The organism is Marinobacter sp. SBS5 (assembly GCF_048285575.1).
Classification (GTDB): domain Bacteria; phylum Pseudomonadota; class Gammaproteobacteria; order Pseudomonadales; family Oleiphilaceae; genus Marinobacter.
Genome location: NZ_JBLWAZ010000004.1, coordinates 113,865 through 227,935, shown reverse-complemented (window position 1 = coordinate 227,935; position 114,071 = coordinate 113,865). Strand labels below are relative to the sequence as shown.

General features: G+C 54.7%; 107 protein-coding genes, 1 tRNA gene and 1 pseudogene (2 of these 109 cut by a window edge). 71 read left to right on the top strand and 38 right to left on the bottom strand.

Going from position 1 to position 114,071, the window contains the following annotated elements; translation table 11 throughout:
- Positions 1–415, bottom strand: the 5' portion of a protein-coding gene (locus tag ACNQ6O_RS12630; RefSeq protein WP_418053581.1) for a TrmH family RNA methyltransferase. It extends 314 nt beyond the left edge of the window; 415 of the gene's 729 nt are visible here — the first part of the coding sequence; its start codon is at positions 413–415; its stop codon lies off the left edge, out of view.
- Positions 416–563: 148 nt separating this feature from the next.
- Here ACNQ6O_RS12630 and rlmE point away from each other — a divergent pair, with 148 nt between their 5' ends.
- The 3 genes from rlmE to ACNQ6O_RS12615 all read left to right on the top strand — a co-directional run bounded on the left by rlmE (position 564) and on the right by ACNQ6O_RS12615 (position 4,643).
- Entirely contained in the window at positions 564–1,187 is a 624-nt protein-coding gene (gene rlmE, locus ACNQ6O_RS12625) for a 23S rRNA (uridine(2552)-2'-O)-methyltransferase RlmE (protein WP_418053580.1), read from the top strand.
- Positions 1,188–1,565: 378 nt separating this feature from the next.
- Positions 1,566–2,972, top strand: coding sequence for a hypothetical protein (locus tag ACNQ6O_RS12620; protein WP_418053579.1), 1,407 nt, complete (start codon positions 1,566–1,568; stop codon positions 2,970–2,972).
- 45 nt (positions 2,973–3,017) lie between these two features.
- On the top strand, positions 3,018–4,643 hold the full coding sequence (locus ACNQ6O_RS12615) for an AMP-binding protein (RefSeq protein WP_418053578.1): 1,626 nt from the start codon (positions 3,018–3,020) through the stop codon (positions 4,641–4,643).
- Between the two features lie 109 nt (positions 4,644–4,752).
- Here ACNQ6O_RS12615 and ACNQ6O_RS12610 read toward each other — a convergent pair whose 3' ends face one another.
- The 4 genes from ACNQ6O_RS12610 to ACNQ6O_RS12595 are packed head-to-tail and all read right to left on the bottom strand — an operon-like array spanning position 4,753 to position 10,127.
- The gene (locus ACNQ6O_RS12610) at positions 4,753–6,174 is read right to left on the bottom strand and encodes an NAD-dependent succinate-semialdehyde dehydrogenase (RefSeq protein ID WP_418053577.1); all 1,422 of its coding nucleotides are present in this window, start codon (positions 6,172–6,174) and stop codon (positions 4,753–4,755) included.
- Between the two features lie 23 nt (positions 6,175–6,197).
- Positions 6,198–7,976 (bottom strand): acyl-CoA dehydrogenase, encoded by a 1,779-nt coding sequence (locus ACNQ6O_RS12605; RefSeq protein WP_418053576.1) that lies wholly within the window; start codon positions 7,974–7,976, stop codon positions 6,198–6,200.
- A gap of 11 nt (positions 7,977–7,987) precedes the next feature.
- Positions 7,988–8,731, bottom strand: a complete 744-nt coding sequence (phbB, locus tag ACNQ6O_RS12600; RefSeq protein ID WP_418053575.1) for an acetoacetyl-CoA reductase — start codon at positions 8,729–8,731, stop codon at positions 7,988–7,990.
- A gap of 28 nt (positions 8,732–8,759) precedes the next feature.
- The gene (locus tag ACNQ6O_RS12595) at positions 8,760–10,127 is read right to left on the bottom strand and encodes a malonyl-CoA decarboxylase (protein WP_418053574.1); all 1,368 of its coding nucleotides are present in this window, start codon (positions 10,125–10,127) and stop codon (positions 8,760–8,762) included.
- Positions 10,128–10,276: 149 nt separating this feature from the next.
- Between ACNQ6O_RS12595 and ACNQ6O_RS12590 the strand changes: the two genes are divergently transcribed.
- The 5 genes from ACNQ6O_RS12590 to ACNQ6O_RS12570 all read left to right on the top strand — a co-directional run bounded on the left by ACNQ6O_RS12590 (position 10,277) and on the right by ACNQ6O_RS12570 (position 16,149).
- Positions 10,277–10,708 carry a MaoC family dehydratase gene (locus ACNQ6O_RS12590; protein WP_418053573.1) on the top strand — a complete coding sequence of 144 codons (432 nt, stop codon included), beginning with the start codon at positions 10,277–10,279 and terminating at the stop codon, positions 10,706–10,708.
- Between the two features lie 14 nt (positions 10,709–10,722).
- Positions 10,723–11,268, top strand: a complete 546-nt coding sequence (locus ACNQ6O_RS12585) for a hydrolase (RefSeq protein ID WP_418053572.1) — start codon at positions 10,723–10,725, stop codon at positions 11,266–11,268.
- A 97-nt stretch (positions 11,269–11,365) separates the two neighbouring features.
- On the top strand, positions 11,366–12,889 hold the full coding sequence (locus tag ACNQ6O_RS12580) for a PAS domain-containing sensor histidine kinase (protein WP_418053571.1): 1,524 nt from the start codon (positions 11,366–11,368) through the stop codon (positions 12,887–12,889).
- 6 nt (positions 12,890–12,895) lie between these two features.
- Entirely contained in the window at positions 12,896–13,531 is a 636-nt protein-coding gene (locus ACNQ6O_RS12575; protein ID WP_114334901.1) for a response regulator transcription factor, read from the top strand.
- 293 nt (positions 13,532–13,824) lie between these two features.
- On the top strand, positions 13,825–16,149 hold the full coding sequence (locus tag ACNQ6O_RS12570; RefSeq protein WP_114334900.1) for a molybdopterin-dependent oxidoreductase: 2,325 nt from the start codon (positions 13,825–13,827) through the stop codon (positions 16,147–16,149).
- Positions 16,150–16,188: 39 nt separating this feature from the next.
- Here ACNQ6O_RS12570 and ACNQ6O_RS12565 read toward each other — a convergent pair whose 3' ends face one another.
- Positions 16,189–17,586: a cytochrome P450 gene (locus ACNQ6O_RS12565; RefSeq protein WP_418053570.1), complete on the bottom strand. Its 1,398-nt coding sequence runs from the start codon at positions 17,584–17,586 to the stop codon at positions 16,189–16,191.
- Positions 17,587–17,658: 72 nt separating this feature from the next.
- The gene (locus tag ACNQ6O_RS12560; protein WP_418053569.1) at positions 17,659–17,979 is read right to left on the bottom strand and encodes a 2Fe-2S iron-sulfur cluster-binding protein; all 321 of its coding nucleotides are present in this window, start codon (positions 17,977–17,979) and stop codon (positions 17,659–17,661) included.
- Between the two features lie 171 nt (positions 17,980–18,150).
- On the opposite strand from ACNQ6O_RS12560, the gene ACNQ6O_RS12555 reads away from it, so the two are divergent.
- Positions 18,151–19,200 carry an AraC family transcriptional regulator ligand-binding domain-containing protein gene (locus ACNQ6O_RS12555; protein ID WP_418053568.1) on the top strand — a complete coding sequence of 350 codons (1,050 nt, stop codon included), beginning with the start codon at positions 18,151–18,153 and terminating at the stop codon, positions 19,198–19,200.
- Positions 19,201–19,204: 4 nt separating this feature from the next.
- Here the strand turns inward: ACNQ6O_RS12555 and ACNQ6O_RS12550 are convergent, their stop codons facing one another.
- A complete protein-coding gene (locus tag ACNQ6O_RS12550) occupies positions 19,205–20,227 on the bottom strand; it encodes an AraC family transcriptional regulator (RefSeq protein WP_418053567.1) in 1,023 nt (340 codons plus the stop codon).
- Between the two features lie 139 nt (positions 20,228–20,366).
- Between ACNQ6O_RS12550 and ACNQ6O_RS12545 the strand changes: the two genes are divergently transcribed.
- Positions 20,367–21,275, top strand: a complete 909-nt coding sequence (locus ACNQ6O_RS12545; RefSeq protein ID WP_418053566.1) for a fatty acid desaturase family protein — start codon at positions 20,367–20,369, stop codon at positions 21,273–21,275.
- Positions 21,276–21,344: 69 nt separating this feature from the next.
- Here the strand turns inward: ACNQ6O_RS12545 and ACNQ6O_RS12540 are convergent, their stop codons facing one another.
- Positions 21,345–24,191 (bottom strand): M66 family metalloprotease, encoded by a 2,847-nt coding sequence (locus tag ACNQ6O_RS12540; RefSeq protein WP_418053565.1) that lies wholly within the window; start codon positions 24,189–24,191, stop codon positions 21,345–21,347.
- A 168-nt stretch (positions 24,192–24,359) separates the two neighbouring features.
- Positions 24,360–26,900: an EAL domain-containing protein gene (locus ACNQ6O_RS12535; RefSeq protein WP_418053564.1), complete on the bottom strand. Its 2,541-nt coding sequence runs from the start codon at positions 26,898–26,900 to the stop codon at positions 24,360–24,362.
- 345 nt (positions 26,901–27,245) lie between these two features.
- Here ACNQ6O_RS12535 and ACNQ6O_RS12530 point away from each other — a divergent pair, with 345 nt between their 5' ends.
- Positions 27,246–28,898 carry an alpha/beta hydrolase family protein gene (locus ACNQ6O_RS12530; RefSeq protein WP_418053563.1) on the top strand — a complete coding sequence of 551 codons (1,653 nt, stop codon included), beginning with the start codon at positions 27,246–27,248 and terminating at the stop codon, positions 28,896–28,898.
- Between the two features lie 60 nt (positions 28,899–28,958).
- Here the strand turns inward: ACNQ6O_RS12530 and ACNQ6O_RS12525 are convergent.
- Positions 28,959–29,108: pseudogene (locus ACNQ6O_RS12525) on the bottom strand (nuclear transport factor 2 family protein); the annotation flags it as partial.
- A 113-nt stretch (positions 29,109–29,221) separates the two neighbouring features.
- Between ACNQ6O_RS12525 and ACNQ6O_RS12520 the strand changes: the two are divergent.
- Entirely contained in the window at positions 29,222–32,377 is a 3,156-nt protein-coding gene (locus tag ACNQ6O_RS12520) for a PAS domain S-box protein (protein WP_418053562.1), read from the top strand.
- 24 nt (positions 32,378–32,401) lie between these two features.
- Here ACNQ6O_RS12520 and ACNQ6O_RS12515 read toward each other — a convergent pair.
- Both ACNQ6O_RS12515 and ACNQ6O_RS12510 read right to left on the bottom strand, forming a co-directional pair.
- A tRNA-Arg gene (locus ACNQ6O_RS12515) sits at positions 32,402–32,478 on the bottom strand.
- Between the two features lie 91 nt (positions 32,479–32,569).
- On the bottom strand, positions 32,570–33,115 hold the full coding sequence (locus ACNQ6O_RS12510; protein ID WP_418053561.1) for a YaeQ family protein: 546 nt from the start codon (positions 33,113–33,115) through the stop codon (positions 32,570–32,572).
- Between the two features lie 71 nt (positions 33,116–33,186).
- Between ACNQ6O_RS12510 and ACNQ6O_RS12505 the strand changes: the two genes are divergently transcribed.
- The 15 genes from ACNQ6O_RS12505 to ACNQ6O_RS12435 all read left to right on the top strand — a co-directional run bounded on the left by ACNQ6O_RS12505 (position 33,187) and on the right by ACNQ6O_RS12435 (position 47,674).
- Entirely contained in the window at positions 33,187–33,552 is a 366-nt protein-coding gene (locus tag ACNQ6O_RS12505; protein ID WP_418053845.1) for a CidA/LrgA family protein, read from the top strand.
- Complete coding sequence (locus tag ACNQ6O_RS12500) at positions 33,545–34,267, top strand: LrgB family protein (RefSeq protein WP_418053560.1); 723 nt, start codon at positions 33,545–33,547, stop codon at positions 34,265–34,267. Before ACNQ6O_RS12505 ends, ACNQ6O_RS12500 begins: the two co-directional genes overlap by 8 nt.
- 94 nt (positions 34,268–34,361) lie before the next feature.
- Positions 34,362–35,648, top strand: a complete 1,287-nt coding sequence (locus ACNQ6O_RS12495) for a sensor histidine kinase (protein WP_418053559.1) — start codon at positions 34,362–34,364, stop codon at positions 35,646–35,648.
- Entirely contained in the window at positions 35,645–36,082 is a 438-nt protein-coding gene (locus tag ACNQ6O_RS12490; RefSeq protein ID WP_418053558.1) for a response regulator, read from the top strand. The genes ACNQ6O_RS12495 and ACNQ6O_RS12490 overlap by 4 nt, the downstream gene beginning before the upstream one ends.
- On the top strand, positions 36,075–37,802 hold the full coding sequence (locus ACNQ6O_RS12485) for a putative bifunctional diguanylate cyclase/phosphodiesterase (RefSeq protein WP_418053557.1): 1,728 nt from the start codon (positions 36,075–36,077) through the stop codon (positions 37,800–37,802). Before ACNQ6O_RS12490 ends, ACNQ6O_RS12485 begins: the two co-directional genes overlap by 8 nt.
- 29 nt (positions 37,803–37,831) lie before the next feature.
- Positions 37,832–38,263 (top strand): hypothetical protein, encoded by a 432-nt coding sequence (locus ACNQ6O_RS12480; protein ID WP_418053556.1) that lies wholly within the window; start codon positions 37,832–37,834, stop codon positions 38,261–38,263.
- A gap of 165 nt (positions 38,264–38,428) precedes the next feature.
- Positions 38,429–39,991, top strand: coding sequence for an ABC transporter substrate-binding protein (locus tag ACNQ6O_RS12475; protein ID WP_418053555.1), 1,563 nt, complete (start codon positions 38,429–38,431; stop codon positions 39,989–39,991).
- Positions 39,992–40,071: 80 nt separating this feature from the next.
- Entirely contained in the window at positions 40,072–41,121 is a 1,050-nt protein-coding gene (locus tag ACNQ6O_RS12470) for an ABC transporter permease (RefSeq protein ID WP_418053554.1), read from the top strand.
- On the top strand, positions 41,118–42,050 hold the full coding sequence (locus ACNQ6O_RS12465) for an ABC transporter permease (RefSeq protein WP_418053553.1): 933 nt from the start codon (positions 41,118–41,120) through the stop codon (positions 42,048–42,050). The genes ACNQ6O_RS12470 and ACNQ6O_RS12465 overlap by 4 nt, the downstream gene beginning before the upstream one ends.
- A gap of 4 nt (positions 42,051–42,054) precedes the next feature.
- Positions 42,055–43,053, top strand: a complete 999-nt coding sequence (locus ACNQ6O_RS12460) for an ABC transporter ATP-binding protein (RefSeq protein ID WP_418053552.1) — start codon at positions 42,055–42,057, stop codon at positions 43,051–43,053.
- Positions 43,050–44,060, top strand: a complete 1,011-nt coding sequence (locus ACNQ6O_RS12455) for an ABC transporter ATP-binding protein (RefSeq protein ID WP_418053551.1) — start codon at positions 43,050–43,052, stop codon at positions 44,058–44,060. The genes ACNQ6O_RS12460 and ACNQ6O_RS12455 overlap by 4 nt, the downstream gene beginning before the upstream one ends.
- Before the next feature lie 25 nt (positions 44,061–44,085).
- The gene (pepQ, locus tag ACNQ6O_RS12450; protein ID WP_418053550.1) at positions 44,086–45,378 is read left to right on the top strand and encodes a Xaa-Pro dipeptidase; all 1,293 of its coding nucleotides are present in this window, start codon (positions 44,086–44,088) and stop codon (positions 45,376–45,378) included.
- A 98-nt stretch (positions 45,379–45,476) separates the two neighbouring features.
- Positions 45,477–45,683: a bacterioferritin-associated ferredoxin gene (locus tag ACNQ6O_RS12445; RefSeq protein WP_418053549.1), complete on the top strand. Its 207-nt coding sequence runs from the start codon at positions 45,477–45,479 to the stop codon at positions 45,681–45,683.
- 152 nt (positions 45,684–45,835) lie between these two features.
- Positions 45,836–46,312: a bacterioferritin gene (bfr, locus tag ACNQ6O_RS12440; RefSeq protein WP_418053548.1), complete on the top strand. Its 477-nt coding sequence runs from the start codon at positions 45,836–45,838 to the stop codon at positions 46,310–46,312.
- 9 nt (positions 46,313–46,321) lie between these two features.
- Positions 46,322–47,674 (top strand): phosphomannomutase, encoded by a 1,353-nt coding sequence (locus tag ACNQ6O_RS12435; protein WP_418053547.1) that lies wholly within the window; start codon positions 46,322–46,324, stop codon positions 47,672–47,674.
- A gap of 132 nt (positions 47,675–47,806) precedes the next feature.
- Here the strand turns inward: ACNQ6O_RS12435 and ACNQ6O_RS12430 are convergent, their stop codons facing one another.
- The gene (locus ACNQ6O_RS12430; RefSeq protein ID WP_418053546.1) at positions 47,807–48,913 is read right to left on the bottom strand and encodes a phospholipase A; all 1,107 of its coding nucleotides are present in this window, start codon (positions 48,911–48,913) and stop codon (positions 47,807–47,809) included.
- Between the two features lie 11 nt (positions 48,914–48,924).
- Complete coding sequence (locus ACNQ6O_RS12425) at positions 48,925–49,263, bottom strand: hypothetical protein (RefSeq protein WP_418053545.1); 339 nt, start codon at positions 49,261–49,263, stop codon at positions 48,925–48,927.
- A 206-nt stretch (positions 49,264–49,469) separates the two neighbouring features.
- On the opposite strand from ACNQ6O_RS12425, the gene ACNQ6O_RS12420 reads away from it, so the two are divergent.
- Positions 49,470–49,877, top strand: coding sequence for a c-type cytochrome (locus tag ACNQ6O_RS12420; protein WP_418053544.1), 408 nt, complete (start codon positions 49,470–49,472; stop codon positions 49,875–49,877).
- A 50-nt stretch (positions 49,878–49,927) separates the two neighbouring features.
- Here ACNQ6O_RS12420 and rep read toward each other — a convergent pair whose 3' ends face one another.
- Positions 49,928–51,946, bottom strand: coding sequence for a DNA helicase Rep (gene rep / locus ACNQ6O_RS12415; RefSeq protein ID WP_418053543.1), 2,019 nt, complete (start codon positions 51,944–51,946; stop codon positions 49,928–49,930).
- A gap of 144 nt (positions 51,947–52,090) precedes the next feature.
- Here rep and ACNQ6O_RS12410 point away from each other — a divergent pair, with 144 nt between their 5' ends.
- The 4 genes from ACNQ6O_RS12410 (at position 52,091) to rmf (ending at position 58,147) form a co-directional block, all read left to right on the top strand.
- Complete coding sequence (locus tag ACNQ6O_RS12410) at positions 52,091–53,818, top strand: putative bifunctional diguanylate cyclase/phosphodiesterase (protein ID WP_418053542.1); 1,728 nt, start codon at positions 52,091–52,093, stop codon at positions 53,816–53,818.
- Between the two features lie 56 nt (positions 53,819–53,874).
- Complete coding sequence (locus ACNQ6O_RS12405) at positions 53,875–56,196, top strand: Tex family protein (RefSeq protein WP_418053541.1); 2,322 nt, start codon at positions 53,875–53,877, stop codon at positions 56,194–56,196.
- Between the two features lie 66 nt (positions 56,197–56,262).
- Positions 56,263–57,819 carry a glutamate--cysteine ligase gene (gene gshA / locus ACNQ6O_RS12400; RefSeq protein WP_418053540.1) on the top strand — a complete coding sequence of 519 codons (1,557 nt, stop codon included), beginning with the start codon at positions 56,263–56,265 and terminating at the stop codon, positions 57,817–57,819.
- 112 nt (positions 57,820–57,931) lie between these two features.
- Positions 57,932–58,147 carry a ribosome modulation factor gene (gene rmf / locus ACNQ6O_RS12395; protein ID WP_418053539.1) on the top strand — a complete coding sequence of 72 codons (216 nt, stop codon included), beginning with the start codon at positions 57,932–57,934 and terminating at the stop codon, positions 58,145–58,147.
- A gap of 7 nt (positions 58,148–58,154) precedes the next feature.
- Here the strand turns inward: rmf and ACNQ6O_RS12390 are convergent, their stop codons facing one another.
- A complete protein-coding gene (locus ACNQ6O_RS12390; RefSeq protein WP_418053538.1) occupies positions 58,155–58,616 on the bottom strand; it encodes a flagellar basal body-associated FliL family protein in 462 nt (153 codons plus the stop codon).
- Between the two features lie 59 nt (positions 58,617–58,675).
- Here ACNQ6O_RS12390 and ACNQ6O_RS12385 point away from each other — a divergent pair, with 59 nt between their 5' ends.
- Positions 58,676–59,182, top strand: coding sequence for a disulfide bond formation protein B (locus ACNQ6O_RS12385; protein ID WP_418053537.1), 507 nt, complete (start codon positions 58,676–58,678; stop codon positions 59,180–59,182).
- Between the two features lie 108 nt (positions 59,183–59,290).
- Positions 59,291–59,770, top strand: a complete 480-nt coding sequence (gene rsd, locus ACNQ6O_RS12380; RefSeq protein WP_418053536.1) for a sigma D regulator — start codon at positions 59,291–59,293, stop codon at positions 59,768–59,770.
- Between the two features lie 89 nt (positions 59,771–59,859).
- Here rsd and ACNQ6O_RS12375 read toward each other — a convergent pair whose 3' ends face one another.
- The 3 genes from ACNQ6O_RS12375 to ACNQ6O_RS12365 form a co-directional block, all read right to left on the bottom strand.
- On the bottom strand, positions 59,860–60,564 hold the full coding sequence (locus ACNQ6O_RS12375; RefSeq protein ID WP_418053535.1) for an FKBP-type peptidyl-prolyl cis-trans isomerase: 705 nt from the start codon (positions 60,562–60,564) through the stop codon (positions 59,860–59,862).
- Between the two features lie 123 nt (positions 60,565–60,687).
- Complete coding sequence (locus tag ACNQ6O_RS12370) at positions 60,688–61,074, bottom strand: DUF4124 domain-containing protein (protein WP_418053534.1); 387 nt, start codon at positions 61,072–61,074, stop codon at positions 60,688–60,690.
- The gene (locus tag ACNQ6O_RS12365) at positions 61,068–61,607 is read right to left on the bottom strand and encodes a TIGR02444 family protein (RefSeq protein WP_418053533.1); all 540 of its coding nucleotides are present in this window, start codon (positions 61,605–61,607) and stop codon (positions 61,068–61,070) included. Before ACNQ6O_RS12365 ends, ACNQ6O_RS12370 begins: the two co-directional genes overlap by 7 nt.
- A 45-nt stretch (positions 61,608–61,652) precedes the next feature.
- Between ACNQ6O_RS12365 and ACNQ6O_RS12360 the strand changes: the two genes are divergently transcribed.
- Complete coding sequence (locus tag ACNQ6O_RS12360; RefSeq protein WP_418053532.1) at positions 61,653–63,608, top strand: ATP-binding cassette domain-containing protein; 1,956 nt, start codon at positions 61,653–61,655, stop codon at positions 63,606–63,608.
- Here the strand turns inward: ACNQ6O_RS12360 and ppx are convergent.
- Positions 63,589–65,121, bottom strand: coding sequence for an exopolyphosphatase (ppx, locus tag ACNQ6O_RS12355; protein WP_418053531.1), 1,533 nt, complete (start codon positions 65,119–65,121; stop codon positions 63,589–63,591). The genes ACNQ6O_RS12360 and ppx overlap by 20 nt on opposite strands.
- 273 nt (positions 65,122–65,394) lie before the next feature.
- Between ppx and trxA the strand changes: the two genes are divergently transcribed.
- Positions 65,395–65,721, top strand: coding sequence for a thioredoxin TrxA (gene trxA / locus ACNQ6O_RS12350; protein ID WP_014420340.1), 327 nt, complete (start codon positions 65,395–65,397; stop codon positions 65,719–65,721).
- 67 nt (positions 65,722–65,788) lie between these two features.
- Here the strand turns inward: trxA and ACNQ6O_RS12345 are convergent, their stop codons facing one another.
- Positions 65,789–66,673 carry a substrate-binding domain-containing protein gene (locus ACNQ6O_RS12345; RefSeq protein WP_418053530.1) on the bottom strand — a complete coding sequence of 295 codons (885 nt, stop codon included), beginning with the start codon at positions 66,671–66,673 and terminating at the stop codon, positions 65,789–65,791.
- 117 nt (positions 66,674–66,790) lie between these two features.
- On the opposite strand from ACNQ6O_RS12345, the gene ACNQ6O_RS12340 reads away from it, so the two are divergent.
- The 7 genes from ACNQ6O_RS12340 (at position 66,791) to ACNQ6O_RS12310 (ending at position 72,343) form a co-directional block, all read left to right on the top strand.
- Complete coding sequence (locus tag ACNQ6O_RS12340; RefSeq protein ID WP_418053529.1) at positions 66,791–67,489, top strand: ABC transporter permease; 699 nt, start codon at positions 66,791–66,793, stop codon at positions 67,487–67,489.
- On the top strand, positions 67,486–68,232 hold the full coding sequence (locus ACNQ6O_RS12335; RefSeq protein WP_418053528.1) for an ATP-binding cassette domain-containing protein: 747 nt from the start codon (positions 67,486–67,488) through the stop codon (positions 68,230–68,232). The genes ACNQ6O_RS12340 and ACNQ6O_RS12335 overlap by 4 nt, the downstream gene beginning before the upstream one ends.
- A gap of 42 nt (positions 68,233–68,274) precedes the next feature.
- Entirely contained in the window at positions 68,275–69,081 is an 807-nt protein-coding gene (locus ACNQ6O_RS12330) for a substrate-binding domain-containing protein (protein WP_418053527.1), read from the top strand.
- 65 nt (positions 69,082–69,146) lie between these two features.
- Positions 69,147–70,016, top strand: coding sequence for a formate dehydrogenase accessory sulfurtransferase FdhD (gene fdhD, locus ACNQ6O_RS12325; RefSeq protein ID WP_418053526.1), 870 nt, complete (start codon positions 69,147–69,149; stop codon positions 70,014–70,016).
- Positions 70,009–70,596 carry a molybdenum cofactor guanylyltransferase MobA gene (mobA, locus tag ACNQ6O_RS12320; RefSeq protein ID WP_418053525.1) on the top strand — a complete coding sequence of 196 codons (588 nt, stop codon included), beginning with the start codon at positions 70,009–70,011 and terminating at the stop codon, positions 70,594–70,596. Before fdhD ends, mobA begins: the two co-directional genes overlap by 8 nt.
- The gene (gene mobB, locus ACNQ6O_RS12315) at positions 70,593–71,084 is read left to right on the top strand and encodes a molybdopterin-guanine dinucleotide biosynthesis protein B (RefSeq protein WP_418053524.1); all 492 of its coding nucleotides are present in this window, start codon (positions 70,593–70,595) and stop codon (positions 71,082–71,084) included. Before mobA ends, mobB begins: the two co-directional genes overlap by 4 nt.
- Positions 71,085–71,095: 11 nt before the next feature.
- The gene (locus ACNQ6O_RS12310) at positions 71,096–72,343 is read left to right on the top strand and encodes a molybdopterin-binding protein (RefSeq protein WP_418053523.1); all 1,248 of its coding nucleotides are present in this window, start codon (positions 71,096–71,098) and stop codon (positions 72,341–72,343) included.
- On the opposite strand, the gene ACNQ6O_RS12305 is transcribed toward ACNQ6O_RS12310, so the two are convergent.
- From ACNQ6O_RS12305 to ACNQ6O_RS12290, 4 genes are read right to left on the bottom strand one after another with little or no spacing between them, the layout of a single operon-like run.
- Positions 72,344–72,820, bottom strand: a complete 477-nt coding sequence (locus tag ACNQ6O_RS12305) for a DUF6505 family protein (protein WP_418053522.1) — start codon at positions 72,818–72,820, stop codon at positions 72,344–72,346.
- Positions 72,817–73,521, bottom strand: coding sequence for a biotin/lipoate--protein ligase family protein (locus ACNQ6O_RS12300; RefSeq protein WP_418053521.1), 705 nt, complete (start codon positions 73,519–73,521; stop codon positions 72,817–72,819). Before ACNQ6O_RS12300 ends, ACNQ6O_RS12305 begins: the two co-directional genes overlap by 4 nt.
- On the bottom strand, positions 73,518–74,363 hold the full coding sequence (locus tag ACNQ6O_RS12295) for an Mrp/NBP35 family ATP-binding protein (RefSeq protein WP_418053520.1): 846 nt from the start codon (positions 74,361–74,363) through the stop codon (positions 73,518–73,520). Before ACNQ6O_RS12295 ends, ACNQ6O_RS12300 begins: the two co-directional genes overlap by 4 nt.
- A gap of 19 nt (positions 74,364–74,382) precedes the next feature.
- Positions 74,383–76,362 carry a 4Fe-4S binding protein gene (locus ACNQ6O_RS12290; protein WP_418053519.1) on the bottom strand — a complete coding sequence of 660 codons (1,980 nt, stop codon included), beginning with the start codon at positions 76,360–76,362 and terminating at the stop codon, positions 74,383–74,385.
- Positions 76,363–76,505: 143 nt separating this feature from the next.
- Between ACNQ6O_RS12290 and ACNQ6O_RS12285 the strand changes: the two genes are divergently transcribed.
- From ACNQ6O_RS12285 to ACNQ6O_RS12245, 9 genes are all read left to right on the top strand, one after another.
- Positions 76,506–77,084 (top strand): DUF3305 domain-containing protein, encoded by a 579-nt coding sequence (locus ACNQ6O_RS12285; protein WP_418053518.1) that lies wholly within the window; start codon positions 76,506–76,508, stop codon positions 77,082–77,084.
- Positions 77,084–77,692 (top strand): DUF3306 domain-containing protein, encoded by a 609-nt coding sequence (locus ACNQ6O_RS12280; RefSeq protein WP_418053517.1) that lies wholly within the window; start codon positions 77,084–77,086, stop codon positions 77,690–77,692. The genes ACNQ6O_RS12285 and ACNQ6O_RS12280 overlap by 1 nt, the downstream gene beginning before the upstream one ends.
- A gap of 91 nt (positions 77,693–77,783) precedes the next feature.
- Positions 77,784–78,395 (top strand): TorD/DmsD family molecular chaperone, encoded by a 612-nt coding sequence (locus tag ACNQ6O_RS12275; RefSeq protein WP_418053516.1) that lies wholly within the window; start codon positions 77,784–77,786, stop codon positions 78,393–78,395.
- A 40-nt stretch (positions 78,396–78,435) separates the two neighbouring features.
- Positions 78,436–78,627: a twin-arginine translocation signal domain-containing protein gene (locus tag ACNQ6O_RS12270; RefSeq protein WP_418053515.1), complete on the top strand. Its 192-nt coding sequence runs from the start codon at positions 78,436–78,438 to the stop codon at positions 78,625–78,627.
- 87 nt (positions 78,628–78,714) lie between these two features.
- On the top strand, positions 78,715–81,600 hold the full coding sequence (locus ACNQ6O_RS12265; protein WP_418053514.1) for a molybdopterin-dependent oxidoreductase: 2,886 nt from the start codon (positions 78,715–78,717) through the stop codon (positions 81,598–81,600).
- A gap of 15 nt (positions 81,601–81,615) precedes the next feature.
- Complete coding sequence (gene fdh3B, locus ACNQ6O_RS12260; protein WP_418053513.1) at positions 81,616–82,224, top strand: formate dehydrogenase FDH3 subunit beta; 609 nt, start codon at positions 81,616–81,618, stop codon at positions 82,222–82,224.
- A gap of 85 nt (positions 82,225–82,309) precedes the next feature.
- A complete protein-coding gene (locus tag ACNQ6O_RS12255; protein ID WP_418053512.1) occupies positions 82,310–83,476 on the top strand; it encodes a formate dehydrogenase subunit gamma in 1,167 nt (388 codons plus the stop codon).
- Positions 83,473–83,601: a hypothetical protein gene (locus tag ACNQ6O_RS12250; protein WP_418053851.1), complete on the top strand. Its 129-nt coding sequence runs from the start codon at positions 83,473–83,475 to the stop codon at positions 83,599–83,601. The genes ACNQ6O_RS12255 and ACNQ6O_RS12250 overlap by 4 nt, the downstream gene beginning before the upstream one ends.
- Entirely contained in the window at positions 83,594–83,833 is a 240-nt protein-coding gene (locus ACNQ6O_RS12245) for a sulfurtransferase TusA family protein (protein WP_418053511.1), read from the top strand. The genes ACNQ6O_RS12250 and ACNQ6O_RS12245 overlap by 8 nt, the downstream gene beginning before the upstream one ends.
- Positions 83,834–83,846: 13 nt before the next feature.
- Here ACNQ6O_RS12245 and ACNQ6O_RS12240 read toward each other — a convergent pair whose 3' ends face one another.
- The 4 genes from ACNQ6O_RS12240 to moaB are packed head-to-tail and all read right to left on the bottom strand — an operon-like array spanning position 83,847 to position 86,367.
- Entirely contained in the window at positions 83,847–84,296 is a 450-nt protein-coding gene (locus tag ACNQ6O_RS12240) for a molybdenum cofactor biosynthesis protein MoaE (RefSeq protein WP_418053510.1), read from the bottom strand.
- Position 84,297: 1 nt separating this feature from the next.
- Positions 84,298–84,558, bottom strand: coding sequence for a molybdopterin converting factor subunit 1 (moaD, locus tag ACNQ6O_RS12235; RefSeq protein WP_418053509.1), 261 nt, complete (start codon positions 84,556–84,558; stop codon positions 84,298–84,300).
- Between the two features lies 1 nt (position 84,559).
- On the bottom strand, positions 84,560–85,771 hold the full coding sequence (glp, locus tag ACNQ6O_RS12230) for a gephyrin-like molybdotransferase Glp (RefSeq protein WP_418053508.1): 1,212 nt from the start codon (positions 85,769–85,771) through the stop codon (positions 84,560–84,562).
- A 23-nt stretch (positions 85,772–85,794) separates the two neighbouring features.
- The gene (moaB, locus tag ACNQ6O_RS12225; RefSeq protein WP_418053507.1) at positions 85,795–86,367 is read right to left on the bottom strand and encodes a molybdenum cofactor biosynthesis protein B; all 573 of its coding nucleotides are present in this window, start codon (positions 86,365–86,367) and stop codon (positions 85,795–85,797) included.
- A gap of 369 nt (positions 86,368–86,736) precedes the next feature.
- Between moaB and rho the strand changes: the two genes are divergently transcribed.
- From rho to ACNQ6O_RS12210, 3 genes are all read left to right on the top strand, one after another.
- Positions 86,737–87,999, top strand: coding sequence for a transcription termination factor Rho (gene rho / locus ACNQ6O_RS12220; protein WP_418053506.1), 1,263 nt, complete (start codon positions 86,737–86,739; stop codon positions 87,997–87,999).
- Between the two features lie 211 nt (positions 88,000–88,210).
- Positions 88,211–89,698 carry a 4-hydroxy-3-polyprenylbenzoate decarboxylase gene (gene ubiD, locus ACNQ6O_RS12215; protein WP_418053505.1) on the top strand — a complete coding sequence of 496 codons (1,488 nt, stop codon included), beginning with the start codon at positions 88,211–88,213 and terminating at the stop codon, positions 89,696–89,698.
- 13 nt (positions 89,699–89,711) lie between these two features.
- A complete protein-coding gene (locus ACNQ6O_RS12210; protein ID WP_418053504.1) occupies positions 89,712–90,704 on the top strand; it encodes a 2Fe-2S iron-sulfur cluster-binding protein in 993 nt (330 codons plus the stop codon).
- Positions 90,705–90,708: 4 nt separating this feature from the next.
- Here the strand turns inward: ACNQ6O_RS12210 and ACNQ6O_RS12205 are convergent, their stop codons facing one another.
- From ACNQ6O_RS12205 to ACNQ6O_RS12180, 6 genes are all read right to left on the bottom strand, one after another.
- Entirely contained in the window at positions 90,709–91,950 is a 1,242-nt protein-coding gene (locus ACNQ6O_RS12205; protein WP_418053503.1) for a heme biosynthesis HemY N-terminal domain-containing protein, read from the bottom strand.
- Positions 91,947–93,035 carry a uroporphyrinogen-III C-methyltransferase gene (locus ACNQ6O_RS12200; protein WP_418053502.1) on the bottom strand — a complete coding sequence of 363 codons (1,089 nt, stop codon included), beginning with the start codon at positions 93,033–93,035 and terminating at the stop codon, positions 91,947–91,949. Before ACNQ6O_RS12200 ends, ACNQ6O_RS12205 begins: the two co-directional genes overlap by 4 nt.
- Before the next feature lie 10 nt (positions 93,036–93,045).
- On the bottom strand, positions 93,046–93,861 hold the full coding sequence (locus ACNQ6O_RS12195; RefSeq protein ID WP_418053501.1) for a uroporphyrinogen-III synthase: 816 nt from the start codon (positions 93,859–93,861) through the stop codon (positions 93,046–93,048).
- The gene (hemC, locus tag ACNQ6O_RS12190; RefSeq protein ID WP_418053500.1) at positions 93,842–94,783 is read right to left on the bottom strand and encodes a hydroxymethylbilane synthase; all 942 of its coding nucleotides are present in this window, start codon (positions 94,781–94,783) and stop codon (positions 93,842–93,844) included. The genes ACNQ6O_RS12195 and hemC overlap by 20 nt, the downstream gene beginning before the upstream one ends.
- Positions 94,784–94,891: 108 nt before the next feature.
- Complete coding sequence (locus ACNQ6O_RS12185; RefSeq protein WP_418053499.1) at positions 94,892–95,647, bottom strand: LytR/AlgR family response regulator transcription factor; 756 nt, start codon at positions 95,645–95,647, stop codon at positions 94,892–94,894.
- A gap of 14 nt (positions 95,648–95,661) precedes the next feature.
- A complete protein-coding gene (locus ACNQ6O_RS12180) occupies positions 95,662–96,642 on the bottom strand; it encodes a sensor histidine kinase (protein WP_418053498.1) in 981 nt (326 codons plus the stop codon).
- 272 nt (positions 96,643–96,914) lie between these two features.
- Here ACNQ6O_RS12180 and ACNQ6O_RS12175 point away from each other — a divergent pair, with 272 nt between their 5' ends.
- The 10 genes from ACNQ6O_RS12175 to ACNQ6O_RS12130 all read left to right on the top strand — a co-directional run bounded on the left by ACNQ6O_RS12175 (position 96,915) and on the right by ACNQ6O_RS12130 (position 104,910).
- Positions 96,915–98,054 (top strand): tyrosine-type recombinase/integrase, encoded by a 1,140-nt coding sequence (locus ACNQ6O_RS12175; RefSeq protein ID WP_418053497.1) that lies wholly within the window; start codon positions 96,915–96,917, stop codon positions 98,052–98,054.
- A gap of 202 nt (positions 98,055–98,256) precedes the next feature.
- Positions 98,257–98,817: a hypothetical protein gene (locus ACNQ6O_RS12170; RefSeq protein WP_418053496.1), complete on the top strand. Its 561-nt coding sequence runs from the start codon at positions 98,257–98,259 to the stop codon at positions 98,815–98,817.
- The gene (locus tag ACNQ6O_RS12165) at positions 98,801–99,211 is read left to right on the top strand and encodes a DUF6262 family protein (protein WP_418053495.1); all 411 of its coding nucleotides are present in this window, start codon (positions 98,801–98,803) and stop codon (positions 99,209–99,211) included. Before ACNQ6O_RS12170 ends, ACNQ6O_RS12165 begins: the two co-directional genes overlap by 17 nt.
- 210 nt (positions 99,212–99,421) lie before the next feature.
- Positions 99,422–100,153, top strand: a complete 732-nt coding sequence (locus ACNQ6O_RS12160) for a helix-turn-helix domain-containing protein (protein WP_418053494.1) — start codon at positions 99,422–99,424, stop codon at positions 100,151–100,153.
- Positions 100,154–100,238: 85 nt separating this feature from the next.
- On the top strand, positions 100,239–101,138 hold the full coding sequence (locus ACNQ6O_RS12155) for a DMT family transporter (protein WP_418053493.1): 900 nt from the start codon (positions 100,239–100,241) through the stop codon (positions 101,136–101,138).
- Between the two features lie 21 nt (positions 101,139–101,159).
- On the top strand, positions 101,160–101,492 hold the full coding sequence (locus ACNQ6O_RS12150) for a tRNA-binding protein (RefSeq protein ID WP_418053492.1): 333 nt from the start codon (positions 101,160–101,162) through the stop codon (positions 101,490–101,492).
- A 259-nt stretch (positions 101,493–101,751) separates the two neighbouring features.
- Complete coding sequence (locus ACNQ6O_RS12145; protein ID WP_418053491.1) at positions 101,752–102,366, top strand: tyrosine-type recombinase/integrase; 615 nt, start codon at positions 101,752–101,754, stop codon at positions 102,364–102,366.
- A 697-nt stretch (positions 102,367–103,063) separates the two neighbouring features.
- Positions 103,064–103,495 carry a DoxX family protein gene (locus ACNQ6O_RS12140; protein WP_418053490.1) on the top strand — a complete coding sequence of 144 codons (432 nt, stop codon included), beginning with the start codon at positions 103,064–103,066 and terminating at the stop codon, positions 103,493–103,495.
- A 21-nt stretch (positions 103,496–103,516) separates the two neighbouring features.
- Entirely contained in the window at positions 103,517–104,431 is a 915-nt protein-coding gene (locus tag ACNQ6O_RS12135; RefSeq protein WP_418053489.1) for a pirin family protein, read from the top strand.
- Positions 104,432–104,451: 20 nt separating this feature from the next.
- Positions 104,452–104,910: an SRPBCC family protein gene (locus tag ACNQ6O_RS12130; protein WP_418053488.1), complete on the top strand. Its 459-nt coding sequence runs from the start codon at positions 104,452–104,454 to the stop codon at positions 104,908–104,910.
- On the opposite strand, the gene ACNQ6O_RS12125 is transcribed toward ACNQ6O_RS12130, so the two are convergent.
- Complete coding sequence (locus ACNQ6O_RS12125) at positions 104,904–105,824, bottom strand: LysR substrate-binding domain-containing protein (protein ID WP_418053487.1); 921 nt, start codon at positions 105,822–105,824, stop codon at positions 104,904–104,906. The two genes, ACNQ6O_RS12130 and ACNQ6O_RS12125, sit on opposite strands and share 7 nt — an antisense overlap.
- Before the next feature lie 111 nt (positions 105,825–105,935).
- Between ACNQ6O_RS12125 and ACNQ6O_RS12120 the strand changes: the two genes are divergently transcribed.
- The 6 genes from ACNQ6O_RS12120 to argH all read left to right on the top strand — a co-directional run bounded on the left by ACNQ6O_RS12120 (position 105,936) and on the right by argH (position 111,637).
- Positions 105,936–106,802, top strand: a complete 867-nt coding sequence (locus tag ACNQ6O_RS12120) for a pirin family protein (protein ID WP_418053486.1) — start codon at positions 105,936–105,938, stop codon at positions 106,800–106,802.
- Positions 106,803–106,883: 81 nt separating this feature from the next.
- Positions 106,884–107,504: an isochorismate family cysteine hydrolase YcaC gene (gene ycaC, locus ACNQ6O_RS12115; RefSeq protein ID WP_418053485.1), complete on the top strand. Its 621-nt coding sequence runs from the start codon at positions 106,884–106,886 to the stop codon at positions 107,502–107,504.
- Between the two features lie 72 nt (positions 107,505–107,576).
- Complete coding sequence (locus tag ACNQ6O_RS12110) at positions 107,577–108,173, top strand: antibiotic biosynthesis monooxygenase (protein WP_418053484.1); 597 nt, start codon at positions 107,577–107,579, stop codon at positions 108,171–108,173.
- Positions 108,174–108,192: 19 nt separating this feature from the next.
- Positions 108,193–109,230 (top strand): lipid A deacylase LpxR family protein, encoded by a 1,038-nt coding sequence (locus ACNQ6O_RS12105; RefSeq protein WP_418053483.1) that lies wholly within the window; start codon positions 108,193–108,195, stop codon positions 109,228–109,230.
- 39 nt (positions 109,231–109,269) lie between these two features.
- Positions 109,270–109,842, top strand: a complete 573-nt coding sequence (locus tag ACNQ6O_RS12100) for an NADPH-dependent FMN reductase (RefSeq protein ID WP_418053482.1) — start codon at positions 109,270–109,272, stop codon at positions 109,840–109,842.
- Between the two features lie 388 nt (positions 109,843–110,230).
- Positions 110,231–111,637, top strand: a complete 1,407-nt coding sequence (gene argH, locus ACNQ6O_RS12095; protein WP_418053481.1) for an argininosuccinate lyase — start codon at positions 110,231–110,233, stop codon at positions 111,635–111,637.
- Positions 111,638–111,687: 50 nt separating this feature from the next.
- Here the strand turns inward: argH and ACNQ6O_RS12090 are convergent, their stop codons facing one another.
- Positions 111,688–114,071: the 3' portion of an EAL domain-containing protein gene (locus tag ACNQ6O_RS12090; RefSeq protein ID WP_418053480.1), read on the bottom strand. It continues 61 nt past the right edge of the window; 2,384 of the gene's 2,445 nt are visible here — the last part of the coding sequence; the start codon falls outside the window, past its right edge — the gene reads right to left on this strand; its stop codon occupies positions 111,688–111,690.

The window sequence follows — 114,071 nt, the reverse complement described above, 5'->3', positions numbered from 1 at the left end:
AAGGGTCGACACTGCCGGGGCTAAGTAGGCAACGCATCCCGCCAAACCACGCCAGAGTACGCAAAATGGTGCCAAGGTTGCCGGGGTCCTGAACTTCGTGCAGGTAAACGGCTTTTTCACCGTTGACTGAATGGGGGCTGGCGGCGGTGGGCAAAGGAACCACCGCAAGAATGCCTTGCGGAGTTTTGGTGTCTGCCAGCTGAGCCATTTGCCGATCACTGATCACTTGCTTGGGCCACGGGCTGCGCCAGTCTTCGTAGGCGCTGGTGACAAACAGTTGAGCCCGTTTCCAGTGAGGGTTGCTGGCGGCAGCCTTTTCCAGTTCGAGCACCAAGTGCTCTCCTTCGACCAAGAAATGCCCCAAGGATTGGCGATATTTCTTTTGATGCAGTTTCTTGATGTCGTCCAGCTTCACGGTAGGCTTCCAGTGTTAAGCAGTGCTTGGCGTTGTTGCGCCATTGTACTGGTGCGCCTGTTGCTTGTCAGGCGCTTGGCGGCTTTTGCGGTCGTGTAGGCAGCGGCGTACAATGGCCCTTTCCCGCAGTAAACAGAAGACTATTCCGATGGCCCGTTCAAAAAGCAGTAACCGCTGGCTCGAAGAGCACGTCAACGATCCCTTTGTGAAACAGGCTCAGTTGGACGGCTATCGCTCCCGCGCCAGTTATAAGTTGCTGGAAATCAACGACAAAGATCGCCTGATTCAGCCCAACATGCTGGTCGTGGATCTTGGCTCTGCTCCGGGTGGTTGGTCGCAGGTGGCGGCCAAGCTGGTGGGCCACAAAGGCCGGGTGTTGGCATCGGACATCCTTCCCATGGATAACATCGCCGGGGTTGAGTTTATTCAGGGCGATTTCACCGAAGAGTCGGTGTTTGACGAACTCATGGGCGCTCTGGACGGTGCCAAAGCCGATGTGGTTGTTTCTGACATGGCGCCTAACATCAGCGGCGTGAATGCTGCAGACCAGGCTGCGTCTATGTATTTGGTGGAGCTGGCTTTGGACATGGCCTGTCAGGTGCTGAAACCGAAAGGCAGCTTTGTCGCTAAAGTGTTCCACGGTGAAGGCTACGATGAGTACGTTAAATCGGTACGCGCCGCCTTTGATAAGGTGTCGGTGCGCAAGCCGGATTCCTCAAGAGCCCGGTCCCGTGAGGTTTACTTGGTGGCCAAGGGGTTTCGGGGCGCCTGATGTATACGGGGCCTTGCTGGCCCCACAAAGCCGATTGTTATTGACGTTGTTTTGCCTCCTGGTTCTGCTGCTTGTGGGGGGCGTTTGCTACCCTGCCGTGTGCTATCCCTGAATCTTCCCTCTACGACTCCTTCTGCAAGAAGACTTCCACGGAATTCCTCGTGATTTTCCTTTTGGCAATTTACACATGCCACCTAATTAGCTGAATTTCATGCTGAATTTCCGGTTTTTTGAGAGTCTCATTTTGTCTATCGAATAAAAATACTCGCAAAACCAAGTAAAAACCATTGATTGGATGGGTGGTAATGCTTAGTATTCAGTTGGGGTTAATACTCTACTGTTGTATTTCCACATTCCGTTGGATGGAGAATAAAAACAATGTCCTTGCAGAAGAGACCAGCAGGCGGTGAGCAGCCGTCGGCGTTAGGAGCGTTAAAACTACGCGTGCCCTTCGTGCACTACAAACTAGAAATTCCGGATATTTTGCAGGGCGCGATTCTTTGTGTTGTCCCTTTGAGTATCACGGCACTGATGACTTCCGTGTTAGGTATTCCGTTTGAGATCGCGGTTGCCTTCGTATTGTTCAACAACATACTTTATTTGCTGCATACGCACTTTGGTGACCCAACGGTTGCCGGCTGGATTACCGCGGGTATTCCTTTGTATGTTGCATTTTTGATGGGTTATCCAGAGGGGGAAGCCAGAATACTGGCGCTCATTGCACTCCAATTGACCGTTGCCTTGGTTTTCTTAGGGCTTGGGGTTTTTAAGGGGGCGGATTCGTTAGTACGAAAAATGCCCATGTCTCTAAAAGCGGGCATCCTTATCGGTGCGGGGGTCTCTGCGGTGATGGGAGAGTTCGCTGCAGATGGTCGTGTTTGGACTATGCCGATCACCATTCTGACGGGGGCCGTCCTGGGCTTCTTCATGCTCTTCTCAGAAACGGCTGGACCACTGCGTGCCCGTTACGGCTTTTTCCGTTTTGTGGCTCAGTACGGCATAGCGATTCCTTTCCTAATCGCCTACGTGTTCGGTCTGATTATAGGAGAGGTCGAGATGCCCGTGATCGAGTGGGGCTTCACGACTATTCCGATAGGTACAATCCTCCAGGAATACAGCATCATCGGTCTGGGCCTGCCGCCGCTGCAGTACTTTATCGATGCTATTCCGCTAGCTTTAGCTGCCTATATTATTGCCTTTGGCGACATCCTGGTAATGGACTCGTTGTTCAAGAACGCTGACAGTGTCCGCAAGGACGAAAAACTCGTCTTCAGTCCGCGCCGCAACAGTATCATCGTAGGCATTCGAAACACCCTTCACGGCATTTTCGCACCTTTCATCAGCCTGTCTGGCCCAGGATGGACCGGTGGCCAAGCGCTGGTTATCAATCGCTACATGAATAACCCGCGCTCGGTCATGGACAGCTACTGGGGTGGTGCAACCAGCCTGTACTGGGGGATGACCATAGCCATTGTGTTGGTGCCCGTTGTGACCTTGTTTAAGCCAGGACTCAATATTGGTATGGCATTGACCTTGCTGATTCAGGGCTACTTGTGTGGATATTTGGCCATTGAAATGCTGGAACGTGAAAGCAATCTTGGGCGAGGCGTTGCAATCATTGTTGGATCCGTTCTCGCCGTTAAAGGCGCTGCATGGGGTTTAGGCATCGGTCTCGTGTTGTGGTTAGTGTTGGAAAAAAACTGGTTCGCAGATGCCCACATTGCAGCACATCACCATGATGACGAACCTGCACCGAATGCAGATGTTGTCGCCGAACGAAGTTAAAGGCAGCAGAGTGTCGTCTAAGGGAACAACAAGAGGTTAAACGAAATGGAAAATATGTTTGAGGTTGAACTCGATAAGACAGAAGCGAATTATACGCCTCTGACACCGATCACCTTCATTCAGAGAACGGCCCTGGCGCATCCGTCGCGTACAGCGGTTATTCACGGGAGCATCCGTCGGAATTGGTTGGAAACCTATGAACGCTGTCTGAAAATGGCCTCCGCGCTGCGCAAGCTCGGGGTGCGTAAAGGCGATACGGTTGCTGCTTTGTTACCGAACATTCCTGAAATGCTGGAATTGCATTTCGCGGTGCCGATGATCGGTGCGGTATTGAATGCTCAAAACACCCGGCTAGATTCGAAGACCATGACCTTCATGCTCAATCACAGCCGTGCCAAGGTGTTCTTTACCGATAAAGAATACAGTGACCGGTCCCGAGAAGCGCTGAAGGGCTGCGACGCCAAGCCCACTGTCATCGATGTTGATGACCCGAATTTTGAAGGCGGTGAGCTGATTGGCAAGATGACCTATGACGCTTTGCTGGCGACAGGTGACGATGATTTTCAATGGGAACTGCCGGACGATGAGTGGCAGGCCATTGCTCTGAATTACACCTCTGGCACTACCGGCAACCCCAAAGGCGTGGTTTACCATCACCGTGGGGCCAATTTGAACGCCATGAGTAATGTGATTGGGTTTGGATTGCCTGCAGGAGCTGTTTACTTATGGACACTGCCGATGTTCCATTGCAACGGCTGGTGCTACCCGTGGGCAGTGACCGCTGTGGCGGGCACTCATGTTTGCCTGCGCTCACCGCAGCCTAAGGCCATCTATGAGGCGCTTTCAAAACACGGTGTTACTCACTTTTGCGCAGCACCGGTTGTTATGAACATGCTCATTAATGCCCCCGAGGAAGATAAGAAACCGTTTAGCCAGCACGTGACAGCCGCAACTGGAGGCGCGGCCCCCCCAGCTGCAACCATTGAGGCTATGGAAGCCATGGGCGTGCAGGTGGTTCACTTGTATGGATTGACGGAGACCTACGGTCCGAGCCTGATTTGCGAATTCCAGGACGAATGGAATTCCATGGATGCCAAGGACAAAGCCAGTAAGATGGCGCGGCAAGGGATCATCTCTCTGTCTATGACAGACATGATGGTGGCAGATCCTGTCACGCTTGAGCCCGTTGCAAAAGACGGGATGAGCATTGGTGAGCTGTTTGTCCGAGGCAACTCCGTGATGAAGGGTTACCTTAATAACCCAGAAGAAACTGCCAAGGCGTTTAATAACGGTTGGTTCCACACGGGTGACCTGGGTGTATGGCACCGCGATGGCTATGTGGAAATCAAAGACCGTTCCAAAGACATTATTATCTCCGGCGGCGAGAATATTTCGACGTTAGAAGTCGAAAGCACACTATACGAGCACCCGGCGGTATTGGAAGCGGCGGTCGTTGCGGCTCCGGATGATCATTGGGGTGAAATTCCGTGTGCCTTTATTACCCTGAAATCCGGGAGTGACGGTTTGACGGAAGCGGATATGGTGGCTTTTTGTCGCACCAAGCTTGCCGGATTTAAAGTACCTAAGAAGATCGTATTCGCAGATAATTTGCCGAAAACATCAACCGGTAAACTGCAGAAGCATGTGTTGAGGAGTCAGCTGACAGCATAGCGGTGGGCTTGTTGTAAAGCTGTAGCTATTTCCCCCGGCCTCGGCCGGGGGCTTTTTTTGGCCCAAAAAAACCCGGCTAAAAGCCGGGCATAAGCAGTGAGAAAGCAACCTAGAGGGCAAAGCCCCCCAATTTGGTTTCCAGATATTCTTCAATACCTTCCTGCGCGCCTTCTCTTCCGAGCCCGCTGTTTTTCATGCCACCAAACGGCGCTGAAGCGCTGGTCGGGTTGATGTCGTTAATGCCAATGATGCCGAAATCCAGAGCTTCAAATGCCCGCATGGCAGTGGTCATGTTGTTGCTGTAGATATAGGCTGCCAAGCCATACTCGGTATCGTTGGCCATGGCGATAACATCGTCTTCTGATCGATAGGTGATTATCGGAGCAACTGGGCCAAAGGTTTCTTCCCGGTAGATTTTCATTTCAGGCGTTACGCCGGAGAGCACGGTTGGGGCGTAGAAATAACCACCCGACAGGCCGTTATCCATCAATCGCTGGCCACCCGTTTCTACCTTTGCGCCCTTGGCAACGGCGTCTTTAACCTGACTATCAACCTTCTGGATGGCTTGGTCGTTGATCAGCGGGCCAATACCCACACCTTCATCCATGCCGTTGCCGGCTACCAGGCGGCTGGCGCGGCTGGTGAGTTCTTTAACGAACGGCTCGAGGTGGTCCTCGTGCACGAAAATACGGTTAGGACTAATGCAGGCCTGGCCAGTATTCAAGAACTTGACCAGAGACAGGCCTTTGGCAGCATGCACCGGATCGGCATCAGGGAAAACGATGGCAGGCGCATGGCCGCCGAGCTCCATAGATACGCGCTTCATGTTGGCTGCGGCCAAGCCGTTTAACTTTTTGCCAACAGGTGTAGAGCCTGTGAAGGTCAACTTGCGAACGCGCGGGTCGGTGCAAAACGCATCGCCCACTCGGGAAGGATCTCGCACGGTTAGCAGGTTGATTACGCCAGCCGGGAAGCCTGCTTCGGCGAAGATTTCGACCATGGCTTTTGCGCACAAGGGCGTGCTTTCAGCCGGTTTTAGGATGACCGTGCAGCCGGCCGCCAGTGCGGGTGCGAGCTTGCGAGTAATCATCGAAATTGGGTAGTTCCAGGGTGTAATCGCGCCGACCACGCCAACCGGTGATTTCTGCACCATAAAACGCTGGTTTTCACGGGCGGAAGGAATACTTTGCCCGTATACGCGTTTGGCCTCTTCGGCAAACCACAGAAGGAAATCCGCACCGTACTGAACTTCGTTGAGGGACGCTTTTAGGGGTTTGCCCTGTTCGCGTGTCATCAGTTCAGCCAGTTCGCGCTTTTGCCGGATCATCAGTTCCCAAGCCCGGTAGAGCAATTGGGAGCGGTGGTAAGCGGTGGTCTTTCGCCATTCTTTAAAAGCATAATCGGCGGCCGTAATGGCCGCCTCAATATCCTGATCTGTGCAATCGGGCACCTGCCCGATGACTTCACCCGTTGCGGGGTTGGTTACCGAGAGCTCAGGGCGCCCGGTTAACCATTCTCCGTTAATGTACATGAGGCGATACCTCTTGGTTGTTATTAAAAGTCTGTTTCCGATAGCGCCATGATGGCGTCGTCACCGGATCGCATCGAGCTCAGGTGCGCAGAGCAGCGTGGCAGAATGTGATCGATGAAAAAGTTCGTGGTGGCCAGTTTGTTTGCTGCGAAAGCACTCTGGTCAGCCTGATCATTTGCGGCTGCAGTAGCGGCTTTTAGCATCAGCCAGCCTGCTGTCACGATTGAACTCAGCATCAGGTAGTCGAAGGCAACGGCACCAGTGAACTGGTCGTCATCGCCGCGTTCCAGAACTATTCTGGTGGCATCTTCGAGGAACGCCACTGCTTGGTCAAATCTAGCCTGGCGCTCAGCGGTGAGCACTGAGCTACTTTGCAGCGGGCCGGTGAGTGGGCGAATATCATCAATCAGCTCGGCCATGGCCTGGCCTTTGTCACGAATCGTTTTACGGCCGATCAGGTCAAGGGCCTGAATGCCGTTGGTGCCTTCGTATATGGGTAGAATGCGGGCATCTCGATAGTGCTGTGCAGCGCCGGTCTCTTCGATAAAACCCATGCCGCCGTAACATTGAATACCCAGAGAAGTGACTTCCTGTGCAATTTCTGTGCACCAACCTTTAACCAGGGGTGTCAGCAGGTTAGCCCGTCGGGTGTAGCGGCTTTTGATCTCGTCTGGCAGGTTCTCAGCGTTGGCGTAATCAACAGCGACGCAGCCTGTGTAGGCGAGCCCGCGAGCAGCCTCCGTTAAGGTTTTCATGATCATCAGCATGCGGCGGACGTCCGGGTGCTTGATGATCGGGGAAACACCTTGTTCGCCGGGAGCTGTGCCTTGAGTTCGCTCGAAGGTATAGTCCCGCGCCTGTTGGTAAGCGCGTTCGGAAATGGAAACGCCCTGCAGGCCAACGGTTAGCCGTGCGTTGTTCATCATGGTGAACATACAGGCTAGGCCACGATTCTCTTCGCCCACCAGATAACCGATGGCGCCTTCATTATCGCCATAACTCATGACGCAGGTGGGGCTGGCGTGGATGCCAAGTTTGTGTTCAAGTGAGACCGCGTGACAGTCGTTTCTTTCCCCAAGTTCCCCAGAAGCATCCGGCAGATACTTGGGGACTGCAAATAGTGATATTCCTTTGACGCCGGGAGGGGCATCGGGCAGGCGAGCAAGTACAAGGTGGATGATGTTCTCCGCCATGTCGTGCTCACCCCAGGTGATGAAAATCTTTTGGCCTTTTATCCGGTAGGCATTGCCATCCGGACGGGCTTGGGTACGAATGTTGGATAAATCTGAGCCGGACTGTGGTTCGGTCAGGTTCATCGTCCCGGTCCATTGCCCGGAAATCATTTTGGGCAGCAACTGCTCTTTCAGCACATCGCTGGCGTTCTCCGAAAGCGCCTCTACGGCGCCTTGAGATAACAAAGGACAGAGCCCCCACGCCATGTTGGCAGCATGCCACATTTCCTGAACAGGAATGGCCAAAGAAAAAGGCAAGCCCTGACCACCGAACTCCGGGTCAAACTGCAGGCTGGCCCAGCCGCTCTCTGCGTATTGCTGGTAAGCCTCTTTAAAGCCTGCCGGGGTGGCCACCTTGTAGTCGCTATCCAGGCGCACGCCGGTTTGATCACCGGTGACGTTGGTTGGGGAGATGACTGAACCGGCAAAGCGAGCGGCTTCTTCAAGAATGGCTGCAACGACATCTTCGGAAGCATCTTCGTAGCCGCAGGCTTTTGCCATTTCTGAAAACCCGGCGACTTGCTGCAGGGTAAACGCCATCTCACGGGTGGGTGCTCTGAACTCTGTCATGGTGTACTCCCTTAAGCCATGTACTGGCCGCCGTTAACCGACATGTTAGTGCCGGTCACGAAGCTGGCTTCATCCGCGGTCAGGTAAGCTACGGCTCTGGCGATGTCTTCAGGCTTGCCAAGGTGGCCAACCGGAATGCCGGCAACAATGTTGTTCAGTACTTTTTCAGGCACCTGACGAACCATTGGGGTATCGATGTAGCCAGGGGAAACCGAGTTGGCGGTTACGCCTTTACGGGCGCCTTCCTGAGCAATGGACTTAGTGAAACCATAGATGCCGGCTTTTGTGGCCGCATAGTTACACTGGCCGAACTGCCCCTTCTCACCATTCAGCGACGAAATGTTCACGATACGGCCAAAGCCGCGCTCGCACATGCCCTCGAACACCTGCTGGCACATGTTGAACATGGATGTCAGGTTCACGTTGATGACTTGATTCCACTGTTCTGGCTGCATTCTCTTTAGTGGTGCATCGTTGGTGATGCCTGCGTTGTTAACCAGAATGTCGATTGGGCCAAGATCTTGTTCAACCTCGGCAACAAACGCCTTGCAGCCTTCGAAGTCGGTGACGTCCAGCGGGTAGATGGCGGCATCGATACCTTCTTCACGTAGGTTTGCCTGCCAGTCTTTGGCTTGCGCTTCCTCGCCGGGCAAGTGAGTGCCGACTACCTTACGGCCCTGAGCGGCCAGCGCTTTACACATGGCGGTACCCAGACCACCGTTTGCTCCGGTAATAACTGCGATGCGATTAGTCATGGTGTTCTCCTTTCTTTTTACGGATTGTCTATTTCAAAAGTTTCTTGATGTTTGATGACTGGGAAATGATTCCCTCGGAGGTGTACTGATTACTGCGATCAACAATCTTCGGAAGCTCGTACAGGTAATTAACCATCAAGCCGGCGGATTGCTTCAGGCCTTTGTCTGAGGTGTCGGCCATCCAGTTGAGCCTGGCAACCTGAGCGCCGTTGCTTAAATGGAAATTGGCTACCGGGTCGTTGGCACGCGACGTACCGGGTTTCTTGGAACACAGGTAGGACGCAGCGAGCTTCATGATGGCTTCTTGTTGGGCGCCGGTGACATCGGCCTGACTTGCTCGAACCGGGTCCCGTGGCGGAGGCGAGCTTAGCCACTGCTCTCCGCCTGGCAGTAGGGCCAACTGATCTGCCGGGGTGTTGTCCAGCCAGCGGCGGAAGCCCGGAATGGGTGACAGCGTGGCAAACTGTTTTAACTGGGGGAATTCCACCTGAAGCTTGCTGACCACTTGCTTGATGAGGAAGTTGCCAAAGCTGATGCCCGCCAATCCCTGTTGGGCGTTGGAGATTGAATAGAAAATTGCAGTATCAGCTTTGTCGATGTCTTGGGTGGGGGCGTGCTCGTCCAGAAGCTTTTGAACGTTATCAGCGAGGCCATTCACCAAAGCCACTTCAACGAAAATCAGCGGTTCGTCTGGCATATTCGGATGAATAAAGGCAAAGCAGCGACGGTCGAAATCAAGGCGATTCTTGAGGTCGCTCCAGCTCTTTATGGCGTGGACGGCCTCATAGGCAATCAGTTTTTCCAGAATGGCACCACTGGAGTTCCAGCTGATTTCTTCCAGTTGTAACAGGCCGATGTCGAACCAGGTCGCCAGCAGGTCACGGAGGTCGGTTTCCAGTGGTTTTAGTTCCGGATAGTCTTTGCACAGCTGTAGTAACTCTTCGCGCATATCCACGAGAAACTTAACCCCGGATGGTACGCCGTTGAACTGTTTCAGCAGCACCGTGCGGCTAGGAATCAACGCCTTACGTAATGACTGTGCGGCTTTGGTTTTCTCGTTGGCCTTGGCGTTATGCCATTGATCTATGGCGCTCTCTACGCTGGCTTCATTCACACCATAGTGTTCTGCAAGTAGGCCCAAGAAACGGGTTCTTCCAGTCATAGACAGCTTTAGATAAGCGCGGCCGAGCAAGGCGGCACGCTTGCGAGCTTCTACCTGGCCGCCGTTTTCGGCAAGGCAGTCATCAATCCATTCTTTAACAGTGGCAAGATCCGACTCTGGCAGATCTTCGGCGATGTTCATGATGTCTGAGCCACGACGCCCCATCGATTCCAATCCGCCCGGAACCAGTTTTTTAAAGGCTCTTTCAAAAATGCTTACGGGTTGCCTCTGCATAACCGCGACTCCCTATGTGCACAGCGGTGTTGTCTTTGTGAATGACAGAAGGCTACCAGAGCATTTTAGAAAAACCAAGTAAAAGTACTTGGTTTGATGGATATAAACCAGTAATGTAGTAGGTGTATGGATCAATCAGAGGAAAAGCAATGCAAGAATTACATGGCTACTACCTAGAAGACCTTGAAGTTGGAATGGAGGCGTTTTACGCCAAAACGATTACCGAAGCTGATGTGGTGTTGTTTGCCGGTATTAGTGGTGATGACAACCCGGTGCATATTAACGCTGAGTATGCGAAGACCACGCCGTTTAAAGAACGCATTGTGCACGGCATGTTCAGTGCAGCTCTGATCTCTGCCGTGTTGGGCACACGCATGCCGGGCCCCGGTGCCATCTATATCGACCAGCAGATTAAGTTCAAAGCGCCGGTTCATATTGGAGACACCGTAGTTGCCTCTGCCAAGGTTATTGAAATCAATGAAGAGCGACGTCGGGTAAAACTGGAGACCATCTGTAAAGTCGGCGACAAAGTGGTTGCAGAGGGTGTTGCAACGAATATGGTTGACCGCCGCCCGGCGTAAGTCTGGAGATTATTATGTTAATGGATCAAGAGAATTGCATCGTTGCAGTGATTGATGTGCAGGCACGCTTGTTGGGCGGGGTGCATGAAAACGAGAGGCTGGTGAACAACTGCAGTTGGTTGGTGCGCCTTGCCGGGTTGATGAACGTACCGGTGATTGGATCCGAGCAGTATCCAGAGGGCTTGGGCCATACGGAAGAGGGGCTGCGCGAACTGGTGGGGGCAGCCAACATTTACGGCAAAACATTCTTTGCCTGTATTGATGACCCGGGTTTTGAAAAGGCGTTCCAGGCGCATGATCGCAAACAAGTCGTCCTGTGTGGGATGGAGTCTCAAGCTTGTGTGATGCAATCGGCGATAAGGCTTCTGGAGAAGGGGTTGGAGGTGTTTGTGGTGGCGGATGCTATTTCCGCACGCAACGCCTACGACACGGAAGTAGCGCTACGCCGGATGGAACAGGCCGGAGCCCGGATCGTGACCAAAGAAATGGTCGGGTTTGAATGGCTTCGGCGTTCGGATGCGGCCGAATTCAAGGCCTTCAGCAAAGAGTTTCTGCGCTAGTCAGTCGCGGGGCCCTGGCATCCTGTGGTCAAGGGCCCCGGAGACCTTCAGAATAGGGTTAACTAACGCAACCCGAGCTTTCGAGAGCCCCGTAGCCATGAAAAACCGCACACCGGAAGAAGGGCTGACCGCCCTGACCGACGATGCCGAACGTAACCGCCTGCTGGCGGAAATGGCGGAACAATCTACCGACATGATCTCCCGGCACACACCGGAAGATTGGCGGTTTATCTATGCGTCTCCGGCAGTAACGCACTTGCTGGGGTATTCTGTTGAGGAGATCGTTGGCATCTCCGCCTACGACCTGTATCACCCCGATGATGTAGAAGATTTCCGTTTGCGGGCACCGACGGTTAATTACGACCGCGGTTTGTATACCCACACCTACCGTTTTCGGTGTAAGGAGGGTCATTACACCTGGTTGGAAAGTACCAGTCGAACCATTCGGGACCCTGAGACCAATGATATCCGGGAAATTCTGGTGGTCTCCCGAGATGCGAGTCATAGGGTCAAGGCTGACAAAGCCAGTCGTCGGTTGGCGCGCGTGCTGGAAAGTACTCAGGATCTGGTGATATTTGCGAACCTCGATTTTACCGTTTCACACCTGAATGAAACCGCGCGAAATGTTCTGGAGCTGGAATATACGGATTACAGTGCTTTCCCTTTATCCCGCTTTGTGACCGAAAAAGGCCTCGCAACCTTAATGGACGAGGGGTTTCCTACCGCGGAAAAAACGGGGAACTGGCGTGGGGAGCTGACCATGCAGAGCCTGAAATCCGCCCGTATACCGGTCATGCTGGAGCTGCTTGCCCATCGCTCCTTGCATGGGGATATCGAGTATTTCTCATTGGTGGCTCACGACCTAACAGAGAAAAAAGCCGCAGAGGAACAACTCAAGCAGTACCAAGCTGACATCAATCACGCTAGCCGGCTGGTAACCATGGGTGAGCTGGCGTCGAGTCTGGCCCATGAATTGAATCAGCCGCTCTCGGCGATGGTGAACTATCTTCGGGGGATTGAGCGACGATTTGCCGATAAGCCTACATTGTCTTGGAGTGATGTAGAGTTACCGATTACTCGAAGCATCAAAACAGCGTTAAGGGCCGGGGAGATTATCCATCGAATGATGGATTTTACCCGCAAACAGGAGCCGGTTGTTACCCGTCTCAATTTGCCGGATTTGATCGGCGAAATGATCGACTTTTGCGAGAACATGGCGGAACGGCATAACGTACGTATCGTGTTTGAGCAACCTGCAGATTTGCCTGCAGTCAAAGGTGATAAAATTCAGCTGGAACAGGTGTTGTTGAATCTGATCGTGAACGCGATAGAAGCAAGCGCCTCAACCGACGATGAAGAAGCAACCACCACCGTGACAATCAGCGTTAAACCTCATGAGAACGCGCAATTGCGGGTTGAAGTGGATGATCAGGGGCGGGGGGTTTCGGAATCGGATATGGCTCGCCTTTTTGATCGTTTTTTTTCAACCAAGGAAGCCGGTCTTGGAATGGGGCTGGCCATCAGCCGTTCATTGGTAGAGAATCTTGAGGGTGAACTCTGGGTAGAAAACATCCCTGCCGGAGGAGCTCGCTTTTCATTTACTCTTAATATTGCTGATTGATCACTCATGAACCCGAATAAAGATGCACAAACAGTTTTCGTTATTGATGACGATACGGACGTAAGAGACTCTTTAAAGTGGCTGCTTGAGTCTGTCGGCCTCAAAGTGCAGTCCTACGAAAATGCGTTGGCCTTTTTCGAGGGGTTCGATGCGAGTGCGAGCGGTTGTATTGTGATGGATGTGCGAATGCCCGGCCTCAGTGGCATTAACGCCCAGAAGAAGTTGCCCGAATACAATATCGAACTGCCTGTGATCATGATTTCTGCCCACGGTAATGTGGATATGGCCGTGACTGCGTTGACGCAGGGTGCCACTACGTTTATCGAAAAGCCCTTTGATGATCAGGTACTGATCGATCACGTTCACAATGCTCTGGAAAAAGACCGAACCCGATTTGCGCAGCGCCGCTCCCAGTCGCGTATCCGGGAGCGCTACGACAGCTTAACCCGCCGAGAACGCCAGGTTTTGGAGCTGATTGTGAAGGGCCTATCGAACCAAGATGCGGCCGATGAACTCGGTATCAACAGGAAAACCGTTGAAGGGCACCGGGCGAACATGACAGCAAAAATGAAGGTAGATTCGTTTGCCGAGCTGGTGCAAGTAGCCATAGCATTGGGGCTTGTGCAGGGTATAGCACAGTAATATCTAGCTTAACCGGTGCCTGCTTCTCCCTCTGTTGGGCACCGTATTTCCTCTCTTTTGCAGCGTGCCTTCTCGGTGCGCTTTTCAATTATTTTCCATGACCGACGGCGTGCACGAAATCATGAGTGTTTGCGCCTGTCTGCTCTTGTCTCTGTAGCATCTATCCCTCTTTATACTTCGCCTTAATTTATCCAAGTAAAAATAATTGGTTTAAATCAACTGTTTCGAGTACATATACTTGGTTTTGGTCTATGCTGTCATGAGAAAATAACAACAGTAAGAGGGCTTGATCGATGAAACCTGAGCATGAAATCGAAGGAACGCTGACCAGCAGCCATTGGGGAACCTACCGTGTTTGTACCAAGGATGGGAGTGTTGTTGCGCTCAAGGGATTCGAGAGGGACGAAGACCCTTCCCCCATCGGTCAAGGCATAGTCGATGTCTTAGATGGCCCGACACGTATTAAAGCGCCGATGGTTCGACGAGGATGGCTGGAAAACGGACCGGGCCACGCCAAAGGTGAGCGCGGAGCTGATGACTTTATTGAAGTTTCATGGCCTAGGGCGATCAAGCTGGTCGTGGAAGAATTAAACCGCGTGCGAAGTCGTTATGGTAACCAAGCTATTTATGGTGGCTCTTATGGGTGGTCCAGTGCAGGGCGTTTCCATCACGCGCAAAGTCAGCTCAAGAGGTTCCTCAATTCGATTGGCGGCTATACCTATTCTCTGAATACCTACAGCTATGCGGCAGCGGAAGTCACTTTGCCTCACGTACTTGGCGACTTTTACTCCATGGTGAATGGTGCAACCAGCTGGGAGGTTATCAAGGAACACACTGACCTGTTTGTGGCGTTTGGTGGGGCGCCGACTAAAAATGGCCAGGTCACCAATGGCGGTGTTGGTCGTCATGTGCAGAAGCGCGGCATGCTGGAGGCAACGGCCAACGGAACGAAGGTGGTGAATGTCAGTCCCTTGCGCTCAGACGTTCTGGAGGAAATGAACGCTGACTGGCTAGCGATCTACCCTGGCAGCGATGTCGCATTGCTGTTGGGTATTGCTTACACCCTCCAAGAGGAAGGGTTAGCCGATACAGAGTTTCTATCCACCTACACGGTAGGCTATGAGAAGTTTCTAGAATACCTAGTGGGAAAGGTCGACGGTATAAAGAAAGACAGCGCGTGGGCAGAGGTTAAAACAGGTCTATCTGCAGCATGCATTCGCGATCTTGCGCGGGATATGGCTCGCCAGCGGACGATGATTTCTGTGAGTTGGTCTCTGACGCGCCAAGACAATGGCGAGCAGCCATACTGGGCTGCTATAGCGGTTGCTTCAATGTTGGGACAACTTGGCCTTCCGGGTGGAGGCATCGGCTTTGGTTACAGCGCCATGAATGCTATAGGTGCTAATTATCAAGGCATTCCCGGGGCGGCTCTGCCGCAAGGGAACAACCCAGTACAGAGCTTTATCCCCGTTGCACGAATTACAGACCTATTGATGAACCCTGGTGAGAAATTCGAGTACAACGGAAGAACCGGGACCTATCCTGAAATCAAGCTGATCTACTGGGCGGGCGGAAACCCATTTCACCACCATCAGGACCTCGTTCGTATGAGGGAGGCCTGGCAGAAACCGGATACGGTGATTGTCCATGAATGGTGTTGGAACGCTCAGGCGAAACACGCCGATATTGTGTTACCTGCAGCGACGTTTTTGGAACGTAATGATATTGCGTCGTCCAGTCGCGATCCTTTCCTTATCTATATGCAGAAAGCAGCGGAGCCAGCGGGACAAAGTCTGTCGGACTACGAGATCTTTAGTAAGCTGGCCGAAGAGCTTGGTGCCCGAGAAGACTTCACGGAAGGACGCGACGAAGAGCAGTGGTTAAACGTGATCTACAACGAAACCCGGGAAAAGGCGGGTGCCAACGGCATAGAGCTGCCAGATTTCGAGGCGTTCAAGAAAAAAGGCTGGTTTGAAAATGCGATGCCACAAGAGCCGCAGGTTCTCCTGAAAGCCTTTCGCGATGATCCGAAGGCAAATGCACTACGAACACCCAGCGGAAAAATAGAGATCTTCTCAGAGACGGTGGCAAGCTTTGGCTATGAAGAATGCCCGGGATACCCGTTCTGGAATGATCCTAAAGAGTGGTTAGGGCAGGCAAACCCTGAATACCCTATGCATCTGATTTCTAACCAACCAAGAACCAAACTGCATTCTCAGCTGGACCATGGTTCCCACAGCCGGAACTCGAAGATCAATGGGCGTGAACCGATTGTCATTCACCCGATTGACGCAAAGATCCGGAACATTAACGACGGCACCTTGGTACGCATCTTTAATGGCCGGGGCGCTTGTTTGTGCTCAGCGGTGGTGAGTGACGAAGTGCGCCAGGGTGTTTTGCAGTTAAGTACCGGGGCTTGGTTTGACCCACCAGAAGCGGGCAACTCGGATGTGTCATGCCGGCATGGTAACCCGAATGTTCTGACACGAGATGAAGGAACTTCACGTCTGTCGCAGGGCCCAAGTGCTATGACCTGCATGGTGGATATTGAGGTCTACTGTGGTGAGGTGCCGCCTATGAAGGCGCACACTCCACCTGTGATTCGGCGCGAAACGTAAAGGCCCCATAGCCCTCGGTGCCTTGTGTGGCCGAGGGTTTTAGGAGGTTTTCTTAAGCTTCACCATCATCTTGGTATAGCCACGCACAAAGTTTGATTGCACATACTCCGGCTCGCCCAGCACTTCGATATCATCGAAGCGTTTCAGAATCTCTTCCCAAAGAATCCGCAGCTGCATTTCCGCTAAACGGTTACCCATGCAGCGGTGTACTCCAAAGCCAAAGGACAGGTGTTTGCGGACGTTCTTGCGGTCAATGATGAACAGGTCTGGGTTTTGCTCGAACGCACGTTCATCCCTATTGCCGGAGGCATACCACATCACCACTTTGTCGCCTTTCTTGATCGTTTGGCCGTTCAGTTCAACGTCCTGCTTTGCAACGCGGCGCATGTAAGCCAACGGCGTTTGCCAGCGAATGATCTCCGACACCATGCTGGGGATTAGTCCCGGATTTTGTTTGAGCTTGGTGAGTTCTTCCGGGAATTGATTCAGCGCCAATACGCCGCCGGTCATGGAGTTACGGGTAGTATCGTTTCCGCCCACGATCAGAAGCACCATGTTGCCGAGGAACTCCATGGGGCGGTTGATCATGGTGCGGGTGTTCTCGTTCGCCAGCAGTAAACTGATGAGGTCGAACCCAGGCTCTTCTCCTGCTGCCTTTCTGGCTTCTTTTTCGCGCCACAGCAAAGACATTTGCTTGGCCATATCAGCTGATGCGACGAAAGATTCATCAATATCTGCAGTGCCGCCGGTAGATTCAGGGGGTGCAGCGGCCATGTCTGACCAGTAGGCCAATTTATGGCGTTGTTCGTAGGGGAAGTCGAACAGGGTGGCCAGCATGCGGGACGTCAGGTCGATGGACACCTTCTGAACCCAGTCAAAAGGCTCATCGATAGGCAAATGATCCAACACGTCTTCTGTGCGACTGCGAATCAGACTTTCCATTTGCGCCAGATTTTTAGGCGCCACCACGCCCTGAACCGCTTGGCGTTGAACATCGTGTTTGGGTGGGTCCATGGCGATGAAGGTTTCGATTTCCAGACCGGGTGGTGGCGGGCCGAGGGAAATGATGGGCTCGGCTGAAAACAGGTCATGGTGGGTATCCACAAACATGATGTCTTCATAGCGGGTAACCGACCAGAAGGGCCCGAAGGGGCTGTTCTTCTGATAGTGCACGGGGCACTCGTCCCGCAGCCGCTTGAAATAGGAGTGCGACAAGCCTTGCCGGTACAGAAACGGGTTGCTGACATCGATGTCTTCCAGCGCCAGTTCAGACACGGCTGGAAGCGGAACTTCCTTGAAAACGGGCGGCTGTTCACGCTTTCCGACACGTTTCTTCAGGTTCTGAAATGCGTGCATTCCTTTGATCTGCCAATCAATAGGCACAGTGGCGGCGGCTTTGTTCGCCACGGGTTGAAGGAAGGGGCTAAGTAGACTCATGCAAACCTCCACGGTCAGCTTTTTTTATTGAATAGTTATCATCGACCAAAAACCGGGTTCGTGGGCGCCAGCCTACATTTGAAACTCCGGCAACCGCACCACCAGCCCGTCGAGAGATTCTGAGAGGGTGACCTGGCAAGACAAACGCGAGGTATCGGATCGCTCGGGAGTGAGCTGCAGCATGCCCAGTTCATCGGCATTGATATTGCCGGTGGCCTGTATCCAATTGTTGTCCACAATGACATGACAGGTGCCGCAGGCGCAGGCTCCGCCGCAGTCCGCGTCGATTCCGGGAATACCGTTATCCACCGCCGCCTGCATCAGGGATTGGCCCTCTTCGATCTCCACCACATGTTCTGTGCCTGTGTGTTCAATAAACGTGATCTGCCCCATAAACACCTCACCTGTGTTATCTCAAGGAATTGTCTTACTCCGTTCAGATTACGTTCTGCTGTGCAGCGCAGGCAGGTCATTACTTGACAACTGGGGGTCATTAAAAGACTCTTGGTTAAAGCGTAACCTGTTCGATGAAACTTCAAGCTGACCAACGGATATAAAAATAAGATGAGCGTTGTTGATCTTGATTTACCCAGCATTCCTTCCAGCTATAGCCGCTTAGCCGCCCGGGAACTGGGCCTGCTAGCCCGTGATGTGTCGGATGTGTTGGCGGGCACTCAACTGTCCGTCGAGCAATTTTTGCAGGAAAACACCCTACTGACGCCAAATCAGCAACTGCAGATCCTTAAAAACTGCTTGCGGATCGCTAAGGACAACACCTTTGGCTTGCGTTTGGGCCAAAGGCTGACCTCGCCCACTCATGGCGCCTTGGGTTTTCTGGTGAACAGTAGCCCGGATCTGCTCACGGCTCTAAAAGCGTTCCAGGCGTACTTGCCAACCCGGATGAATCTTGCCCGGCTTGATCTGGTGATTGAAGGGGAATGGCTGCAGCTGAGCTGTAACTACGCTATGGAGCTGGAAGAGGATCTTCTCCGCCTTCTTAGCGAAATTTTCACGGTGATTTTTTTCGATACCGCCGAGTTTATTGTCGGGCGCCCACTTCGTGAGGCTAGCATCGATTTTATGCATCAAAAGCCTGCCTACGCCGCTCGCTATGAGGAACATATTCCGGCAACCATCGGATTTGGCGCCGATGCCTACGTTTTGAGAGTCCCGCTTGAGGTGTGCAAGATTCAGAATGCTTCCGCCAACCATGAAAGCTATATGATGGCGCTCAGGCACTGCGAAGCCATGCGGGCTCAGCTGAACCCAAACAAGAGCAGTAGCAAGTATCAGGTTCAGAAAATGATGTTGTCACACCCGCCAGGGGTTCTGAGTGAAGAGGAGACCGCGGCTGCGCTGTTTATCTGCAAGCGCACTTTGGCACGGAGGCTAAAACAGGAAGGCACCAGCTTCCGGCAGGTACGGGATGAAATCATGTCGCAACAGGCCGTGGGATATTTGCTGGACAGCACACTGTCGGTGGAGGCTATTGCAGAGCTACTGAACTACCACGACAGCGCGAACTTTCGGCGGGCGTTTAAGCGTTGGTTTAACCTGACGCCGGACCAGTATCGCCGTCAGCATTCGGCCCCTGAGAGCAGCGTGTTGAGCTGATTTTTCAAGAACTATGTTGTTTTTGCCTGCGGTACTCACCGGGTGACATGCCCATCCATCGTCGAAATGCGCGGGTAAAGCTGGCGGTATCGGTGTAGCCCAAGTGAATGGCCAGTTCATCCAGCTTCATGTCGCTGCTGCTGAGTATTTGAGTGGCGGTTTGGCGCCGCTCTTCTTCAATGATTGTTCTAAAACTGCTGCCTTCCTGTTCTAACTTCCGGCGCAAACTGCGCGATGACATGGCGAGCTTGCTGGCGACTTCGTCGAGTGTGGCGACCAGCCCCAACGAACCCAGCACTTGTTGTCGCACCATGCCTGTCAGGCCGCTGGTCTGTCGTTGGTCAAGCTGAAAGCGACACTGGTCGTCCAACATGCGCACGAGCCGAGGGCTAAAAGTAGGGAGGGGCTGGTCTGCCGCTTCGGCGGAAACCAGCATGGCGGTGCGGTTGCTGTGGAAGCGCGGTAGTACGCCCATGGTGTCAGCGATAAGTTCAGCGTGATCGGGCGGAGGCCCCTGAAATTCGGCTGCGCAGATGCTCAGGCCAGACAGGCTGAGTTCTTTCAGCAGATTTATTCCGGTGGCCAGGTCCCGTTCCAGCAGGAATTGGCGCAAATGCGGGGGGATGGGTTCCGGGTCCAGCCCAATCCCAAAGCGGCCATCCTCCTCAAACGTGTACATGCGGCAGTAGGCGGTGCTCAAAGGCAAGTAACGCAGCGCCGTGTTGGCTGCATCTCGCAGGGTTCGGCTGGTGCGTAAGGCAAATCCCCACACACCGAACGTCGCCACGTTGTATTGCAGCCCCAGCTTGAACCCCAGCGCAGGCTCGTCCGGGAGTGCATGAATCAAGTTCTCGATCAGGCGGATTTCCTGATCCCGGGTAATCAGAGCTTCCCCGTCCTGTAATTCGTCTCGGGTGATTGATGTGCCATCCAGACAAACATCTGTCGCGATACCATGGCTGGCGGCAAAGTTGATCATGACCTGACTGATGGCAATCGGGTGAAGCGTGGATTGTTGTTTTAGCATGGGCGAAGTTTAGCGGTTTCGGTGATTGCATGGTACTTGGCCTAAAGAGCCCCGCGATTGGCCGTAGATGTCCTTGGGCAATGGGTCTTGGGCGACTAACCTGCTTAGGTGATCGAATTCTAAGCATGAGACCGGAGCTATGTTGCACAATAAGAAGAATCCAAACCGCGAGGCGGTTGAGTTCGCCAAACTCTATCTGGGCGAGATGGCCTGGCCAACGGTAGTGCTGGTGGTGTTGGTGCTAACAGGTTACGTGGCGGGTTTATGGTTGTTTGCCATGGGCTGGCTGAGCCCGCTAGTGACAGTGCTGGTGTTGGCAATGCTGACGTACATGTCGTATACACCGGTGCATGAGGCCGTGCATGGCAATGTTCATGGCAAGCACGAGAACTTGCGCTGGCTTAATGACGCTTGCGGCTACTTGATGGCGCCGCTGATTGCGACTCCGTATGCCTCCCATCGACTGGAGCATATGACTCACCATCGATACACCAATCAGCCAGACAAAGATCCGGATTTCTTGATTAGTGGTATGGGTAAAGGGCCTCTTGGCGCTGTGATCACCGTGTTCAAGTTTCTTTGGCTGCAGAATACGTTTTTTGCCCGTACTCATTGGCATAAAGCCAGCACCAAAGAACGGGTTGTTTATTGTACGGAAATCGCCGTATCGCTGGGCTGGCGCGTAGCCTTTGTCATGCTGACGGACGTGGCCTATGCCGGGTGGGTACTTTTTTCGAGTTACTTTATTGGCGGCTTTTTCACCGCGTATTGGTTCGCATATCGGCCGCACATCCCCTATAGGGACTCTGCTCGTTATCGCAACACCAATAGCTTGATCATGCCTGTCTGGATGAAGCCGTTGGGCTGGTTCTGGTTAGGGCAGAACTTACACTCCATTCACCATCTGTTCCCGCGCGTACCGTTTTATCGTTACCAAGCTCTGCATGATGATATCGAACCGATTTTGCGTGAGCAGGGTACACCGATTGTGGGGATATTCAGCCGTAAGCCAATCGGTAAGTCGGGGGCTGCCAGTAAAAAGCGCTGACACTACGAGGACAATCCGTTGTGCTCGTAGTGAGAAGCCAAACTATTGGTAAATGGTGCCGGCCTGTATTTAATCAGGGAACATGGCACTGTAAATGTTACTGAGCAAAGCACCATCAAGCAGTGAGAATAGGGGGCTCTCTAGCGTGGCAACGCCAGCCCACTGCTGGTTCCAGCTGCCTGAGCAGCCCCAGGAGATCAATAGGCCGTTGCTACGGTCGTAATCAAGGCACTTATGGCTGGCTTCGTTACGCAGTTGCAGTAACTCTGCATTGTAGGCCCAGCGCTGGTCGGCTCGGTCATCGCGACAAAGTGATAGCCCGATGCGGTTATTAACCGGCGTTAAGCACTGCCACGGCGCGTCGGCCGTGTGGATGCGCCCTCTCAAATCTCTAATCCAGTGGCTGGAATCGTCGATGTTATTTGGAAGTTCGGTTAGAGCAACGTATTGGTCATCTTCGAGGTGACTGTCGAAATAACGGCCATTTCCCCTGATCACATCACCCGTTGGCAGCAAGTCGTCAACCGGCTCAATCAATTCGTGTTCAGTCAGCGCTTGAAGCAGGTGCTCCCGTGTTTTCTGGGTAGACCAATGGTCGCGCTTCGCTTTGCCAAGAAGGGCTGCAATCTGGCGAGCCGCGGCCTGCTGTGTTTGCATTTTTTGCAATAGGCCCCATGCCGCTTCTGGCAGATGGCGCTCGAGTTCTTTCGTGCTGTAGCTGGCCACTTTAATCGCCAGCGCATCACCCAGAATGTTGAACTGGGTTGGATCCATCGCATCCAGAGCTTGCTCAATGTCCGCCATGTCTCGCTCGCGCATTTGCTGGTATTCCGTGCCTTGGCCAACGATGGCAACAGGTGGTAGCTCGGGGATTTTCCCGTTGAATGCAGTTTCCTCAAGCATCTGTTCCGTGCCATCCCGGCGGCAATGCAGGCTGGCTTTTGTTGGCCGGAAGTCAGCGTGCAGGTTGAAGTGGAATTGGTTAATGCTGCCCGAGTGGTGCCGGGAGGCTGCAATCTGGACGCGTTTTTGATCCCCTGCATGGTTATTGACCGTAATCCAGCATAGATCGCCTAGGGAATTGAAATCAGGCTCGGGAAGGTTGAACAGGTTGCCGTAGTTGCCGTGGAACACAGGATAGATCACAGCCGCGGTGCCATCCGGATCATAGCCCCCTAAAATCGTTGCAACAGGCACACCGGTGCGCACCGGTGCGGGGTGTTGACTCGGATAATCCTGATATTGCCCGGTCGCCGCATCCCATTTTTTGTAGCCGCTCGGATAGCGCTCATCGGGAACCGGAAATCTCGCGATGTCATGCTGGATGAGCCTGGCGGAATAGCCGGTGTAGTGGGTGTAAACAGAGAATGGCCCACCGTCAGAGCCTCCGGACATGGCATCGGTTTTGAAATTGTAGTTGCCGTCTTCATTCAGCCCGAACAGGTTGGCGCGCATGCGGTTACGGTGGGCAATATAGCCCCAGCCGCTATCGGCGTGGTGGACTGCCCAGCGGCCATCCTCCGTCAGACCTTTGCCAGGGTAGTGGCCAAGGCCGTAGGCGTGCCCCCATTCGTGGCTGGCCTCGTTACCCCAAGAATGATAGAGCGTGCCGATGCCATTGCCACCGCTGAGGCCGTGGTCAACACGGCCGTTGGTATACATGCCCCAGGCGTGATGGTTGGTGATCTGTTTGAAAACGTGGGGATGGCCTTGGTTCATGTGGTTGCTGGTATAACCGAAGTTGGCCATGTTGATGCCCACACTGACCTGAGATTTGGCGACGTTTTCCCGCATATCACCAGAATAGACACCGCCTTCAACGGCGCTGGCACCGTCAATGTCTTTATCGTAGATAACCCCAGACCGAATGATCACCCGGTCGAGTACCGCATCGGCGTAACTGCCCATGACCAATCTTGAAGCGGGTAGTGTCTGGAAATAATCCGTTGCCGCCATGACTGGGTCGCGAAGGCTGTAGTGCCCGTCAACGTGCGTGGTGCCTGTTAGCATGCCCAAGCGAATACTTTGGAGCACAAGTTGCGAGGCTTCGCCGATCTCTATCTCAGAGGCAGGTAAATACCCGAATGTGCGAGATCCAGCGTCCTTATTGGCGACAAACCGCAAAGATAAACCGTTGCGTACGGCATCCCACGGTAGTCGCGCGGACCAGGCTTGTTTGGAATATTGGATGCCGTTGGTACCGGTCACATCAGACTTGGGAAGTGCATTAGGGTGCGCCATCGGCAAGGTCATCAGTGGCTCGCCGTTAACGCTGACTTCCACATGCAACGTTGTTGGCTTTTTATCACTCGACGGAATGAAGAGTAGAAGGGCATCCCGAAGAGCGGTGAGTTTGGGCATATACCGGCTTTGAGTTTCATCGGCGGGGTTGCGTTCAAAATTACCGGCAGGTGCCACCGAATGGGACTGTACGAACTGGACTTCACCAGCCAGTGCGCCGCCAGACAGATCATTTCTAAATGCTCGAGGTTCCCCCTCAAAGTTGGTCGAGTAGAAATCCAATGCCGGTTGTTCAAGAAACGCCTCGGCGTGTTCTACCACGATCGCACCTTTTAGAATCAGGCGGCGGGAGTTGCTGGAGACGGTAACGGAAATGGGGGTTTCAGCGGATGCATCCTCGGGCCCGGGAGTGCCAGAAATAAGGCCGGTTTCAGAGTCAATGGTGGCCCAGCCAGGCAAAGTTTCGGCGCTGTATTTCAGGTTTCCGGCGAGTGCGCCGTGCTCCAGCTGATACTGATAGGCGAGGGTGGTGATGGCATCTGGGGCGACGAGAGAGCCCTGAGACTCGATGGGTGTTTTCGTGGGGGTGCCTCCGTCTTCGCTGGATGAGCTGCCGCCACAACCTGCAAGCAGCAGGCCGGTTAACCCGAGTACAGTCATTCTCTCGATTAACATCTTGAATCCCTAAGAGTCAATTTTTGATTTAACGTGGTTTAACAGAGGGATGGGATTGTGCGCTGTTATCTATGGGGCCAAACATATGGTTTGTAGCGGAAGTGTAATTATGTGAGCGGAGTCAACAGAGAGTTGAGATATGGGTCCGTGTTTGTCGATAGGCTTCGTCTAGTGTTCCCTTTTTAGCGAGTGGTTCAATGTCTCCAGGCTAACGGGGCGACTGAAATAAAAACCTTGGAAGTAGTCGCAGCCCATCGCAGCTAGCAGTGTGTGCTGCTGGAGTGTTTCTATTCCTTCAGCCACGACCTGCATCTTAAGTTTATGGGCCATTGTTATTATGGTTTCAATAATGATCCATTCGTTACCGTTTGCGCGATCGTCTGCCAGTCGAACAAAAGATTTATCAATTTTCACCTCGTCAAAGGGCAATCTGGACAGGTACGCCATTGATGAGTAACCCGTTCCGAAATCATCCATAGAGATTCGAACGCCATGGGCTCTCAGGGCCGTCATCTTTAACAGTGCATCATCCAGATCATCGAGTACCATTGATTCTGTGACCTCTATGCACAGACCGTTCGGCGAAGCCTTCGATTGCTGTAGTGTCTCCACGATACTGTCAACGAAGTCGGGCCGGTGAAACTGTTTTGAACTTACGTTAACCGAGACACGCATATGTTGCGTTTCCGGTTCACTCTGCCAAAGCGCGAGCTGGTGACAGGCGGTGCTAAGAACCCATTGTCCGAGCGGAATAATCAGCCCGTTACTTTCGGCAATCGGAATGAAATCTGACGGAGAGATGGCACCTTGTTCCGGGTGATGCCAGCGGAGCAAAGCTTCCACACCCTCGCATCGGCCATCAGGGCCAATTTGTTTTTGGTAAGCCAGCGAGAGTTCTTCGCGTTCTATGGCGTGCCTCAACTCACTTTCGAGGCGAAATCGTTTTGCGAGAATGGATTGAACATGGGGGTCGTGAAATCGAATGACGCCCCGCCCTGCAGACTTGGCCTCGTACATTGCCGTATCTGCTCGTCTGAGGAGTTCCTCCTGAGACTGCCCGGTCCCTTTAAACAGCGCAATGCCAATACTCGCTTCGCACTTATACTGGTGGTTTTTCAAATCAATCGGTTTGTTAAAAACCTTTAAAAGGTTCTCCGCCATGTGGTTTGCATTTTGGGTTGCGGCATCTTCTGATGTACCAAGATCATTGATGATCACCACGAATTCATCACCGCCGAGGCGCGCAACGGTATCTGTTTCGCGAAAATTCTGAGCTATGATGCCTGCTAAGCTTTGGAGCAGTGTGTCCCCGAACGAGTGCCCCAAAGTATCGTTGAGACTTTTGAAATCATCCAGATCCATATAGAGAAGCGCACCATATTCTTGATGCCTGGCCGATGCCGCGAGTGCCTGCCTCATTCGATCCGTAAATAGCCTTCGATTGGGCAAACCCGTCAGCTCGTCGTAGAAAGCCAATTGATGAATGCGCGCCTCGGCCAGTTTTTTATCACTCACATCCGTCATGAACCCGCTCCAGATGATGCTTCCATCATCTTGGCGCTCCGGAATAGAGTTACCTCTTAGCCAACGTTCACCATCATCCAGACATACGCGATATTCATGGCTCCAGACACTCATGTTCTGAGCGGAATTCTGAATTGACGCCATGAGTCCTTTCATGTCATCCGGGTGAACGAGTTGAAAAATTCGGTCGGCGCTGTCTTTAACATCGTCCGGGTCAACGCCGTGAAGAGTCCGGATAGCATCGCTGGCGTAGGGCACGCGCATGCCGCCATCTGTATCTAATTGAAACTGGTAGACAGCTCCCGGTAAACGCGACACCAATCTTTGAAAACGGTTTTCCAGCTGCCGGGCTTCGTGCTCCGTTTGTTCGGCCCAATTTTCGGATGCGAGAATCCGGGAGCGAAAGACAACAGTAATCGTAGAGACCGCTAAAATAAAAATACTCGCGATGACGGCAAGTGTAGCGATCACCGTGTCATCAATTACGTAATTTGGCATAGGGGGCATCGGCCCCTCTTGCGGCAGGAATATCGTCGCGGCCATCGCGACGTAATGAAGGCTGGAGATTGCGAGCCCCATTAGGGAAGCAATGGTCAGTTTGATATAGATTTTAAGTTTTCCAGTTTGGAAGCGGTCTTGCAGAGTCGTAAAAGCGCGTGGGACAGTCAGCGCTAAACTGGCGATGATGAAAGCACTCAGAATAGAAAGTGCAAAGAAACCCGGCTGATAGAGCATTTTTGCGTCTACTAACATGCCGCCCATGCCGACGTAATGCATGACTCCTATGCCAAATCCCAGCAATGCGCCTCCGCGCACGATGGTGAATCCGCTTGGCTTTTCTTCTTTCAGCACCTTCAGGGCAACGTATCCTGAAAAAATAGCGGGAAAAATGGATGCTGCCGTTGTCAGGGGCTCAAAATACACGTCTATTGGTAGTTGGAAGGCAACCATTCCGAGAAAATGCATGGTCCACACACCGATACCCATCGCGACCGATCCGGTGATATGCCAGCGTTGAGCAACCGAAGAGGTACTCGTGGCACGCATCAAATCGACATGGCTGACGCTCGCAAAGGCAGCGAAAATCGCGATAAGCACCGAGAGCGTCACGAGCGTGAGAGAATAGTGGCCAGTGATCGCCAAATCGGCAGGGGTGCTTGCGTTCGAAAATTGCAGGTGAAGCATAGGGCAATCATTTTTTAAGAGTTATTCGCCACTATAAAACAGTTGTCCCTTCGCGTATCCCAAGAATGTACGAAAAGTACATTTTTTCCGAATGGCATTTTTGGGAGCTAGGCGCGTTAATAAGAATTTTAGAATTCAGATGTTACGGTGCAATCTGGAAAGCGCGAAGTTCTCAATGCAAGCAGCCGTTTGTTGGCTGCACGGCCGTTATGATTGAGCAACCACGGCCATTAGCTTGATAGGAGTGAAGTCTTACCATCATCCATACGATCGCGGTCATTCACTTAACGTTATATTCGGCCGCCAGACCCCAGCGTTAACAACAATGACAAAAAGGTGTATGCGGTGAAAATATGGACGGTGTTGTTGGTTGCTATTGTGCTAGCAGGTTGCGGTGGCTCGGAGACGGAAAATGTTGACGGCGCTATCGATAACGACGGTGATTCAACGGCCTTTGACGGCCGCCCGGCTGAAGAGAGTCCAACCCTTCGAGCTCTTTCACCTACAGTACCTTCCAATCTTGATACACGCTGTGACGATGCGGTAGCCGTTGGCGCCGTATGGGAGGATTGCGAGGCTACAAATTATGCGAAAACCCTCGAGGCCCCGACGGAGCAGGTGTCGATTCCTTTCCTGAGTCGATTTATGGAGCAATCACTCTTCAATCTGGAGGGGCTTGTCGAGCGGGCGGTTATAGATCCTTCCTGGTTTTTGTCGCTTTCTCTCGATGGGCCTCGCACACCTCTTTCTTTATCGGTTAATACGCCGCTCACGCCACTTTGTGCCACTTACGGCTTGCCTTGCACGGGTGACCCATACCGTTATCCCGAAGCTGACGGGCCAGATGGAAAAGACTTTTATGAAACAGAGGCGGATGTCACCGAGGTGGTGTTTTATGATCGCGAGTGCGCACGGCTGACTGGTAAATTGTGGGTTCCCAAGCAAGCAACGTCAGACAGTAAGGTTCCAACCATTGTCATTACCAATGGTTCGGTTCAGGCCCCGCAAACAGCCTACAGCTGGGCTGCACAGGCATTGGTGAGGGCCGGGTATGGAGTGTTTACCTACGACCCTCGGGGCCAAGGTCAGTCGGACCTGTATACACCCATGCTTGAACAGGGCAGCAACCTGAACCCGAATGTATTTTGGGAAGGCCAGGTCGATGCCATTGATTTTTTCCGGTCCACGCCCGAAACACTATATCCGCATGCAGCTTCGTGTGAGGGCACGCAGCCAACGCCGGTATTTGATCATAACCCGGAATGGTCACGCCTGGATCGCTCACGCCTTGGTATCGCTGGCCACTCTCTGGGTGCGATTGGTGTGTCGGTAGTGCAAGGCTATGGCGCGCCGGGTGCAGAGCCTTGGCCGGGGCTAATCGATGAGGAAAACCCGGTTGATGTGGTTGTCGCCTGGGATAGTTTGATAACGCCAGAAGGCGAGGGGTTGACCACGGCTTCGCACCTGCAACTGCCCGCTCCGCTTTACGACATCATGATGCTGGCTATTACCCAGGGCTCGCTTCCGGGTTTTGCCCCCCGTGTGCCCTCGATGTCTTTCTTTGCCGATTACGGCTTCGCTCCCGTGCCCTATTTAGTGCCGCCCGACCCCGAGGGTGGAAAGGTGGCGTTCAATGCGTGGCATGCGGCCGGAGTTCCGGTTTACACACTGGGATTTCAGGGTACTACTCACTTCGATTATTCACTGTTGCCACTATTCCCCGCCACATCCTGGTGTCCTGACGTGTCGAATGGCGCCTGTGCCGGCGGGTGGGGCCGTCCATCGATCACCCATTACACCGTGGCTTGGTTTGACCGTTGGTTAAAGCAGGCAGGCGAAGTTGGGTATGACGATGCCGATATGAGGCTGATTGATGATGCCCGTGTGGGAGCGGCTGACCGGATGAGTTTTCACTACCATTCTGCTCGCTCGTTTCCAGACCGCTTTGGTGGTCTGCAACATTGCGAAAGCATTCGTAGTGGGTGTGCTGAAAAATGACCTGAAGCATATTGATAGGTCCGCCCAACTGCTGGGCGGACCTACGTTTGAGGTAGATGAATGCTCAGCCACAAAGCTGTCGTGATCTGTAAATCTACCCAGTGGCCCGAAATCGATAAATACGTCGCCTGCGGCAAAACACTGGCGGATAACCTCAACGTCTTTGGTATCGCAAGCGTTCAGATAACGATGCTTCAGCTCGCGTTGCATCCCTGTAGGGAAAAAATAGCTTGTCGTGATGGAAACAGATGCAATAAATGGGTAGGTTTGAATGCTTAGAAGGAATTTTCCAATAAGAGCCAAGACGTTATTTGAGAGGGTTAATGGCCACCAATCGTTTTCGCATCGCCGGGTTACCCGACGACGAGCCTCACCGTCTTCGTGAACTGATCAAGCTTGGGGTGCTGGACTCCCCCCCGGAACGTCATTTTGAAGACTTGGTCGAGCTGGCCTCACAGATCTGTGATAAACCGATCGCACTGGTGTCTTTGGTGGATCGGGATCGGCAGTGGTTTAAGGCGGCCAAGGGCGTTTCGTTCGAGCAAACGGGGCGGGACGAATCATTTTGTGCTCATGCTATTCTGGATGCCGGTATTCTGGAAGTGCTTGATACGCATGCTGATAAGCGTTTCGCTGAAAACCCGTTGGTCATTGGTGAGCCGAATATTCGGTACTATGCTGGGGCACCGCTGGTTGGTCGCTCCGGATTCGCGTACGGCACTTTGTGTGTGCTGGATACCTCGCCGAACCCTCCTCTTACGAAAGAACAGAGGGCTGGCCTGGAGCGCCTTGCTCGATTAACCGTTGATCGTCTTGAGGACTTGACCTACAAGCAACAGGCGGATGCTAATTCGAGAATCTTGTCGACCCTGCTCGATTCAATGCCAGACGCAGTCGTTTCCTGTGACAGTGAAGGGAATCTCGCAGAGTTTAATCTTGTTGCCAGGCAGTGGCACGGCGTTGATCCGCGATCGTTGCCGCCAGAGCAATGGGCTGAGCACTTTGATTTGTATGGGCCAGATGGCCAAACCTTACTTGCCACTGAACAGATACCGCTCCTGCGAGCATGGCGCGGAGAACAGGTTCACAATGCGGAGCTGGTGATCCGGGCAAAGGGACAGCTGCCAAGAGTGGTTCTCTGTAATGGCCAGCACCTTGCGGATGCTCTCGGTCGGCCATTTGGTGCGGTTGTGACCATGAGCGACATCACCGAGCTAAGGCATGCCTACAGCGACTTACATAAAACCCGTGCCTATCTTCAGTCTGTGATCGATGCGTCTGTGAGCGTTGCCATTATTGCAACCGATATCAGCGGCTGCATCTCGCTCTTTAACCCAGGGGCAGAAACGCTGCTTGGATATCGCGCCGGCGAAGTGGTGGGTGTTCATACGCCAGCGTTATTCCATCTCGAATCTGAAGTGACTGCAAGGGGTGCAGACCTGTCGAAAAAGCTTGGTGGGCGGATAGAAGGTTTCGATGTTTTCGTCGCGTCCGCACGGGAAGGCATTCCAGAAACATCAACATGGACGTACGTTCGCAAAGACGGCGAACATCGAACTGTGCAGTTGTCCGTCAGCGCGCTTAAAGATGACGGGAATGAGACGATTGGCTATCTCGGCATAGCGGTTGATGTAACAGAGCAGAGACGGGCGGAACAAGAAGCTAGGCTTGCCAACGAAAGGTTCGGTGAAGCGTTCAACTCTGCGGCCCAGGGTATGGCCTTGGTATCCCTGGAGGGGCGTTGGATGGATGTGAATGACGCCATAACCAAGTTGTTTGGCTATTCGCGCGAGGAATTATTAGCGACCGATTTTCAGACTCTGACCCACTCGGAAGATTTGGACTCGGATCTCGCGTTGCTGCACGATTTGCTGGCCGGTCGAATCGATCAATATCAGATGAAAAAACGCTACTACCGGCGTGATGGTTCTGTCATGCACGCCATGCTCTCTGTGGGCTTGGTTCGAGACGAAGACCGACGGCCGCTGCATTTCGTTTCGCAAATTCAAGACGTATCTGTCGAGCACCAAGCGCTGGAGGAGCTGGAGGCAAACGGCGCCTTCCTGCTAAAGCTATTTGATTCCTTGGCAGATGCGGTATTGGTGCTGGATAGTGATACTCGGATTATTGGCCATAATCTGGCCTCCGTGGCACTTTTCGAACTACCCGCCGATGCCACCGGCTCGCCGTTGAGTGCTCGTTTGCCGGAGCTGACTGAACGCTTAGACGGAACATCCGATCATGGCTCAGGGGCGTTGCTTGCCAGATGGAACACATCACTCGTCATTGCGGGTAAGCCGCCCTTGCCACTGGAGCTTAGCCTTACGCAGGTGTTGAGATCTAATGAGCTGGATCAGCGATGGGTGTTGGTCGCCCGGGATTTGTCCGAAAGTCAGCGAAACGAAGTGCTTAAAAATCAGTTTGTGTCGACGGTTAGCCATGAGTTACGCACGCCGCTGACGTCAATTTCAGGGGCCTTGGGCCTGATTGCCGGAGGAGCCTTGGGCGAAATCCCTGAGCGGATCGGTGGGATGCTGAGTATCGCCCAACAGAATACGCAGCGATTGATTCAGTTGGTTAACGATCTGCTGGATCTGAATAAGCTGTCGGCCAACGAGATGAACCTCGACATACAGCGCATTGAGGTTTCGACGATTCTGGAGCAGGCCATGGAACACATGAAGGGTTACGTCATACCTTACGGTGTGCAGCTCAGAATCACCGGCGATACAACCGGGTACGTCAACGCCGACCCAAGTCGGCTCTTACAAGTCTTGTTCAACCTTGTGTCTAACGCCTGTAAGTTCTCACCGCGTGGCGAAACGGTGGAGATCCATTGTGAGCCAAATGCAGAGGATGGAACCTTGATCAGCGTTGTGGATCGTGGCCCGGGGATTCCGGAAGTTTTCCGCAGCCGTATTTTTGAGCGTTTTGCGCAGGCCGATTCCTCTGACAATCGAGTCAAAGGTGGTACCGGCCTGGGGCTTGCGGTCACCAGAGAATTGGTCGAGCGAATGGGTGGCGTGATTGGATTTGAATCGCAGGAAGGTGAAGGTGCTCGCTTCTGGTTCCGATTCCCGCGGGCAGAGGTTCGAATGCCGAAGGAGCCAGGCGCTGCTCGGGTGCTACATGTGGAAGATGATGCCGACCTGGCTGCGGTTGTAAGAGGACAACTGGGCGCAGTAGCGCGAGTTGATCGGGCGGAAACATTGCGCGAAGCACACGAACGACTTCGGCAGGCTTCGTACGACTTGATTCTTCTTGATCTCAAACTAGAGGATGGTGATGGGCTGTCACTCTGGGAAACGGTACATCGCTCTCAGCCTGAAGTGCCCGTTGTCATTCTGTCAGGATACGAGGTGCCACGGGCGATCGCGACGAAGGTTGCGGCTGTAGTACAGAAAGCATCGGTAACGCCGGATGAGCTCGAAACCCGAGTGATGACCTTACTCAAGAATAGAAACAATCAAGCAAACTGAAGAAGGGAAAACCTGCCATTAAAATGGCGCGCCCGAGAGGATTCGAACCTCTGACCTCTGCCTCCGGAGGGCAGCGCTCTATCCAGCTGAGCTACGGGCGCATTCGAAATCGTTGATCACTCATCAATTTCGAGTGCGCAATCTTACGTGTGCACGCGGTTTCTGTCTAGCCCTTGAGCGCAAGTCGCTGCGTCATTGTTGTGGCAGCCGCTGCTCGGGGGTAATACTGACAAGGCTTGTGTCGTTACTGAAGGTCACTTCACCATCCTGAACCGAAACCTGAAGCGTCATCGAACGTTCCGCCAACGCCGCCAGCTCGGTGATTTCTTCCGCTGGCAGTTCGACCACGGTCAGGTTGCCAAATCTCGTTAGCTTGTTATGGTGTTTTTCCCACCACACCGGCACTGCTCGGCCTCCGTAGGTATAAAGTATGACCTGTTGTGAGCGGTTGCAGGCTTTGCGGATGCGGTCTTCGTCGGGCAGGCCCAGCTCTATCCAGAGTTCGATTTCGTCAGACAGGGACTTTTGCCAAAGCTCCGGCTCGTCGTCGCTGCTGAGTCCTTTGGTAAATTCCAACGTGTCGTTGGCATTCAGGGCAAAGGCTAATAGCCGGATCATCATGCGCTCGTCGGTTTCAGACGGGTGGCGCGCGACGGTCAGGTGGTGGTCGTTGTAATAATGCCTGTCCATATCGGCGATATGGAGGGTGGCTTTGAATATGGTGGCTTTCAGTGCCATTGAGAATCCTGTCTGTTAAGTCGGGCAGGGCCGTAGTGTAAAGCAAATTAGAAGAGGCAGTGCATAGCAGTATGGTGATGTTGCGCGGTTTTCTGGTTTTGGTGGTGTTCTTTCTGCTTGGGGAAGCGCTGCGTGTGATGGCTGGGTTGCCGGTTAGTGGCGGTGTGCTCGGCATGATCATGGTGACCTTCACGTTAATGCTCAGGGGTAAGGTCAGTGATGAACTTGCTGAAGCCAGCCGGGGCCTGATCTCGGTGTTGGTGCTTTTGATTACCCCGGGGGTGGTGGGCGTATTTTTTATCGTTGATCAATTCACCGGGTACTGGACCACTGTTGTGGTGGCGTTGGTTGTGGGGACGCTGCTCAGTGTGTTCACTACGCTGTTGTTAATGAAGAACGCGGCAGGCTTGGAAGAAGAAGGTAGTGATTATGACTGAGTCCTCATTGCCAACTAATACATTGACGGTTTTGACCGCTGGGCCGATGTTATCCGTTGCGTTAACGTTGGGCGCTTTCATCGCGGCGCAATGGCTGTTTGCCCATTTCCGAAAACCCTTGTGGATGCCACCGGTACTGATCGCGGCGGTGTTATTGGCCGTGGTGGTGGCAATCTCCGGACTGGGGTTTGAGCGATATTACACCGGGGCCGCCTGGCTGACTGTCTTGCTGGGGCCGACCACTGTGGCCCTGGGGGTCCCGCTTTACCAGCAAATGCACCACATTCGCGCGCTTTGGAAACCCATTGTGATGACGTTGCCGCTCGCGGCCACCCTTGCTGCGGTGTATGCGCTCGGTATTGCCTGGTTGATGGGGGCGACACCGCTGGTTCTGGCTTCGCTGGCACCCAAATCCGTGACCGCACCTATTGCTATGGGGATTGCGGAGCAAGTCGGAGGCTCGGTGTCGCTCACGCTGGGCGCCTTGCTGATTACCGGCGTGTTGGCGTCGTTGTTTGTCGATTGGATGGCGAGGTGGTTGAAGATCAAGGACGACCGGATTATTGGCTTCGCGCTGGGTTTGAATGGCCATGCCATTGGCACCGCAAGAGCGTTTGAAATCAGCCCTATGGCAGGGGCGTTCGCGTCTTTGGGTATGGGCCTGACCGGTGTCTTCACGGCATTGATCCTGCCGTTGATCTGGAGCTTAGGCTAGCTCGATATATTGGTCGGTGCTATTGTTAAGAAAAAACAACTAAACGATGTTGTGCGCGCGGCTTAACGTCAGTGCCGACTAAGGAGCCATTGTCATGGCTGATGCTGCATCCGTCCTGCCGGAATGGTTGGATATGACGTTCATGGGGCATGGCCACTGCTATCTCTGGCGGTCTGACCTCTTAGCTCTTCATGCTATTTCCGATACGCTCATCGCTGCCGCCTATTTCACGATTCCCCTCGCTTTGTACGTGCTGCTTCATAAACGCAAAGACATCGAGTTTGAATGGATGTTTTTGTTGTTCGCCCTGTTCATATTTTGCTGCGGCGTTACCCACCTGATGGCGGTCTATAACATCTGGAATGGGGCGTACTACCTGTCCGGTTTTCTCAAGGCGTTGACGGCCGTGGTCTCTTTGATCACTGCGGCTTTAGTGTGGCCGCTGATCCCGAGGGCGCTGGCCTTGCCTCGCCCGGCCGAGCTGCAAGCTGCTAACCAGGGCTTGGAATCGGAAATCGTCCGCCGAACCGAATCTGAACAGAGCCTTAAAACGGCAAGACGTGAACTGGAGGAGCAGATTGAGGAGTTGACTCGCACCAAACAGCGCTTAGAGCAAGAAATCGAGCAGAGGAGCCGGCTTGAACAGCAGCAGCAGCGTCAAACGCGTGCGCTGGAGCGGTCGAACGAAGACCTTGAACAGTTTGCCTTTATTGCCTCCCATGACCTCCGGGAACCGTTACGGAAACTGATGGCCTTTACCCAGATGCTGATGACCGGCAAATACGGAGAGTTCAATGAAAAAGGTGAGCAGTTTGTCCGCTATATTCGCGAGGCGGCCGAGCGTATGGATGCCTTGCTCAATAGTCTGCTCGGTTACAGTCGCATTAGCGCCAGTGATGACGGCTACGAAGACATGAGTCTGCAGAGGGTTGTCGAGGAGGCCTGCAGAGATTTGCAGCTGCTCATCGACGACACGAATGCGTCTATTCAGTTTGGCGACCTGTGCTGGGTTCACGGAGACCCGGCACAGCTGAGGCCGTTAATGCAGAATCTTATCAGCAATTCTCTGAAATATTGTTTGCCGGATACCCCGCCAGTAATCGAGATAACAACACGTCCAAGTGAGTTGCCTGGTCGTTGTGAGGTGACTGTCACCGACAATGGCATCGGGTTCGACTCCGCTTATAAAGATCAGATCTTCGACGTGTTCAAGCGCTTGCACGGTCGAGGTGAATACGAGGGTACCGGGATGGGGCTGGCCATTTGTCGCAAGATTGTAGAGCGACACGGGGGGGCTATCTCGGCTGAGAGTAATGAGGGCAAGGGCGCGCGGTTTCGTTTTGACTTGCCGCTGGCCACTGAGTCCGGAGGCAGCCTTTGAATCCCGTTCCGATTTTAATGGCAGATGATGACCCCCTCGATCAACTATTGACGAAGGAGGCGTTTGAAGAGGCTGAAGCGGTCAACCCACTTTATTTCGTCGAGAACGGTGTTGAGTTGATGCGTTATCTCAGGCGCGAGCCCCCTTACACCGATGAGGCTGAGTATCCCATGCCCGGTCTCATACTTCTGGACCTGAATATGCCGAAAATGGATGGGCGAGAATGTCTTGCGGAAATCCGGAAAGATCCCAAGCTCAGGTTTCTTCCGGTCATCGTGATGACCACATCCAACAGGGAGGAGGAAGTATTAAACAGTTACCAAATGGGAGCCAATTCCTACATCGCCAAGCCTGTGGATTTCGAAAAGCTGGTGACCCAGGTGAAAGCGTTCAACGCCTATTGGTGTTCAGTTGTGGAGCTGCCTGGTGGTTAACAACAAGAAAACGATTCGGGTGCACATCATCGACGATGACCCCGCCGACTTCCTTATTCTTGACGAGCTGCTTCTTGGCTCAACTCGGTTTCGGTTCGAACTGAGCCATTTTGCCTCGTTTGATGAAGCGCGTCAGGAATTGTTGGCCCCTGAATGCGACGTGTTTTTGGTGGATTACTTTCTGGGTAGGGCTACCGCCGGTGACATCCTGCGGGAAGCCAGAAGAGCCCATTGTGAAGTGCCCATCGTTGTTTTGACGGGAGCGGATTCGCAAACACTGGATGACGAGGTGCTTGAGCTTGGCGCCGCCGATTTTTTGCCCAAGGGTGAGGTCAGTTTGCCTTTGCTGGAACGGACGATCCGCCACGCGATCCGGCACAAAGAGGCTGAACGGGAGCTGCAAAGGTTAGTGAAGCGAGATCCGTTAACAGGGTTGGGCAATCGGCTTCTGTTTGAAGAGATTCTTGAAAGCTCGCTGGCTCGATGTAAGCGTTCTGGCGGCAAACTGGCCGTGCTTTTCCTGGATCTTGATCGTTTCAAGGAGATCAATGATTCGCTCGGACACCCCACGGGTGACTTACTGTTGTTGCTCATATCAGATCGCTTGAAGGCCGTGGTCCGGGAGTCGGATTTCATTGCGCGGATTGGAGGTGATGAATTCACCATCCTTATTGATGAACTGCACAGTGTTGGCGATGCCTTGGCAGTCGCGCAGAAGATCGTACGAGCTCTCGCGCACCCCTCTCCGGTCGGAGGGCATGAACTAAACATAACGGCCAGTATCGGTGTGGCCCTGTATCCAGAAAACGGCGATACGCCCATCAAGCTGATGCAAAAAGCTGACATTGCGCTTTATGAGGCGAAACGAAAGGGTGTAAGCAAAATCCAGTGCTTCACCTCGAACTTGCAGACCCAGCTGGAGAGGCACCTTTACCTCGAAAAAGGGTTGCGGTATGCACTTGAACACGACCAGTTTGAACTGGTTCTCCAGCCCCAGTGGAGGATGGATAATCAGGGATTGATCGGTTTCGAAGCACTGTTGCGCTGGCATTTCGGTGCGGACGGGATGATATCGCCCTTTGAGTTTATTCCGGTTGCCGAGAAAACAGGCTTGATTGTGCCCGTCGGTGAGTGGGTGGTCTCCAAAGTTTGCGAGTACCTGCGTGAGTGGAAGCAGCTGGGGATCTCGGATTGCCGGATCGCCCTCAATGTGTCGCCACTGCAGTTGAAGTCGGGCAAGTTTGTTGAGGCTCTGGAGTCCATGGCATTGGCGCACGGTGTGGCGCTGGATCAGTTTGAGGTAGAAGTCACCGAGGAAAGTTTGCTGGATGGTGTTGAGGAACATGGTCGTGTTTCAAACGAGCTGGTTCGTTTGCGCGAACTGGGGGTCAAAATAGCCATTGATGACTTCGGAACCGGGTATTCGTCTCTGCGGTACCTTCGGCAATTCCCCGCCGATATCGTCAAAATCGACAAAAGCTTTGTGTCTGAAGGTTCGGTTGAATTGAAGGAACCTGAAATTTGCACCGCTATTGTGACGATGGCTAGGTCCCTAGGTATGGACGTGATTGCTGAAGGGGTTGAAACGACGGAGCAGTTTTCCTCGCTTCGTGAAATAGGGTGTTCGCTGGGCCAGGGATACCTCGTATCCATGCCCTTGAGTTTTAAAGAAGCCAGTGATTGGGCCTTGCGGGGGCGAACAGACTGCAAGACACAGTGACTGTAGCGGCAGCAGGTTAGGGAGAGACGATGCTGTATCCACGACGAGTTGGTTTGAACGTATGGCTGATTGCCGCGCACAAAGAAGGTCAGGATCTTGAAGAAGCGCTGCGGATGAACGCCTTGGGTCACAACCTGACGGTGTTGGCTAGCGAAGCAGAGTTTGACGCGTGCGCGGCTGATCTGGAGGTGGATTCGGAGGCCTTTCCTCATCTGGTGATGTATCTGATCAGCGAGAATGCGTCCAACGCTGCGGATTGGGTCCTGAATATGAAGGCTTCCGCGAAGTTCCGGCACGTGCCGCTTATTGTGTTCTACGCGGAACCTGCAAAGTTGGATCTCACCAGCCTCTACGCACAAGGCGCCGCTTCGGTGATTCGTGTTCCGGTTCGCTTTCAGGGACTGGTTGAGGTTATGCGGGTCATTGAGGCCTATTGGTTCAAGGTGGTGTTAACACGTTGAACTGCGAACGCACCGAAAGCGCCCTCGCCTCTCCATTTTGACAGAACCCTGACTAATAATTTCTATTGATGTAATGTACTTTGCCAGCTAGTTTTGAGCTTAGACGTCGAATGCATATACAGCATCGATGCACCCAAAATTCTTATAATAGCGATGGGATACGCGATGAAAAAATTATTGGCAGCTTTGGTAGGTTCGATGGCACTGGTTGCTGCGCCGGTAGCTTTGTCCGCTGAGGCAACGAAAGAACTTAAAGTAGCGTACGATTCTGACCCGGTCACTCTGGATATCCACGAGCAACTGTCTGGCGGTATTCTGCAGTTGTCTCACATGACCTTTGATCCGCTAATCCGCTGGACCAAGGATCTTGGTTTTGAGCCCCGTCTGGCGGAAAGCTGGGAGCGTGTGGATGAAAACACCATGCGGTTCACACTGCGCAAAGGGGTGAAATTCCACTCCGGTAACGAGTTCACCTCGGCTGATGTGAAGTTCACCTATGACCGTCTGAAAGAAAGCCAGGACTTCAAGGCCATCTTCAAGCCGTTCAGTGGCATCAAGGTCATTGATGATTACACCTTCGAACTAATGACCGCTGAGCCATACCCACTGTTGCTGAACACCGCGACCTACATCTTCCCGCTGGACAGCAAGTTCTATAGCGGCCAGACCGAAGACGGCAAGGACAAAGGTGCCATCCTCAAACACGGCAATTCCTTCGCCTCTGAGAATCTCTCTGGCACCGGACCCTATACGGTGGCTGATCGTCGCCAAGGTGTGCGAGTCGAGTTCGAACGGTTTGATAACTACTGGGACACCGAGTCGCCGGGTAATGTTGGCAAAATCGTGCTGACTCCGATCAAAGAAAACGCGACCCGCGTGTCAGCATTGTTGTCAGGCGGCGTGGATTTCATCGCACCGGTGCCACCGAATGATCTGGACCGCATCAAGCGCGATCGTAACAGCGAACTGGTGACCATGAGCGGTACCCGGATCATCCTGTTCCACATGAACCAAGAGCGAGTTGAAGCCTTCAAGAACCCGAAGGTGCGCCAAGCCATTGCGTATGCCATCAACCAGGAAGGCATTGCCGCCAAGATCATGAAGGGCTTTGCCACGCCAGCAGCACAGATGTCGCCAGCCGGTTATCAGGGCCACAACGAAAACCTGAAACCGCGGTTTGATGTGGCGAAAGCCAAGCAGCTGATGAAAGAGGCGGGTTACGAAGACGGATTCACCATCACGATGATGGCGCCGAATAACCGCTACGTGAACGATGACAAGATCGCGCAGGCGGCTGCGGCGATGTTGGCTCGGATCAACATCAAAGTGGATCTGAAAACCTTGCCGAAAGCTCAGTACTGGCCGGAGTACGATAACCGCGCAGCAGACATGATGCTGATTGGTTGGCATGCGGACACTGAGGATTCTGCGAACTTCTTCGAGTTCCTGACCTTCTGCCCGGATTCTGACTCTGGCGCTGGCCAGTACAACGCAGGCAACTACTGCAACCCGGAAATCGATGCGCTGGTTCAAAAAGCCAACGTTGAGACCGATCTTGACAAGCGTGCAGCCATGTTGCAAGAGGTTGAGCAGCGCTTGTACGATGACGCCGCTTTTGTACCCTTGCACTGGCAGGATCTGGCATGGGCGGCTAAAAAAGGCGTCGACATCGCACCTGTACTCAACGTGATGAACTTCCCGTACTTGGGTGATCTTGTCGTTGAATAACAGGCACTAGTTCCTGCCCCCAAACCCCTCTCCCGCAATGGGGGAGGGGTAAACTAGTACTCACCAACGGTAAAATCTTCATGCTAGCTTTCTTAGTTCAGCGGATATCCCAGGCGTTGCTGGTTATGTTTGTCATCAGTGTGATCGCCTTTGCCATACAGGATGGCCTCGGGGACCCGCTTCAGGAAATGGTGGGCATGTCCGTTTCTGAAGAGGAGCGGGAAGCCATTCGAGAAGAATTGGGGTTGAACGATCCCTTTCTGGTTCAGTATTTTCGGTTCGCCGGAAAAGCCATTCAGGGCGATCTCGGCAACTCTTATTTTTACAGCAAGCCGGCGCTGGAAGTGATTGGAGAGCACCTGCCCGCCACGCTCGAGCTGGTGGTCGGTGCCAGTTTAATCATTATCTTTTTATCGGTTCCGATTGGCGTCTATTCGGCTATCCGGCCACAAGCATGGCTGTCTAAATTTTTTATGGGTGTGAGCACGGTGGGTATCTCCATACCGGTCTTCCTCACGGCCATTGTATTGATTCAGTTGTTCTCCATCGGTGTCACCGTGAACTGGTTCCCGAGCGACACCGGGTGGGGGCAATGGATGAATGAGTTTCTGACTACCGAAGGCGGACTGCCTTCCTACGGCCGTGGCGATGATCTTGTTCACTTGTTTGGCACTTGGGAGTCGGGGCTGTTCACCCGCGAAGGCTTGGCGCACCTGTTGCTGCCCTGTATCTCGCTGGCTTCGATCATGCTGCCGCTGTTTATTCGCCTGATTCGCGCGGAAATGATGGAAGTGTTGCAGAGCGACTACATTCGTTTTGCTCGGGCCAAAGGTTTGAGTGCCGGTCGCATTAACTTCCTCCATGCTTTGAAGAACACCATGCTGCCGGTCATTACCGTTGGCGGTGTGCAAATTGGCATCATGGTGGCCTACACGATTCTGACCGAGACGGTGTTCCAGTGGCCCGGATTAGGGTTGATGTTCCTGGAAGCCATCACTCGAAGTGACATCCCGCTGATTGTGGCTTACCTGATGGTGGTAGGTCTGATCTTTGTGATTACCAACACACTGGTGGATTTGATCTACGGACTGGTCAACCCCACCGTCAAACTGGCAGGTAAGAAAGCATGACAACGGCAACGGTTTCCCGCTGGGACCGCTTCCGCGAGTCCTTTTTCTGGTACAGCTTCAAGCGCGACAAAGTGGCCATTCTCAGCTTTATTGTCTTGTTGCTGATGGTGCTGGCAGCGGTGTTTGCGCCGATGCTGGCGCCCGCTGATCCCTACGATCTGGCACAGATCGATATCATGAATTCCGAGTTGCCGCCGGCTGGGCTGGATGGCGCCGACCCGGCTTTCCCGTTAGGTACTGATGCCCAAGGGCGTGATCTGCTCTCGACCATTCTGTACGGCACCCGGGTGTCGTTGCTGATCGGTTTCGGCGCCGTGTTGCTGCAATCGATTCTCGGTGTGCTGTTCGGCCTGATGGCCGGCTATCTGGGAGGCAAAGTAGACGCCGTGCTGATGCGTATTGCCGATGTGCAGTTGTCCTTCTCTACACTGATGGTCGCCATCATTGTGGGCGCGGTTTTTAAAGCCAGTTTTGGCAACCTGATGTTCGGGGAAATTGCCATCTACATGCTGATCTTCATCATCGGTGTGGCCGAGTGGCCACAGATCGCCCGTACCGTGCGCGCCTCAGTGCTGGCGGAGAAGAAGAAAGAGTATGTCGATGCGGCCAAGGTGATGGGTTTTGGTACACCGCGCATTATGTTCCGCCATATCCTGCCTAATACGTTGTCGCCGATTTTTGTCATTGGGACTGTGCAGATCGCCAACGCCATCATTTCCGAAGCAGCATTGTCGTTTCTCGGCTTGGGGATGCCGGAAACCCAGCCGTCATTGGGTTCCTTGATCAAATCCGGTTTTGATTACATTCAGAGCGGCTCTTGGTGGATTACGTTGATCCCGGGGTTAGTGCTGGTGGTGCTCGTACTGGTCATCAATCTGTTGGGTGACTGGTTGCGGGATGTGATGAACCCACGGCTGTATAAGGGGTAACGCCATGGCACTGTTGGAAGTAAAAAATCTGGATGTACGTTTTGCGGTGCGTGGTGGTGATTTAACAGCCTTGCGCGGCATCAGTTTCAGCCTGGATAAAGGGGAGCGCCTCGGGTTGGTGGGGGAGTCAGGTGCCGGTAAGTCGGTGGCGGCTTTCTCGATTCTGAACCTGATCGCCAAGCCGGGATACATTGCTGGTGGCCAGATCCTGTTTGAAGGTAAAGACCTTGCTGCGATGAGCGAGCGAGAATTGCGCAAGATTCGGGGCAATCGCATTGCGATGATTTTTCAGGATCCGATGATGACCCTGAATCCGGTGCTGACCATTGGCACCCAAATGGTTGAGGCCATTCTGGCGCACCGGAAAATCAGTAAAAAAGAAGCCCGGGCCATTGCCTTGGATCGGCTTCAGAAAGTGCAGATTCCTTCACCGGAAAAACGGCTGGATCAATACCCCCATGAGTTGTCCGGCGGCATGCGCCAGCGGGTGATCATTGCTATCGCCCTGTTGCTGGACCCGGAAGTGATCATCGCCGATGAGCCAACCACCGCTTTGGATGTCACCATTCAGGCCGAAATCATGGATTTGCTGCTCAACCTGTGTGAGCAGGAAAACGTTGCGCTGATGCTGATTACCCATGACCTGGGTGTGGTGTCTCAGGTGACCCAGCGGATGCTGGTGATGTACTCCGGCCGTATCATTGAACAGGGGCCGACTCGAGACATCATCGACAACGCTCAGCACCCATACACGGTTGGCTTGATCAATGCCTTGCCGCAAATGGGCGAACCGGGTGCAAGGCTGTTTCAGATTCCCGGCTCTATGCCGTCTCTGAAAAACGTCCCCACCGGTTGCCCGTTCCACCCCCGTTGCGACTATGCGACCGATCAGTGTCGGCAGGCTATGCCGGACTATGTACATGCGGGAAATGTGGATGTGGCGTGTTTCGAAGTCAGCAAACGGATGGAACAGGAGAAACACATGCAGGAGGAGCGCACATGACCTCCCCCTTGGTTGAAATTCGCGGCCTGGAAAAACAGTTCGATCTGTCCGGTAGTCTGCTCGAGCAAATCACTTTCAAAGACGGTCGCTTCCAGCGTAAACAGGAGGCGGTTCACGCCATTAACGGCGTCGATCTGCAGGTGCAGAAAGGAGAAGCCCTGTGTGTGGTGGGTGAATCCGGTTGCGGTAAATCGACGGTGGCCCGCACCGTGATGGGGCTGTTATCTCCCACCGCTGGCGAGATCCATTACGACGGCAAGCGCATTGATAACCTGAAAGGACGTGATGCACTGCCGTATCGCCGCAAAATGCAAATGATCTTCCAGAACCCCTATGCGTCGTTGAACCCGCGCATGACTATTCAGCAAACTCTGGAAGAACCGGTTCGCTTTCACCAGCCGGATCTGTCCCAGAGTGACGTGCGCGCCAAAGTTCAGGAAGTCATGCAGTCGGTCGGGATTGATCCGGATTGGGGTAGCCGGTTCGGTCACGAATTCTCCGGCGGTCAGCGCCAGCGTATCGCTATTGCCCGCGCGCTTGCCGTAGATCCTGAGTTCATCGTGGCCGATGAGCCCATCTCGGCGTTGGATGTGTCCATTCAGGCGCAGGTGCTCAACCTGATGATGGAAGCTCAGGAAACCCGTAACCTGACCTATCTGTTCATCACCCACGACTTGGCGGTGGTTGAGCACTTTGGTACTCGGGTGGCGGTGATGTATCTGGGCCGGGTGTGTGAGCTGGCGGATACCAAAACCTTGTTCGCCAATCCTCGCCACCCCTACACGCAGGCGCTGTTGTCTGCCATTCCCAAGCTGGAAGATGAGCGGCCCAATTACATTCGCCTGCAGGGAGAAGTGCCAACGCCGGTGAACTTGCCTTCGGGGTGCGTTTTCCACGGCCGTTGCCCGCACGCCAACGAACGCTGCCGTACGGAAGTACCGAAGCTGATCGCCACCGACGCCAACGTGCAGGTTGCCTGCCACGGGGTGGAAGAAGGGCGGCTGTAACGAGACACATTTTTTGGGAGTCGACATGTCCGAGAGCGAACGGTTGGCGTTGCAGGTAGAGCACGTGAAAGCGTTGCAGGGCCGTTACGAAGAAGCGATGGTTGCGCAGGGTTATGACGGGCTGCTGATCAGCTCCGGCGCGGCGCCGATGCAATACGGTGACGATCAGGGCTGGACCTTCCAAGGCTATGGCCCGTTCTTGCACTGGACCGGGTTGGCCGGTTTTGAGCACGCCTGGTTGCTGATACGGCCGGGGCATAAGCCGTTGTTGTCGTTGTATCAACCGGTGGATTTCTGGCACGCGACTCTGGAACTGACTCCTGAACCTTGGCACCAAGAGTTTCAGTTGGTGTTTAGTGAAAGTCGTGAGGCACCTGAGTTTGACGGAGTAAACCAGTTAGCGGTTATTGGTGACCCGAGCCTGCTGACCGGCGTGCCCGGCAGCCACAACCCAGAGCCTCTGTGCGCTGCACTGGATGAAACCCGGGTGCACAAAACCGCCTATGAAATAGCCTGTTTGGCGAAGGCCAACGTGTTGGCAGTGGCCGGCCATCGCGCTGCACGCGATGCATTTTTGGCGGGCGCCAGCGAGTTTGATATTAATTTGGCCTACCAGCAGGCAACCCGGCAGCGGGAGGCTCAAGCCCCGTATCACAGCATTATCGGTGTCAACGAACACGCCGGTACGCTGCATTATCAGTACTACGACACCGCAACCCCGCCAAAATCACGCAGTCTGCTGATTGATGCCGGTGTGCGCTACCGGGGTTATTGCTCCGATATCACCCGCACCACGGCCGGGGTGGGAGAAGGGCGCTTTTCCGCTCTGTTGCAAGGTCTTGAACAGCTGCAGTTCCGGCTGTGTGACATGGTGGCTCCAGGGGTGGAGTACGTCGACATCCACCGCAGAACCCATCAAGGGCTGGCTGCGCTGTTGAGTGCGGCCGGGCTGGTCTCGGGGCTGGATGAAGAAGAAATGGTGGCAGAGGGGATCACGCGTGCGTTTTTCCCACATGGTATCGGTCATTTTCTCGGTGTTCAGGTACACGATGTAGCCGGTAAACCCGTACCGCCCCCCTCCGATGCACCGTTTCTGCGCCTGACTCGAACTCTGGAGCCGGGCATGGTCGTAACCATCGAGCCGGGGCTGTACTTCATACCGTCGCTGCTCGAACCATTGTTGACTGGCCCTCTCGGGCATCACCTGAACCGCGAGCTGCTGGATGAATTGCAAGGCTGTGGCGGTATCCGGATTGAAGACAACGTGGTGGTGACGGATACGGGGAATCGCAATCTGACTCGCGAAGCTGAATCGTAATCCCGCGGTTGCACAAAAATAACGCAACCGGGGTTGCAATCGGGGATGTTAATGACAATAATTATCACTAACATTGTTATCGTTAGTGAGATCCCTCTATGTACGTATGCGTTTGCCACGGAGTCACCGATAGAGACATCCGCGAAGCCGCAGAAAACGGTGTTTCCTCTGTGCGCCAGCTCGGCAAAGAGCTCGGCGTGGGCACCCAGTGCGGCCGTTGTGCGAGCATGGCCCGCAGCATACTGAAAGAGACCCGCTCATCGGACTACTTGGCCATGGCCAACTTGCTAGCCAGCCCAGCCTGACGGGTCTTTTTACCTCTCCGATTTAGAAAAATGCTCTAACACGCTATCCTTGTCAGGTGATACGCGAGTTCGGTGAGAATTCGCTGAACCCGAACCAGCCGCCGGCCATTGTTTCCTCATGACACGGCCACGGAGAGATAAGGAGCGCTGCAATGAAAGGTGATAAGAAAGTCATCCAGTACCTGAACAAGGTACTCGCCAACGAACTGACGGCCATCAATCAGTATTTTCTGCATTCACGCATGTACAAAGACTGGGGCATCACCAAGCTCGCCGCCAAAGAATACGAAGAATCCATCGATGAAATGAAACACGCTGATCAGTTGATCGAGCGCATCCTGTTTCTCGAAGGCCTGCCTAATTTGCAAGACCTGAACAAGCTGCTGATTGGTGAGCATGTGCAGGAAATGATCGAATGCGATCTGAAAATCGAACACATGGCCCACGTTGATCTGAAAGAAGCCATCGCCTACTGCGAAGAGGTTCAGGATTACACTACCCGTCAGTTGTTCCGCAGCATTCTGGACAGCGAAGAAGAGCACATTGACTGGCTAGAGACCCAGCTGGAAATGATTAAACAGATGGGCATTCAAAATTATATTCAGCTTCAGTCATCCGCAGCGGAGTAACTACTTACAATGGACCTGTCTTGCTTTAAAGCCTATGACCTGCGCGGCAGCGTGCCGGACCAATTGAACCCGATTCTGGCCGAGAAAATCGGCCGGGCTTATGTGGAAATCACCGGTGCCAAAAAGGTCATCGTCGGATATGACATCCGCTTGTCCAGCCCGGAAATCGCCGAAGCCTTGAGCTCCGGCCTGATGGCCGCCGGAGCAGACGTGCTCGACATAGGCTTATGCGGAACCGAATACGTATACTTCGCGACCAGCCACTATGGCGTGGATGGTGGAATCATGGTCACCGCCAGCCACAACCCGAAGCACCACAACGGCATGAAAATGGTTGGGCCGGAATCCCGGCCGATCAGCTCGGACAATGGCTTAAACGAGATCCGTGATCGGGTGAAAGAGCCGTTCACCGATGCTCCGGTGCAAGGTAAATACGAAACACTGGAAGTCACCAGTGCCTATATCGACCACCTGCTGGGCTACATTGATGCGGCGGCACTGAAACCCATGAAAATTGTCGTTAACGCCGGCAACGGCGGCGCCGGCTTGGTCATTGATGAACTCGAAAAGCACCTGCCGTTCGAATTCATCAAAGTGCATCACCAGCCTGACGGAAACTTCCCGAATGGCGTGCCCAACCCCATCCTCGAAGAAAACCGCGTAGCCACCGCCGACGCCGTCAAAGAACACGGCGCAGCCATGGGCATCGCTTGGGACGGCGACTACGACCGCTGCTTCTTCTTCGACGAAAACGGCCGCTTCATCGAGGGCTACTACATCGTTGGCCTGCTGGCAGATCAGTTCCTGAGAAAAACCGGCCCCGGAAGCGTCATCCACGACCCAAGACTGGTCTGGAACACCCAAGATCTGGTCGAAGCTGCCGGCGGCAAAGCCATCGAAAGCAAAACCGGCCACGCCTTCATTAAACAAAGAATGCGCGACGAAGACGCTGTGTATGGCGGCGAAATGAGCGCCCACCACTACTTCCGTGACTTCGCCTACTGCGACAGCGGCATGATCCCGTGGCTACTGATCGCCGAACGCCTGTGCCAGTCTGGCCAAACCCTGTCGTCCCTCATCGACGCCAGAATAGAAGCCTACCCGGCCAGCGGCGAAATCAACCGCACGATCAACGACCCGGCGAAAGTCATTGCCGCGATCGAACAGAAGTACTCCTCCGGCGCGAAAAGCATCAGCTTCGTTGACGGCCTGAGCATCGAATTCGACAACTGGCGCTTTAACCTGCGCATGTCGAACACCGAACCGGTGGTTCGCCTGAACGTAGAATCCAGAGCGGATATCGCTCTGATGGAAGAGAAAACCAAAGAGTTGCTAGAAGAAATGGAAAGGCTGAACGCGTAACGAAAGGCGTTTAGCACAAAGGTCGGGGCCGAGGTATCGGGTACACCCTCTAAAACATTCAGGGAAACCACGTTTTCCGTTTTAGAGGGTGTACCCGATACCTCGGCCTTACTCCTTTGCTTGGCGAAGTGGTTAGAGCCAGTCGTTCAACATAACCCCAATGCCAAATCGCTCAATCCGCACGTTATAGTCAATCAAGCTCTCCCCATACCCGTTGTAATACTGGAAGAACCCCTTCAACGAATCCCCCATGGGAAAGCTATAACCAAACTCTACCGACGTCCGATTATCCGACCGCAAATTATTCAACAACTTCAAAGAAAACGTACGATCCGCCGTCAGCTTATAAACCGCATGATAACTGGCATGCCCTAAATACCGCTCAATATCGGCATTGTCATCATCACTGCTTCTTTCAGGAAGCCGCAACCAAGGCTTCACCATAAACAGCCACCGGTTATAGCTGTACGCCGCCGAACCCATAATGCGGTTCCAACTCCGAGACCGAGGGTCCGCCTGTCCGTTCGATTGATGATTCAGCCCCACCGACACCGTATTTAGCGTGCCGGGCCCGATATTCCAGTTCAGCTGGTGACGAACAAACAACTCCGGCTCGTAATTGGTCTCCCGGAAAGGCGCAGATTCATCCTGGTTATACACCTGCCAAAGTGACTTCTGGGTGTAACCAAACCAGAACGTGGTTTTCTTATCGAAAATGCCTGTCAACAGCGGAACCTTGAAGCTCAGTTGATACTTCGCTTCCTCCCGAGTGAGGTCATAATCGTAAAAAGTGGCGCCCAGCCGAGGGCTGTACGGGGTGTAGTTCGGGTGCTTAACCCAAGTCACAGGTAAAATGTAATTCGGTTTGTGCGAGACAAAGCTGCCGGTGAAATTAAATAGACTCTTTTCGGCCTCCAGATAACTGCTTACCAGAGAATCCATAACTCCCGAATCCGGGTCGTCCTCCAGAGCGTTTCCAGCGATTTCCTCGCGCTGCTCCTCGTCAACCGCCAATACATCTGCGCGCTGGTTCGCCTGCTCCAGAGCCTTTTCCTTCGCTTCTTCTCTAGCCGCTTGCGGGTTGCGCTGCGCGTCATAACAAGCAAGCCGCTGCACGCCCTCTAGAATTAACGCGCAGTCCACATGGCCCTCGTTCTTTTCATTTTGAGCCCAAGCCGGAAAGGCCAGCGCCAAAGCGGAGGTGCACAGGGAAAGGGCAAGGTAAAATCGTAAGGTCATGCTGAATTCCTTTAACGGGCGTTGAGGCTGAGCCAAGTGTTGCCGATGCCGTATACCCAAACGCCCATCAGCGTGACGGCCAGTAATACAAAGATTACTTTGTGGCGGCCCCGGCGGTCATCGCTGGCTGAGGCGACCCAGCGCAGGTACATCAGGCCGATAAAGCTCAAAAATACGCCCAAGCTGGCAAAAGCCGGGAGCAGCAGCCAAGCCGGGCTGATCGGGTTTTCTGCGCTGGACTGACTGCTGAACCAGCCCATTGAGATCAAAAGAATCGCCAGACTGGTAAATTCGAGAATTAGTAAGGGTTTGCGCCGTCTATCCGGCTTGTTGGCAGGTAATTGGGTCATGTTCAGGCTCATAGATGACGAAGAGTGGTACAGTAGCGCCTATGGTAACCGGAAATGAATACGGTTGGGTTGCAGCCTACAAAACTGTCACTAAATGGGTTGAAATCAAATTCTGATTCTGCTGTTTGGTTTTTTTGCAGGGGCTCAATCGCTATAATGCTGCGACCGAAATATTATAACGCTCAAATGCGAGGTGCATTGTGAAGATGAAGAGAGTCCTGGCTGTTGGATTGCTTGGCTTTAGCCTGGCTGCCGGTACTGCACTGGCAAGTGTTGAAGATGAAATCCGCGAGCGCATTAAGCCCGTGGGTGAGCTGTGCCTGCAGGGTGATGAGTGCGGCCAAGCGGTTGCCGCATCGGCCAGCTCCGGGCCGCGTTCTGGCAGCGACGTTTACGGTTCAACCTGCATGGCTTGTCACTCCACGGGTGCTGCAGGTGCGCCGGTTGTCGGTGATGCCGGTGCCTGGGCTCCTCGCATCAGTAAAGGCATGGAAACGTTGTTTGATCACGCACTCAACGGCTTCAACGCCATGCCAGCGAAAGGCGGCTGTGCTTCTTGCTCGGATGAAGAAATCACCGCAGCCGTTGAACACATGGTCGAGTCAAGCCAGTAAGTTTGGTTTGCAATACAACAAAGCCCCGCAGGTTGCGGGGCTTTGTTGGTTTAGAGCCCGAGATCGCCGATCAGAGCGCTGAGGGTCGCTTTGCCCTTTTTCTGGTTGGCTTCTTTATCCTGATCGCCCAAGCCTTCCCATTTCACATCTTCCTCGGGCAGCTCATCCAGAAAACGGCTGGGAATGGTCTCAATTTTTTCACCGTACTGCTTCCGTGACGCGGCATAGGTCAGCGACAGGGTTTCCCGGGCGCGGGTGATACCCACGTACATGAGTCGCCTTTCTTCCTCGATATTGCCTTCTTCAATGCTGCTTCGGTGCGGCAGAATTTCTTCTTCAAGCCCCATGATAAATACGTGAGGAAACTCCAAACCCTTGGATGCGTGTAGAGTCAGCAGCTGGACCTTGTCACTGTCATCTTCATCTTCCCGCTGCTCCATCATGTCGCGCAGAATCAGCTTGGCGATGGCGTCTTCGATGCCCAACTCGTCGGCGGTACCTTTTCCGTCGTCCAGCATGCGCTGGATGGACTCCACCAGATACCAGATATTTTCCATCCGGCGTTCGGCCTGTTTCGGGCTGCCGGAATGCTGGTGCAGCCACTCTTCGTATTCGATGTCGGTAAACAGTTGCTTGATCACCGGAATCGGGTCTTCCGAAAACAGCCGCTCGCAGGTTTTGTCGACCCAGTGGGCGAAGCGGCGAAGGCGGTCCAACCCCTTTTCCGTCACGTGGTTTTCTGCGCCCATGTCACTCAACGCTTTGAACAGGCTGACGTTGCGAGATCGGGAATAATGGCTCAGCTGTTCAAGCGTGCGCGGACCGATTTCCCGGCGGGGTACGTTCACCACCCGCAGGAACGCTGCGTTGTCATCGGGGTTGATCAGCAGTCGCAGGTACGACATCGCGTCCTTGATCTCGCTCTTGGAAAAGAACGATTGGCCGCCGGATAGCCGGTAAGGAATTTGATAGGCCTGCAGCTTCATTTCCAGCAGGCGAGCCTGATGGTTTCCCCGGTAAAGTACGGCAAAATCCTGAAAGTTCAGCCCGTTTTTAAGCTTCTGGTCCAGTATTTCGGTGGCGACTCGTTCCGTTTCGGCATCTTCGCTGCGACACCGAATAATACGGATTTCTTCACCGATGGTATGGTCACTCCACAGTGCCTTTTCAAACACGTGCGGGTTGTTGGCGATGACGGTGTTGGCGCTGCGCAGAATACGGCCGGTAGAGCGGTAATTCTGCTCCAGCTTGACGATTTTCAGGCTCGGGAAGTCTTCTTTGAGCTGTACCAGATTCTCCGGTCGGGCACCTCGCCAGGCGTAGATCGACTGGTCGTCGTCGCCCACCACGGTAAACGCGGCACGTTCGGCCACCAGTTGTTTGACCAGTTCGTACTGACAGACGTTGGTATCCTGATACTCATCCACCAGCAAGTAGCGGATTTTCTTGCGCCATTTGGCCAGCACGTCGGGGAAATCCCGGAACAGCTGCACCGGCAGCAGAATCAGATCGTCAAAGTCGACAGCGTTATAGGCTTTCAGATACTCGTTGTACTGCTTGTAGATGATGGCGATGCGTTGTTCCCGCTCGTCGGCCGCTTTGCTGTAGGCCTCAGTGGGGCTGCGCAGAGCATTTTTCCAAGACGATATGGTCATTTGCACGTCGTTCACCTCGTCGCCGGCCTCGGCGCTGCCGCCGCGCATCATCAGGTCTTGCAGCAACGCTTTGGCGTCTTCCGCATCGAAGATCGAAAACCCGGGGTGGTAACCTAAGTGCGGGTGTTCGTCGCGAATGATGTTCAGCCCGAGGTTGTGGAAGGTCGACACGATCAGACCACGGGCCTTCCCGCGGTCGACAATCTTGCCCACCCGCTCCTTCATTTCCCGAGCCGCTTTGTTGGTAAACGTCAACGCGGCAATGTGGCGGCCAGGAATGCCCAGTTCTTCAATGAGATGGGCTATTTTCCGGGTAATCACACTGGTTTTGCCACTGCCCGCGCCGGCCAGTACCAATAAGGGGCCGTCTGCGTAGCGAACCGCTTCTCGTTGTCTGGGATTGAGCTTGTTCACAGTAATGAGGCCAAATAAAAGAATCGTGCAGGAGGTGTCACGGTTTCTCTATTCTACACCAGCCCGGCAGTATGTACCTTCGGGATCTATAAGCTATGCTAGAAACTACGGACGTTACGCTTAACGATACATGGATCCTGTGCGATGACTTTGCCTCCTGACAGCAGGTGCGACCGCTTGCGTCTTCTTGTTTTGACTCCCGAGTACGCAGACTTTTTGTGGTATCAGGCCATGCTGTCGAGTGATGCCGAACTGAGCCCCGATGCAACGTGGTGTCCCGACCTCATCGATTGCGATGACCTGATCTATAACGCCAGCTTTGATGTCATCGTTTGGGATTGTGTGTTTCATGCCGGATGTGAATCTTCCTTCCTTCACTATCTAACGGTCTCCGGTGGTGATAAGCCCGTTTTGGCGATCAGCGCTGAAACCAGCGAGGAAAAAGGGCCTGAGATGCAATTTGGAGGGGCGGCGGATTACTTGTGTCGGCAAGGTCTGGAAGCTTGGGGGTTTCGGCGCGCTGTTAAATGTCTGTGGTATCGGGAGCAGCTTTCCGAGTTTTCTCATGGGCAATTAGGCCGGGAGGTGGCATCCGGCTTTATCAATCGGGATCTGTTTTTTGATCGCTTGCAACAAGCTCTCTTGCGCGCTGAGCGGAGCAAAAGTCGGCTCGCTTTGATGCATTTGAACGTGGACGGCTTTCGAAGCATCAATGAATCCTTTGGGTATCAGAAAAGTGACGAGTTAATGGTCCAGCTGGCTGATCGGCTCAGGCAGAAGTTGCGGCGGGTGGATTCTCTGATTCGAATCGGCGGTGATGAGCTGGCGATTATTATTGAAAAAGTTGAGGACTCGCTGGATCTCAGTCAGGTCATTCGCAAGCTGCTCATGACCGTGCCCGAGCCGGTTGTCATCGATGGTCAGAGCCTTGTGATCAGTGCCAGTTTGGGAGTGGCGACCTATCCGGAAGCGGGCGATAGCCCGGAAGAGTTGATGCGCAGAGCCAATCGGGCGATGTTCGAAGCCAAGCGGGATACCGGCACCAGCTACCGCTTTTACAACCGGGAATTGCACATTTCGACAGGGCATCAGTTGCGTTTGGAAACGGACCTTCGGCATGCCATCCGTGCGCAAGAGTTGGAATTGTATTATCAGCCGCGGATTGATCTGGCGACGGGCGAGGTGCGCGGAATGGAATGTTTGCTGCGCTGGAATCACCCCAAGCGCGGCGTGGTCGGGCCCGATGAATTTATCCCGGTGGCGGAGCGCAGTGGTCTGATTGTGCCAATTGGCTACTGGGTAATCGAGCAGGCTTGTCAGCGCTTGCAGGAGAGTGCCGAATTGGGCTTCCCGGGGTTGGTGCTGGCGGTAAATTTATCGTTCCGTCAGTTCCACGACCCCAAAATGACCGAAACCATTTTCCGGATTATCTTTAATGCCAACGTGGATACCAGCTTGCTGGAGTTGGAGCTCACAGAAAGCGCCATGATGCATGACCCTGAGTATGCTCAGCGTTGCCTGCGCGAGCTCAATCAGCTGGGAGTCAGTTTTGCACTGGATGATTTTGGCACCGGATATTCGTCTTTGAGCAACCTGCAGCACTTGCCAATCTCGCTCGTGAAAATTGATAAGTCGTTCATTCAAGACTTGGGGAAATCCGCGGATGCGGAGCACATTATTCGTGCCATTATTACGCTGGCTCACAGCCTGCACATGAGCGTGGTGGCTGAAGGAGTGGAAACCAAAGAGCAGCTTGAGTTTCTGCAACAGCAGCACTGCGATGAGATTCAGGGCTACTATTTCGCCCGACCCATGCCCTGGAATGAACTTGTGCAATTTTTGACCCACCAGAACCAGTCGGCTTGCCTGTAAGGGGAAGCCGCTGTACCTTTGCGCTTTAATTTCGCAAGCGATATCACAGAGGTTGCATGAACAGTATCTCCCAGCGCATTGCTGAAGAACTTGGAGTACGCGAGCAACAGGTTAACGCCACGGTTGCTATGCTGGATGAAGGGGCCACGGTTCCGTTTATTGCCCGCTACCGGAAAGAAGTGACCGGCTCGCTGGACGACAGTCAACTGCGAACCCTGGAAGAGCGCTTGCGCTATTTGCGGGAGCTCGAAGACCGCCGTGGTGCGATTCTTAAGAGTATCGATGAACAAGGCAAACTGACCGATGAGCTGCGCGCCAGCATCAGTGCCGCCGATACCAAGAACCGCCTTGAAGATTTATACCTGCCCTACAAACCCAAGCGTCGAACCAAGGCCCAAATAGCTCGTGAAGCCGGGCTGGAGCCTCTGGCCGATGCACTCTATGATGACCCTACGTTGGACCCCGAAACCACCGCTGCAGGCTATCTGAATGCGGAAGCTGGCATTGAGGACACCAAAGCGGCTCTGGATGGTGCGCGGTACATCCTGATGGAGCGTTTTGCCGAAGACGCCGAGCTATTGGGCGCGCTGCGGAATTTTGTTTGGCAGGACGGTCAGTTGAAAGTCACGGTGGTGGCCGGAAAAGAAACCGAAGGCGCCAAGTTCCGCGATTATTTCGATCACATCGAACCGCTTAAGAAAGTACCCTCGCACCGAGCATTGGCCATTTTACGAGGCCGTAACGAGGGCGTTCTGACGTTTTCCATTGTGATGGGCGATGCGGAAGACGATCGCCGTCAGCCGCACCCGGCAGAACAGCGTATTGCCGCGCACTGGAACATTCGTGACAACGGCCGCGCGGCCGATAAGTGGCTCGGCGAAGTGGTGCGTTGGACTTGGCGCGTTAAGCTGTCCACCCAGATCGAAACCGACCTGATGGCTCAGGTACGCGAAGCCGCCGAAGCAGAAGCCATCAACGTGTTTGCCGCCAACCTTAAAGATTTGTTGTTGCTGGCGCCTGCCGGGCCTCGACCAACGCTGGGCTTGGACCCAGGCCTGCGTACCGGTGTCAAAGTGGCGGTTATCGACGGCACCGGTGAAGTGCTGGATCATGGCGCTATCTTCCCCCATGCACCCCAGAATCAGTGGGACCGCTCCATCGCTCAGCTGGCTGCGTGGTGCCAGAAATTCAAGATTGAGCTGGTGGCTATCGGTAACGGCACCGCTTCCCGGGAAACCGAAAAGCTGGTGGCAGACCTGACCAAGCGTTATCCGGAATTGAAGCTGGCTCGAATTGTGGTGAATGAATCTGGCGCCTCCATCTATTCCGCCTCGGAATTTGCCTCCCGGGAACTGCCGGATCTGGACGTGACCATCCGTGGCGCGGTGTCCATCGCTCGCCGCCTGCAAGACCCGCTGGCGGAACTGGTTAAGATTGAGCCGAAATCTATTGGCGTAGGCCAGTACCAGCACGATGTTTCCCAGGTGCAGCTGTCTCGTAGCTTGGACGCCGTTGTCGAAGACTGCGTTAACGGTGTTGGCGTAGACCTGAATACAGCGTCGGTCCCGTTGCTGGCGAGAGTGTCTGGCTTAAGTCAGACCATTGCCCAGAACATCGTGGATTTCCGGAGCCAAAATGGCGTATTTACCAGCCGTAAACAGCTGATGAAAGTGGCGCGTCTGGGCGAACGTACCTTCGAACAGGCGGCGGGCTTCCTGCGGATTGCCAGCGCTGCCAACCCATTGGACGGTTCTTCCGTTCACCCGGAAGCGTATGGCGTGGCCGAAGCCATCGCCAAGCGCAACAACCGGAAGGTGGAAAACATCATGGGTGATACCAGCTTCCTGCGCAGCCTGAACCCGCAGGACTACGTCACCGAGCAGTTCGGTTTGCCCACCGTGAAAGACATCATCTCGGAACTGGAAAAGCCGGGCCGGGACCCGCGCCCCGAATTTCGCTTCGCCAGTTTCGAAGAGGGCGTAGAAACCCTGAACGACCTGAAGCCGGGTATGGTGCTTGAAGGCTCTGTCACTAACGTCACCAACTTCGGAGCGTTTGTTGATATCGGCGTGCATCAGGACGGTTTGGTGCACATCTCTGCGCTGTCTAATACTTTCGTCAAAGACCCGCGCGAGGTGGTGAAAGCGGGTGATATTGTGAAGGTTAAGGTCATGGAAGTGGACATCCCCCGGAAGCGGATTGCCCTGTCCATGCGTATGGACGACCAGCCGGGTGCCGAGAGTGCGGCCAAGCCTGCCAAAGGTGGCGAACGAGCTGGTAAGCGCACCAGCAGCAAACCGCAAGGAGGCCAAGGGCAGGGAGCAATGGCCGGTGCGCTAGCTCAGGCTTTGGCTTCGGCGCGCAAAGACGGTCGCTAACACCCATTCATGATTTAGTGGCGGCTTACCTTTCTGAAAGGTGAGTCGCCCCAACAGGAGTTCACCATGGCTGATTCCCGCCACTCCCTGTTTTACCAGTTTTCCGCTTCCGACTGGGGCGGCTTTCTCAAGGGTGTCGAAAAAGAAGGTCTGCGGGCAGATGCCAATGGCTTTATCGCCCAAACGCCGCATCCGTCTGCCTTGGGGGCTGCACTAACACACCCGCAGATCACCACCGATTACTCTGAATCCTTGTTGGAGCTGATCACCCCGGTGTTTAGCAACACCGAGGACATGCTTGCTTCGCTGCGGGATACCCACAAGTTCGTGCAGCAGAATCTTGAGGATGAAGTGTTCTGGGCCGCGAGTATGCCGTGCGAGATCAACGGCAACGAGAGCATTCCCATTGCAGAGTTCGGCAGCTCCAATATCGGTCGGTTAAAGCACGTCTACCGCCAAGGGTTGGCGGTGCGCTATGGCCGCATCATGCAGAGTATTGCGGGTGCCCATTACAACCTTTCGTTGCCCGACAGCTTCTGGCACAAATGGCAGGAAGTGACGGGTAATACCGGCGCCCTGAAAGACTTCAAATCCGAGCAGTATTTCTGGCTGATCAGAAACTTCCGTCGGCGTAGCTGGCTGTTGATGCTGTTGTTTGGCGCATCGCCGGCGCTGGACGCGAGCTTTGTGGCTGGCGTGAAGCATGACCTTAAACGCTTCGACGATCGCACCTGGGCGGGCGAATATGCGACGTCGCTGAGAATGGGCGACTTGGGTTATCACAACAATGCCCAGGCCTCTTTGAACATCTGTTTCAACGAACTCAAAACCTACACCCAGACATTGGATCAGGCTATTCACACTACTTGGCCCGATTATGAGGCGATCGGTACTCGTCGAAACGGCGAGTTTATCCAGATCAACACCAGTATTTTGCAGATCGAGAATGAGTACTACAGTGCCGTTCGCCCTAAACGCACCACCGAACGCGGCGAAAAACCGATTCAGGCACTGGATGCACGGGGTGTTGAGTACATCGAAGTTCGATGCCTGGACCTGGATCCCTTCTCACCGATAGGCATCAATCGCGAACAAGTGGACTTCCTGGATTTGTTTTTGCTGGACTGCCTGCTTTCAGAGTCACCGGTGATCGGAAAAGACGAGTGCGAGCGACTGGATGATGGCTATAAGGATGTCGTTTCCCAAGGCCGCTGGCAAGATCTGACTCTGTGCCAAGGCGGTCAGCGGGTGCCGGTTGGGCCGGCCGCGAAAGAATTGTTGGCGCGCCTGCAGCCGCTGGCCGAGTTACTGGACAGCTGGCAAGGCGGCGACACCTACCAGTCGGCTCTGACGGCTCAGCAGAGCAAAATCGAGGGCGACGATTGGTCGGTGCCCTCGGCCCGGGTGATGGAGGCCATGAGAGCTTCCGGCTTGGGTCATCGGGATTGGGTGTTGTCTGTTTCACAGCAACACAAGCAGGCTCTGACAGAAGAAGCGATGTCCGCGGAGACGCTGGCGCGCTTTGAAACCATGAGTCGCGACTCCAAAGCCGAGCAGGCCGCAATGGAGGCCGCTGATACTCAATCCTTCTCTGAGTTTCTGGAAGACTATCTGAAATCCTGAACGGTCTGTGCGTCACATCGTGAAAGGGACGTGACGCACAGATTGCTGATCTGTGTTTGCTGCTTTGGTTACCTGCTGTTACGTTGTGTAATACAAAATAGGGAGGCACGTTATGGCAAAGGACAGTGGGCTCGGCTGGGATGTAGAGGCGCTTAACAAAGCGTACCGCCAAGGTGCGATGGCAGGGTCTATGGGGATGGATAAATCCCGCTGCCCCTATCGTGGCGACGTTGTGATCGCGGCATGGGAAGCGGGCTGGGACGACGCACAAGAGGCTGCCGAGGCTCAAAAGCAGCAGAATGACAACCTGTTCGCGCGGATTGCCTGAGACTTATTTAACGCTGAACCACAAACTCGGTAAATAACACACCGGCGATCTGCTCTCCGGTTTGCTGCTCTTCCAGTACGCTATTAATTCTTCGGGTCGCTTCTTCCCTCAGGGCCTGTTGACCCTCCATAGATGACAGCACATCCAAATCCGTTTGTTCCCCAAATAGTATGACCAGCTCATGACGCAATCTGGGATCGTGCGCTTCTACGGCCGTGCGCACTGAGTCGCTCGACGCCCGAAGGGTAACGGCGGCTTTCAAATAATTAACTTTGTTCCCCGGTTTACCCACGTGCGTGACGAATGCCGGTTTCATCTCAATGTAGTCGGTTACACCTTTGGCTTCGGGGGCGCTGTCCTCCACCTCCTCGGCGACAGCAGCACTGTGCCAAACGCTCATCGTACAAAGCACCAGCAGCAGGTGTAAGAGAAATATACGGTTCGTGGTCATGTGCTTGGCAATATTCATGGGTTACGATTGGGTCCATTGATTACTTGTATCTTACATCATGATTCCGAGGTGACGTTTTGACAAGCAGATGGGTGTTTGGCTTTGTGTTTTTAATGTGTGCGGCGCTTTTAGGTGTGGCGTTTTATATGGAACATGTCTTGGGCATGAAGCCGTGCCCGTTGTGTTGGTTACAGCGTTTCGGCTTTATGGGTGCGGGCTTGGTCAGCTTTCTCGCCTTTCTGCACGGCCCCGCCGAGGTCGGTCGTCGGGTATACGGATTCTTGCTGATTCTTACCGCAGGAGCGGGGTTGGGTGTAGCAGGGCGGCAGCTGTGGTTGCAAAGCTTGCCCGCAGATCAGGTTCCGGCGTGTGGTCCCTCGGTTGACTACTTATTGCAGGTTTTGCCGTGGCTCGACGTGCTCAAAACCGCGCTCCGTGGCACCGGAGATTGCGCCGAAGTGGTTTGGCGTTTCCTTGGGCTGAGTATTCCAGGTTGGACCGCTGTATTCTTCGTTGCCGTGATTTTGGTGGGTTTGGTGATGGTGTTTCGCCCTGGCCGGTCGGCGAATAAGTTGCAGAGCTGAAATAGTTGCGACTCACCGTAGCCATGGGGTAACTTGATTAAACGAAAGCGAAGCCACTCGAATAAAAAGCCAGTGAACTGGTTGCTAGACCGAAGGGAGACAGGCGTTATGTTGGAGAATTGTCAGAATGCCAAGGAACGCTGGGGCGGTGTCAGTGAGTTGATTGACCGTTGGTTGAAAGAACGGCAGCAGCTACTTGTTCATTACTGCGAGTTGTCCGGTGAAAGCGATCGGAGCCCAACAGAAGCACTGAGCAAGAAGTTTATCCGGTTGTGTGAAGTGCTGGTGGATTACGTTTCGGCGGGGCACTTTGAGGTTTATGAGCAACTGGTTCAGGAAGCCCGGGAGTTTGACGATGGTGGGCTGGAATTGGCGGCTAGAGTTTATCCGGAGATTCAGAAAACGACCGAAGTGGCGCTGGGTTTCAATGATCAAGTGGATGGCCGCATTTTGACCGAAGAAGACGTAGACACTTTGTTTAACGAGCTGTCCCGTTTGGGTGAAGTGCTGGAAAACCGTTTTGAGATGGAAGATTTCCTGATCGAAAACTTACACACTGCGCACGCGGAAAAGGTGGCATCTGCCTGAGCTCTGCGTTGCGATAAGAGTCTCTTGATTCAAATAAAAAGCCGGTCTGGGGTTACTCCTCAGACCGGCTTTTTAGATACCGACCAGCATCATTTGGCTTCTGGGTTAATCTTCAGAAGCTCAACGTCAAACACCAGTGTTTCGTTCGGTGCAATGGCTTGGTTGCCTGCTGCACCGTAGGCCAGTTCAGCCGGGATATACAGTTTGTAACGCGCACCTTCGCTCATCAGCTGCAGCCCTTCAGTCCAACCGGGAATAACCTGACTGACGCCAAACGTAGCTGGCTTGCCGCGCTCGCGCGAACTGTCGAATACCTCACCGTTGATCAGCTCGCCCGCGTAATGCACTTGCACGCGATCTGAAACGGTTGGTTTTTCGCCATCGCCCTCTTCAATAATTTCGTATTGAAGACCGGACTCGGTGGTTTGTACTTCTTCACGCTCAGCGTTTTCAGCCAGGAAGGCTTCACCTGCTTCTTTATTTTTCTTGGCCAGCTCTTCGTATTGCTTTTCCTGCTGGCTTTGCATCTCTTCCTGATAGGCCAGAAGCGCTGTTTGAATTTCTTCGCGAGTCAGGCGCTTGGCTTCTTCGTCACCGGATTGACCGTGCTCAAAACCCTGAATGAACTGTTGCAGTTGCAGGTCTGGCAGGTCGTTGCTCATGCGCTCGCCCATCACCAGGCCCATGCCGTAGCTGACTTTCTCGGGCGTGGTTTCCAGTGACGGATCCTGCTCGGTGGTCGAACAACCGGCGACAACGCCGGCCATGGCTAGGGCTAAAAGTGTTTTCTTCATGAATTGTTCCTTTGCACATGTTTCAGGGCTCTGCGGCCCTGTTGGAAATGTCGGGACAACAACTTAACGGGTTCTGTAAGTGGATGCTACTGAACAAGTGTTAAGGCTGAGGCATGGTGATCGTCATGATTCTCTGTTGTAGGCAGGGCCGTTCAACGAAAAGGGGGCGCTGTAGGGCGTCTGCCAATCATCGCTTGAGCCAGCAGAGTGGCCTTTTTGGGAGGAGGGCTCACTGCGCTCGATAGCCAATGCGTTCCACTGGCCTTGAGCGGGTGGCTGATCGGCGTAGTGCCAATGGCCGTCAGTGTCTTTCCATTTGAATACAATTTCCGGCCCATTGGTGGGAGCCGGTGAGGGTACGAGCCCTTCAAAGGGCGGCAGCATTTCCTGAGATTGTGCGTTCCGAACAGGCTCGGCCACGTTTTCAGGGTCGCCCAAGCCGAAGAAAATCAGTAGTAACAGCAAACCAAGGGCGGGGAAGGCTAGCCGTACCAGCCACTTCATCAGCATGGCTCAGTGCTCCGGCGAGTGTGCTCAGCCAGCAAGTCGGCAAGCTTAGTGATGTGGGTCATAGGCTGCAATTCCCGTGTCGTGAGTGGAGCTGCGGTAAGTAAGTTCTGCACGATAACTGTGGTGCAGTTTTGCATGCTCGCAACTTCCGGGTTGCGTTCATAAAGTGTCTGCCATGCCAGCGCCAATTCTGATTGCTCGGCCTGTAACTCGGCTTTGGCGAGCGCGCTCCGGAGTTCGTGACTGGGTGCATGGTTCCGGGGAATCGATTTGCGTGCCGAGCGAATGCGACCGGTTACATGCTCGCGCCACTCTGTTACCTTAGCGTCCTCGATGCCAGTGAACGTGCGCCCATTCACGCCTAACCAGCCAGCGCACAGGATTCGGGTTACGCTCCAGCCTTGTTCCTGAAGAGTCAGGCAGGTCTCAGCCAATCCCGGTTTCTGCCAGCAGGCCAGTGCATAACGCCAGAGAGGGTTGTCCGGTTCCATAGAGGCCGGCAGAGTCAAAGATTCTGTCTGCAGAATGGTCACGGTAACGCTCTTCCTTGGCTGACATCCATGGATTAAAGTTGCTCTATGTTAACGATAACCGATCTCAGTTTACAACGAGGCGGCGTCTGGTTGCTAGAAAACGTCAGTGTGACGGTTCAGCCAGGCCAGCGTGTAGCCATTGTGGGTGCCAATGGTGCCGGTAAATCCAGCTTGTTTCAGCTCTTATTGGGCCATTTGAGCCCAGAGCAGGGCAGTGTTTCTTTGCCGGGCGGGTGCCGTATTGCGCACATGGCGCAAGAGGTGGCGTCGTCGTCCCGGTCGGCGCGCGATTTCGTACTCGATGGTGATCTGGAGTTGCGTCGGCTGGAAGCCGAACTGGCGGCGGCTGAAGCCCGTGGTGACGATTATGCGATAGCCCACCTCCACGGTGAGCTGGACATCCATGAGGCCTGGTCCGCAACCCGCCGGGCGGAGTCTCTGATCCGGGGCTTGGGTTTTGCAGACAGCGATGCCGATCGCCCGGTTTCAGCGTTCTCGGGTGGCTGGCGTATTCGTCTCAATCTGGCTCAGGCACTCATGCGTCCGTCCGACTTGCTGCTCTTGGATGAGCCCACCAACCACTTGGATCTGGATGCTTGCCTCTGGCTTGAAAACTGGTTGCGCAAGTATCAGGGCACGCTGTTGTTCATCTCCCACGACCGGGATTTCATGGACAGAGTCTCTACGCACCTGGTGCATTTCGATAACAAGAAGCTGGAGCTCTATACCGGCAACTACTCGGCGTTCGAGACCCAGCGCAGCGAACGTCTGGCCCAGCAACAGGCCAGTTTCGAGCGACAGCAAGCCCGTATTGCTGAAATTCAACGCTTTATCGACCGTTTCAAGGCCAAAGCTACCAAGGCCAAACAGGCCCAAAGCCGGGTTAAATCGTTGGAACGCATGGAGCGGATCGCACCGGCTCACGTGGATTCCCCGTTCAGCTTCGAGTTTCCGGTTGCCGACAAGGTGTCGAACCCGTTGCTGTCGATTCGTCACGGCTCGGCCGGGCATGGCGACACCACGATTCTCAATGGCATCAATATTTCTCTGCTGCCGGGGTCCCGTATTGGCCTGTTGGGCCCGAACGGAGCGGGTAAATCAACCTTCATGGATGCCCTGCGCGGAGAAGACACCTTGATGTCGGGTGAGCGTACCGCTGGCGAGAACCTGTCGATCGGCTACTTCGCCCAGCATCAGCTCGAGTCTCTGGACCTAGACGCGAGCCCGTTCTTGCACCTGCAGCGGCTTGACCCTCGGGCATCCGAGCAAAAGGTGAGAAACTTCCTCGGTGGTTTTGATTTTCATGGTGATGAGGCGCTTAGCCCGATCCGTTCGTTTTCCGGTGGTGAAAAGGCTCGGGTGGCGTTGGCGGTGATTGCCTGGCAGAAGCCCAACCTGCTGTTGCTGGATGAGCCGACCAACCACCTCGATCTGGAAATGCGTCAGGCGCTGACTATGGCGCTGCAGAATTTCGACGGTGCCATTGTGGTGGTGTCGCACGACCGCCACTTGCTGCGTAATACCGTTGATGAATTCTGGCTGGTGTCTGATGGCACGGTGACAGAGTACGACGGCGATCTGGAAAACTATGAACGCTGGCTGGCGGAGCGCCGCAAAGACGATGATGAGCCACTCAAGCGGCAAGTTGCCGAGGACGGGGCCGGTAAGAAGTCGGGCGCGGTGACGTTAAGTGCGGACGAGCGCAAAGCCCGGAAGCGACAGGAAGCTGAAATTCGGAAAAAAATCAGCCCTTGGCGTAAGAAGCAGAACACTCTTGAAGCGCGTATGGACCAGCTTCAGGAGAAGCTGTCGTCGGTTGAGGCATCGTTATCCGACTCATCCTTGTACGACGAGAGCAATAAAGTGCGGTTAAAGGAATTGCTGGCGGAGCAGACTCAGTTTAAGCGCGATCTGGACGATACGGAAACAGAGTGGCTCGAGGTCAGTGAAACCGTCGAAAGTCTTGAAGAAGAGCTGGCGCTCAGCTCTGCTGGGGCCTGATTTCCAGAGTGAAGTCCTGTCGCGCCAGATAGTCTTGCTCGTTGTTTAGATCGGCCAGAGTCAGTGGCCGATCGTCTAGCCAGCCATCAGGAAACTCGACGGACAGCAGGTTTTCTTCGGCCCGGAGCACAAACTCCGGTGCCGGCTCCAAATTCCGTGAGTGCTGAATAACCACCGCCAGCCGCAACAGAATGCATAAGTAACGTAGTCGGGGCTTGTCTTCCGGCTCTACGTGCTCGAATACTGCCGGAGAAAGCTTGCGGCGGTGTCCTCGTACCAGCGTGGCCAAGGCCCTTTGAAATTGCAGGGTGAAGCCCGGCAAGTCGGAGTAGTGCAACAGATACGCGCCGTGTTTGTGGTATTGCGAGTGGGAAATAGTCAGGCCGATTTCATGCAGCCGACAAGCCCATCGCAAGGCATCTTCATCAACCGGTGTGCGCAACCCCCAAACGTCGGCAACCTGATCCCAAGCGGCAAGGGCGGTCTGTTCTACCGCGCTGCCATGGGCCTGATCGACATGATAGCGCTCCTGCAGCGCGGTAATGGTCCGCTCACGAACGTCTTCGTGCTGAATTCGCCCCACCAGATCGTATAGCAAGCCCTCCCGAAGCGCACCATCGGCGAATTCCATCTCTTGAATGTCTAAGGCTCGGAACGCGGCCAGAAGAATGGCGAACCCCGCCGGGAAAATGCTTTGACGATCTTCGCGAACGCCCAACTCGGCGAGCTTATCGATATTGCCCATATCCACCAAACGTGTGCGAAGTTCGTCCATTGCTTCACGGGTGATTTTGCCGTCGGTGAGTTTGAGGGTGGCTAAAACGTTGGATATTGCCTTGATCGAGCCCGACGAGCCCACGGCACTTTGCCAACCCACCGCACGATAACGCCGCCAAATACTCTGCAGTTCCTGCTCGGCGTGGATGATGGCCTTGTCCATTTGCTTGCGGGTGATCTTGCCATCCGGGAAGTACAGGTTCCGGAATGACACGCAGCCCATGTGCATGCTCGACAGCTCTTGCGGTTCGAAACGCTCACCGATAATAAATTCGGTGCTACCGCCGCCGATATCGATCACCAACCTGCGGCCTTCGTCATCCGAGAGTGTGTGAGAAACACCAAGGTAAATCAGACGGGCTTCTTCCCGGCCGGCGATGACCTCCACCGGATAACCAAGCACCTCTTCCGCCTTGTCGATGAACTCCTGAGCGTTGCGGGCGACTCGTAGCGCATTCGTGCCCACAATCTGCACACCTTCTGCCGGCGTGCCCTGCAGCCTTTGCGCGAACCGGCGAAGGCACTCAATGCCTCGCTGCTGCGCTTCCTCGCTCAAGTTGTTGTCCGCATCCAGGCCTGCGCCAAGCTGAACTTTCTCGCCCATTTTCTCAACGGTACGGATTTCACCGTGAACCAGACGGGCTACAACCATGTGGAAGCTGTTGGAGCCCATATCAATGGAGGCCAGCAGGTCCGGAGTAGAGGCTTCGTTCTCGGCAATAGATGCGGCCGTCACGGTGATGGGCGTCCTGTGTAGAGTGAACTTGGCTGTACTATAAGGGAAACATCATCAAAGTGTCAGTAGCTCGATGTGGACAATACTGACACCAAACAACCAGGCCGTGGATACAACTTACTTCACATCCACGCTGCCAATCGCGTAAAGTATTGCGCATAGACTTTCGGGTAGACGGCTTCACTGAACAGAAGATTAACCGTCTGCTATAGCCAACAGCGACTCCGGTGCTGATACAAAAGCAGCTTGGAGCGCCTGAATCAGGAATAGGTAATGAGCGGAAATATCGTTAATGTCACCGACGCTTCCTTCGAACAGGACGTACTGAAATCTGACGTTCCGGTACTGGTAGATTACTGGGCCGAGTGGTGTGGTCCTTGCAAAATGATTGCGCCGGTTCTGGAAGAAATCGCCGACGAATACGAAGGCAAGCTCAAAGTCTGCAAACTGAACATCGACGAAAACGAGCAGACTCCACCGAAGTTCAACATTCGTGGCATCCCGACTCTGATGCTGTTCAAGAACGGCAACGTGGACGCTACCAAAGTAGGCGCGCTGTCCAAATCACAGCTCGCGGCATTCCTGGATAGCAATCTCTGATTGCATCCTGATAGCCTGAAAACCGCCCCGGAGCCGTGCTCTTGGGCGGTTTTTTTATGGGTGCTGTTCAAGCGTTATAGACGACTTTCCCCAGCTCGCTGATGTCGTATCCACCAAGCGCTTCGGCGCGCTGAATGAAACGCTCGCTTCTGGCAAACGCCAGCAAACGTTGCAGCGCTGGCTCAAAGTAGTGACGCCTGCGCATGGCCAAGTCGAAATGCTCCTCCTGCAGAGGAATAAACGCCAGCCCCTGGCGCCGCGCCGCAGCTTCAATTCCCACGCCGATATCCGCTTCACCCTGCCGAATAGCCAAAGCGAGATCGTCCTCACTGAGCGACGGATGAGCGGCCCATGTAAGCTTGCTGGCATCGATGCGGTGGCGAGTGAGCAAGCTCTGCAGCAAATGGCTGACGCCGGCATCGGGCTGGCGATGTGCGATGCGTATGCCGGGCCGGGTGATATCCTCAAGTCGCGTAATTTGATGAGGGTTGTCAGGGTTTAAAAGCAGCCCCTGCTGACGTTTTGCCCACCGAATCAGAACCAGATCACGCATCCCGCTCAGTCCCAAGGTGGCGGGCTCATTGTAACGCCCGGTTTCCGCGTGCCAGATGTGCATCCCGGCGAGCATCGCGCGCCCATTAATTAATCTTTGTACGCCGTCGCCGCTCCCTTGACACAGCAGCGCCAGCTCCGCGCTGCTCTCTTTTACCGCCCACTCCAGCAGCGGGTCCTGGCTACCTGCCAAGACCGGCGGTGTCGGAGAGCTGACCGCGTCGTCGCCCTCCAGGTGGTTCATCAGCCAAAGATCGATACGCTGGCGTGGAAACAGAAGTTTTCCGGTTACCCGCACGCAGGGAATAACGCCCTGGCTGACCAGGTCGTAGATTTTGCGCTCTTTCAGGCGCAGATACTCAGCGGCCTCGGCTGTCGTGAGATAAGTGGGGAGGGGCATCGCTTTCTCCTGCTGTCCGGCAAAGCGCAGGACTGTTTTAGACTGCATATTTTTCAGAAGGCTGTGCAAAGCGTAGTTAGAAACGCCACGATGCTCAAATAATAAGGAGACGCAGCCTTGGAAGATAATGCGTTCTATGTGGCACTCTCGCTACTTGTCAATCTCGATGCCTCGCTATTCCAGATCGTGATACTTTCGCTGAAGGTGTCTCTTATGGCGGTTGTGATAGCGGCTGTGCTCGGCTTTCCCCTAGGCGCTGCAGTAGCTTTGTGGTGCTTTCCCGGGCGGGGCGGGGTGATCGTCATGCTCAATGCTTTGATGGGACTTCCCCCGGTGGTGGCCGGGCTTGTGGTGTACTTGCTCCTCTCTCGCGCCGGTCCTCTGGGAGAACTGGGATTTCTGTTTACACCGGGTGCCATGGTGATAGCCCAGGTGGTGCTGGTGCTGCCGATCCTCGCTGCGTTGTCGCGTCAGAAGGTCGAAGAAATGCTGAGTGAATACCGCGAACAGTTTATGTCGCTGGGCATGTCGCGGGCACGAATGATGCCCACCCTGTTGTGGGATGCCCGCTTTGCACTATTGACCGTTCTGCTCGCTGGTTTCGGCCGCGCCAGTGCCGAGGTGGGGGCGGTGATGATGGTTGGTGGCAACATTGACGGGGTTACCCGGGTAATGACCACCGCCATCGTGCTGGAAACCGGTAAGGGTAACCTGCCCCTGGCGCTCGGGCTGGGCATTGTGCTGCTGACTCTGGTTATGCTGATCAACGCCGGCGCCTACCTGGTGGGTGAAGTGACCAGGAGGCGCATAGGATGACTTCACTGAACGCCTCATACTTGTCCTCATCGGCCCTTTTAACGCCGCCCGCATTGCGCTTTGACAATGTCGCCTTCAGTCAGGAGGGGAAGTGCTTGTTGGGCCCCTGTTCGTTCACACTGGACGGCGTCGGCCCTACCTTGGTGATGGGGCCTAACGGTTCGGGCAAGAGCCTCCTGCTGCGACTGGCCCATGGTTTACTGTCACCCACCCTTGGGAAGATCACCTGGTCAGGTCAGGAGATTTGCCCCCGCCAAGCCATGGTATTCCAGCACCCGGTGCTTTTACGCCGCTCAGCGGTGGCCAATCTCATGCACGCACTGGCCGTGAATAATGTCCCGCGCAGGGAACGCATGAAGCTTGCCCTGGATGCTCTCGAGCGATTTGGTCTAGCCGCCTGCGCAAAAATACCCGCGCGGGTGCTCTCAGGAGGGCAACAGCAGCGCCTGACGTTGGCGCGGGCCTGGCTGCTTTCGCCTCAGGTGTTGTTCCTGGACGAGCCTACCTCGGCGCTCGACCCGGCAGCTATCAAAGCCGTAGAGGCCGCAGTGCTGGAGTTTCACCAGCAGGGAACGCGCATTGTGATGACCACCCATGATATTCACCAAGCCCGGCGCCTTGCCGGGGATGTCCTGTTTCTTTCAGGCGGAAAACTTTGCGAACACACCCCCGCTGAAATCTTTTTCAACCAGCCGGTCTCGCCAAAAGCACAGGCGTTTGTTGCCGGAGAACTGGTCGAGTAAAAGTTTCTCAAGATACTGTTACCCGTCAAAGGAGAAGACAAGATGAACAAGACCTTGAACCTAGTGCTCGCCAGTGTAACCGCGATGGGCCTCGCGCTCAGTGCTCACGCCGAAGACTACATTACCCTGGCCTCGACCACTTCCACCGAGAACTCCGGGTTGTTCGATACCATTCTGCCGAAGTTTAAAGACGCTACGGGTATCGAGGTGCGTGTGGTGGCCGTGGGCACCGGGCAGGCGTTTGAAATCGCGCGCCGCGGCGATGCCGATAGCCTTCTGGTTCACGACACGGCAGGCGAACAGCGCTTTGTGGAAAACGGCTACGCCAGCGAGCGAGTCGATGTTATGTATAACGACTTTGTGTTGATTGGTCCCGCAGGGGATCCGGCCAATATCAGTAAGGCGCAGAGTGCTGCGGAAGCCTTCGCGGCTATCGCTAACGCCGAGGTACCCTTCGCTTCCCGCGGGGATGACAGCGGTACCAACCGCGCCGAGTTGCGCCGTTGGGAAAATGCCGGTGTTGAGCCCGACGGGGACTGGTACCGCGAACTAGGCAGTGGCATGGGGCCAACGCTCAACACCGCTGCGGCCATGGACGCCTATGTGATGTCGGATCGTGCCACCTGGGTGGCATTCGGAAACCGTCAGAACCTGACGCTGCTTTTTGAAGGTGACAAAGTGCTGTTCAACCAGTACGGAAGCTTGTTGCTTTCCGAGGAGAAACACCCTCACCTCAAGCACGACCTCGCCAAACAGTGGCACAATTGGCTGATTTCCGAAGAGGGCCAGCAAGCGATTGCCGACTTTAAGGTTGACGGACAGCAGCTGTTTTTCCCGAATGCCAAATAGGCTAATCTCTGGCATGATTCGTACATATCCCATTCTGCGGCGTTCATGAAACGGCTATAACAAAAATGACGATTGAACCCATACTTCCCGACCCGAAAGACCCTCGCCTCTCCCGTGTCGTGGCGGGCGTTGATGAAAATGGCGAAGACAAATCAATCAGCGTGATTGAAGAGCGCCCTCTGACCATCTACCTGAACAGCCAGGAAATCGTCACGGCCATGACCATCGGCGATCATCCGGAGTATCTGGCGCTCGGTTTTTTGCTGAATCAGGGCATGCTGAAAGAGAGCGATCAGGTCACCGGGATCGATTTTGACGAAGAGCTTGAAGTCGCTGTGGTGCGCACGGCGGGCGTTACCGATGTCGAGGGCAAGCTGGAAAAGAAAACCCGAACCTCCGGTTGCGCCGTGGGCACGGTGTTTGGCGACATGATGGCGGGGCTGGAAGGGCTGTCACTGCCGGATACACCGGTACACACCAGCACCTTTTACGATCTCTCTTACCAGATTAACCACACGCCCAGCCTGTATATGGAAACCGGTGCCATTCATGGCACTGCCCTGTGTCAGGGCCGCGAAATCCTCGCCTATATGGAGGACGTAGGGCGTCACAATGCGGTCGACAAGATCGCAGGCTGGATGCACCTGAACGGCATCCCGGCGGCAGATAAAGTTCTTTACACAACAGGCCGACTGACGTCTGAAATGGTGATCAAAACGGCTCTGATGGGCATTCCGACACTGATCAGCCGGTCGGGCTTTACGGCCTGGGGGGTCGATATTGCCCAGCAGGTTGGGTTGACGCTGATCGGACGGATGCGAGGCAAGAAGTTCACTTGCCTCAGTGGGCAACATCGTCTGGTGTTCGATCAGGACTTGTCCCAGGTTCCCGATGAAGACAAGAAACAGCGTCGAAAAGGGGCCGTGCATGACTGAGTGCGCGGTTATTCTGGCCGGTGGCCAGGCCAACCGCATGGGCGGTGGTGACAAAGGGCGATTGATACTCGGCGATCAGTCTTTAATTGACCGCGTTATCGAGCGAATCTCCCCGCAGGTTGATGCCGTTGTGCTGAATGCCAATGGGGATCTAAGTCGGTTTGATGACCTGAATTTGCCCGTGGTGGCTGATTCTATCGGCGATTTTCCGGGACCTTTGGCCGGTGTTCTCGCGGGCATGGATTGGGCGGCCGAGCAGGGCCATGAATGGCTGATCAGCGTTGCAGCGGATACACCATCTTTCCCCAAGAATCTTGTGGAGCGGCTGGCCGGGTACGATACCCCGGTGGTGTTGGCTGCCACCCCGGACCCGGAACGCGGTCGACTGCCCCAGCCGACCTTTGGCCGCTGGCAGGTCGCGTTGCGGCATGATTTGAGAGCGGCCCTGAACGACGGAGTACGCAAGATCCGCCAGTGGACTCAAGCCCAGGGTGAAACTCTGGTGGTTTTCAACGAGGGCGATTTTTTCAACATCAATACACCAGAAGATCTGGCCTGGGCGGAGAAGCACCTTAAGTGAATGTTATCGGTATCGTGGGCTGGAAAAATTCCGGGAAAACAACTCTGGTCAGTGCATTGATTCGAGAGCTTTCCGGTAGAGGGCTGAGGGTCAACTCGATCAAGCATGCCCATCATAGGGTGGACGTGGATCAGCCCGGCACGGACAGCTACAAACACCGCGATGCTGGCGCCCAGGAGGTCATTCTGGCGGGTGGTCAGCGTTTCGCGATCATGCACGAATTACGCGGTGCCAAAGAGCCGACGCTGGATGAATTGCTGGCCCGTTTAGGTCCTTGCGATTGGGTTGTGGTGGAAGGGTTCAAAACCCACCCGCACCGAAAGATCGAAGTGCACCGGCGGGAAAGTTCGCGAACACCCCTGTATCTGGAAGATTCCAACATTATAGCTTTGGCAGCGGACTACGCTGCGGAGTTCTCAGGCCCCGTTTTTGATGTGAACGATGTATCCGGAATTGCTGACTTTGTTCTGAGCTCCGAAAAACAATAATCGGGAGAACCATGAAACCGCTTCGTAATGACTGTTTTGCTCTGCCCCCCGGGGTTAATTGGACGTCGGTAGAAGAAGCGCTGGAACGGTTACGTTCACGTTTGCACCCTGTGGTGGGCGTGGAGCGCTCCGTTCCGTTGTCACGGGTGAATGGCCGGATATTGGCAACCGATGTTTATGCACCTCGCGCTCACCCTCCCAGCAGCAATTCTGCGGTCGATGGCTATGCGTTTGCAGGACCTTTAACCGAAGTGCCTTGCGCGCTGCCGCTGCTAGAAGGACGGAGTGCTGCCGGGGAACCTTACCTGGGGCATGTGCCCGAAGGCCATGCTATCCGGATTCTGACCGGTGCGGTGATACCGGTCGGCACCGATACGGTGGTTTTGGAAGAGGACTGCGAGGTTATTGAGGGGCAGCTGCATTTGCACGGTACGTTAAAAGCAGGTGCTAACGTCCGTAAGGCCGGAGAGGATATTAAGGCGCAGGATCAAATTCTTGCGGCGGGCACCCGTCTGACGCCTACCCAGATTTCAGTGCTTGCCAGCGTGGGCGTCGAGTCGGTTGATGTCTATCAGCGGCTCCGTGTCGGAGTCCTGTCCACGGGTGATGAAGTGAAGCCTGTTGGTTCAGCGGTCACCGATTGGCAAATCTACGACGCCAATCTTCCGATGCTGAGCGCGTTGGTGGTGCAGCTCGGCTATGAACTGGTGAACCTCGGCCATGTGCTTGACCGGGCCGAAGACGTCAAATCTGCGCTAGAGAAGGGCGCAGAGCAGTGTGACCTGATCCTGACCAGTGGCGGTATTTCCGCAGGCGACGAGGATCACGTGTCAAAAACACTGAAAGCCCATGGCGACATCAGTAACTGGCGCATCGCGATAAAGCCGGGCCGCCCCCTGGCGCTGGCTATGTTCCAGGGCACGCCGGTGGTGGGCTTGCCCGGCAATCCGGTGGCGGCCTGGGTCTGCGCGCTGCGCTTTGGTGCTCCGGCCATGGCGCTTCTTGCCGGCAGCGAGTGGTTTGAGCCCCAGGCCTATGTCATGCCCGCCAACTTTCATAAGAACAAGAAACCGGGGCGCAGCGAGATGTTGCGCGCGAGGATACGCGATGGGCGGCTTGAGGTGTTCGGCTCTGAAGGCTCGGGCCGGGTGACCGGGCTGGCTTGGTCCGAAGGTTTGGTGGAGCTGGATGAAAGCGCTCAGCAAATAGAGCCGGGAACCCCCGTGCGGTTTATTCCCTACGGCAGCTTCGGGCTCTAGTTACTCGACGCTGCCGTGCACGGCAAAGGCCTCTAAGGAAGCATCTTGTGGCGCCCGGGAGCGGTAAGTTTCCTCAACACCCAACTCCGTCAGCGTGCGACTGACCATCAACAGGGTGTTCTCCTCGAAGTCCTCACACATACTACACATCTGGTCGATCTCTTCGCAGGCGACCGGGTAGGCCGCGTCAATGTCCGGCGCGCCATAACGATCGACAAAGGTTTGCGCCAGCGTTTTTTTTACTTGTTCTAACTCGGTGTCGGTGATTTTGCATACGCCAACAAAACTGGCGCGGCCACCAGATTCTATACTGTACCAACCGTTGGTGAAGGCCTGGCGAGCTTTGCCTTTCAGGTCCGCTTCAGTCCAGTTGGAAAATTCAAATCCCCCCGAGATTGCCCATTCACCGCTCGGGGCTGGCAAGTCAAAGACGTTTTCATCGGATATATCCAGACGCAGGGTTCGGGCGAGTTTCATAGGTGCTCCGCGAATGTAATTAAGCTCAATGTCTCGGTCATGGCGCCCTGGCGGAGTAACATCCGGCCTTTCTCGTCCAGCCCGACAAAGATGCCGGGTTGTGGATAGTTGATCATTTTACCCAAGGTGTCACAGCGTGGCCGCCACTCGTTGTGTACGCGCTCAAATCCACTATCCATAAAGTAGGTCAGCCACAAAAGCGTGTGTTTGGACCAGCTTTCCAGCAGCGCCATAGGGGTGACATCAACGCACCCTTCGTCTTCAAGGCAGGTTTGATTCGGGTTTATTCCTGGCTCGTCGCTCAAATGCCTGAATGGCACATCAATGCCAATGACCAGCCAATTCGGGTGTTCCTTGGGATCCGAAGCATCCGTTGCAAAGCGAACCCCACCACAGAGCGCGCCATTGACCTTGATACGATCGGGCCATTGAAAGTGCACGGGGACTTCCGGTGGGGCCAGTGCGCCGAGGCTCTCGGCAAGGCCTATCTGGGCGACATAGACGGCTTGGATAGCCTCCTCAAGCGGCGTTTCTGGTGCCAGCACCAGAGCTGCGCGTAAGGTCTCGCCCGCTTCGGAGTAAAAGATCGTGCCGGAATCGATGCCTGCAATGGCCCGGCTGACCGCTTTATTAAAGGGGTCTGTGTGTTTGGGTACCGTTTCTCCCGTTAAGAGCGGAGGGAATAGGGGCGACTCGCTCATAGGGTGGCCCGGGCGTAGACGCTAGAGGCGGTGATCTCGTCGGCGATGCGCTGGAAGGCTTTTGCCTGCGGGCTTTCCGGTTTTGACACTACGATAGGAACGCCGCCGTCTGACCCGATACGGATGTCCAGATCGAGCGGAATCTCGCCCAAAAAGGGGGCTCCGATCTTTTCTGCTTCAGCCCGGGCTCCGCCGGATCCAAAGGGGTGATGTTCTTTGCCGCAGCCGTCACAGACAAAAGAGGCCATGTTCTCAATCAAGCCAAACAACGGCACATCCATGCGGTTGAACATATCAATGCCTTTGCGAGCGTCCATCAGGGCAATGTCCTGCGGTGTCGAGACGACAACGGCGCCGGCAACAAAAAACTTCTGGCTCAGCGTCATCTGGACGTCCCCTGTGCCCGGGGGAAGATCCACCAGCAACACATCCAGCCTGCCCCAATCTACTTGGTTCATCATCTGTTCCAGTGCACCCATCAGCATAGGCCCGCGCCAGACGATGGCTTCGTCATCGGTGGTCATCAGGCCCAGCGACATTAGAGTCACGCCATGATTGCGCAGGGGCAGGATGGTGTGCCCGTCGGGGCTGGATGGGCGACCAGAAACGCCCAGCATGCGGGGCTGGCTAGGTCCGTAAACGTCGGCATCCAAGAGGCCAACTTTCAGCCCCTTAGACGCCAGCGCGACCGCCAGGTTGGAGGCTACGGTCGACTTGCCCACGCCGCCTTTGCCCGATGAAATGGCAATGATGCGACTAATCCCCTTAGGGTTTTTATCTTGGGGCCTGGGCGCGTCAGTGCCAATCAGGTTGGGTTTTCCTACTTCGGTGTATTCGACCATGCTGTGCCCTGCTTGATTATTAGCTGTCTAGGTAGTCGTCACTGGTGCGAACGCGGGGGCGTTGGCCCCCTGCCATGGGCGCCTGATCCCCATGGAACTGAGCTTTGACCCGACAGTCGTCGCACATTTTGATGAGCTGAATGTTGTCAGAGTTCGTGTACATCCAGTGCTTGTTTTCCAGCTTTTCGACAATTCGGTTGATGGTGCTGGCAACGCCAAACGGGGTGCCACAATTGATGCATTCGAAAGGCTCCTCGCTATGAAGTGGCCGGGCAATCAGTGCATCCTTGGATACATCCAGCTGGGGTATTAACGTGATGGCCGACTCCGGGCAGGTGCTGTCGCAGACTCCGCATTGGACACAAGCGTTTTCCGTGAACTGAACTTCAGGCCGATCCGGGTGGTCACCAAGAGCGCCCGTCGGACACAGCGACACGCACGCCAGGCAGAGCGTGCATTTATCGGAATCAATGTTTATCGCACCGTATGGTGCGCCCGCGGGCAGCGGAATGGGTGCCTCGATCTTGTCCGCCATAGCGGCAACCGCGACGCGTGTGATGTCCCGGCGCCCTCCGACCAGCAAAACGGGATCACTCACTCTGCCGGCGTTGTCGCCAGCGTTGCAAAGTTCGATTGCGTCGATAACCCGAACCCGGCTCGGCGAGTTATGAGTTCCTTTAAGCATGGACTGGGCCAGTTCAACTTCTGCAGCCACCGCCTGGCGATCTATCTCGTTATCGGCCAGGATCAGGACTTCGGCATAGCCTGCCCCGAAGGCTGCCATTATTTCCGCGTGGCCAATCCGGTCAGTGTGCTCCAGCCCCATCGGGATCAAATCATCCGCCAGCCCATCATCGTATCGAGCCAGATTGGTAATGGCTTCAGCACCGGTACCGAGGGTGTGAAAAACCAGACGCGGGGATTCGTTGGTATGCTCGCGATACACCTTGGCCATGACATCTAGGGCCTTGGTCAGTGCCTCGAACGGGGTTTCGGTCATGCTTATGGCAGACGTCGGGCAAACCGCTGCACAAGATCCGCAGCCGGCGCAGATGTCTGAATCGATCTGTACATGATCTCCGGCAGAAAAAATGGCCTCGGTGGGGCAGACATCCAGGCAGCGGGTACAACCGGGTTGGTTGGCCCGGGAGTGCGCACACAGGGATTCTTCCAGCTTGAAGTACACCGTCTTTTCGAACTCACCGACACGCTCCCGGGCGGTCAGGGCAATGCGTTCCAGCTCTCCTGTCTTGTTCGGGTCGGCCCAGAAATAGCCGTTGCGTTTCTGGTGACTGGGGAACGCAGGGGCAGCGCCGCGCAGGTCGATAAACACGTCGCACTCGCTTCGGGCCGTGGATTTCACCTCGCCGTAACCCGGTTCTCCACGACCGGCCGGGTTCAGGGTTTGCAGGTGGGCAAATTCCAGCTTGAAGTTACCGAGCGCGCCGTAAGCTGACGTCAGCTGTCCTTTTGCCACGTCGTAAGCAGCGGAAGGTAACTGTATAGGACCCGCATCATTCACGATGCACGTGACACCCAGCTCGTCCTTGACCAGTTCTGCCATCATGACCGCCTGCTCAGTCGGGCCAATAATGCAGCATACACCGCTGGACTGAATGGTTTTGGCGGGGGCCATTGGGGCCGGCAGCTGGGCCGCAGCAATCAGGGCCGCCTGTTTGGCCGCTAAGCGCTCGGGCTTTGCGTCGGGAGCGCTCCAGCCCGCCCGATCCCTGATATCAATGGTATGGAGTGTCGCAGCGTGCTGAGTCTCAGCGTATATGTCCTCGGCGAGACGCTCGAACAAAGCGGCCTGCTGGCCACAGGCGATAAGCACTTCGTTGCGGGCTCCAAGGTGCTCCGCGGCCGTGCTCAAGTCGTTGCCGCACAATTGATTCACTGCGACCACATGCTCAGCACCTGCTGCTGCCTTCAGCATCTCCGGATCGAGGCGCTGCGTCTTGTCGCAGGAACATACCAGTAGGGTTTTGTGTGCTGTCATCAGGAACCTGGCTCGTTTCGTTGTTGTTATATATATACGAATTGGCTTTACTACATGAGCATGCCACAGCCATTTGCTTTTGGACAATTGGATAAGTGTCGGGCCACTGCTAATACTAGGCTATAACAAACAAGAGAAGTGTCATGAGCAGTCGAACAGATCAGTGGAGACGCGAGTTGCAAGTCGGGGCCGTCGTTCGTCGTTCGCCCGGCGTAACGCGCTGGGCGCGTGACGTCTGGAAGCCCGTTGCCATTATCCCGGGGGCGCCGGACGCCTTTTGGAAAGAACTGGTTCACGAAGGTGAGGTCGTCGATTACCACGCGGGAACAGTAACCATGGAACTGTATCGCGCCGATGTTGAGGGGTATCTGGTGTCCCTCAATATGAACGTTCCTTCCGTCTGGGTCATCATGGATAAAGATGCCACCAGTCAGTCTCCATCGGGGTGGGTTGTCAGCACCGTTACCGCCAGCGCCCATGAGGCACTGGATTCTCTGGATAGCGGCGAGAGCATTGTCGAAGCGGTGCCGGTCCCGGAGTCCTTGGCGGCCTGGATAAAAGAGTTTATCGACATGCACTACATCGAAGAGCCTTTCAAGAAACGCCGTCGTGACGAGATTCGTGTAGACGGTATCGAAGACGCAAAAGGCGACCCGCGTATCCGTCAGGAAAGCGATGTCTATCGCGCTCCCGCTAACATCAAAAAACCGAGACTGCAGTGATGGCCGAGTCACGTTTACAACGCTGGTCGCGCTTAAAAGCAAAGGCAGAAAGAAGCGCAGAAACGACGCCTCTTCCCGTACCTTCGGAGGGGGCTGACCGCTCTGCGGAGGAGCAGGAGTTAGCCCGAAACGAGACCCTGTCTGAGCAAGAGGTTCTCGAGAAATACGGTTTGCCTGATCCGGACAGCATTGAGCTGGGAACCGACGTGACCGGGTTTATGCGAAAAGAGATCCCGGATCTTCTGCGCCGTAAGGCGCTTCGATCGCTTTGGAAATCCAACCCCGTTCTGGCGGTACTGGATGGTCTTAACGACTATGACGAGGATTTTACTGCTGCAGGCCCCACGGTTAAAGGTGCCAAGACCCTGTACAAGGTGGGGCAGGGACTGATTGATAAAACGAAGAAACTTGATGAACAGCTCGGAAATCGGGTTGAGGGACCCGCGCAAAAGCCGGAGCCGATAGCGCCTGATGGGGCTGCAGAGAAACCGGAGCTCGAGATGTGTGTGGAGCCGCTCCCCGAGAGTCGCAGCATTGAGCCCGAGGCTGGCGAATCCGAGCCTGAAGCCGAGCCGCGCTATCGTCCCAGAATGCGTTTCGAGTCATAGCGCTCGGGTACGTAGAGTTGCGCCGGCGTTGGATCGGAGCTATAAGAATATGTGGTGCAAAATTTAAACAATAAAAGCTAAGGATAGACACTTGGTTAACACTGCTGAGGTTCAATGCCCTCGTACGATCAGTGACGAAGATCGAGCGAGGGCTCAAATATATCGCTTGCTGGGTGTCTTGCTGGGCAACCCTCCTTCAAAGGACCTGCTTGCAGGGCTGGCTTCGTTACAGGGTGATGACACCCCGTTGGGCTCGGCTTCTAAAAATCTGGCCGCTCTGGCCGAACGCACCACGCCTTTTGATGCCGAACGTGAGTACAACAACTTGTTCGTTGGGCTCGGCCGCGGTGAACTCCTGCCTTATGCCAGCTATTACCTGACGGGTTTTTTAAACGAAAAGCCCCTTGCCAATTTGCGAACAGACCTGATGGCTCGGGGCATCAAAGCCCGTAGCGACATCAAAGAACCTGAAGATCACATCGGTACGCTTTGCGAAATTATGGCGGGCATCATTACCGGCGAATTTCCTTGCGACAGCGATCTTTCTTCGCAAAAAACCTTTTTCGACGCGCACTTGGCAAAGTGGGCTGCATTGTTTTTTATCGATTTGGAAGAAGCGCAAGGCGCCATCTTCTATGCGCCGGTAGGTTCGCTGGGGCGGGCTTTCATGGCGGTAGAAACAGATGCCTTTGCAATTCAGTAATCAGGATCTGAATGATCCTTTGACCCTGGGGAGGAGTCCTATGGACAGCCCGAAGCGTGAAAACAGTCGTCGCCGTTTCTTGCAAATGGCAGCAACTGCAGCGCCGGCTGCCGTTGCAATGGCGGTTGCACCGAACGCTGCAGCTGAGGTCGTCAAAAATGACGTCCCTAAAAGCCGCGGCCTGCGTGACACGGAACACACACGTAAATATTTTGAATCGGCTCGCTTTTGAGGAAGTGTAAATTATCCAAGGTTGCGTGATGCTCTTGGGTGATAGCGCCTCCAGAAAAATGAGAATAAAAAGAGAGAGGTAAGAGACATGTTAAGGAAGAAGACCAACGGGGTAGCGAAAGGCTCCCGTGCAGGATCTTTACTTTCATCTCTCGCTGCCAAAACGTTGGACCGCCGTCAGTTTCTGACGGCCTCTGGTGTTGCAGTGGGTGGCATGGCGGCTTTATCGCTGACGTCGGGGCGGGTCGAAGCTGCGGCGCCTTCGGCCGAAGGCGGGAAAATCGTTCGCAAAAAGTCCGTATGTACGCACTGCTCGGTGGGGTGCACTGTCGAGGCGGAAGTCCAGAATGGTACCTGGATTGGGCAGGAGCCGGGGTGGGACAGCCCCTTCAATATGGGTGCCCACTGCGCCAAAGGCGCTTCGGTGCGCGAGCATGCTCACGGCGAGCGTCGTCTCAAGTCCCCCATGAAAATGGTCAACGGCCAGTGGCAGAAGATCCCTTGGGATCAGGCGATCAACGAAATTGGCGACAAGATGCTTCAGATCCGCGACGAGAGCGGACCTGACTCGGTCTATTGGCTGGGCAGCGCCAAGTTCAACAATGAGCAGGCTTATCTTTTCCGAAAATTCGCGGCCTACTGGGGTACCAATAACGTCGATCACCAAGCCCGGATTTGCCATTCGACAACAGTCGCTGGCGTAGCCAATACTTGGGGCTATGGTGCGATGACGAACTCGTATAACGACATCCACAAGTCCAAGGCGATCTTCCTGATCGGAGGCAACCCCGCCGAAGCCCACCCGGTGTCGCTCCTGCACATTCTGAAAGCCAAAGAAGAAAACAACGCACCACTGATCGTTTGTGATCCGCGTTTCACACGTACCGCAGCCCACGCTGACGAGTTTGTTCGATTCCGTCCGGGTTCAGACGTTGCACTGGTGTGGGGCCTTCTCTGGCATATCTTCGAGAACAAATGGGAAGACAAGGAGTTTATCCGCACCCGGGTTTGGGGCATGGATGAAATCCGCCAAGAGGTGAAACGCTGGAATCCTGAAGAAGTTGAACGCGTAACCGGCGTGCCGGGCGCCCAGCTTGAACGTGTTGCCCGCACCCTGGCCAATAATCGCCCGGGTACCGTGATCTGGTGCATGGGCGGTACCCAGCATACCAACGGCAATAACAACACGCGCGCCTACTGCATTCTGCAGCTGGCATTGGGCAACATGGGCGTTTCTGGCGGCGGCACCAATATTTTCCGTGGACACGATAACGTTCAGGGCGCCACCGACGTGGGTGTATTGGCCGACACACTGCCGGGCTATTACGGTCTGAGCGCGGGTGCCTGGGCCCATTGGATGCGAGTCTGGGAGGAAGACCCAGACTGGCTGAAGGGTCGGTTTGCCGTGTGGGACAAGAACGGCAAGTCCAAAGCCATGATCAACGAGAAGGGCATCCCGGTGTCACGCTGGATCGACGGTGTTCTGGAGGCCAAGGAAAACCTCGGGCAGCCTGACAACACCCGGGCCATGGTGCTGTGGGGCCACGCGCCCAACTCCCAGACCCGTATGCTTGAAATGAAGGAAGCCATGGAAAAGCTGGACCTGTTGGTCGTAGTGGATCCCTTCCCGACCGTTTCAGCCGTGTTGCACGATCGCAAAGATGGCGCTTATCTGCTGCCAACGACCACTCAGTTCGAGACCAGCGGTTCGGTCACTGCATCGAACCGATCGCTTCAGTGGCGAGAAAAAGTGGTTGAGCCACTGTTTGATTCAAAGGTTGATCACGAAATCATGAAGTTGTTTGCGGACAAGTTCGGTTTCACCGATCGTTTATTCCGCAACATTGCCATCGAAGGCGATGAGCCGGTAATCGAGGACATCACTCGTGAATTCAACCGTGGTATGTGGACCATCGGCTACACGGGGCAATCGCCCGAACGTCTCAAGAAACACATGAAGTACCAGCATCACTTCGACAAGACCACCCTTCGTGCAAAGGGCGGGCCTTGCGATGGAGACATCTATGGCTTGCCCTGGCCTTGTTGGGGCACGGCAGAAATGAACCACCCGGGCACACCGAATCTTTACGATCTGTCGCTGCCTGTGTCCCAGGGCGGTCTCACTTTCCGCGCCCGCTTTGGTGTTGAGCGCAATGGTGAAAACCTGCTGGCAGAAGGCGTTTACTCGAAAAACTCGGAGATCAAGGATGGTTATCCCGAGTTCACCATGCAGATGTTGATGGACCTGGGCTGGGACGGGGATCTTACGGCCGAAGAACGTGCCAGCATAGACGCGGTTGCCGGCCCCGAGACTAACTGGAAGACTGACCTATCCGGCGGGATACAGCGTGTTGCGATCAAACACGAATGTGCACCCTTTGGTAACGCCAAAGCGCGAACTGTGGTCTGGAACTTCCCGGATCCCGTGCCGATTCATCGCGAGCCGCTCTACACGACGCGTCGCGATCTGGTCAAAGATTACCCGACTTATGAAGACAAGACGTTCTGGCGTGTACCGACCTTGTACGAGTCCATTCAGAAGAAGGACTTCAGCAAGGACTTCCCCATCATTCTGACCTCTGGCCGTCTGGTCGAATATGAGGGTGGTGGTGACGAGACGCGTTCTAACCCCTGGTTGGCAGAATTGCAGCAGGACATGTTTATTGAGGTGAATCCGCGGGATGCGAACAACCTGAATATTCGTGATGGCAAGGATGTTTGGGTTACCGGGCCGGAAGGAGGTCGTATTAAGGTCAAGGCTATGGTGACCGAACGTGTTGGCGAGGGCGTAGCCTTTATGCCGTTCCACTTCGGCGGGCACCTGGAGGGTAAGTCTCTGAGGGATAAGTATCCCAAAGGCTCTGATCCCTATGTTCTGGGTGAATCTACAAATGTTGTTCAAACATACGGGTATGACTCGGTCACGCAGATGCAAGAGACCAAAGCTACCCTGTGTTCGATTATGCCGGCATAACAAGAGGTGTAGACCATGGCACTTGAAGGACAAGCACGCGCAAAATTCCTTTGCGACGCCGAACGCTGCATCGAATGTAATGCCTGCGTAACGGCCTGTAAGAATGAGCATGAAGTCCCTTGGGGTATCAACCGTCGGCGGGTGGTGACCATCGAAGATGGTAAGCCTGGCGAACGCTCGATCTCGGTAGCTTGCATGCACTGTTCAGATGCGCCTTGTATGGCGGTTTGTCCCGTGGATTGCTTCTACCAGACCGAAGACGGAATCGTGTTGCACTCCAAGGATCTATGCATTGGTTGTGGGTATTGTTTCTACGCTTGCCCCTTCGGCGCTCCCCAGTTCCCCCAAGCGGGCAACTTTGGCAGTCGTGGCAAGATGGACAAATGTACGTTCTGTGCAGGTGGTCCTGAAGAAGACAATTCCGCGGCCGAGTTCTCTAAATACGGGCGTAACCGTATCGCAGAGGGCAAATTGCCACTCTGTGCGGAAATGTGTTCGACCAAAGCCCTGTTGGCCGGTGATGGCAACGAGGTGGCGGACATTTATCGCCAGCGCGTCGTGAGCCGTGGTTTTGGTTCGGGCGCCTGGGGGTGGGGCACAGCCTACGAGAAGAAGGGTGCATAAGTTTGCCTGAGTATTCCGGGGCCTTCCGGCCCCGGACGTTATTGAGGCAACGAATACTTCTTGTTTATTCCGTTGGAGTGCTCTAATGAACTTAAAATTATTGGGTGCAGCATTCTTTGTGCTGGCGGCCCTGTCATTCAACTCTGCCTGGGCGGAGCCCGCGGTTGATCGGACAGCGACCGGGGGTGCTCAAACCCTGGAAGACATCATGGCTCGTCAACAGAAGTTGAAAGTTGACGGGTCGTTCCGGTCTGAAAATCTGGGTGATCCAGCCAATGCGTCTCCGATCACCGAGCAATTAGGTACACGAGGCGGGGTTTCTCGCTCAGACACCTACCGCTCCATTCGCTATAACGAAGTTGACGCCAACACACAGGTCCGGGGGCCTGCGGCTGACGTCCTGATCCAAGACGGAGGCATGCCCTGGTATAAGCTGCGCGAGGGGCCGATCATTACCTATGGCGGCGGCGCGCTCCTGGGTTTCATCGTTCTGCTGGTGGTGTTTTACCTCATTCGCGGCAAAATCATGATCGATGGCGGCCCTTCAGGCGTCACAATACAACGATTCAAGGCCGTCGAGCGATTTGGACATTGGTTGTTGGCGGGCTCGTTTATTGCGCTGGGACTAACGGGGCTCATTACCCTGATGGGGCGGAGCTTCCTGATCCCCATTTTTGGGCCCGATGCCTTTGCGACCCTGGCAGCCGGCTCCAAGTGGATTCACAACAACATTTCCTGGGCCTTTATGCTCGGGCTGTTGATGACGTTTTTTATGTGGGTGGCGCACAACATTCCTAACAAGCTGGATTGGCAGTGGCTCAAGGCGGGCGGCGGCATTTTTACCAATTCCCATCCTTCCGCAAAAAAATTCAATGCCGGACAGAAGATCGTTTTCTGGACCGTTATGGTGTTGGGTTTTTCTGTTTCGCTGTCTGGTTTGTCGCTGCTGTTCCCGTTTCAGATGCCCATGTTTGCCGAGACCTTTAGCGTCATTAACAGTGTCTTCGGAACAGACTTCGATACGGCCCTGACGCCGCACGAAGAAATGCAGTATGCCAACATCTGGCACTCGATCGTGGCGTTCGTCATGATGCTGGCCATTATTGCCCACATTTATATAGGCACCGTTGGAATGGAGGGTGCGTATGATGCTATGGGTAACGGTCAGGTTGATGTGGAATGGGCGCGCCAGCATCACGATCTGTGGGTGGCTGAGGTCGAGGCTAAACAAGGCAAAGGAGAAGGCCCGTGAAAGTTATGATTGCGGCATTTATTGCGGCCTTGCTGATTGCTTTCGCCGCCCCGCTGGCTCTAGGTCAGTTCGGTTGGTCATCAGCCGAGCAAGGAAGTAGCGAAACGAGCGTGCGTCTTGACTGACCAAGTGGAAACACACCAAATCGATGCGATCGGTTTGGTGTGCCCCCTCCCCGTTTTGCGTTTCAAAAAGCGCACTCAGGGTTTGCCCAGCGGGACACTGGTTGAATTCTTGGCCGATGACCCAACCAGCCGTCGGGATTTACAGGCGCTTTGCGAGATAGCCGGTCACCGGGTTGAATGGGTTCGGGAAGAGGATGGCGGTATCCTCCGTTACCGCGTTTGCCTGGCATAATCGAGCTTCTGGGCTACTTGCGCCAAGCTTCTCCGCGAGCAACATCCGAAGCCTTTTGCTCCACCCAATGTTCCCCAGCCTCAGAGAGTTCTTTCTTCCAAAACGGCGCTGAAGTTTTCAACGCGTCCATAATAAACTCACAGGCTGCAAACGCATCCGCCCGGTGAGCACTGCACACGCCTACAAACACAATCTGATCTTGCAGCAATAACCTGCCCACCCGATGAATAACTCGTGCCTTACGCACATCCCATCGCCGGGAAGCCTCCTCAATCAACTCCGTAATAACCTGTTCCGTCATGCCCGGATAGTGCTCGAGAAAGAGCCCGGACACATCCTGCGTATCGCCAGTGTCACGAACCAGTCCGGTAAAGGTGGCGATAGCCCCCGTGCCTGCACCGCTATTACGAAGAGCGGCATACTCAGTACCAGTGTCAAAATCTTCAGTCTGAATGCTGATCATATTAACCCCCGGTTACCGGTGGGAAAAAAGCGACCTCATCGCCGGCCTTCACAGTTGCGGCGGGTTTCGCCATCGCCTGATTGATGGCAACCATCACAGGTTGGTCACCTTGCAGTTGGGTCCAGGGGCCACCACGACTCGCCAGCTCTGCCAGCAAATCCCCGGCAGTCTGCCCCTTGTTTGCCGGCAATGTGAGTTGCTCCGTACCTAACTCTTCACGGAGACGGGCAAAAAAACGGACGGTAATGGTCTGGTCAGTCATATCAGCTCAGTAACTCCGTGAATGGGTAGTAGGTGAGCAGGCTGCCCTCGGCAACCGTGCTGTGCTCCGGAACGACCGCTAAGCCATCGGCCCAGCAGGCAGAGCTCAATACACCCGAGCTCTGGTTCGGGTACGCACTGACTCGCGCCTCGGCGTTAACCGATTCAATGCGTGCACGGATAAACTCCCTGCGCACCGAAGTCGAGGTTGTGTTAAATGCGGCGGGCAGCTGCAGGCCCACAGGGTGAATGCGTAGACGCCCTTGGCCAGTGCGAATGTAGGGCATCGCCACCATTAGAAAAGTGACCAGCACCGAGGCTGGATTACCTGGCAGGCCGAATACTGGCGTGCCCTTAATTGAACCAAATGCCAGCGGCTTGCCGGGTTTGATCGCCAAGCGCCAGAGCGACAGCTCGCCAAACTCTTCCAAGACCGCTCTTACGTGATCCTCCTCACCCACGGAAACGCCCCCGCTGGTGATGATCAAATCTGCCTGTGTCGCTGCGCGCTCAAGAGTTTCTCGGGTGGCAGTTCGGGTGTCTTTCAGAGTTTCACACAGCACGACCTCACAGCCGGCCTCTGCCAAAAGCGCAAGCAGGGTGAAACGGTTGGTGTTATAAATCTGGCCCGGCCCCAGCGGAGTTCCCGGGTCGACCAGCTCATCGCCGGTCGACAAAATTGCGACCCGCAGCTTTTTCACCAGCGTAACTTCAGCTAAACCTATAGACGCTAGAAGGCCCATTTCCTGAGCCCGGATTTTTGTGCCTTTGCCCAGTGCCAGGCTGCCCTTCGCAAGATCCTGGCCTCGTCGGCGGATATTCTGGTCAGCCTTTACCTCGGCATTAATCAGGATGCCGCTATCGGTCACCTCAACCCGCTCCTGCATGATGACGGTATCGGCCCCTGCCGGAATTTCCGAGCCGGTAAAAATGCGGGCAGCGGTCCCGGGCTTCAGTGGGCTTGGGGCAGAGCCTGCGGGAATCCGGTCAGATACCAGTAATGCTTGACCAGGAACGTAGTCCTCAGCGCGCAAAGCATAGCCATCTACCGAACTGTTGTCGGCTGGGGGGACATCCGCCGGAGCCTGGTAATCCTGTGCCAGTATGCGGCCAAAGCTTTCGGTGAGCGGCAGTCGTTCGGTTGCCGTAATCACCGGAGCCTTGCCCAGCAGGTGAGCAAGGGCTTCTTCGATCGGCGTCAGCTGGGCTGTCATGATGCTTGTCTCCGTGTTCAGAACTAACGTGTGGCGCGTTTTCCAATCACCTGATGAAGCCGCTCGACCGCGCGCTGCGGCTTGCGGCTAACCAGGGCCGAGAAGTTGCAGGGGGCGTGGCGGCTGTCCAGTTGCGTGTTCAGAATGCCATTCCAGCCCGTGCGGCATGCCCCCGTGGAGCCAGGCAGACAGAAAATCACCGTATGGTTGGCAAGGCCGGCAAAGGCTCTGGACTGAATGGTGGAGCTGCCAATTTCCGCAGCGGATAGACGCCGGAACTCTTCGCCAAACCCTTCAATGTATTTGTCCAGGAGCGGTTTAACCGCTTCTGGCGTGCTATCGCGCTCGCTAAAGCCGGTGCCACCTGTGATGATGATTGCATGAATATCCGGATCCGCGATCCAGAATGACATCGCAGCGCGTATCAGATAAATGTCGTCCGGCAGGATGCGCCGCGCAATAAGCTGATGACCGGACTCCACCACACTGTCTTCAAGAAACTGACCGGAGGAATCTTCATCAACGCCGCGAGTATCGGAGACCGTAAGAATCGCGATATTGAGAGGTTTGAGTTCGTTCGTGGGTTCAGTGCTCATGGGAACGTGCTCCGAAAATCACAGGGGAAATTTTGACTCTCAGTATCCCTTTCAATGGCGGGTAATGGAAGGGAGTCCCCCCCTCAGGGAAAGGTTGCGGTCCTTGCGCGCGGGCATTTTTGGCGAAAGTTGGTGTTAATTTGTCCAGTGGACTTGACATGTCCGGTCAAGGTGGTCGATTATGCTGACTGCCCGGCGAACAGTTGTTCCCACTCTACTGGCACAAGCAATTATATCCGGCTTCCCTCTGCACCGGATGCTCCATCTGCCAGCACCTTGTTTCAATATATATTTATGATCAACGCGTTCAGGGGCATCCCTGCAATTTCAACCGTCGTTTACTTCCATTCCTGAAAAATCCTACAAATTATGAATCTTACTGAACTCAAGCAGAAATCTGTGCCCGAATTGCTCGAAATCGCGCAAGAAATGGGCCTCGACAACCTCGCCCGTTCGCGCAAACAAGACGTCATCTTCAGCATTCTGAAGAAGCACGCCAAGAGCGGCGAAGATATATACGGTGATGGTGTACTGGAGATTCTGCAGGATGGCTTCGGCTTTCTACGTTCTGCCGATGCGTCCTACCTGGCCGGCCCTGACGATATCTACGTGTCCCCGAGCCAGATCCGCCGCTTTAACTTGCGGACCGGTGATACGGTTGCCGGCAAGATCCGCCCACCGAAAGACGGCGAGCGTTACTTTGCTCTGTTGAAAGTGAGCGAGATTAACTTCGACAAGCCGGACAACGCCCGTAACAAGATTCTTTTTGAAAACCTGACGCCGCTGTTCCCGGATGAGCGTTTGGTGCTGGAGGTGGGTAATGGCAGTACCGAAGACCTTTCTTCCCGGGTACTTGACCTGGTATCGCCGATCGGTAAAGGCCAGCGTGGTCTGATCGTATCGCCACCTAAGGCCGGTAAAACACTGCTGATGCAGGGTATCGCCCAGTCGATCGTTCGTAACAACCCAGAATGTCATTTGATGGTGCTTCTGATTGACGAGCGTCCGGAAGAAGTGACAGAAATGCAGCGCACGGTGCGCGGCGAAGTGATTGCCTCAACCTTTGACGAGCCACCAGCCCGTCACGTTCAGGTGGCCGAAATGGTGATCGAAAAAGCCAAGCGTCTGGTTGAACACAAGAAAGATGTGATCATTCTGCTGGACTCCATGACTCGTCTGGCTCGCGCCTATAACACGGTGATTCCTTCTTCCGGTAAAGTACTGACCGGTGGTGTGGATGCCCACGCACTTGAAAAGCCGAAGCGCTTCTTCGGTGCTGCCCGTAATGTTGAAGAGGGTGGTAGTTTGACTATCCTGTCGACCGCTCTGGTAGACACCGGCTCCAAAATGGATGAAGTCATCTACGAGGAGTTTAAAGGTACCGGTAATATGGAAGTCCACCTGGACCGTAAGATTGCCGAGAAACGCGTTTACCCGGCCATCAACGTGCGTCGCTCCGGTACTCGCCGTGAAGACCTGTTGATGTCTGAGTCGGAAATCCAGCGTGTCTGGATACTGCGCAAGTTGCTGCACTCCATGGACGATGACACGGCGTCACTGGAGTTCCTGCTGGACAAATTGCGGGATACCAAAACCAACGACGAATTTTTCCAGTCTATGAAGCGTCGTTGAGTTTGAACTTCGGAGTCGGGCGAACGCCGTTTATGCGCGGTATCCAAGCCTAACGTTCGAAGAACCAAGCCGGGCGAGGGACCAAAACATTCAGGGAAACCACGTTTTCCGTTTTGGCCCCTCGCCCGGCTTGATTCCAACTCCCCAGTCCAAACACTGACTTTAGCCCTCCGAATCCTCAAGGCATGGAAGGCTAAAAGCGGAGCATCAAATGAAATACAACGACCTGAGAGACTTCATTGCCCAGCTGGAGAAACTGGGAGAGCTAAAGCGCATCAGCGTAGAAGTTGACCCCCACCTGGAAATGACCGAAATCTGCGACCGCACCCTGCGGGCAGGTGGTCCGGCGTTGTTGTTTGAAAATCCGAAAGGCTATGACATGCCTGTGCTGGCCAACCTGTTCGGTACGCCAAAGCGGGTTGCTTTGGGTATGGGGCAGGATGATGTCAGCGCTCTGCGAGAAGTCGGCAAGTTGCTGGCATTTTTGAAAGAGCCGGATCCCCCCAAAGGCTTCAAAGACGCTCTGGAAAAATTACCCATCTTCAAGCAAGTCATGCGCATGAGCCCGAAAGTGCTCCGCTCCGCGCCTTGCCAAGAGGTGGTGATCGAGAAAGATAAAGTAGACCTCTATCAGATTCCGGTTCAGCACTGTTGGCCCGGGGATGCTGGTCCGCTGGTGACCTGGCCGCTTGTTATTACCCGTGGGCCCAATAAAGAACGCCAGAATCTCGGTATATACCGGCAGCAGGTCATCGGTCGTAATCGATTGATCATGCGCTGGCTCAGCCACCGCGGGGGTGCTTTGGACTATCAGGAATTCCGCAAAGCGAATCCCGATAAACCTTACCCGGTCGCGGTTGCCTTGGGCGCTGACCCCGCCACCATTCTCGGAGCCGTGACGCCGGTGCCGGATAGCCTGTCCGAATACGCTTTTGCCGGGCTGTTGCGCGGCTCGCGTACCGAATTGGTGAATGCCGGGCTCAGCGATCTTCAGGTTCCGGCCAGCGCCGAGATCGTTCTGGAAGGCTTTATTTATCCCGATGATACGGCGCCAGAAGGGCCGTTTGGTGACCACACCGGCTATTACAACGAAGTGGATGAGTTCCCGGTGTTTACCGTTGAGCGCATCACTCATCGCAAAGATCCGATTTATCACAGCACCTACACCGGCCGTCCGCCCGATGAGCCGGCGGTGTTGGGCGTGGCTCTGAACGAAGTGTTCATTCCGATACTGCAGAAGCAGTTCCCGGAAATCGTCGATTTCTATCTGCCGCCGGAAGGCTGCTCGTATCGGCTGGCCATTGTTACCATGAAAAAGCAGTACCCCGGCCATGCCAAGCGGGTAATGATGGGCGTATGGTCGTTTTTGCGGCAGTTTATGTACACCAAGTTTGTGATCGTCACCGACGACGATGTAAATGCCCGTAGCTGGGAAGATGTGATCTGGGCAATGACTACCCGAATGGATCCGACTCGAGACACCACGCTGGTCGACAATACGCCGATCGATTATCTGGATTTTGCTTCGCCGGTCTCCGGTTTGGGCTCCAAAATGGGGCTGGATGCGACCAACAAATGGCCGGGTGAAACCGATCGTGAATGGGGAGTAGCCATCACCATGACCGATGAGGTGAAGCAGCGGGTGGATGACATTTGGGACAGCCTGGGGATTGAAATTCCGGATAACTCCCCAAAATGAAGGGGTAGCAACCTTGCATCGCGTTCGCTTGCACCCTGCAGGTCTGAGTTGCCCGGTAAACGGTACCGATGACTTGCTTTCGGCAGCCGCAGAAGCGGGTATTCAAGCACCGGCGGCATGCCGCAACGGCGTTTGTGAAATCTGCGAAGCCCGGCTGGTTAGCGGGCAAGCTTTGAATACCCGGAGCCAGCAACACATACTAACCGGAGGGCGTCTGATGATGTGTCGGACTCAGGCCCTCTCCGATATCGAATTGGAGATACCCGCCGTTATGGCAACAGGAAATCATCAGCCCCGTATATATCAAGCCAAGGTGGTGGACGTCAGCTCCATCAACCACGACGTATACCGGGTAGAGTTGAAGTTGCCTCGGCGTCGGGATGTGAGCTTCCATGCCGGCCAGTACTTATCGGTAAACTTGCCAGACGCAGATCCCTGTTACTTCTCGATTGCCAGTAGCCCTTCGGCGGAAAACATCATCCTGCACATTCAGGCCACGCCTGAGTGGGTTTCTGCGCAGAAGGTGATTGATGCGCTGACGTCAGGAGAAGATGTCTCGGTGCAGTTGCCACACGGTAAGGCTTGCCTGGCGGCTGCGCCGGATAAGCCGTTGGTGCTTGTAGCAGCGGGCACCGGCTTTGCGCAGATGAAGAGTTTGGTAGAGTACCTGAAAGAAACCAACTTCAGCCATAGCGTCAAGTTGTTTTGGGGCGTGCGCAAACACGAAGATATGTACCTCCGCTCTCTGGCCCAACGCTGGCACGACGAGTGGGATGCTTTCACCTTTCTGCCGGTTGTCGGCGATGACGAAGACAACGACTGGGCTGGCCACCACGACCAGCTGGTGCGTGCGGTTCTTGCAACGGGTATCGACTGGCGCTCGGTGGAAGTGCATGCCAGCGGGTCACCAACGATGGTGTACACACTGATGGATGCATTGGTAGAGGCAGGGCTTTCCGAACAGGACTTTTTGTCGGATGTTTTGGAGTATGCCCCAAGGGCCTGATAAATCAGGCCTTGGGCATAGGTAACTCGGGCAGGGCGTTGTCTGATTCAAGCTCTTGCATGATCAGTTTTACGCTGCTTTCTTCTTGGCCCATATGGGCGTTCAGCCGGCTCAGCTCAGCCATGGTCTCACGATCTCGTTTCAATTTCAGGCTGGCGGTAAAGTACTCTCTGGCTTTGCCCCACAGCTGATTCCTCAGGCTCAAGCGCCCCAGCGCCAATAACAGTTGAGGGTTGTTGGGGCGATCTTTGTACCATTGTTCAGCGGTGAGTAGCTGAACTTCGGGTTCGCTGCCTTCCAGGCGCCCGTACAGGTTGATCAGCTCATCGCTCCAGTGGTTTCTAAGCACCTTGCGCAGCAGGGTTTCGGCTTGTTCTTCATCGCCCAAACGTGCCAGTAGTCGTGTGTAGTCCCGAATGGTGTGTTCGTCTCGGCGCACGAATCGAGGCAACTCGTCCCACAAACGGGTGAGAGGCTCTACAGATGCTTCCGGATCGCTCTCACGCTTGCGTTCGCAATCTTCTGCGGCACGCTCCAGCAAGTTCTTCCAGACCTCACGTTCTAGGTCGTCCAGCTCTTTTTCGGTCAGCACGCTGCGCTTACGCAGTTCCGGCAGCAGTTTTGAAAGCTCCTTCCAGTCTTCCAACCGAAGATACGTGGTTTTCAGCAGTTTCAGTACGAAAGGGTGATGAGGTGCTTCTTTACGAAGACGCAGCAATGTGGCCAGCGCTTGTTCTAAGCGGTTGCCCGAAAGCTGCAACTGGGCTTGGGTGATACCAACCGCAAGGCTGGAACCGGGTGTGCTCTCGAAGGCAAGGCGCAACAGTTCATCGACGCCCTCGTGATCGCCGGTTTCGGACGCTGCCTGGGCGGCCGCCAAATAGTTGATCAGCGGTGTATCGGCATGGCTGGCGGCACTGGACAGCAGTTTTCGCGCTCTTTGCCAGTTGCCTTCGGCGAGGGCGAGCAGGCCTTTTGTGGTGCGGCGTCTGGCGCGGCGCTCGTGGCCCCGGCTAACCCAGGTGGCCATCAGACTGGTGCCTTTGCGGAATCGTCTGATGGTGTTAATGACGAACAGGCTCACAAGCACCAGTAAAACAATCAGAGCCAACCCGACCCAGAAGTTGGTTTCGATCAGATAATTGCCCAAGCTGATGCGGATATAGCCCAGATCGTAGGCCAAGCCAAGAGACAGCCCGGTTCCGATCAGCAGCGCGCCCAGAATAATCAGCAGCAGGAGAATCATGAATCTTTACCCTCGCTGTCGGTAGCCAGTCGTCCTGCCAAGCGTTCTTTGAGCAGGCCGAGCGATTGGCTGACATCCGGCAACTTCGGGTCAACATGCTTGTCGGCCAGTTCGGTCAGGATATCGGACAAGCCTTGAACGGCTGGGTTGCTCGAGTCGTACCATTCGCTGACGGTGCGTCTGGCTTTTTCGAGGGCGCGCTCGTAAAGCGTTTGGTTGCCCCGAAGTACCGCCATTTCAGCTTCTTCCAACATGAGTTGCAGGTTCAGGCGAGCCCAGGCGCTTTGGTCCGGGGACATCAAGGGCTTCACCGTTTCATCCATTCGGCGCACCACTACAACGTCTTTCAGCGTGCTTAGGAAGCGGTTCCAGCCGCGGGTAAACATGTTGCTGCCATCTTCCGGCGCATTGCTGTCTTCGGTCATGTTGAAGCCCGGCGCCTGATCGTGAATCAGCGCTTGGGTAGTCAGCTCGTTCACGCTGGCAATGGCCGCTTCGAGCTTCAGATACAAACCGGTGCGATCCACGCCCTGAATGCTCTTAAGCGCCAGGATTTCCTTGGCCAGTTGTTCGCGAACCGGGTAAACGCCGATGTCATCGGATTCCGCTAACACTTCGTCGGCGGATTCCAGCGCAGAGAGTGCGCCGCGAATGTCTTTTTCGATCATCAAACGCTGGTTGCCGACACGCAGCAGGTATTCGGCTTCCGCCAACAGCCAGTCAGTGCGAGTGCGGTTACCGGCTTCCAGCAGTTCCCGAGCGTTGTGGTCGATTTGCCGTTGCTGCGTGGCAATCAATTCACGCTGTTCAGCCAGTTTGTTTTCGAGGGTTTGAATGCGTTGGCTCTGCTCGCCGCCACGACTTCCGTAGAGAGTCTCGAGTTGTTCGGTGTCTTGCTTGAGATCCTGAAGAGCTTGCAGGCTGCTGTTCTGCCTGTTCCATTGTTGCCAGTTCCACAGGGCAAGCAGTATCACAAGGATCAGGGCAACGATGGCGATGATCCAGACAGGCCAAAGACGCGGTTTTTGGGTGTCGGTTTCTTCAACCGGGGCGGGCAATTGGTTCGTTGTCTCAGTCACGGGCATCCTTACTCGGTTATCCGTTGTTGTTAGCTTTTGCTGCAAGCGTTGCTTCAACGCTGGTTACCAGATTTTGATCGTCTAAGCCTGCGGGAACGATCAGGTTTCTGAAGCCAGCTGCCTCGGCCTGCCGAGCTACTCGTTCGGCCGGAATCACCACAAGAGCCTTACGCAAACTAGTGTGGTGGTCAGTCGCAAGTTCATTGAGATTGTTCAGGGTTTCTCCGGAAAGCGCAATGACCACTTCCGGCCGGAAATCACCAAAAATCTCATCTACCTGTTCTGGAGGATAGTACGGCTGAGCCCGTCGGTACAGTGGCATGACGGAGACTTTCGCTCCGCGCTGCTCCAATGTTTCGCGAATAAGCTCCCGGCCTTGCTCGCCTCGAGCCAATAAAACTTTGTCGCCGGCCAGGTTTTGCAGGGAAGGGAGCTCGAGAAGGGCTTCGCTGGTCCAGCCCTGTTTGGGCTGGCGAGCTTTTAGTCCGCTGCGGGCGAATACCGAGGAAGTGCCAGAGCCGACGCCGTACCATTGAAGACCCAGAGGCATTTGCGGCCACCAGTTGCCGATGTGATCGAGCAACAGGCGTGCCGCAAAGGGACTCACGGCTATTACATGGCTGAAGTTGTCCAGCTCTTGCAGCAGTGTGCGCTGTTCTGGGGTCTCGGGCAGGGGTTCCCTTACCAGCAGTGGCATCAACCGGCATTCCGCACCGGCGGCCCGGAATGCCTCAGCAAGGCGCGAGGCTTCCGGTTCCGGTCGGCAAATGAGGACTCGCCGGCCTTTCAGGTTTGGCCGACCCTGTTGACCGTCAGGTTGGGGTGTGGCCATACACTTCAGCCAAAACTTTATCGGCTCCCATGCCTAGCAGCTGTTCTGCCAGCTCCCGGCCTAGACGTTCGCCTTCGGCTCTTGGTGCCCGGCCTTCAACACGAAGGATTTGGGTGCCATCCACTGAGCCCACCAGGCCTCGAAGCCACAAGGTGTCTTCGTCTTCCAGCAACGCATAAGCAGCAATCGGTACCTGACAACCACCTTCAAGACGACGGTTCATGGCGCGTTCCGCTTTAACCCGGTCAGCCGAGTCTGCATGATTCAGCGGCTCCAGCATTTCTCGCAGCTCGTCGTCGTTCAGTCGGCATTCAATGCCAAGGGCGCCTTGACCGACTGCGGGTAGGCAGAAGGTGTCTGGCAAGCAGTAACGGATGCGGTCGCTAAAGCCAAGGCGCTTCAAGCCGGAACTCGCCAAAATGATGGCGTTGTAGTCGCCAGCATCGAGCTTGGCCAAGCGGGTGTTGACGTTGCCCCGGAGCACTTTGATTTCAAGATCCGGGCGGTTGGCGCGGATCTGAGCTTCCCGGCGCAAGCTTGCGGTGCCTACCACCGCGCCGGCAGGCAGCTCGTCAATGTTAGCGTAGTGGTTGCTAATGAAGGCATCGGTGGGGTCTTCACGCTCACAAATGGCAACCAGCCCAAGCCCTTCCGGAAATGCCATGGGCACGTCTTTCATAGAGTGCACGGCCAGATCGGCACGGCCATCCAGCATGGCTTCTTCCAGTTCTTTCACGAACAGGCCTTTACCGCCAATTTTCGCCAAAGGCACATCGAGGATTTTGTCGCCTTGGGTTTTGATTTTGATCAGTTCGACGGTGATATGGCTATGAAGCCTTTCCAATTCGGACTTGATGAATTCTGCCTGCCACAATGCCAGGGCGCTGCTGCGGGTTGCGATGCGAAGAATACGTTTGGACATTGCACTCACTGTCGTTGAGAAAAATGTAACGATAAGGTTACCTTGAGAGATTGGAAAAGTCCCGCAAGGTGCCCTGATGTACCTCTTTTGAACGCGATTAACACCCCGTCAGGGGGAGGGTTGGTGTTCTTGCAACCATTGGCGGACAGAGCTGGCGTGCCTGCGACTCACCGCAAGGCGGTTGGGCAGGCCTCTGAGCTCCAATTCGTTATGGCCATCACCGGTGCGCCGAAGCGCTTGAATGAACCGGGCGCCCACCAACGTGTGCCGGTGGATGCGTAAAAGTTGGCCGGGGTAGGCCTGTTCCAGTTCCTTCAGGGTGTAGTCACAGACGGTTTCACCGCGGCTATGGTGAAGCGTGACGTATTTTTGATCGGCCTCGCAGTAGTGAATGTCGGCCAATTCAATCAATTCGGTGCCGCGATGGGTACGAACGGCAATCTGCTCGCTGGATGTTTCGGAATCTCGGTTTAAAGCCTGAAGCTGTACCCGGTTGATCTTGCCGGCCCGGGCCAGAGCGTCGGCCAACGCTTCTCGGCGTACCGGTTTTAACAAGTAGGCAACGGCCTGTACCTCAAACGCCTGAATGGCGTAATGATCGTAGGCGGTGCAGAAAATGACGGCAGGTGGATTATTCAGTTGGCTCAATTTTTCTGCGGCCTCCATGCCATCCAGCCCTGGCATGCGAATGTCCAAAAGCACAATGTCAGGCTCGAGTTCGGCCACTTTGTGCAAGGTGTCGTTACCATCGGCTGCTTCGCCGCAGACCTGATAGCCGTCGTGAGCCTCCAGTAATCGCTGGATGCGCTGGCGGGCAAGAGGTTCGTCGTCAGCGATGAGGATGCGCTGTGGTGCTGTGCTCATGGTGACCTTGTGTTTTATCGTTGGCTCTGTTGATTAACCGTCCGGCGCGGCAAGCGCAGGGTGACCGTGTAAATATCGCTCTGCTGGCTCTGCTTGAGTATGGCAGGTTCGCCAAACAGAGCTTGCAGGCGGGCCCGGGTGTTGGCCAGTGCAACCCGATTGCCTTGGTGCTCTTGTTGTTCGGCGTCAGGTTTGGGGTTCTGAACCATTAAATACACGAAATTGCCTTTTGCATAGGCTTCGATGCGAACGGTTCCGCCGGTCGCCTTGGGTTGGATGCCGTGATAGATGGCGTTTTCCACCAGTGGTTGCAGGGTGAGCGGGGGGATCGCCTGATGTTCAAGTCCGGATTGTATCTGCCACTCAAGGTTGAGCCGATCCCCCAAGCGTAGTTCTTCAATGGCCAGGTAACGTTTGCACAGTTCCAGCTCCCGCTTTAGCGGGACCAGTTGATCGTTGGTGCGAAGGCTGGCGCGAAACAACTCTGACAAGTCCAAGACCGCTTCTTCAGCCCGTTCCGGATTGCTGGCAATCAGGCTGGCGATGGTGTTCATGCTGTTGAACAGGAAATGGGGTTGGATTCTGGCCTGCAGCGAAGTGAGCCGGGCCTGCATTTCCGCCTCAGTTTGCTGTTGCCATTGGTGTTGCAGGTAGAAATACCGGAGTACCATGAGTGAAATTAGTAACGCCAAGAGAAGCTTTTTCGCAATGCTTTGCCACGGTGCAAGGGCTTGGGCCGGGTGCAGAACACTGTCGGCGAACAAACTGAAAGCCAGAACATCGAGCAGCACAATGCTGACAATGACCAGTGTGGCGTGCGCGACACTTCGACGGGCCAGCCAAGGTCTGAGGAGGCAGATCAGAGCCGTACTGGTGAGAGTGGCCCATTGCACGAACAGCGACAACAAGCCGAAGTAGTTCCAGTCGATCCAGCTGCGTTCTGCTTGCACGATCGCGAGCACCAGAACCAGCAGCTCGCTGGTAACCAACATCATGAACACCGCTCGTACCCGGCATAAGTCGGGCACGAAAAAATTGGCGGTGCTGGATGCTTGTAGGGTGTGGCTCGGTTTCAGGGAAGTCTCCTTAACCCGGGTCGGAATGTTATACTGCCCAAAATTTCATTTACCCACGGCCGGCCTGATGATGCCGGGCTATCAGCAGGAAAGATAGACCATGTTTTGTACCACACATAGTGTAACTCTCCTGTTGCAGTCTTAAGCCACCCCTTTATACTGAACAAAAATACAGTATTGGAGATCCGAGGGTGGAGTTCCTTCTTGCCACACCAGAGTTTGAAATCAGGGGACATTTCTATGAAGGGTTCCCGATTCTTCTCAAAGCCAATCATGATGTGTTTGTCGAAGGAATGGAATTTCTCGTCCATCACTGCTTGAAACGTGGAAGTGTGCAAAGCCGACGTAGCTGGGAAACTTTTGGAAGGGATCTGTGTGATTATTTCGAGTTCATTGAAGCCAATGGGTTTGATTGGAGAGAGCTTGATCACCGAAACCACGAAACCCTGTTAGCCCTGTATCGCGACGTTTCCTTTGATCGATTTAATCTCAGCGCCTCCACGGTAAACCGACGACTTCACCTCGTGATCAAGTTTTATCAATTTGCCCTCAAACAAGGCTGGGTAAGCACATTGCCGTATGACCTTGAAACGGTGAGAGTCCGGCAGACAAAGGGTTTCCTGGCACACACAGATACGTCCGGGGGGTATGCTGTAAAGCCTGATGTGCTGCTGAAAACCACGCCAACCAAGATCAAAGTCCTCAACAAAGAGCAGGTCGATGAGCTGCTAAAAACCATCAAGAACAAAAATCTCCGATTGATCGTTAGGTTGGCGTTGCTGACGGGTTTGCGGAAAGAAGAGCTGCTGACAATTCCAGTTCACTACATATCTGCACCCCAGTCGATCTCGGCTCGAAGTCATGTGGTGGTTGAGCTTGATCCCCAAGAGATGGGAACCAAGGGAGACAAACCACGGACGATCCATGTGCCGAAATCATTGATGGCGGATCTTTGGGATTACGTGATCCACGAGCGTCACGAAATGATCCGAAAACACGGGACAGACCCAAAAACCCTCTTTGTAACTGCCAAGGGCACTCCCTGGAGCATTCGAACTTCGCTCAACAATCAACTGAACAGATTGGAACTTTCGTTCGACTGCCATCCTCATATACTGCGTCACACCTACGCGACGCATACCCTGAAATCACTGATGTCACGGAAGAGCACCACGTTCAATCCGTTGATCTATGTCCGAGATCGCCTCGGCCACAGCAGCATAACGACCACTGAAAAATACCTGCATTTCCTCGACGACATCGAAGACGACCTGCGCACGAGTTACCAGGAAGAAATTGAGGAAACGGCGAAGGAGGCGGCCTGCGCATGAAAAAGGATTTCACGTTAGAGAGTGATTTTAAGGTTCAGGAGGCTGGCGAGAGGGCGAACAAAGACACTACCGACCCCAGCGATGCTCCGCGATCCTCAGAGCCAGAGAATACGTTGGTTGCCTTTCCCGAAAACACAAGAGGCATAAGAAACACCGACTTCGGGCCGTTTTACGGTCAGGGCTTTGACGAAATTACCGCTGCGTGTCAGCGCACCCTCGAAAAACTGGTTGCCGAGAGTGTCAAGACGAAGGGCAAATCCCTCAGTGTGTCCACGATTGCGGGTTACTGGAGCTCTTTGACGAAATCTACGCCGCTTTTGACGGCAAACGTCAGGCGATTGTCGGTCATTGGTTGGAGCCTGATACCCCGCTCTCCGGCGTTATGGCCGGTCATATCCGCCAAATGCGAAGCCGCTCGGAAGAAGTGCGTACCTACAAAGATCGGAAAGAGATGATTGAGGCCATCAGCGAGCTGGTGTACCTGCGTTCCACCGGCATCGCCTGGTGTACCAACGATACCGGCGTGGATTGTGCGGGTGGCCAATGCGAAGATTGCGAGCACGGTTGTATTGATGATAGTAACAAGCCGTTCTGGGAAGGGCTGTACTTACAACAGATTGAGCTTCGGCAGATCGATGACCTGGACGACTCGGGCTCAAAGACGGTCGAGCGCACCATGGAACGCTGCGAGAAGGTGTTGACCGATCTTGGGATAGACATCATTCGTCTCAAGGAGCAAGTGGCCGATGTCGAAGCCATCTGAATCCGATACCCACAAGCGTATCCGGTTGGCCATTGTTCGATTGGAAAAAGGCCAGCCCAAGGTCGTTGAGAAGGGGCGAAAAGTCTCGGTGGCCGCTGTTGCCGAAGAAGCCGGAGTCAGTCGAGCCCTGATCCACAAAGACTACCCCGACCTGATGGAGCGCATCCGGGGCAATGCCAACAAGGCGATCCAGCGACAGCGGGATAAAAAGCACGAGAAACTCAAAGAGGAACGAGCCAAGAACCGTCAGCTACGGGAAAAGATTGTGAAGCTGACGGAGCAGCGCAACGAGCTCGCTTCCAAAAACGCGACTTTGGAACTCGAAAATCGTCGACTCTCGGCAATCTTGGACAGCAAAAACGTTACAGTTTTGAGGGGGAAGTCGGGTGAGTAGCGCTATACAGATTTTGGCCGGAACGTTTTTCTCCCGCTTCTAAACAAAAGCGAACATTCGCGTCTGCGATTTTCTGGAAGCCTGACTCGACGAGATAGGCAAATGAAACACCAGCGCACGGAAAACTCTTATCAACGGTTCGATTGAAACAGAGACCGTTGCAGCTTGATTCTCTGATGATTCTCAGTTGTTTCCGATTATACTGGTGCCATGAAGCATTCAGAGATTGGCCTGCACATACGAACGTACGATGATGAGGGGAAAAGTCACTCCCACGACCATCATCAACTGGTACTACCCTTAGCCGGAACATTATCTCTGTCAGTAGATACCAGGGAAGGCGAGGTTGCTCAGCGTCGAGCGGCAATCATTCCCGCAGGAATTGGCCATGGATACGCTGCGACCGACGATAATCGGTTTTTGGTTGCAGACGTCCCCGAAGGCTTGGCCCCGGCGCTAGACACGCTACCTTGTTTCGTAGACCTAGATCCAGCATTGCTCCACTACGTCCAGTTCCTTCACGCACAGCTCCAAAATGGGACGGATTCGGATTTTACCCAACATCAAATGCTACTCCTGCTTATTCAGTTGCTTCAGGAGCGCCATGGAAGTCAGCTAAAGTTGGACCGCAGAGTCCAAGCCGCAAAACAATTTCTGGACGAAAACTTCAGTCGACGCTTGTCCTTGGCCGAGGCGGCTGCCGTGGCACATCTGAGCATTCGGCAGTTGAACGATCTGTTTCGGCGCCAGGTCGGCATGACGCCGCATCAATACCTCACAGAGTTGCGAATGAAAGAAGCTTGGCGGCTTTTGGAGCAGTCGGGGCTCAGAGTCCAGCATGTTGCCGACGCTGTCGGCTATTCGTCGTTATCAGCCTTTAGCGACCGGTTCAGAGCCCACTTTGGTAAAGCGCCCAGCCACTTTCGCCGTATTTCGAAATAGTTCCGCCAGGATTTGAAAGTTCCTCTTCTCCGCACTGGATATCCTTCAGAAATCATTCACACGTGAGAATTTCAAGGAGGGTTATATGGCATCCGTTAACGCCGCAACTTGGATCGGGTCGATTTCCGTTCTGTTATGGGGCACGTTGGCATTGCTGACCAAGCTTTCCGGTGGCGAGATTCCAGAGTTTCAGCTCATGGCCATGACCTTCGGCATCGCTTTCCTGTTGATGTGCGGTCGTTGGGTCTTCTCGGGACATTCCGGTGCGCATTATTTACGGCAATCGCCGCTTGCATGGTGCATCGGCATCGTTGGTTTGTTTGGTTATCACTTTGCCTACTTCAAGGCCATGACACTGGCCCCGGCCGTTGAAGTCAGCCTGCTGGCTTACCTCTGGCCGCTGCTGATCGTCCTGCTGTCGGCCTTCCTGCCGGGCGAGAAACTACGAGCTCAGTACATCGTTGGGGCCCTGGTTGCCCTGGCAGGTTGTTGGTTGTTGATCAGCCGTAATGCTGACGGATTCGCCTGGGAGAACCTGCCGGGTTACCTGGTGGCTCTGTCCTGTGCTCTGATCTGGTCATCTTATTCCGTTCTCAGCAGACTGGTTCGCTCGGTACCGACCGATGCAGTGGGCTGGTTCTGCGGTGTTACGGCCATTCTGGCGTTGATTTGCCACCTTTTGTGGGAGGAAACGGTATGGCCAGAAGGCGTACTTCAATGGATTGGCGTGGTCGGACTGGGCCTCGGACCGGTGGGCGTAGCGTTCTTCACCTGGGACCATGGTGTAAAGCATGGAAACATCCAGTTACTGGGAACCCTGGCATACAGTGCGCCACTCATTTCAGTGATCCTTTTGATCCTTGCCGGATTCGGCGAGGCTACGGTTGCGGTGTTGAGTGCCAGCATTCTGATCGTCATTGGTTCTTTGATCGCGGGTCGTGCGAAAAGCCGGACGGTCGCCGAGCCAGAATTGTTAACAGACTAACTACGTCGAAGGAGCAGTGAGATGATTACTTGGGACGATTTCGAGAAGGTTGAACTGCGGATCGGGACCATCATTGACGTGACGGATTTTCCCGAGGCGCGCAAACCTGCCTATAAATTGCGAGTGGATTTCGGGTCGGACATTGGTATTCGGAAATCGAGTGCACAGATTACGAACCTCTATGGCAAGGATGAGCTCATCGGCAAGCAGGTTCTGGCCGTCACCAATTTTCCGCCCAAACAAATCGGCCCTTTTTTGTCGGAGTGCCTGGTTACTGGCGTGCAAACGGAGAAGGGCGCAGTTACCTTGGTAAGACCGGACGTGCAGGTGGATAACGGGGAGCGCTTGTTCTGAGGTTCGGCGGCTTACACATCACAAGCCAGCCAAATTTCGAGTCCAAGTGAGGGTGATGAAGGGGACAGAGTCTCTTATGCTGGCAAGGGTGAGTGGAAAGCTCACCGTTGCCACGCTCCTCCGATTCGCTGCTCCAAAATAGCCGCAAAGCTCCGCGTAATCGTCCAAGGCACATGTCCGCTTTGCGACCGGTTAAGCAGCAGAGAACAATCTTCTGAGCCATCCTTAAAGGCCCCTACCCTCCGATGAGGGCCATGTCATGACATTTCCTATCAGCAAAGCTCCCTGGAACAAGGGAAAGCTCGTTGGCCAGAAATTACCGCTCAAACTCGAACAAATATGGGCCATTCGTATTCGGTTGGAGATCGCAAAGAACATCCGCGAGCTGGCGATGTTCAACATGGCAATTGATTGCAAACTCCGATCTTGCGATATGGTAAAGCTCTTGGTTCGAGATATTTCCAGAAACGGAGAGGTTCTGGATCGGGCGCAAGTCATTCAGCAGAAAACCAGTCAACCTGTTCAGTTTGAGATAACGAAAAAGACGCGCGAATCGGTCGAAGCGTGGATCGAATTGCGCGGACTTTCAGGTCTGGATTATTTGTGGCCGAGTCGGATGAGAAAGTTTGACCACATCACTACTCATCAATATGCCCGTCTCGTCAAAAAGTGGATAACCAGTATTGAGCTTGACCCTTCAGTCTACGCAACCCATTCAATGAGACGTAGCAAAGCGACATTGATTTACAAGAAGACCAAAAATCTTCGAGCTGTGCAGCTGCTATTGGGACACACAAACATGTCGAGCACCGTGCGATACCTTGGCGTCGAAGTCGAGGATGCTCTGGAGATAGCAGAGAGTATTGAGATCTAGTTGCGTAACTTGTGTCCTTCGTCCCTGTGGATGCCGCAGACACTGCCAGCCCCGGTCGATGATCACCCTCGGGTTTCGATCAGGCTCCTTCAGTCGTTTAAACAAAAGCGAACATTGGTAAAGGTGCACGCTTATCCTCGGAAAGCATCTCTTCTCGCCGCACCTAAACGGGCTATTTAGGGTTGTAGCTGAATGCCAGCAACTCAGTCGAAGAGATCAGAATTTATACCAGTTCGTCTTCGGCTGCTCCTTCTGCGTCCGGCAACCGATCAGTCTCGGCTCAGCGTAACACCAATCGCATTGTGATTCCCTGCGCTGGTAGGTCCTGTCGTGATCGAATGCTTGGTGGACCACGCCCGGCAATGCGTCGTGCTGGTGCATGATCTGCTGCACCTGTCGGCATTGATGAAATCTGGCTGGTCACTGAACCACTGGGCATGCGGACCGGACCTGACAAAGGCCTTGTTAAGGGTCATTCAGGTATTAGGCTCAAGTAGGAAACCAGCTGCGCGTGAGTGAGAGGCGGTTATCCGCTCTGGTTCAGAGCTTACCCTGGCAGGAATGATTGCCCCGAAAGTTAAGCCGCTACTCGATCGTTCTGTTTATGTGACGATCAGTTCAGCATACCGGCCTACCGGATCCAGTCTTTTTTTGCTAGATTTAAATTACTGGTTTAACCTTGGACAAGGAGCGCGAGATGAATGTTTCCCAGAAGATCAATGGTTCCATAGCAAGCATGGTAAGTCAGCCGGGGGTAGCGAGCGTTGTATCGATTGTCTCTCGTTTTTTGTTGGCCTACATCTTTCTCGTTTCGGGCTATGGGAAAATCACCGGCTATGAAGGGACCGCTGGGTATATGGAATCGATGGGCGTCTCCGCGGGCCTGTTGCCCCTCGTCATTCTCGCAGAAATTGGTGGAGGCATTGCACTGCTCATCGGGTTTCAGGCTCGCCTCGCTGCGCTGGGGCTGGCGGTGTTCTCCATTGCGGCGGCGTTTATTTTCCATGGCGCCGATGACATGAATCAACAGATTCACTTCATGAAAAACCTGGCCATCGCAGGTGGTCTGCTTGTCGTTTTTCTCAATGGGGCTGGAAAGCTTAGTCTGGATGCTGAAAGCAGAACATAAAGGTTCAACGGGAGATTCGATATGAGCAATCTGACCACGACGGTGCCATGGGAGTGCCAAGTTGCGGAATCATGCGGTGCCATCGAATTGCTGATTCAGCCGCGGGACAAAGACTTGGGCGGATTTTCGGTTCGACGGGTGCTTCCGACGAAAGAGCGTCAGATGGTCGGGCCGTGGATCTTTTTTGATCACATGGGGCCGGCCTACTTTCCAGCGGGAACGGGCATTAACGTGCGCCCTCACCCCCACATCAATCTTGCCACGGTCACCTACCTGTTTGAGGGCGAGATCCTTCACCGGGATTCCCTGGGTAGTGTTCAACCCATCAAACCGGGTGATATCAACTTGATGGTAGCCGGTCGAGGGATCGTGCATTCAGAGCGTGAGCGGCCTGAAATCACCGCGACAGACCACACTCTGCATGGGCTTCAGCTCTGGTTGGCCCTGCCGGAGGGCCAGGAGGAAATTGATCCGGCGTTCATGCACTATCCCGGCGACTCCATTCCCTCAATCGATATCGATGGCGTACCCGTTCGGGTCATCATGGGTAGCGCCTATGGCCTGACGTCGCCGGTCAAAGTGTATGCGGACACCCTGTATATCGAAGCCTACCTCCAAAAGGGCCAAAGCCTAACGCTGCCGTTTGCTCAAGAACGGGCACTCTACGTCGCCCAAGGTTCACTCAAGGCTAAAGGCTCCGAGATTCCCGAGCATGCCATGGCGGTGCTTGGTCCCGAACAGGGTATCGAGGTTACCGCGCAGGAAGAAACCCGCCTGGCGGTTATTGGCGGCGAACCTTTTTCACGGCGCCACATGCTTTGGAATTTCGTCTCCAGCCGTAAAGAACGGATTGAGCAGGCCAAGGTGGACTGGAAAGAGGGCCGTTTTCCGGTCGTGCCAGGGGACGAAGAGGAATTCATTCCGTTCCCGGACTAGCTACCAAGAGGAGCACAAACATGCAGTTTGAACACGTGGTGCAAGTCAACGATCTCAATGACTCGTCGATTCCGGTTTTATCCCGGGAGCAACTTTGGAAGGGCCTTGTGCTTCGGGCCACCTCCCCTCAACATTTCGTGATTGGGCTTGGTGAATTCGATGTGAGTTGGCTGAGTGATGAGCGCTTGCGGCGCAGGCTCGAACTGCCCGGAGTTGAGGTTGAAGACGTGGTGACCTTCGAACCGGAGCATTGCGTTCATTACGAAATCTCTCCGACTCCTACCGTCGCTGGCGGGAGCCTTACGATGACTATTGAGGAACCAGAAGATGAGGCGCTGTTTGTGCGCTTCACCTACTGTGCGCGCTACTTAGAGGATATAGGCGACGACATGCCCTACGATCTCTTTGTCCAGCAAGCCTACATCGCGTCAGATATTGACACGATCAAAGTGATTCGTGATCGAGCAACCACTCACTGATACTCCGGGAACCGGAAATCAACGTCGTCCATTGCTTCAGCGATGAAGTCCAGAAAAGCCCGCACTGCTGGCAACAGTCCCCGACGAGACGGAAACACCGCGTGGAAAATCCCGCCCCGTGGTTTCCAGTCGGGGAGTACGCTCACTAGCCTGCCCTCAAGTAAATCCCGTCCGCCCACTATAAGAGGCATTTTTACGACCCCCAAACCACCGAGGGCTGCCTGTTGGAGCGTGAACACATCGTCTGTCACCAGCTTCGGTTCGTGATGGATCTGTACGGATGTACCGTCGGGGCCATCCAGACTCCAGACATGCTGACCATCCCACTGTTCGAAATCTATGCTGGGAAACCGCGTAAGGTCCTCGGGCTTTTCCGGCATCCCCTTAAGATCCACAATCTGTGGTGCGGCCATCAGGCACTGGGGGCTTTTTGACAGCACTTTCATGGTCAACCCGCTGTCCTCCAACGGGGGGAAACGCACCCGCAGAGCCACGTCAAATCCCTCGCGAACGACATCTACCCGGCGGCTCGTTGCATCCATTTCTATCCGCACTTCCGGGTATTTCTGCATGAACCTCACCACCAAGGGAGCCACCAGGAAATAGATCAGTCCCGGCGGGCAGCTGACCCGGATTAAGCCCTTGGGCTCCGATCGTGAACGGTCGATTACCTCCTGAGCCGCTTCTGCTTCAACCAACATCGCCTGGCAGTGTCGGTAATACTCTTTACCCAGCTCAGTCACAGTAAACGTTCGTGTCGAGCGGTTTATCAGACGGGTGTCCAGACGGTGCTCCAGTTCGGCGATGCGCCGGCTTAGTTTGGACTTTGGCACCCCCATCGCCCGGCCAGCCGGGGCAAATCCGCCGTGGTCCACCACTTTCACGTAATAGTAGAGGTCGTTCAGGTCTTGCATGAGAGGTCGTCCTATTTCTGGAACTCTGAGTATAAATTCCGGTGGCTACAAAAACCAACACCTCTGATCTATATTTACCTAACTCACTTTAACAACCTGATAGGAGGGACCATGAAGAAGATTTTGACTACATACAGCCCTCCCTATGGTCACTGGGTAGGCAACGGCTTTCCTGTCCGCTCCCTGTTTTCCTATGACCGGATGGGGGCAGACAGCATCACGCCCTTCCTGCTACTGGACTACGCCGGGCCCGCCACCTTTGCACCAACCAAGGGCAAACGCGGCGTTGGCCAACACCCGCACCGCGGCTTCGAGACGGTAACCCTGGTGTATCAGGGTGAACTTGAACACCGAGACACTTCCGGCGCCGGTGGCACCATCGGCGCAGGTGACGTGCAATGGATGACAGCTGGCGCCGGCATTATTCATGAGGAGTTCCACTCCCGCGCGTTCTCCGAAAGGGGCGGCCCGCTGGAAATGGTTCAGCTTTGGGTGAACCTGCCCGCGAGCGCAAAGGCCACTCCGGCGGCTTATCAGACGCTGCTGGACGCCGACATACCGAAGGTGGATCTGGGGCGATCAGGGCAACTTCGGGTGGTGGCAGGCCAGTATCTGGAACACCAGGGGCCTGCCATAACCCACACGCCCATCAACGTTTGGGACATTCGCCTGGAGCCGGGAGCGCAACTGGAGCTGACCGTACCCGAGGGGCACACCACGTTGTTGGTGGCTTTGAAGGGCACCGTTCAGGTCAATGGCGAGGAAATTCTTCGGGATGCCGAATTGGCCAGCTTTAGTCGAAATGGCAAGAGTGTAGCGCTGGAATCGAATAACAGCGCGCATCTGCTGATGCTGACTGGAGAGCCCATTGACGAGCCTGTGGCCGGACAAGGTCCGTTTGTCATGAACACGCAAGAGGAAATCCAGCAGGCCATCACGGACTTCCAAAACGGAACGTTCGGCCAGCTGAGCCACTAGCCTTCCGTCTCAAGGCTAGCGGCAGAGGCCCGACCTAAGTGGCCGGGCCCAAATCAACCAGGGGACACAAGGAGATAGATCATGTCTTTTCAATACAAACGATTGGATAAAGATGACGTAGCCCTCTTGATGGTCGACCACCAAGCTGGTTTGCTGTCGTTGGTTCGAGACTTCTCGCCGGACGATTTCAAGAACAACGTTCTGGCATTGGCAGACATCGCCAAGTTCTTCAACATCCCGACGATTCTGACCACCAGTTTTGAAGATGGTCCGAACGGCCCGATGGTCCCTGAGATCAAAGCCGCATTCCCGGATGCGCCCTACTTCGCCCGCCCTGGCCAGATCAACGCCTGGGATAACGAAGATTTCGTCAATGCCGTCAAAGCAACCGGCAAGAAGCAGCTGCTGATCGCGGGTGTCGTGACGGAAGTGTGCGTGGCTTTCCCTGCACTTTCAGCGCTGGAAGAAGGTTTCGATGTATTCGTCGTTACCGACGCTTCCGGTACCTTCAATCCAGTTACTCGTGACGGCGCCTGGAGCCGCATGCAGGCAGCGGGTGCGCAACTGGTCAATTGGTTCGCCGTTGCCGGCGAGCTGCACCGCGACTGGCGGAATGATATCGAAGGCTTTGGTGGCATTCTCGCCAATCATTTGCCGCATTACTCGAACCTTATGCAGAGCTACGCCTCTCAGCAGAAATAAAATGAGATCGCACACCCGGGTGGGCCGAGCCCTCCGCGGGTGTGCTGTTCCCATAAGGACGTGGTTGAAAACATGAGCAACGAAGAGAATCTCGACCAGGGCGGAGACGCCATCAACGTCCATTACGACACCGGGCGTACAATCTTCATTAGGCACACCGTTCGCCCCCAACTGAAAAATCGGTACGAAACCTGGCTTCGGCAAATTATAGAAGCCGCGGCGCAATTTCCTGGCCACCAGGGCGTTCACGTGATGCGGCCCAACGAAGGAAACGATACCTTCGAAATTTCCGTTCGATTTTCCAACAATGATGCGGCAGAGCATTGGCTCAAATCGGATATCAGGCGGGAACTGGTTTCTGACATAACCTCAGCCCTGGCCGCAGACGAACACGTGGAAATAAAGAGCGGGATCGATTTCTGGTTCACGCCACCCGCCTCAAAAGCCAAACAGCCCACTCGCTGGAAGCAATGGTTGATCACCACCTCCGTTATTTGGCCTCTAACCATGGTGGTGCCTCTGGGTTACCAACCCTTATTTGACGCAGTCCCTGAATTGGGAACCTGGGGAATCCGACACGGGTTCATTGCGGCGACTATAGTTGCGTTAGTGGTTTACCTGATCATGCCCCGGATCGTCCGGTTAGTGGCGCCCTGGTTATTTAGATAAGACCGAATTTGGTGATCTTATGCTCGTACCGACGCAAGTACACCTGAAAAACCGAGCCATGCTGTACCTGCTGGTTTGCCTTTGGACCAGCAACGCTTCGGCGGATGATGTCAATGGAACCTGGTTCCTGTCCGTGGACAACGACACCTTTGCCCAGTCAGATGATCACTACACCAATGGACTTCAGATCGGATGGGTATCCGGCTACCTGGAGGAATTCAGCGAAGGGCCGGTACCCGATATAGTCGCAGCGGGCGTGAGCCGTTTACCGCTCATCAACGGTCAGGGACGCCAACGATTCATCAGCCACAGCCTATCCCACCGAATTTTCACGCCTAACGACACAGACACCACAGAACCCATCGAAAACGATATGCCCTACAGTGGCTTACTGTTCGGAACGTTCACCGCTGGCGCACAAGACGAGGAAAAAATGGACGCTTTTTCCTTCCACTACGGCCTTGCCGGACCCAGCGCCCAGGGCGAAAACGTTCAGAATGAATTCCATCGGCTAATCGGGGCTGATCAAGTCAACGGGTGGGATAACCAAATTGGCGACGAAATCCTGCTGAACTTGGGCTACGAACACCGACGAAGACTGACCAGTTTTGGCAGCACAAACGGTTGGGGTGGCGACGTTATCGGCCAACTGGGAGGCACACTGGGCAACCTTATTTCAATGGCTACGGCCGGGGTGGGCGCCCGATTTGGTTGGGGAGTACCCGACGACTACGGTATTCCTCCCCAGTTTTTCGGCGAAGAAACCATTGGATCTCGCCCTTACACATCTTATGGAACGGACACAGGCGTCTGGTTATTCACGTTGCTAAACGGCTCCTATATCGCAAACGCCATATTCTGGGACGGCAACACATTCAAGGACAGTATGTCCGTTGATTACGACCCAGGCATTCTCAGACTCTATGTCGGGGTAAAGGCTCGCTCTGGCGACTGGAGCGGCAGTTTTTCTGTAGTCAAAACCACTGTGCCCTGGGATAACCCCACGGACAGGAATAGTCAGACCTACGGCCGCATTGGCTTGACCTACACTTACTGATCACGCGTCTTAGGACGTCATCACGAGGAGAAGCTGATTATGTCTCTGAAACTTCATACTATCATTTGCAGTACCCGACCCGGTCGTGTGGGCCCGTCAGTCGCCAAATGGTTCCATGAATTCGCCAACGGCCAGGGCCAGTTTGAGTCAACTCTGGTCGACCTCGCCGACTTCCAATTGCCCGTATACAACGAACCCAACCACCCTCGCCTCCAGAAATACGAGCACGAACACACACGGGCCTGGTCCAGGAGCGTCTCTGAGGCCGATGCCTATGCCTTCGTCATCCCCGAGTACAACTACTGTCCTCCTCCGCCTTTCATAAACGCGCTGGATTACGTCTACAACGAGTGGAATTACAAGCCATGCGGATTTGTCAGTTACGGTGGTGTCTCTGGCGGTTTACGCTCCGCTCAGTTGGCAAAACAGCTGGTGACCACCGTAAAGATGATGCCAATGATGGAGGGTGTGATGGTGCAGACACCTTGGTCCTTGCTTGATAGTGAGAAAAAATTCACGCCCAATGAGCATCATGAGGATTCTGGCAAGGCTCTGCTGACCGAGCTTGAGAAATGGGCCCGCGCCCTCAAAACAATTCGCACTGAAAGCTAGATCGCTTCTCGCTCAATTCACGGTACTGAACCGCCTTGAGACAGCCACGTTGTTTGGACATCCCCCGGCAACGCTTAACCTCCCATAACCTCAAACGGAGGCTATACCATTAGCATCGACCGCCTTACTCGAAGGTCCGCTTTGCGACCTTTACGAACGATTTTAGGCTTTAGGAAAATTTTCCACATGCCGAGTTCGAACAGCCACCACCCAAGATATGTTTGGCAACCCCCCAGCCGTCCTTCGACATTTAGCGCGATTCCTGAATCTTGAAGCGTTACAATGAGGACAAAATTACCCAAAAAAATAGCAAAAAGTGTCACTTCGATAATTTCGAGTGAAAACAGACGCTTAAGCAAAAGTTACATGTTACTATAGGACTAAAGACATGACGGATCAGAAAAAACCTGACCAGACCACATCCTCCGAAAAACCTTGGGGCGGCCGCTTCAGTGAGCCGACGGATGCCTTCGTCGAGCGCTTCACGGCGTCGGTGGGTTTTGATCAGCGTCTTTATCACCATGATATTACCGGCTCCATTGCCCACGCCACCATGTTGGCCAAGGTGGGTGTGCTGACCGACGCCGAGCGCGACCAGATCATCGAAGGCTTGAAGGGCGTTAAAGAAGACATCGAAGCCGGCCGTTTCGAGTGGTCTGTGAGTCTGGAAGATGTGCACATGAACATCGAAGCCAAACTCACCGAACGCATCGGTATTACTGGTAAGAAACTGCACACAGGCCGCAGCCGGAACGATCAGGTGGCCACCGATATCCGTCTGTACCTGCGCGATGAAATTGACGTGATTGCAGAAGAGCTGACGCGACTGAGATCCGGTCTGTTGGATCTGGCCGAGCGCGAAGCCGCCACCATCATGCCGGGTTTTACCCACCTGCAAACCGCTCAGCCGGTCACCTTTGGACATCACCTTCTGGCCTGGTACGAAATGCTGGTGCGGGACGCCGAGCGTCTGCAGGACTGCCGCAAACGTGTGAATGTTATGCCTTTGGGCGCGGCGGCGCTGGCTGGCACCACTTACCCGATCGACCGCAACATGACGGCGGAACTACTCGGCTTTGACCGTGCCTCCGAGAACTCATTGGATTCCGTGAGTGATCGGGATTTTGCCATCGAATTCTGCAGCTTTGCGTCTTTGCTGATGACGCACCTGTCTCGCTTCAGTGAAGAGCTGGTGTTGTGGACATCGGCCCAGTTCGATTTCATCGATCTACCAGACCGTTTCTGCACCGGTTCTTCCATCATGCCTCAGAAGAAGAACCCCGACGTACCAGAGCTGGTGCGTGGCAAAACGGGCCGGGTGAACGGTCATTTGATCAGCCTGTTGACCCTGATGAAGAGCCAGCCGCTGGCCTACAACAAAGACAACCAGGAAGACAAAGAGCCGCTGTTTGATACCGTGGATACCATCAAAGGCTGCCTGAAGGCCTATGCCGATATGATTCCGGCGATTAAGGCGAAAGCGGACAACATGCGGGTAGCGGCCAAGCGAGGCTTCTCGACAGCGACGGATTTGGCGGATTACCTGGTGAAAAAAGGTGTGCCGTTCCGCGATGCCCACGAAATTGTCGGTAAGTCTGTGGCGTTTGGCGTTGCTGAAAACCGTGACCTGTCTGAAATGACACTGGAAGAACTGCAGCAGTTCTCAGGCGTTATCGGCGAAGACGTGTTTGATGTGCTGACGCTGGAAGGCTCGGTGCAGGCCCGTGACCACTTGGGTGGTACGGCGCCGAACCAAGTGCTGGCCGCGGTTGCCCGCGCCAGAGCTGCGCTGTAACGAATCAGTGCACAATGGAATACCGGCGCCTGTTCGCGGCCGGTATTCCATTACCCTCCGATTCGCCCGGTGCTTAAATCCACCACTGCGGGTGTCAGGTCTTCCAGTGGTTGAGGCCGTGCGAGCCTGTAGCCTTGTCCGAAATGAATGCCCAACGAGCGTACCTTCCGAAGGGTTTCGTCGTTCTCGATAAACGTTGCAACGGTTTCTTTGCCGGTTGTTTCGGCGATTCGGTGCAGGGCATCCACCATAATTTGCTGAACCGGGTCGTTCTCCAGTTTGTGCATCATCCGCTTGTCGAGTTTGATGAAGTCGACCGGCAAATTGGCGGCCAGACTATAGCTTTCCACTGAGGCCCCCGCCCCTTCCAGTGCGACTTTGCAGCCGATTCGGTGTAGCGAGTCACAGAGTACGGCCGCCTCATCCGGATACCGGGTCGCGTGGGACTCGCGAATCTCCAAGCAAAAACAGCTCGCGTTAAACGGTGTTTGAGCCACAGCCTGCTTCATGAAGTCGGCAAAGGTGTCGTCCAGAAGCGATGCCAAAGACAGGTTGAATCCGCAGTATTTCAGGCGCGGCTCCAGCAAACGGTGCTGGCTGAGCCAAGTTAGTGTTTGTCGGATGACTTGCCGGTCCAGCATTTTCGCGAGGTCGTAGCGTTCCGCTACCGGTAGAAAATGTTCGGGCTTGAGCAGATCGTTATCCGGGCCGGCAGGAACGCGGCACAGGATTTCGACACGGTCGCCCCAAGTGGCACTGGCAACCGGTTTCAACGCCTGAAACTCCAGTACCAAAGACCCGTCATCCAGCGCCTGACGCAATTGTTGCAAGCGCCGCTCGCTCCCGGTTTCACTTTCCTGTTCAGGCGGCAAGGCGTGAGCGGTGTGAATACGGTCCCGGCCCGAGGTTTTTGCGGTATGGCACAAATCGGCGGCTTGGCTTAGTAGTATGTCAGGTTGCTCAGGGGCGTCTTTGTCGATGATGAGCAAGCCGCCGCTGACCGTCGTCTGGAGTATTTTTCCCTGCCATTCGAATTGAAATTGAGCAATCTGTTCCCGTACTTCGTCGGCAATTTTTCGCGCCCGGGATTCCGGGCAGTTCTCGATAAAGAGCGCAAAGGTATCGCCCCCTAAGCGAGCGAGTGCATCACGCTTTCGAACGCGCAAGTTCAGTGTGCTGGCCAGTTCGCGCAGGTACCGGTCACAGATGCCGGTGTCTGCGATCTCGCTGAAACCATCAAAGTCATCAATGTCTAGAAACAGCAGGCTGTCGACCAACTGGCGTTTGTGCCTATGGCTGATGGCGCGTTCAAGATGGACGCTGAAGGCACGGCGGTTCATCAGGCCGGTGATCGGGTCATGGCGCATGCGATGATCGCCACTGCTGTTTTGTAGGACTCGACTGCTTATGTCTTTGGCGACGCGCACGGCACCAACGACTTCGCCTTCATCGTTGTGAATCCGCTGAAAGTGGAGCTCAAATAACGAAGACGATGCGCCGTCACTGAATAGGGGCATTTCTGCAACGAAGTGGTCTCGTTCGAAGGCTTTTTGCCACAAGCTTTCCATCAACCGGCGCTCGTTGGGGAAGTTCTTGAGCAGCGCTTTCAGGTTGTCGCCTTGCTGGGGCTCAAGATCAAAGGCAGTTCTGAATTGTTGCTCCCACGCCGCATTGAAATGCAATAAGTTAAAGGCTGTGTCGAGTGCAACGACCAAGTCGGGAGTTGCGGCTGTTGTGGCCTCCAGCATGCGCTGAGCTTGTTGTTTTTGCTCATCGTGACGCATGGCTGAACTGTGATTGACCAGCACCCCTCCTAGCCTGTGAACGCGCCCGCCACTTTTGAGGGCGCGGCCGGTAAGCGTAGCTCGCACCAATCGCTGGCGGCTGGTCATAATTGGCAGTTCAATGCTGAATGGTTGGCCGGAACGCATGCACCGACGCATCAAAGCGCGAACCCGGTTCTGGTGTGACTGACAGTAGAACAAAGCTTGTTCGGGGGAGAGGTCAGCGCCGGCACGCAGCTCCAGCAACCGATACATGGCTTCAGACCAGAAGACTTCATTGGAGGAAACGTCGAGCTCCCAAAAACCGAAGCTTGCACTGCGCTCTGCCAGCCCGAGCAGGCGGCCGTCCATTTGCTGGCTGTCTTTTAGCGTGATGGACGCGCTGGTTTCCGGATCGTTCTGCAGTGTTTCAAGCCGAAGGCCCAGCGATGCCGTGAAAAAGAAGCCTTCTTTATGCTTGAACGTGACCAGCACGGTTTGGCCGTTGGCTAAACGGTGACGATGTGCCGGCGCGAAAGGGTCGTCCTGTCGGGAAGCCAGAATGTGCTGTACGGACAGTTGCGTGAGTTCGCTGGCATCGTACCCGAACATGGCTTCTGCATGCCTGTCCGAGTGAGTAATGCGGCCGTCGACATCCACGCGAAGCTGGC

Coding starts and splice junctions, on each gene's coding strand:
- ubiD (WP_418053505.1), top strand. CDS start 88,211: ATGAAATACAACGACCTGAGAGACTTCATTGCCCAGCTGGAGAAACTG.
- rmf (WP_418053539.1), top strand. CDS start 57,932: ATGGCAAAGGACAGTGGGCTCGGCTGGGATGTAGAGGCGCTTAACAAA.
- ACNQ6O_RS12155 (WP_418053493.1), top strand. CDS start 100,239: ATGGCATCCGTTAACGCCGCAACTTGGATCGGGTCGATTTCCGTTCTG.
- ACNQ6O_RS12410 (WP_418053542.1), top strand. CDS start 52,091: ATGACTTTGCCTCCTGACAGCAGGTGCGACCGCTTGCGTCTTCTTGTT.
- ACNQ6O_RS12195 (WP_418053501.1), bottom strand. CDS start 93,861: ATGGCCACACCCCAACCTGACGGTCAACAGGGTCGGCCAAACCTGAAA.
- argH (WP_418053481.1), top strand. CDS start 110,231: ATGACGGATCAGAAAAAACCTGACCAGACCACATCCTCCGAAAAACCT.
- ACNQ6O_RS12430 (WP_418053546.1), bottom strand. CDS start 48,913: ATGACCTTACGATTTTACCTTGCCCTTTCCCTGTGCACCTCCGCTTTG.
- ACNQ6O_RS12605 (WP_418053576.1), bottom strand. CDS start 7,976: ATGACAGAGTTCAGAGCACCCACCCGTGAGATGGCGTTTACCCTGCAG.
- ACNQ6O_RS12125 (WP_418053487.1), bottom strand. CDS start 105,824: ATGCAAGACCTGAACGACCTCTACTATTACGTGAAAGTGGTGGACCAC.
- ACNQ6O_RS12300 (WP_418053521.1), bottom strand. CDS start 73,521: ATGAGCGAGTCGCCCCTATTCCCTCCGCTCTTAACGGGAGAAACGGTA.
- mobA (WP_418053525.1), top strand. CDS start 70,009: ATGACTGAGTGCGCGGTTATTCTGGCCGGTGGCCAGGCCAACCGCATG.
- phbB (WP_418053575.1), bottom strand. CDS start 8,731: ATGACTAATCGCATCGCAGTTATTACCGGAGCAAACGGTGGTCTGGGT.
- fdhD (WP_418053526.1), top strand. CDS start 69,147: ATGACGATTGAACCCATACTTCCCGACCCGAAAGACCCTCGCCTCTCC.
- ACNQ6O_RS12405 (WP_418053541.1), top strand. CDS start 53,875: ATGAACAGTATCTCCCAGCGCATTGCTGAAGAACTTGGAGTACGCGAG.
- ACNQ6O_RS12560 (WP_418053569.1), bottom strand. CDS start 17,979: ATGGGGCAGATCACGTTTATTGAACACACAGGCACAGAACATGTGGTG.
- ACNQ6O_RS12150 (WP_418053492.1), top strand. CDS start 101,160: ATGATTACTTGGGACGATTTCGAGAAGGTTGAACTGCGGATCGGGACC.
- ACNQ6O_RS12590 (WP_418053573.1), top strand. CDS start 10,277: ATGCAAGAATTACATGGCTACTACCTAGAAGACCTTGAAGTTGGAATG.
- ACNQ6O_RS12265 (WP_418053514.1), top strand. CDS start 78,715: ATGTTAAGGAAGAAGACCAACGGGGTAGCGAAAGGCTCCCGTGCAGGA.
- ACNQ6O_RS12240 (WP_418053510.1), bottom strand. CDS start 84,296: ATGATCAGCATTCAGACTGAAGATTTTGACACTGGTACTGAGTATGCC.
- ACNQ6O_RS12200 (WP_418053502.1), bottom strand. CDS start 93,035: ATGCCCGTGACTGAGACAACGAACCAATTGCCCGCCCCGGTTGAAGAA.
- pepQ (WP_418053550.1), top strand. CDS start 44,086: ATGTCCGAGAGCGAACGGTTGGCGTTGCAGGTAGAGCACGTGAAAGCG.
- ACNQ6O_RS12120 (WP_418053486.1), top strand. CDS start 105,936: ATGAAGAAGATTTTGACTACATACAGCCCTCCCTATGGTCACTGGGTA.
- ACNQ6O_RS12500 (WP_418053560.1), top strand. CDS start 33,545: ATGACTGAGTCCTCATTGCCAACTAATACATTGACGGTTTTGACCGCT.
- ACNQ6O_RS12545 (WP_418053566.1), top strand. CDS start 20,367: ATGTTGCACAATAAGAAGAATCCAAACCGCGAGGCGGTTGAGTTCGCC.
- hemC (WP_418053500.1), bottom strand. CDS start 94,783: ATGTCCAAACGTATTCTTCGCATCGCAACCCGCAGCAGCGCCCTGGCA.
- ACNQ6O_RS12295 (WP_418053520.1), bottom strand. CDS start 74,363: ATGGTCGAATACACCGAAGTAGGAAAACCCAACCTGATTGGCACTGAC.
- ACNQ6O_RS12310 (WP_418053523.1), top strand. CDS start 71,096: ATGAAACCGCTTCGTAATGACTGTTTTGCTCTGCCCCCCGGGGTTAAT.
- ACNQ6O_RS12290 (WP_418053519.1), bottom strand. CDS start 76,362: ATGACAGCACACAAAACCCTACTGGTATGTTCCTGCGACAAGACGCAG.
- ACNQ6O_RS12620 (WP_418053579.1), top strand. CDS start 1,566: ATGTCCTTGCAGAAGAGACCAGCAGGCGGTGAGCAGCCGTCGGCGTTA.
- ACNQ6O_RS12345 (WP_418053530.1), bottom strand. CDS start 66,673: ATGCCCCTCCCCACTTATCTCACGACAGCCGAGGCCGCTGAGTATCTG.
- ACNQ6O_RS12505 (WP_418053845.1), top strand. CDS start 33,187: ATGGTGATGTTGCGCGGTTTTCTGGTTTTGGTGGTGTTCTTTCTGCTT.
- ACNQ6O_RS12555 (WP_418053568.1), top strand. CDS start 18,151: ATGAGCGTTGTTGATCTTGATTTACCCAGCATTCCTTCCAGCTATAGC.
- ACNQ6O_RS12540 (WP_418053565.1), bottom strand. CDS start 24,191: ATGTTAATCGAGAGAATGACTGTACTCGGGTTAACCGGCCTGCTGCTT.
- ACNQ6O_RS12495 (WP_418053559.1), top strand. CDS start 34,362: ATGGCTGATGCTGCATCCGTCCTGCCGGAATGGTTGGATATGACGTTC.
- ACNQ6O_RS12480 (WP_418053556.1), top strand. CDS start 37,832: ATGCTGTATCCACGACGAGTTGGTTTGAACGTATGGCTGATTGCCGCG.
- ACNQ6O_RS12285 (WP_418053518.1), top strand. CDS start 76,506: ATGAGCAGTCGAACAGATCAGTGGAGACGCGAGTTGCAAGTCGGGGCC.
- ACNQ6O_RS12585 (WP_418053572.1), top strand. CDS start 10,723: ATGTTAATGGATCAAGAGAATTGCATCGTTGCAGTGATTGATGTGCAG.
- ACNQ6O_RS12135 (WP_418053489.1), top strand. CDS start 103,517: ATGAGCAATCTGACCACGACGGTGCCATGGGAGTGCCAAGTTGCGGAA.
- ACNQ6O_RS12185 (WP_418053499.1), bottom strand. CDS start 95,647: ATGAGCACAGCACCACAGCGCATCCTCATCGCTGACGACGAACCTCTT.
- ACNQ6O_RS12615 (WP_418053578.1), top strand. CDS start 3,018: ATGGAAAATATGTTTGAGGTTGAACTCGATAAGACAGAAGCGAATTAT.
- ACNQ6O_RS12460 (WP_418053552.1), top strand. CDS start 42,055: ATGGCACTGTTGGAAGTAAAAAATCTGGATGTACGTTTTGCGGTGCGT.
- moaD (WP_418053509.1), bottom strand. CDS start 84,558: ATGACTGACCAGACCATTACCGTCCGTTTTTTTGCCCGTCTCCGTGAA.
- ACNQ6O_RS12465 (WP_418053553.1), top strand. CDS start 41,118: ATGACAACGGCAACGGTTTCCCGCTGGGACCGCTTCCGCGAGTCCTTT.
- ACNQ6O_RS12565 (WP_418053570.1), bottom strand. CDS start 17,586: ATGAGTCTACTTAGCCCCTTCCTTCAACCCGTGGCGAACAAAGCCGCC.
- ACNQ6O_RS12595 (WP_418053574.1), bottom strand. CDS start 10,127: ATGCAGAGGCAACCCGTAAGCATTTTTGAAAGAGCCTTTAAAAAACTG.
- ACNQ6O_RS12305 (WP_418053522.1), bottom strand. CDS start 72,820: ATGAAACTCGCCCGAACCCTGCGTCTGGATATATCCGATGAAAACGTC.
- ACNQ6O_RS12610 (WP_418053577.1), bottom strand. CDS start 6,174: ATGTACATTAACGGAGAATGGTTAACCGGGCGCCCTGAGCTCTCGGTA.
- ACNQ6O_RS12425 (WP_418053545.1), bottom strand. CDS start 49,263: ATGACCCAATTACCTGCCAACAAGCCGGATAGACGGCGCAAACCCTTA.
- ACNQ6O_RS12205 (WP_418053503.1), bottom strand. CDS start 91,950: ATGATTCTCCTGCTGCTGATTATTCTGGGCGCGCTGCTGATCGGAACC.
- ACNQ6O_RS12375 (WP_418053535.1), bottom strand. CDS start 60,564: ATGAAGAAAACACTTTTAGCCCTAGCCATGGCCGGCGTTGTCGCCGGT.
- glp (WP_418053508.1), bottom strand. CDS start 85,771: ATGACAGCCCAGCTGACGCCGATCGAAGAAGCCCTTGCTCACCTGCTG.
- ACNQ6O_RS12360 (WP_418053532.1), top strand. CDS start 61,653: ATGTTAACGATAACCGATCTCAGTTTACAACGAGGCGGCGTCTGGTTG.
- ACNQ6O_RS12370 (WP_418053534.1), bottom strand. CDS start 61,074: ATGCTGATGAAGTGGCTGGTACGGCTAGCCTTCCCCGCCCTTGGTTTG.
- ACNQ6O_RS12475 (WP_418053555.1), top strand. CDS start 38,429: ATGAAAAAATTATTGGCAGCTTTGGTAGGTTCGATGGCACTGGTTGCT.
- ACNQ6O_RS12420 (WP_418053544.1), top strand. CDS start 49,470: ATGAAGAGAGTCCTGGCTGTTGGATTGCTTGGCTTTAGCCTGGCTGCC.
- ACNQ6O_RS12580 (WP_418053571.1), top strand. CDS start 11,366: ATGAAAAACCGCACACCGGAAGAAGGGCTGACCGCCCTGACCGACGAT.
- ACNQ6O_RS12330 (WP_418053527.1), top strand. CDS start 68,275: ATGAACAAGACCTTGAACCTAGTGCTCGCCAGTGTAACCGCGATGGGC.
- moaB (WP_418053507.1), bottom strand. CDS start 86,367: ATGAGCACTGAACCCACGAACGAACTCAAACCTCTCAATATCGCGATT.
- ACNQ6O_RS12455 (WP_418053551.1), top strand. CDS start 43,050: ATGACCTCCCCCTTGGTTGAAATTCGCGGCCTGGAAAAACAGTTCGAT.
- ACNQ6O_RS12575 (WP_114334901.1), top strand. CDS start 12,896: ATGAACCCGAATAAAGATGCACAAACAGTTTTCGTTATTGATGACGAT.
- ACNQ6O_RS12520 (WP_418053562.1), top strand. CDS start 29,222: ATGGCCACCAATCGTTTTCGCATCGCCGGGTTACCCGACGACGAGCCT.
- ACNQ6O_RS12570 (WP_114334900.1), top strand. CDS start 13,825: ATGAAACCTGAGCATGAAATCGAAGGAACGCTGACCAGCAGCCATTGG.
- rlmE (WP_418053580.1), top strand. CDS start 564: ATGGCCCGTTCAAAAAGCAGTAACCGCTGGCTCGAAGAGCACGTCAAC.
- ACNQ6O_RS12470 (WP_418053554.1), top strand. CDS start 40,072: ATGCTAGCTTTCTTAGTTCAGCGGATATCCCAGGCGTTGCTGGTTATG.
- bfr (WP_418053548.1), top strand. CDS start 45,836: ATGAAAGGTGATAAGAAAGTCATCCAGTACCTGAACAAGGTACTCGCC.
- gshA (WP_418053540.1), top strand. CDS start 56,263: ATGGCTGATTCCCGCCACTCCCTGTTTTACCAGTTTTCCGCTTCCGAC.
- ACNQ6O_RS12165 (WP_418053495.1), top strand. CDS start 98,801: ATGTCGAAGCCATCTGAATCCGATACCCACAAGCGTATCCGGTTGGCC.
- ACNQ6O_RS12550 (WP_418053567.1), bottom strand. CDS start 20,227: ATGCTAAAACAACAATCCACGCTTCACCCGATTGCCATCAGTCAGGTC.
- ACNQ6O_RS12435 (WP_418053547.1), top strand. CDS start 46,322: ATGGACCTGTCTTGCTTTAAAGCCTATGACCTGCGCGGCAGCGTGCCG.
- ACNQ6O_RS12445 (WP_418053549.1), top strand. CDS start 45,477: ATGTACGTATGCGTTTGCCACGGAGTCACCGATAGAGACATCCGCGAA.
- ACNQ6O_RS12280 (WP_418053517.1), top strand. CDS start 77,084: ATGGCCGAGTCACGTTTACAACGCTGGTCGCGCTTAAAAGCAAAGGCA.
- ACNQ6O_RS12110 (WP_418053484.1), top strand. CDS start 107,577: ATGAGCAACGAAGAGAATCTCGACCAGGGCGGAGACGCCATCAACGTC.
- ACNQ6O_RS12180 (WP_418053498.1), bottom strand. CDS start 96,642: ATGATGTTGGTTACCAGCGAGCTGCTGGTTCTGGTGCTCGCGATCGTG.
- ACNQ6O_RS12105 (WP_418053483.1), top strand. CDS start 108,193: ATGCTCGTACCGACGCAAGTACACCTGAAAAACCGAGCCATGCTGTAC.
- ACNQ6O_RS12335 (WP_418053528.1), top strand. CDS start 67,486: ATGACTTCACTGAACGCCTCATACTTGTCCTCATCGGCCCTTTTAACG.
- ACNQ6O_RS12270 (WP_418053515.1), top strand. CDS start 78,436: ATGGACAGCCCGAAGCGTGAAAACAGTCGTCGCCGTTTCTTGCAAATG.
- ACNQ6O_RS12510 (WP_418053561.1), bottom strand. CDS start 33,115: ATGGCACTGAAAGCCACCATATTCAAAGCCACCCTCCATATCGCCGAT.
- fdh3B (WP_418053513.1), top strand. CDS start 81,616: ATGGCACTTGAAGGACAAGCACGCGCAAAATTCCTTTGCGACGCCGAA.
- ACNQ6O_RS12160 (WP_418053494.1), top strand. CDS start 99,422: ATGAAGCATTCAGAGATTGGCCTGCACATACGAACGTACGATGATGAG.
- rsd (WP_418053536.1), top strand. CDS start 59,291: ATGTTGGAGAATTGTCAGAATGCCAAGGAACGCTGGGGCGGTGTCAGT.
- trxA (WP_014420340.1), top strand. CDS start 65,395: ATGAGCGGAAATATCGTTAATGTCACCGACGCTTCCTTCGAACAGGAC.
- ACNQ6O_RS12255 (WP_418053512.1), top strand. CDS start 82,310: ATGAACTTAAAATTATTGGGTGCAGCATTCTTTGTGCTGGCGGCCCTG.
- ACNQ6O_RS12140 (WP_418053490.1), top strand. CDS start 103,064: ATGAATGTTTCCCAGAAGATCAATGGTTCCATAGCAAGCATGGTAAGT.
- ycaC (WP_418053485.1), top strand. CDS start 106,884: ATGTCTTTTCAATACAAACGATTGGATAAAGATGACGTAGCCCTCTTG.
- ACNQ6O_RS12100 (WP_418053482.1), top strand. CDS start 109,270: ATGTCTCTGAAACTTCATACTATCATTTGCAGTACCCGACCCGGTCGT.
- ACNQ6O_RS12535 (WP_418053564.1), bottom strand. CDS start 26,900: ATGCTTCACCTGCAATTTTCGAACGCAAGCACCCCTGCCGATTTGGCG.
- rho (WP_418053506.1), top strand. CDS start 86,737: ATGAATCTTACTGAACTCAAGCAGAAATCTGTGCCCGAATTGCTCGAA.
- ACNQ6O_RS12390 (WP_418053538.1), bottom strand. CDS start 58,616: ATGAATATTGCCAAGCACATGACCACGAACCGTATATTTCTCTTACAC.
- ACNQ6O_RS12130 (WP_418053488.1), top strand. CDS start 104,452: ATGCAGTTTGAACACGTGGTGCAAGTCAACGATCTCAATGACTCGTCG.
- ACNQ6O_RS12145 (WP_418053491.1), top strand. CDS start 101,752: ATGACATTTCCTATCAGCAAAGCTCCCTGGAACAAGGGAAAGCTCGTT.